Raw genomic sequence first — 112,450 nt, 5'->3', positions numbered from 1 at the left:
CCGGGCCCGCGGGCGAACCCGCCTTGCCGACCACGACACCGACGCCCATCGCGGCCGCAGCGACGACAACGGCGGCCGTGGCGGCCAGGAACCGACCGCGCCCGGCCGAGCTGCGCGCCTCGGAACGCACCTGGCGCAGCGTGCGCTGCAGCAGCAGGTCGCCGCCCTCGGGCGGGCCGTCGAGCAGCGCTTCGGGTGGCACTTCGCCCAGGAACTCCTGCATTTCGCGCAGCGACGCGACCTCCGCGCGGCAGTCCGCACAGCCGGCGAGGTGCGCCTCGATCGTCTGCTTCTCCTCCGCGGAGACGTCCCCGGCGACGTAGCCGGCGAGGTCCGCGTGATCGTCCCCGCTGAACCCGCTCATCATGCCGCCCCCACCCGCTGGTCCTGGAACCTCTCCCGCAACGCCCGTAAACCGTAGTACGAGCGGGACTTCACGGTTCCCGGCGGGATTCCCAGGACGTCGGCGGCCTCCGTGACGGTGCGGCCGTGCAGGTACATCTGCTCCAGGACTTCGCGGTGCTCGGGCGAGAGGCCTTCCAGGGCCGAGAGGACCACCATGGAGTCCACGACGTGGTCGGCGTGGTCGTGCTCCACCGGCACGGTGGTCGGCGACTCGGCGACCTCGGCCGGGCGCGCGTCACGCGCGCGGACCTTGTCGATCACCAGGTTGCGCACCACGGTGAGCAGCCAGCCGCGCACGGAACCCTTGCCGTTGACGAGGCTGTCCGGGTTGCGCCAGGCGCGCACCAGGGCTTCCTGCACCACGTCCTCGGCGGCCGCGCGGTCGTTGAGGAGTCTCGTGGCGTAGGCGAGCATCGCCTTTCCGTGCTCCTCGAACAACGAGCGGACGAGCGCCTCGTCGGCCACCTGCTGGCGGTGACGAGTCCTCAACCCGGCCATTCCGGACCACCCTCCCCGAACCGGCAAGATCACCCTTGCCCTGATGCGCAGAACTGTAGGACAGCACCCGGGGCCGTCCGCACGAGGTGCACCGTCGGCGACCACCACCCACAGTGGCCGCTTCGCACCCCGCGACAGTCAACACTTCCCCTGAACGGACGAATGCCTTGCGCGGCCTACCCCGCACCTTCTTCCACGGACGGTGCCCGTTCGTCCTCCATTTGGCGGAGCGCACAACCTCAGCCGATGGGGCCGCTCACGGGGACGAGCGTCACAGTCGCCGTCTTGCCGCCCTGCCCTGCGACCGTGACGTGCAGCTGGTCGCCCGGGTGGTGGGTGTCCATGAGCGCGATCAACGCCGTGGCCGACATGACCGGTTTGCCGTCGATGCCCACCACGAGCAGGTTGGCCTTGAGGCCCAGCTTGGCCGCCGGCCCGCCCGCGACCACCGACTTGATGAGCGCGCCCGTGCCGTTGCCGCCGTCGACCACGGTGAGGCCGATGAACGCGCTGGGGCCGATGTGGATGGTGTCCGACGCCTTGCCCGCCAGGATGCGCTGCGCGATGTCGGTGGCCGTCGCGATGGGGATCGCGAAGCCCTCGTGCGGTCGCAGGCCCTCGTCGAACACGTAGCCGGCGTTCGCGGCCGTGTCGACGCCGATCACGCGGCCCTGTTCGTCGGCCAGCGGCCCGCCGGAGTCGCCCGACTGGATGTCGGCGTCGACCTGCAGCAGGCCGGTGAGCGTCTCTGTGGCGCCGGTGATCTCGTCGGCCGCGGTGACCTGCCGCCCGAGCGCCGTGACCTTGCCCGGTGACGCGCTGGGCGCCCCGCCGAGCCCGCCCGCGTTGCCGATCGCGACCACGCCGTCGCCGATCTTCGCCGCGCCCGATTCGCCCAGCGTCGCGGTGACGAGGCCCGAGGCGTTCGCGAGCTTGAGCAGCGCGATGTCGTGGCTGCGGTCGTAGCCGAGCACGGTGGCGTCGTAGCCGCGACCGTTGCCGACGTCGGTCACGTGCATCGAGGTCGCGCCCTCGACGACGTGGTTGTTGGTGAGCACCAGGCCGTCGGCGCTCAGCACGATGCCCGTGCCCGCCGCGCTACCGCCGTCGAGACCCAGCTCCACGTCGATGTCCACCACGGCGGGGCTGACCTTCGCGACCACTGCGGCGACGTCGAACGACGGCGTGGCCCGGACCTGGCTCGCCGGCGGCGCGGGCGGGGCCTTCGGGCCCCACGCGTAGTGGCCCACGGCGACCCCGACGAGCGCCAGCAGCACCACCAGACCGAGTGAGATCAGCACGGCCCGCCACGGCCGCCTGCGCCGCGGCGGCTCGCCCGGGCCCGGCGGCGCGGCCGGGACCGGCGGCGCGGCCGGGACCGGCGGGAGGGGCTCTTGCTGCTGGTGCGCCCACGGCGCGCCGAGTGGGGCGTCGGTGTTCTGGCTCATCTTCGGTTCCCCGCCGCTCGCGTCGGACAGCACAGGTGCATTGTTCACACCGCCTCGATCGGGGAACAGTACTGGCAGCCCCGCCGGGGTGTGGGTTACGTTCGAAATGATCTTCCAGCTCGCTCCTCTCACCAGGTCGGCACACGCCGGCGGCTGTGCACTGGGATCACCGCCCCCGGCGTCCGACCGCCCGGCCGTCGGGAGTGCGGTGCGTTCGCCGCGCTCCCGGCGGCCCGCGTCTGTGACGGCGTCGACAAAGTCCTTTGTGGACGCCTGTGCCGCTCGGCTGAATCCGCGGGTCTGGTGCCGGCTCGGTCCGCGGACGTACCGTCCGAAGCGAGACCGAGGAGAGGTGGGCCGATGCCCGAACACTTCAAGATGCTCATCGGCGGTCACGCCGTCGACGCGCTCAGCGGCAAGACGTTCGAATCCCGCAACCCCTACACCGGCGAGCCGTGGGCCGTGCTGCCCGACGGCGGCCCCGAAGACGTCGACGCCGCCGTGCGCGCGGCCCGCGCCGCCCTCGACGGCGAATGGGGCTCCGCCACCGGCTTCACCCGGGCCGCGCTGCTGCGCCGGCTGGGCGACCTGATCGGCGAGAACGCCGAACGGCTCGCGCGCCTCGAGGTCAACGACTCCGGCAAGCTCCTGCGCGAGATGCTCGGCCAGCTCACCGCGCTCGGCGGCTGGTACCACTACTTCGCCGGCCTCTCGGACAAGATCGAGGGCCGGCAGATCCCGTCGCCCAATCCCAACTACCTCGTCTACACCCGCCGTGAGCCAGTCGGGGTGGTTGCGGCCATCACGCCGTGGAACTCACCGTTGTTGCTGCTGACCTGGAAGCTCGCGCCGGCGCTGGCGGCCGGGTGCACGGTGGTCGTGAAGCCCTCGGAGCACTCGCCCGTTTCGACGCTGGGGTTCGCGGCGCTGGTCACGGAAGCCGGTTTCCCGCCCGGCGTGGTGAACGTCGTCACCGGGCTGTCGCGCGAGACCGGGGCTTCGCTGGCGGGGCACCCGGGCGTGGACAAGGTCGCGTTCACGGGGTCGACGGCCACCGGGCGGGCCGTGGCGAAGGCCGCGGCCGACAACCTGGTGAAGGTGACGCTGGAGCTCGGCGGCAAGTCGCCGCAGGTGGTGTTCCCGGACGCCGACCTGGAGGCTGCCGCGAACGGCGTCGTGGCGGGCGTCTTCGCGGCCACCGGCCAGACCTGCATGGCCGGCTCGCGCCTGATCGTGCACGCCGACGTGCACGACGAGCTCGTGCGCCTGGTCGCCCGCCGCGCCGCGGCGATCCGCCTGGGTGACCCGACCGCGACGGACACCGAGATGGGCCCGGTGGCGAACCAGCCGCAGTACGACAAGGTGCTGTCGTACCTGGAAACCGCGCGCGCCGAAGGGGCGACGGTGGCCTACGGCGGCGTCGCGGACCCGGGGCTGGGCGGGCTTTTCGTTCAGCCGACCGTGCTCACCGGGGTTACGCCGGAGTCGACGGTGTACCGCGAGGAGGTGTTCGGCCCGGTGCTGGCGGCCTTGACGTTCACCGACGAGGACGAAGCCGTGAAGCTGGCCAACGACACGCCGTACGGACTCGCGGGCGCCGTGTGGACGAAGGACGTGCACCGCGCGCACCGGGTCGCCGGGCGCCTCCGCGCGGGCACGGTGTGGATCAACGCTTACCGGGTGGTGGCGCCTTCGGTGCCGTTCGGCGGGTTCAAGAACTCGGGGCTGGGCCGGGAGAACGGTGTGCACGCGGTCGACGAGTACTTGGAGGAGAAGGCGATCTGGGTGGAGCTGACCGGAGGTACCCGGGATCCGTTCACGCTGGGCTAGGTCCACTGTGGACCAGCGAACCGGGCTCCGGCCGGGAAATCCGGTGCCCCGGTCGGCCGAGATCTGGCAGGATTCGCGCGGTGCGACTGTCCGGCACGATCGCGTGCGACGAGTCCGGTTCGGAGGGGGTGAACCTCGTCGGGGCGAACACCTCCGTGTTCGCGCACGCCGGCGTGCGGGTAGAGCGCGAAGCCGCCGCGGAGTGCGTCGCCGAGCTGCGGGAGCGGATCGGGTCACCCGCGGTGGAGTACAAGGCGAACCACCTGCTGCGCGCGAAGAACCGGGCGGCGCTGGTGTGGCTGCTGGGACCGTCGGGACCGCTGGCGGGCCGGGCGGGGGTCGTGCTGGTCGACAAGGCGGTGTTCCTCACCGGCAAGGTGGTGGACCTGCTCGTGGACCAGACGCCCTACCCGGACTGCCTGCGGCGCCGGCCCGACGACCGTGCGCTCGCGCTGCACCGGAGCGGGCCCCGGGTCCACGGCGCGCGGCGGTGGACCGAGTTCCTGCAGTCGTTCACGGCCTTGCTGCGCACTTCGCAGCGTCGCCCGGTGCTGACTCCGGCGGAGTTCTTCGCCCAGCACGACGTGACCGCGCCCTACGCGCCCGCCCGCGACCACGTCAGCGGCCTTCGGTCGCGGCTGCTCGCCGACCCGGCGCTGGTGCCGCCGCTCGACCCGCTCATGCCGGCCCTCGTCGACACGGTCACCCACTGGCGTCCGGCCACCGTCGTGCACGACGAGCAGCCCTCGCTCACGCCGGCGCGCCTCGCGACCCTGCTCGGCCGCGACGTGCACTTCGTCGACTCCCGCACCGACCCGCGTGTGCAACTCGCCGACTTCCTCGCCGGCGTCACCCGGCGGCTGGCCGAGAACACCCTCCACGACCGCGGTGATCCGCAGCTGACCGCGCTGCTGCGGCCCTACCTGCTGCCGGCTTCCATCTGGGCCGGGTCGCTCTGAACGCCGACGTGTCCGCGCCGGGCATCGGCCACGCGCAGCCCGGACACCAGCCCGGACAGCCCCCGGTGCCCGCGGGTGAAGATCGCGAACACGCCGCTCAGCAGGAGCCACAACCCGGTGAACGTCGAGGGCGACGCGGTCGCCGTGGCGATGCCGAGCGCCACGAAGTACCCGCCTGAGCCGATCACGAACCGGATCACCATCCGCAGCGCGGAGGGCTTTTCGTCGTCCTTCGTCACTTCGGTCAGGAGCACCGCGCGCTGGCCCGGCGTCGCACCGTTGCCCGCGAGGGGCACCACCAGCAGCAGGACCAGGGCGGGCACCCATTCGCCGAGCACCGCGTTCAGCACGGGGTCGCCGGGGCCCCGCAGGCTGTGCGAGTCGCGCAGGAGCTGGATGGCGACCACGGCGACGTTCAGCGCGACCCCCAGCAACGTCACCGCGATCAGGTCGAGCAGCATGCCGAACAGGCGCCGGCCGCTGCGAACGGGGCGCGGTGCCTTGGCGTCGAGGCGCTCGTGCGGTCGGCCGAGCACCGGGGCGACCAGCGCGCCCACTGCGGCACCGACGGTGTTGGACAGCAGGTCACCCGTGTCGAACAGGCGGTAGGGACATTCGACCAGGAACCAGACCCCGGTGAGCTGGGTGGTCTCGATGAACAGCGACACTCCGAACCCCGAGGCGATCGCGAACGCCGGGCCCTTCAGGTACAGGCGTCGGAGGAACACACCCCACGGCACGAACAGCGCGACGTTGAACAGCACCTGCCGCAGCGCCGGGTTGCCGAGCAGGCCCGTGTGGAACTGCTTCATGTCCGCCACGAACTGCAGCGGGTTGAGGACCGGGTGACGCAGGGACTCGTGGGTCGCGCAGTAGGCGGCGTCGATGTCGGGTGTCGGCATGAGCGTGTAGGTGATCAGCGCGCAGCAGTAGACGAGGAACCCGAGCGCCGCGAACGCCCGCCCGGGCCCGAATTCACCGCGGCGGCGGTAGCTGAACACGGCGTAGGGCACCACGAGCAGGAACGCCAAGCCGAACCCACCGAACAGGGCCAGCAGCGTCGGCCCGCTCCACTCGGTCACTGACCCCTCCACGTCCGTAGCCGCGCGCAAGGGTAGCGATCTCCACCGACACCCACCGGTCGAGGGACATCGGCGCCGGTGCGTAATCTGCACATCGAGGGCACGGAGAAAGGAGCCGTTCGTGGACGACGACATCGAGGACAACGCCGACACCGGCGTGCTCGACCCCGAGGACACTCTCGAGGACGGCGACCCGTACGACGAGGGTTACTCGCCGCCGGAGAAGCCGCTGGCCGTCCGCGACTGGGGCATGACGCCCGCGGAGGAGCACACCGGCGAAAGCTGGGCGGGCCGCCTCGCGCGCGAGCTCCCCGACTTCACCGACGACGAGGGCGACGACCTCGGCGACGCCACGGACACCGACGGCGAGCTCCTGGACGACGAGGTCGGCGACACCCGCGCCGGCCGGCTCGTCGCCCAGGACGAAGGCTTCGGCCCCGACCTCGACGACGAGCTGTACGCCGCCGACGCCGGCGTCGACGGCGGCGCCGCGTCGGCCGAAGAGGCCGCGGTGCACATCGTCGTGCCCCGCGACTGATCCGTCAGCTCGCGAAGGCCTGCAGCTCCACGATCCGCGAGTACGCGTGGTCGTTGGAATCCAGCGCCACGATCTGCACCGCGTCCGCCTGGACCGCTGGGAACGACGAGGTGACCGAGCCCGCGGTGTTGCCGCGGACCGAGGCGAGCGTGACCCACTGGCCGGCGACGCGGGCCTGGACGTCGAAGTCGCGCAGGCCGTACTTCGGGGCCGGGTACTTGGTGGAGTCCAGCGTGTCGGTGACGACGCGGCTCACGGTCGTCGCTGCGGGCAGCGTCACGGCGTAGTCGTCGGGGAAAACGGACTTCGTGCCGTCGTTCCAGCCGGTGGTGGTGGACCAGTGCTCGCCGTTCGCGTCGCCGTCGACGGCTCCGCACGGCGAGAAGCTGCCGTTGGTCGACGACGGGGTGGCCTGTTCGCCGAGGAGCAGGTTGTCGCCGGGCCCCTTGGGCGGCAAGGGAAGCACCTCGACCGGCACGGACAGCCGCGAGCGGTCCGTCGTCAGTCCCACGGTGTAGTGGCCCGGGCGCGCGGTCCGCGGGACGGTGACACCGACCCGGACCGTCACGGGCCGGCCGGCCGGCAGCCACGATGAGAAGACGCGGCGGTCGAGCGCCAGCGGCTTCGGCGCGGACAGCTCCATGTCCGTGTACGTGGCGGACTTGCCCTCGTTGGTCATGCCGACGGTGAGGGCACTCGGCAGGCACGGCAGGCCGATGACCTGCACCTGCGCGGGATCGGTGGTCAGCTCGACACCGCGGGTGTCGGGGCTGCTCTGGGCGGCGGTCGTGAGGGCCACGCCGAGCACGACGGCGCCGGCGGCCACGACGAGGTGGCGTCGCTGCATCGGGAGAACTCCTGTCAGTGGAGGTGGATCGCGGGCACGCGGTCTTCGACGGTGAGCTTCGCGCGCGTGGTGACCTTGCCGTCGCGGACGGAGACCTTGTCGACCACGCGGTAGTCGGCGGTCCATTCGCGCGGGGTGACCTCGCAGCGCACGTAGCCGCGCTGGAAGTTGCCGAACTTCACGTGCGGGTTCTCGTCGAGGATGGTCTGGCCGCCGGCGTCGAGGTCCATGCCGTCCTGGCCGGACGTGATCGACGTGCCGGCGAACTCCGTCGCCACCACCGGCGAGGCCGGGTCCGCGTAGTCCGGCCGCAGCTCGGACGCGACACTGCGGTGCAGGTCGCCGGCGATGCTGACGAGATTGCGCACCTTGCGGTCCTGCGCGCCGCCGAGGATGCGCTTGCGGGAGGCGACGTAGCCGTCCCACGTGTCCATCGGCACGAGCACGGCCGGGCCGGCCGCGGTGTCGAGCTGCGCGATCGCGGTCTGGTGCGCGAGCACCTCCCACCGCGCCGAGTGCTGCGCCATGCCGTCGAGCAGCCACTTCTCCTGCGCCGTACCGGTGATCGTGCGGTTCGGGTCGAGCGAGCCGGCGTTGGGCGCCTTCGTGCCGTCGCCCGCGGCCTGGTCGTCGCGGTACTGGCGGGTGTCGAGCACGTTGAAGCGGATCAGGTCGCCGTACTGGAAACGGCGGTACATCTGGATGTCCGGACCGGTCGGCAGCTGCGCGACACGCACGGGCTGGTGCTCCCACCACGCGCGGAACGCGTTGGCGCGGCGCACGAGGAACTGCGCGACGGGGTCGTTGTTCTCGGAGATGTCGCCGGCCCAGTTGTTCTCGACCTCGTGGTCGTCGTTGGTGATGATCCAGGGCGCGGTGGCGTGCGCGGCCTGCAGGTCGGGGTCGGTCTTGTAGAGGGCGTAGCGGCCGCGGTAGTCGTCGAGCGTCGTGGTCTCGCGCTGGAAGTCCACGGCCATGGCCTGCTTGCGCAGGCCGCCGTCGGCGCCGACGCCGTACTCGTAGATGTAGTCGCCGAGGTGGAAGACGACGTCGTGGTCCTTCGCCGCCATGTCGCGGTAGGCGGTGTAGAAACCTTCGTACCAGGCCTGGCAGCTCGCGTACGCCAGCGAGATGGCGGGCACCGACTGGCGTGGGGTCGGTGACGTGCGGGTGCGCCCGACCGGGCTCGTGTGGCCGCCCACGTGGAAGCGGTAGAAGTAGTGCCGCCACGGCCTCAGGCCGCGCACGTCCACGTGGACACTGTGCGATTCCGCGCGCCGCGCGAGCGCGCTGCCGGCGCGCACGACGTGGCGGAACCGCTCGTCTTCGGCGACCTCCCAGCGCACCGACACCGGGCGGTCGTTCATGCCACCGAACGGGTCCAGCGGTTTCGGGGCCAGGCGCGTCCAGATCACCACGGCGTCGGACAGCGGGTCGCCGGAGGCGATGCCGAGCGTGAACGGGTAACCGGGCACGCGGTCGGTGTCCACGGTGGTGGCGCTGGAGGCGGTGAGGCCGGGCAGCGTGCCGGCGAGCGCCAGCGCCGCGGCGGCTCCGGTGGCGGTGAGGAACTTGCGTCGCGTCGGGTTTTCCACGTCGCTCCGATTCAGGGTCGCTTGCGCAGGGGTGGGTTCGGTGCTCGCCGCCGGCGGCTTCCCCAGTGGTTTCTTCGCCGGTTGAGCAGGGTGCTTTGTCCCGCGTCGCGCAGGTTATCCAGGCTTGGACGTCGGGCGAACGCTCATCGCGGTGAATTCGAGCTGAAGCCTGGCCGAGGTTGTCCGTGTCGCTTTCCTGCCAGGTTTTGTCGGTGTGCCCGGGCACACTGGCTCGCGTGTACGAGGACATCGAACGCTGCGTGCGCGCGGTGCGGTCGAAGGACGCCCGGTTCGACGGGTGGTTCTTCACGGCTGTGGTCACCACCGGGATCTACTGCCGGCCGAGCTGTCCCGTCGTGCCGCCGAAGGTCGAGAACATGCGCTTCTACGCCAGCGCGGCGGCGGCACAGACGGCCGGGTTCCGCGCGTGCAAACGCTGCCGGCCCGACGTCACCCCGGGTTCGCCGTTGTGGAACGAGCGCGCCGACGTGGTGGCGCGCGCCATGCGACTGATCGCCGACGGGGTGGTCGACCGCGAGGGCGTGAGCGGCCTCGCCGCGCGGCTCGGGTACAGCGTGCGGCAGGTCGAGCGGCAGGTGCGGGCCGAGCTGGGTGCGGGGCCGCTGGCGCTCGCGCGCGCCCAGCGGGCCGAAACCGCGCGACTGCTGGTCGAGACCACCGCGATGCCGATGGGCGACATCGCGCACGCCGCCGGGTTCTCGAGCATCCGGACGTTCAACGACACCGTGCGCGAGATCTTCGCGCTCACGCCGAGCGAGCTGCGGTCGCGGGCCTCGGGCGCGCCTTCGTCGCCCGGCTCGCTGTCGCTGCGGCTGCCGTTCCGCGCGCCGCTGTGCCCGGACAACCTGTTCGGGCACCTGGTGGCCACGGCCGTGCCGGGCGTCGAGGAATGGCGCGACGGCGCGTACCGGCGCACGCTGCGCCTGCCCCACGGCCACGGCATCGTGTCATTGACGCCGATGCCCGACCACATCGCGTGCCGCCTCGCGCTGGCCGACCTGCGCGACCTGTCGGCCGCCATCAGCCGCTGCCGGCGCCTGCTCGACCTCGACGCCGACCCGATCGCGGTCGACGCGCTGCTGTCCGAGGACCCGCTGCTGGCGCCGCTCGTCGCGAAGAACCCCGGCCGCCGCGTGCCGCACACGACCGACCCGGAGGAGTTCGCGATCCGGGCCGTGCTGGGACAGCAGGTGTCCACCGCCGCGGCCCGCACGCACGCCGCCCGTCTGGTCACCGCCCACGGCACCCCGGTCGACGACCGCGACGGCGGCCTCACCCACCTCTTCCCCACGCCCGCCGACCTCGCCTCGCTCGACCCTTTGACGCTGGCCATGCCCCAATCCCGCCGCACCACCCTGCTCGGCCTGATCACCGCCCTGCCCGCCCTCGACCTCTCCCCGGGCGGCGACTGGGCCCAGGCCCGCGCCGACCTGTCAGCCCTGCCGGGCTTCGGACCGTGGACGGTGGAGACCATCGCGATGCGCGCACTGGGCGATCCGGACGCCTTCGTGCCGACCGACCTGGGCGTGAAGCTGGCGGCGGGCGCGCTGGGCCTGCCGACGTCTCCGTCAGCCCTGACCCGCCACGCGGCCGCCTGGCAACCCTGGCGGGCGTATGCCGTGCAGTACCTGTGGGCGACAGGTGATCATGCGATCAACCGGCTTCCTTCCTGATCGACTGCGGGGCCTCGAAAAACGAGGAGGGCTGCGGCGAACGCCTCGAGAGCTTCCAGCCGGCGCACGTGCCCGACATCCCGGCCCGGTGAAGTGGGTCGTGGTCGACAGGGCGTGGTGCCGGGAGTCCACGGCCCAGCCGGGGCGGATGTCCTCGGCGCCGTCGAGCATGAGCGTGGGCGCGGGCTGTCGAAGGTTCGGGAAAGTCCACGGATCACCGCAGCATCGCGACCTCCTGATCTACTTCCGGCATGCAGTTCCGCGACTTCGGCTCGGCAAGCCGTTCGGCGGCACCCGGGCGGTCGGCCAGGTTGCGCTCGTGGACCGGATGCCTGCCGCGCCCCACACCAAGCCGAGCCCGGTCCTCCACGCCGACGTCCGACATCACCCGAACAAACCGTTCAACGTCCCGAAATCCATCGCCGAACCCAGCTCCCCATACGTGCCGTCACCCAGCAACTGCTGGGTGGACCGCAGCGCGACGGCGTACGCGGACTGGGCAAGCGCCGTACCGACCGTGACCCGGCGGACGCCCACGGCCGCGAACTCCGACACCGACGGCGCGCCCGGCCCGGCCATCACCGCCACCGGGATCGGCGAGGCGGCGGTCAGATCGCGCAGAACCGCCAGGTCCACCAAGCCCGGGACGAAGATGCTGTCCACCCCGGCGTCGGCATACGCGCGGGCGCGGGTGAGGACGTCGTCGAAGCGGTCGGCGGGGTCGCCGATGCCGAAGAGGTACACATCGGTCCTGGCGTTGATCCACAGGTCGGGCAGGCCGGCCTCCACAGCGGCGGCGCGGCCGGCCGCCAGGCGCGCGGCCTGCACAGACGGCGAGAACAGCGAAAGCGTGCCCGCGCGCGAGTCCTCCAGGTTGACGCCGACGGCGCCGGCCGCGATGACCTCGGCGACGGTGGCGGCGACGTCCGCCGGCTCGGGCCCGTAGCCGCCTTCGACGTCGGCGGAGACGGGGATTTCGGCGGCGGCGGTGATGAGCCGGACGGCCGCGACCATCTCGGCGCGGGTCAGCCCCTGGCCGTCGCCGCGGCCGAGGGCCCACGAGACGCCGCCGCTGGTGGTGGCCAGCGCCGGGGCGCCCGCGTGGGCGATGACGGCGGCGCTGCCGGCGTCCCAGGCGTTCGGCAGCACCACCATCGGCTCGGCGTGCAGCGAACGGAACTTCTTTGCCTTGTCCTGCAACGATTCCACGTGAATCCCTCCCAGGTGAACGGAACGGTCAGGACGCTAGCAGCGGGCACCGACAAAACTGAGGCCGGCGAAACGGGCGTGGTCGGACAAGAACTGCATCGGTCGGGCGCACCGAAGAGGTCCAGCGAACCTTCCTCGCGTACCGGCGAAACGGGTTCGGGTCGGGCGCGAGGCCCGCGACCAGCGGCGACATGGACGCACCGCTCGCGGCCGTCGCGACGATCCCCGCCGCACCACCGAGCTTCCGCAACGCCGCGCCCGGGTCGGTCGCCGAGCTGTCCACGTACTCGTCCGCACCGAGCCGCGCGGCGAGCTCCGCCTTGTCCGTGCCCCGCGCGATCGCGGCGACGCGATAGCCCAGCGCCTTCGCGTACTGCACGCCGAGGTGCCCCAGCCCGCCGATCCCCTGCACCGCGACCAGCGATCCGGGGCGCGCGTCGAGGCCGTCCAACGCGCTGTACGTGGTGATGCCGACGCACAGCAGCAGCGCGGCGTCCGAAGAGGACAGTCCATCCGGGACCCGGACCAGGCCGCTGGTGCGCGCGTAGGCGTGTTCGGCGTACCCGCCGTCGACGTTCGTGCCGGTCTGCGGCTGGTCCGTGCAGTTCACGAAGTCCCGAACTGCCGTGACCCGGTAACTTCCAGCGCTCGGTAGGTCGTCATGAATTAGATATGACCGGTCGTCAACCCAATAGCCTGCTACCAACGCAACTCACGGCAGGTCGAAGCCCAGGTCCTTCGCCGCCTCGGCCGCCGTCGCCTGCGCCCACCGCTGCGCCACGGCCTCGTGCGTGGACAGCGACCGCAGCTCCGCCCGGTCGAGGTACAGCATCCCGCCCAGGTGATCGGTCTCGTGCTGCACGATGCGCGCCGGCCAGCCCGCGATCTCCTCGTCGACCGCCGCGCCTGTCTCGTCCTGCGCCTGCAGCCGCACCCGCAGCGGCCGGGCGACCACGGCCTGCCAGCCGGACACGCTCAAGCAGCCCTCGAAGAACGCGACCCGCTCGGCCCCCAGCGCCGTGTACCGCGGATTCACCAGCACGCGGAACGGCAGCGGCGCGAACCCGCGAGCTTCCTTCACCTCCGGCGGCGTGTTCGGCCGCTCGTAATCCTCGAGCACGGCGATCTGCACCGGCAGCCCGATCTGCGGCGCGGCCAACCCGACGCCGGGCGCCGCGTGCATTGTCTCCTTCATGCCCTCGATCAACGCGGCGAGCGCGGCTTCGCCCAGCGAGCCGTCGTACGGCGCCGCAGGCGTGCGCAGCACCGGGTGACCGGCCTGGACGATCGGCCACGGAAGCGGCAGTGAGAGCAGTTCGTCCACCTGGTCGGCGAGCACGCGGGCACCTTCCTACAGCAGGGAGCCGAACACCACGTCGAAGAAGTCGTCCAGCGGGGCGGCGCTCTTGGCCACCTTGGTACGGATGATCGCACCCTCCCAAGCGTCGAGGACGAACCGCCCGAGCACCTCGGGATCACGGTCGGCCGTGACCTCGCCGGCGGCCTGCGCCTGGCGGATCGAGTCGGTGATGCTGTCGGACCAGTGCGCGAGGCTCTCGCCGACCTGCCGGCGGATCACGGGGCTCTGGTCGGCTCGCTCGGCACCCATGTTGCCGATCAGACAGCCGCGGGTGAACTCGTTGTCCACCAGCACGTCGCGCATCACCGTGAACCGCGCGCGCAGCGTGTCGAGCGGGCCGAGGTCACCGTGGTCGGCGCTCCAGCCGGAGCCGGCGGCGTAGCGGGCGACGACCTCCGCGCCGAGGTCCTCCTTGCTCTTGAAGTGGTTGTAGAACGACCCCTTCGGCACGCCGGCCGCGCGGGTGATGGTGTCGACCGAACACGCGGCGAAGCCGTGGCGGTGGAACTCGGTGACCGCGGTGTCGACGATCACCTCACGAACGCTGGGACGAGGCATCCCCCAATTATATGACCGGTCGTCTCAGGAGTCGACCGAACCACCGGTCGCCTCCGTCCGGCATGCTGGGCGCCGTGGACTATGACGTGAACGCAATCCGCAAGCACTTCCCCGCCCTCGCCGAGGGGGCCGCGCACTTCGACGGGCCCGGCGGCTCGCAGGTGCCGGACGTGGTCGGCGAAGCCGTGGCGGGTGTCCTCTGCTCCGCGATCGCCAACCGGGGAACCGTGACCCCCGCCGAGCGCCGGGCCGACGGCGTCGTGCGTGAAGCCCGGCAGGCGGTGGCCGACCTGCTCGGCGCGAAGCCCGAGGGCGTGGTGTTCGGGCGCAGCATGACGCAGGTGACCTACGACTTCTCGCGCACACTGGCGAAGACGTGGGAAGCCGGCGACGAGGTCGTGGTCACCCGGCTCGACCACGACGCGAACATCCGGCCGTGGGTGCAGGCGGCGCAGGCCCGCGGGGTCGCGGTGCGGTGGGCCGACTTCGATCCGGCCACCGGTGAGCTGCCGGTCGAGGCCGTGACGTCGCTGCTCACGGACAAGACGCGGCTCGTCGCCGTGACGGCGGCGTCCAACCTGCTCGGCACGCGCCCGGACGTCGCGGCGATCACGGCGGCCGTGCGCGAAGCCGGCGCGCTCAGCTATGTCGACGGCGTGCACCTCACCCCGCACACCACCGTGGACGTCGAAGCGCTCGGTGCCGACTTCTACGCGTGCTCGGCGTACAAGTTCCTCGGCCCGCACCTCGGCCTGCTCGCCGCCGCACCCGAGCTGCTGGAGACGCTGCAGCCGGACAAGCTCGTGCCGTCGAGCAACGCCGTACCGGAGCGCTTCGAGCTCGGCACCCTGCCCTACGAACTGCTCGCCGGCACGACCGCGGCCATCGACTTCCTCGCGGACCTGGTGCCGGCCGAGGGCACGCGGCGCGAGCGCCTCGCGGTGTCGCTGGCCGCTTTGGAGGGCCACGAGGACGAGATGCTGCGCCGGCTCGACGACGGGCTCGCCGCGCTGCCGCAGGTGGTCCGCCACGGCGCGCCGGGCCGCTCGCGCACGCCGACCGTGCTGTTCTCCGTGCCGGGCCACGAGCCGAAGGCCGTGTACGAGCACCTCGCGCGCCACAACGTCAACGCGCCGGCCGCCAGCTTCTACGCCATTGAGTGCTCCCGCCACCTCGGCCTCGGCGACGCGGGCGCCGTGCGCGCCGGCATCGCGCCGTACACGACGGCGGCCGAGGTCGACCGGCTGGTCAGTGCGGTGGCGCAGCTGTGACGAGGGTGCCGCGCACAGGTGCCTGAGTCGGGGTGGACGTCTGCCCAAGCACCCAGTCGGGGTGTGTCCCAGTTGTCCGGGTACCCGGAGACGGTCGGGAACCTGCGCGCGAAGCTCGGGCCTCAGGCGCGGCGGCGGCGCTTGTCCACGGCGCCGTCCAGCAGCGGGCGCAGCTCCTCGACGACCGAGTCGAGCGGGGCGACGTCGCGCTCGGCTCGGGCGAGCACGAGCGCGCCTTCGAGCGAGCTGATCATCAGCACGGCCAGCGACGCGGCCCGCGCGGGAGATACGCCCATTTGCTCCAGGGCTTCCACGAGTGGTCTACGCCATTCGGCGAACGCCGAGGCCGCGCTCTCGCGCAGCGTTTCATTCAACGCCGCGGAATCGGCGACCGTGGCGACAATCGGGCAACCGCGGTCGAATCCCCGATCGACGAATTCGGCGCGCCACGGCTGCACCATCGCGGCGAAAAGGTTTCCCGGCGTCGCGTCGTCCAGGGATTCGACATTACGGCGCACGCGGCGCGCCGCGTACTTCCCGGCCCACGCGACGGCCTCCGCCACGAGCTGGTCCTTACCCCCGGGGAAGTAGTGCTGCAGCGACCCCCGCGGCGCGTTCGCGTGTGCCACCACATCCCGCAGGCCCGTACCGGCGACGCCTTGCGTCCGCAGCAGCTGCGCGGCGCTGAACACCATCCGGTCCCGCGCCGGCCTCTCCGACTCCGTCACCGACGACCTCCTTCATGACACCGGTCATACTAGGCGGCAGGACGCGTTCGAACTCCTTCTCGCCCCGCTCGAACGTCGGGACCGGGCGGAAGCCGTGTGCCAGCAGCAGGCCCTCGGCGGGCGCGTTGCCGATCTGCGCCGTCGCGTGCACGGTCCAGCCGGCCCAGCCGGCGTCCTCGGTCAGGTGGCGCAAGAGCGTGGACGCGATGCCGCACCGGTGCCAGGCGTCGGCCACGAGGACCCCGAGCTCGGCGCGGCAGCCGTCCTCGGCCACGAGGTTGGCCAGCCCGGCCGGCGCGCCGCCGACCTTCGCGACGAGGGCCGTGCCGGCGAGCAGGAACGCGCGGTAGCGCACCAGGACCTGTTCCGGATCCACGCGCCCGGGCAGCGTGAAGCGCCAAGCGAGACTCTCGGGCGAGCACGCCCGCACGAGGCTCGCGACGGCTTCCGCGGACGCCGGTTCGACGGTTATGACAGATGTCATAACCCCACGATCACACAGTGCCCGTGATCGACTCACTATGACGGTCGTCATAGTGAGTCGTCACGCTCCCGACACGGCAGCGCCCGAGCGAGACCCACAGTGCCCAGTCGAACGGTGGTGCGTGACCGGTTTCGGGTAAGGAGATTTCACTTCCCGTGTCCACCATCACCCGGTGCGCCGAAAATCGACGGCTATTCATGCGCGAATCGCAATCCGTCACGCCGTGAGCCTCATCGGGTGAAAACGGTTCCCGAAACCCGCCGGGCTCGTGATTCTTCCCTATCTTCTAATGGAATCTCCGAAAACCGTGCACGAAGGGGACAAGGTCATGACCCAGTCGATCGAAGCTCCGGCGAAGGAATTCTGCGTCGACTGGGAGATGGAGGGAAACGAAGGCGCCCGCGTGAACGTCACGCTGTCCGGTCAGGTGAGCCTGCTCGACGGCAACCGCTTCTACAAGGTCGACGGCGTGCTCTACATCGCGGAGGGCAGTGAGTACTGCCGCCAGGTGGGTAACCCGCGCCTGTCGGTCCGGCGCAACGGCGTGGAAGCCAGCGGCCGGCACTGGGGCTGGGAGACGATCAGCTCGCGCAAGAGCGCCAACCGCCTCTGCACGATGGACGGGTACTTCGTGCGCACCGGTTACTGGGCCCCGGCCGACCGGTCGATCCAGCTGAGCATCGTCGCCGAGCACGGCATGACGCGGCGGAAGTCCTACAGCAGCACGGTGACTGTGCGACTCGTGGACTGAAGCCCGCTGTTTCCGGCGCTCGGCATTCAACGCGCGGCGAGCATCCGGACAGTTGATCACGACGTGCAGTGACGGCGTTCACCCACAAGTGGCGCATTCTCCCTGAGCGTGCTGAGGAACACACTGTTTTCCCCTGAAAATCAATGAAAACGTTGTCCTGGACACAGCGCGCGCGGGCGTGCAAGAGGACCATGGAGCTCATGCGGAACAAGGCCCGGGCTGGCAGACCACCTCTTCTTCTCACCCGATTCCTGCGACGTGTGGGGTTCCTGAGCAATCCCCTCGTGCGACGCACCGATCGCGTCGAGGGTCTCCTCGTCGGAATCGCGGTGGTCGTGTCACTCGTGGCGCTCCCCTTCGTGATCATGCTCGCGAAGGCCGACGTGTCGCACGAGACGGCGGCGTCCGACGCGCAGCTGAAATCGCGTCACCAGGTGACGGCGACGGTGCTCGCGGCCGCGCCGAAGCCTGCTTCGGTCGGCGACAGCGCGCCGATCGCGCACAGCTCCCGCGTCAGCGCCACCTGGCAGCTGGCGAACGGCTCACCGCAGACCGGTGTCATCACGGTGCCCGCGAGCGCCGGCAACCCGGGTTCGCGGGCACCGATCTGGCTGGACGCCAACGGCAAGCAGACGACCGCGCCGCTGACCCACGCCGACGCCGTGACCAACGGCGTGCTCGTGGGCACCTTCACGTGGCTGTGCGCGATCGGCGTGCTGGCCGGTGGGTTCTGGATCGCGCGGCGCGTGCTCGACCACCGTCGTGCGGCCGCTTGGGCTGCCGAATGGGCGCAACTCGCCGGCCCGGAGGCAGTTCGCTGAAGCCGGCCTGCCTCCGGGCCCGGCCGGCGGACCGGCGGAGCGACACCCCCAGCGCCGCCCCGCAGCGGTGCGACGCCTACCGCTGAGCCAGGAGCAGTACGAGTTAACTATCAGCTAACTCGTACTGCTCACAGTCTTGTGCAGGGGCGGCCAGATTGTCAACTGTCAGCTAATCTGGGATAGTCTACCTAGCTGAGAGCAATCAGGCGCTGACCGAAGGGGGCGGACATGTCCAGTGACTCGAGTGACGACACTCGGCCGACGTTGGCCGCCAGGCTCGACGATCTCTTCCGCACGGTGCGGCCGCAGGGCAAGCACTGGACGAACGCCGAGGTCGTGGCCGAGCTCAAGCGCGTGTCGCCCGATCTGAAGGTCGGGTCGGTGTACCTGTCGCAGCTGCGGTCGGGCAAGCGCACCAACCCGTCGCAGGAGCTGCTGGCGGCGCTGGCGAAGTTCTTCGGGGTGTCCGTCGCGTACTTCTTCGACGAGAAGGTCGCGGGCGACGTGCTGAGCGAGCTGGCCGCCATCGAGGCGATGCGGCAGGCGGGCGTGCGCGCGGTCGCGATGCGGGCGGCGGGCATGCGTGAGGAGAACCTGCAGGCGATCACCACGATCATGGACCAGTACCGCCAGATGCAGGGCCTGCCGCCCGTCAGCGACGAAGCGGCGGGGTGAGCATGGCGGAGGAACGGCGCGACCAGCTCAAGCGCATGCGCGAAGAGGGCGCCCGGCGCATCGCCGAACTGGACCTCCCGGAGGGCTGCGACCTCCCCACCTTGTGCGAACGGCTCGGCGCCCTCCGCGAACGCCCCATCACCCTCGTGCCGATGCCCATGCCGGCCTCCCACCCGTGCGGCATGTGGGTCGCGGCGCAACAAGAAGACCTCATCTTCTTCGACGCCAACACCACCGGCGCACACCAGGAGCACATCATCTTGCACGAGCTCGGTCACATCATCTGCTGCCACCGTGGCTCCGGCCTGCTCGACGACGAGAGCGCCCGCTCCCTCTTCCCCAACCTCGACCCGGACATCGTCCGGGACATGCTGATGCGCGCCACGTACGACGACGTGCAGGAGCAGGAGGCGGAGATCATCGCTTACCTGCTCTCGGAGCGGATGGGGGTCGTTCCGGCTGCCGCGCCGTCGGTGGTGCCGGCTGAGGAGGAGAAGCCGATTGATCGGATCGAGCGGATGCTGCTCTAGGCGGTCTCGACTCGCTTTCGGCCAGAGCGGCGAATTCCTCGGCAACCATCGACATCCCGCGCTCCGGCTGAGCGGCTCCGCGGCCGATCGATCACTCGCACCGAAGGCTCCCTGGCGATCAGCCCTCCCGCAGCCGCGCCAACTCTCGAGCCACCGTCGCGACCGTGTACTCCAGCTGGCCCGCCTGATGATCACTCGTCAGGAAGAACCGCAGCCGTGTCTGGGACTCGTCGACGGCCGGGTGGAGGATCGGGTCGACGATGATGCCGTGGTCGTACAGGGTGGTGGCGAGGCGGAGCGTGGTGGTGGAGTCGCCGACGACGCAGGGGACGATGGGGGTCGCGGAGGCCGAGCCGGTGGGCAGGGAGGCGGTGCGGGAGAGGGACAGGAACAAGGCGGCGTTCGAGCGCAGGCGGGCCAGGCGTGCGGGCTCGGCGCGCAGCACGCGCAGCGCGGCCAGGGAAGCGGCGGCGTTGGCGGGCGTGAGGCCGACGCTGTACACGAACCCCGGCAGTGAGTAGCGCAGCCACTGGACCGTGCGGGCGCTCCCGGCGAGGTAACCGCCGCAGCCGGCGAGGGACTTGGACAGCGTGCCCATCCACAGGTCCACATCGGACCGATCCACTGCGAAGTGCTCGCCGACGCCGGCGCCGGAAGCGCCCACCGTGCCGATGCTGTGGGCCTCGTCGACCATGAGCAGGCAGCCGTAGCGCTTCTTGACGTCGATGAGGCCAGGCAGGTCGGCGAGGTCGCCGTCCATGCTGTACGCGCCCTCCACGACGATCAGCACGCGGCGGAACCGCGCACGCGTTCGGCGGAGGATGTCTTCGAGCGCGGTCACGTCGTTGTGCGGGAACGGGCGCCGCGTGGCTCCCGACAGGCCGCAGCCCTGCAGGATGCTGTCGTGCGCAAGGGAATCGTGCACGATCAGATCGCCCGGGCCGACGAGGTGGCCGATGGCGCTCACGTTGGTGGCGTGGCCGCTGACCAGCGCGAGGCAGTCGTCCGTGCCGAGGAACACGGCGAGCTCCGTTTCCAGCTGCCGCGTGAGATCGCGGTCGCCGGCGAGCAGGCGGCTGCCGGACACCGAGGTGCCGTAGCGCTCGACGGCCTCGTGCACCGCGGCCGCGACGGCGGGGTGCCCGGACAGCCCGAGGTAGTTGTAGCTGGAAAAGGACAAGTACTCCCGCCCGCCGACGGTCGTCGTGCTGCTCATCAATCCCTGGTGCTTGCGGAAGTACGGGTTGGCCACGCCCAGGTCGGAAAACTCCCGCAGGCGCGAGTCGATCGCCGCGGCCTCGGGGAAGTCGTCGATCGACGCGGTGGCCGGATCGAACGCGACGCGCTCCGGCGCGAGAGGCACAACCACCGGCACCGCGGGCGTGATGAGCCCCGCCACCGCACCGATCGTGACACCGCGCTCCTGCTCGACCTCCAACCGCTGCCCGGGGAAGCGCTTGCGCAGGTTGGCTTCCAGCTCGGTGAGCATGAGCGAGTCGAACCCGAGGTCGTCGATCAGCACGTGCCCGGCGCACAGGTCGGCCACCGGGAACGCACTCGTGCGCGCCACCTCCTCCAGCACCACGGCCAGCACGTCCCGCGCCGACGGAACCTCCTGCGGCACAACGGGAACCGAAGCCACTCCGCTCAACGGCGGCAACGTTTGCGCCTTCACCCGCTTCGCCTCGTCGACGACCCAGTGCTCGCGCGGGCTCAACGGGCTCGGCGGCAACGTGCACGGCGGCATCGTCTCCACAGCCGGCCGCAGCCCGGGCCCGCTCACGGCCAGCGCCGCCAGGTCGAGCAACGGCAGGTCACCGGCAGGCACTTCCGCCCCCGGCGCCACGACCCCCGCATACGTCGCCGGCGCCAGCTCACCCGCCATCCCCGACTCCAGTGCCACGGACGCCGCCACCAGCTTCGCCACGGCGTCGGGAAGGTCGTCGGCCACCACCGCGAGCCGCTCCGCGAACAGCGTGCGACGGGCCAAAGTGGACGCCACCGCGGCCAGCGGCAACGGCTCGCGCGAGAGCACTTCCGCGACCTCCCGCGCGTGCCGGGCCAGGCCCGCCCGGTCGCGCGCGGTCAGCAGCAGCAACTGCGCACCGTCGGCGAAAACCGTGGGCTCAGCGGCAAATTCCTCCAGGACCACGTGCACGTTCGTGCCCCCGAAGCCGAACGCGCTCACCCCCGCCCGGCGCGGCCCGGGTGAAGTCCACGGCGTCACCTCGCCCGCCACGCGCAGGCCCGCCTCTTCGAGCGCGAGGTGCCGGGCCGGCTCGAAGTCAGGCTGCGGCAGGACCTGTCCCTTGTGGACCGACAGCACCGACTTGATGAGCCCCGCGATGCCCGCGGTCCCCAGTGAATGCCCCACCACGGACTTCGCAGCGCCCAGGTACGCCGGCGTGGTCGCGTCGCGGCGCAGCTCACCCAGCGCCTTGATCTCCACGTCGTCGCCCACCGACGTCGCCGTGCCGTGCGCTTCCAGGTACCCCACGGACCCGGGCTCGACGCCGGCGTCGCGGTACGCCCGGCGCAGCGCCAGCAGCTGCCCCGACTCCTGCGGCATCATGCCGCCCTTCACGGTGCCGTCGTTGGACAGCCCGACACCGCGGATCACCGCGTAGACCCGGTCACCGGCCGCCCGCGCGTCGGCCAGCGGCCGCAGCACCAGCGCACCGGCGCCCTCGCCCAGCACGAACCCGTCGGCGCGGCTGTCGAACGGCCGGCACTCCCCCGAGCGCGACACCGCGCCGATGCGGCACAAGCCCACCAGCAGGTCGGGCGTGAGCACCAGCTGCGCCCCGCCGGCCACCGCGATGCGGCACCGGCCCGCGCGCAGGGCGAACACGGCGTTGGCCACGGCGGTGAGCCCACCGGAGCACGCGGCGTCGAGCGCGTAGCTCTCCCCGTGCAGGTCGAACACCGAGCTGATCGAGCTCGGTCCCATGTTGAGCAGCAGCCCGGCCATCGCGGTGGCGTGCAGCCCGCCGACGGCCGAGCCCGCCTCGGCCAGCTCGGCGCCCGCCGACCGGCCGAACTCGCCACCCGCGAGCTGGCGCAGGCGAATGTGAAGCGTGCTCATCTCGCGGTAGCCGCTCTCGGACAGCGACATGATCACCGACGTGTCGTCCCGCTCGAAACCGCCGGCCTCCCACCCGGCGTCCTGCAGCGCTTCGCGCGTGAGGTCGACCAGCAGCCGGTGCTGCGGGTCGAGTGATCTCGCGCGGCGCGGCGGGATGCCGTAGTGGCCGGCGTCGAACATCCCGACGTCGTCGAGCAGGGCCATCTTGTCGGAGTACGCCGCCGAGGCGTCCCGGAAATCGTCGTTGTGGAACGCGTCCCTTCGCCACCGCGAATCGGGGACGGTCCTGAACTGAGGTTTCGGCTCGCTGAGCAGATCCCAGTACTCGTTCACGTTCCGCGCACCGGGAAAACGGCACCCGATGCCGACAATGGCGATGTCCGCTCGATTTCCGATTTCTTGCGCAGCAGATCCCCAAGACGCCATGACAGAACTTCCTCGCGCCGATCATCCACCCAGTAGTGAGAGATTGCCCCGTGGCGATCGGATTTTCAAGAGCGTCCGCGAATTCGTGCGAAATTCTCCGACCGCGGGTCAACCCACGGTAGCGACGCGATCACGCCACCAGGTGATCGTCGCCGCCGCCTGCTCGGTGAGCGGCGTCGCTTCTTCCCCCGAGAATTCCGTGTAGGCACGGGAATCCACGACGAACGGACGGTCGAACTGGTAGCGCACCTCCTGCAGTTCTCGCAGCAAGGGGGAAAACGCGGCGGCCACCCGCAGCAGCGGCGCCGGAAGCCGTTGTACGCCGACCGGCGGCACACCGGCGGCTTCGCACAGCACACCCACCATCACGCGCGACGAACGCGGCGGCAACGTCGGCACGTGCCACGCCCGGCCCCACGCCTTCTCCTCCGCCGCGACGCGCACCAGCGTGCGCGCGACGTCCGGCAGGTAGGTCCAGCTGTGCGGTGCGTCGGGGTCGCCCATCACCTGCACCTTGCGTCCCTTGAGCACGGCGGGCACCACCCGCGCGCCGAGGTGCCCGCCGTCGGTCACGCCCGGGCCGAAGAAGTCCGACGCCCGCACCTCGACCGCGCGGATGCGGCCCTGTTCGTGCAGGTCGTGCAGCTGCTTCCACAGCTGCACGCGCACGCGGCCCTTGGGCCCGGTGGCCTCGAGCGGCAGGTCCTCGGTGATCGGACCCTCGACGGGCCCGTAGCCGTACAGGTTCCCCAGCGCCACGAGCACCGCGCCGGTCGCCTCGGCCGCCGCGGCGGTGGCGTCGGCCAGCGGCGGCCAGTCGCGCGTCCACCGGTGGTACGGCGGGCTCGCGCACTGGTAGATCGCGTCAGCACCCTCGGCTGCCGCGATCAGTGCGGCGCGGTCGGTGGCGTCGAGCACCACGTGCTCGACGCCCTTCTCCTCGGGCCGCGATGACCTGGCGATCACCTTCACCCGCTCGCCCCGTGCGGCGAGCAGCCGCGCCGTCGCCGCCCCCGCCGGGCCGAACCCGAGCACCACGTGAAGACTCATGCGCCACACCATAACCAGGTCGGTGAGCGGGATTGGTATTTCAGCTTTCCTTGACTCCGGGTTCACCGCGAACTCTCGGACAGAGGTCCGGATACCTCGCGGCCCCCGGAAAATCGTTCGCGATTAATCGGATTGGCGCCCGACTCGGGCCCCGGCTTCTTACTGGCCGGAGCCGCTTTTCGGCCCCTAGGCGGCCGTCGGACGTTGGTGTAGGGTCGCCGATCATGGACAGTTCCGACAAGGATGCCTATGTCTTCTGAAGATCTCCCCCGGCTCGTCAAGGAGACGGCTCGCCGTCAGCTCGCCGAGACCGGTGCCACCGGTCTCACGCTGCAGACCGTGGCGGTGGCCAGTGGCGTGACCGTGGCCGACGTGCAACCGTTTTTCGCCGATCGCGACGATCTCCTGACCGCGCTCATCATCGACGCTTACAACACCTCCGGCGAGGCCATGGAACAGGCCGATCCCGGCGAGCGGGAAACGGATCCCGGCGCGCGCCTGCTGGCCGTCACGCGTGCCTTGCGTAAATGGTCGCTCGCGAACCCGGCCGAGTTCGCCTTGCTCTACGGCACGCCCGTGCCCGGTTACGCGGCGCCCGACACCACCGTGGGCCCGGCGGCCCGCACGCCCGCCGCCCTCGCCGCCGTGCTGCGCGCCGCGCTCGCGGCCGGCTCGCTCACGCCGCCCAGCCGGCCGCTGCCGGGGCCGACGCTGGTCACCGCCGAGGCCGTCGCGCTGTTCGGCGGGCAGCCCGAGGCGCCGTACGGCGATCTGCTCGAACGCGGGATCGTCTTGTGGAGCAACCTGATCGGCCTGCTGGTGTTCCAGGTGTTCAGCCGCACGCACGACAGCGTCGCCGACCAGTCGGCCTTCTTCGACTACGCGGTGGCCGTGGCGGCGGAAGCGGTCGGCCTGGCCGTGCCGCTCGAAGGCAGCCGGCGTGAAGCCGTGAACGCCTGAATCTCGAGTTCCGCGACTGGGGTGGTCTGGTGTGAACGCGCTGAAGATCGTGCTCTTCGCGTCGTCCGCGGTGTCGTCGTACGCGGCGTTCCTGTACAAGCTCGCGTCGATTCGGCGCGGCTGGGGTGACATCGGGTACGTGACGATGATGGTGACGCTGGTGCTGCAGTGCCTCACGTTCACGATGGGGGCCGTGTCGCTCAGCGTCGTCACGTTCTTCGGCGTGCAGAACCTGGCCATCCTCGTGCTGCACCTCTCGGCGGTCGCCTACTGCATCAGCGCGCAGATCCTGCTGATGCAGTGGGCGAACCCGCTGTCGGAGGTGCACCGCGCCATCCGGGCGTGGATCATCGCGGGCGTGGTGCTGTGCGTGGTGCTCACCGCGTTGTTCTTCATCGGCAACCGGCCCGGCACGCCCGCCTCGGCGTTCGGCACCGGCAGCAGCAACCCGGTGATCCTCACGTACCTGCTGCTGTTCATCGTTTCGCAGGCGGTGCCGTGCGTCACGATCTACCGCCAGTGCATCCCGTACGCGCGCAGCACCACGAAACCGTGGCTGCGCAGGGCTTTGCGCATGCTCGCGGTCGGCGCGGTCGTGCTGTTCCTCTACTGCGCCGCGCGCACGGTGAACATCGTGAGCCCGATGTTCGGGCTGTCGGTGGGGCCCTGGGCGATCGCCGCGTCGCTGTTCAGCGCGCTCGGCATCGTGATCGTGTCGCTGGGGCTGACCATGCCGTCGTGGGGCGGGCACGTGACGAACCTCGTGGCGTGGGCCCGCAACTACAGCTCCTACCGCGCGCTCTACCCACTGTGGCACTCGCTGTACGAGTCGTCGCCGGGCATCGCGCTGGAGCCGCCGTCGGGCGCGGACCGCCAGTGGTCCGACCTGCACTACCGCCTGCACCGCCGCGTGATCGAGATCCGCGACGGCTGGCGGGCGCTGCGGCCGTACATGGACCGCGCCGACGCCACCCCGGCCGAAGCGGCGGACCAGGCGCTGGTCGAGGCCACGAAGATCAAGCACGCCCTGCGCGCCAAGCATTCCGGTGTCACACCGGCGCTGAGCCACGACAACGGCAGCTTCGACGACCACGACGCCAAGACCTTCGCCGCGGAAGTCGAGTGGCTCACGCAGGTTTCCGCCGCCTACGGACGACTGGCCTGATTCGTCCTTCGTGGACTCGATTTAGGTCTGGACCAGCTCCGACCGGTCGCGCGGCAGGTCGGCCAGCAGCGCTTCCCCCTTGACGAGCCACGAGACGCCGAACGCCACCACCGCGAGGGACTCCAGCCACACCGTGAGGTGCAGCCAGGCCAGCGCCGTGCCGAAGACCAGCCCGTCGAGCACGATCAGCAGCAGCGCGCCCAGTATCACGCCGCCGCACACGCGGTAGACGACGTTGCGCGCGGCCTTGCGCGAGGTCGGCGCCGGATCGTCGGACTTGGTGAAGAGGAACAGGCAGAAGAACGCCAGCGTGAGGAAGAAGATCGCCGAGAACACGACGTGCGCCACCCCCACCACGCGCTCGGTGCCCGTCGGCGAGGGCGGGCTGGTCGGGAAGATCCCGACCCCGATGGCGGCGACCGCGGCGATGTTGCCCGCGATGTCGTCGACCCGGCCGTAACCGCGGTAGGAGACCAGGAAAACGCCGATGGCGCACATCGTGCCGACGAAGACGTTGCGCAGATCGCTGTAGTAGTACGCGCTCAGCGAGCTCAGCAGGCCGCCGCCTTCCAGCAGCTCCTTGCCGATGATCACGACGAACGGCAGCGCCAGGCCCAGCACGCCGACGGCGCGGCGGAGGAAGAGGAACGAGCGCACGAGGGTGTTCACGGTGGCCTCCCCGGTGTGGTCCACCCCAGTTGTACCGGGTCGGCCGGGGTTTCACCGGCTGGCTGAGGCAGGTTCCGCCGATGGTCGGCTCACGCCGAGGTGGGCCGGGCGCCTGGAGACGGCCGGCCGCGCCTCACCGTTGACCAGCCACGCGATGCCGGCTGCGCTCCACGAGACGCTCTGCAACCACAGGAGGGGGGTGCAGCGGGTCGAGGACGGCGTCGAAGAAGAGCAGGTCGAGCACGATCAGCACCAGCGCCGCCGCCATGACGACGCCGGCGGTGCGGTCGACGCGGTTGCGCGCCGACGTGCCGGCCGGTTCGGTGAACACGGAGAAACTGAGGTACGCCAGCGTCGAGAGGTAGACGACGGAGAACCCGTCGTGCGCGAAACCGATCGCTCGCTCGGTCTCCGTGGGCGCGTCCGGGGTGGTCGGGACCAGCGCGATACCGAGCACGGCGACCCCCGCGACGGTGGTCGCCGGCCGCAGCGCTATCCCCCGGCACCGACGCCGAGCGCGCTGTCGAGCTCGGCCAGCAGCCGGGCCTTCGGACGCGCGCCCACGAACGTGGCCACCGGTTCGCCGCCGCGGAAGAGGATGAGCGTGGGCAGGGACATGACCTGGTAGCGGCGGGCCGTTGCGGGGTTGAGGTCGGTGTCGATCTGGTGCACCGTCAGGGAATCGGCGTGCTCGGCGGCGATCTCGGCGAGCACCGGGGCGATCATCCGGCACGGCGGGCACCACTCGGCGCCGAACTCGACGAGGACGGGCTTGTCGTGCTCGAGGACGTCGGTGGTGAAGGTGGCGTCGGTGGTCATCGGGGCTCCTCGTCGGGCTGGTCGGGGGGCTGGTCGACACGGCACGGGTCTTGGCGGGCGGAAGCGTCGGCGAGCTTGTGCATCAGCGCGGTTCGCACAGCGCCGAGGTCACGCAGGCACCGCTCGACCTCCTCGAGCTTGCGCCGGTACACCTCCACCGACGCCGGGCACGCGTCGCCGGACTCGTGGCCGGTGCGGAGGCAGTCGACGAACGGGCGGGTGTCCTCCAACGTGAACCCGACCGTGCGCAGCGTCTGGATCTCGCTGACCAGACGGAGGTCGTCCTCGTCGTAGTCCCGGTACCCGTTCGCCGACCGCCCCGCCGGCAGCAGCCCCTGCGCCTCGTAGAAGCGCAGCGCCCGTGGTGTGGTCCCCGCCCGCCGGGCGAGCTCGCCGATCCGCATGCGTGCGACGGTAGACCTTGACGTGGGCGTCAAGGCAACGCTCAACCCGCGACCGTGCCGGTGTACTCGCGGTAGGAGACCGCGTTGGCCGCCCGGGTGCTCATGTAGTCGAAGACCTTGCGGAACACCGGGCCGGTCAGCATGCGGTACATCCGGTTGCGGCCGCGCAGCTTCTTCTCGGTCTCCGGCACCAGGAACCCGCCCGAGCCGGCGCCGTTCTTGTGGCCGAGATGCGCGGGCTTGCGCAGGCGCTGCTCGTAGGCCTCGAACGCGGCCACGTGGTCGCCGCCCGCGGCTGCCAGCTCGCCGGCGAGGATCTGCGCGCCCATCATCGCCAGGCCGGTGCCGGAGCCGCCGGGACCGGCGCACCACGCGGCGTCGCCGAGCAACACCACGCGGCCCTTCGACCACTTGTCGAGGCTGATCTGGCCGATGGTGTCGAAGTACAGGTCCGGCGCGTCGTCGAGGGCGCTCAGCAGCCGCGGCATCTCCCAGCCCGCGCCGGCGAAGACGTCGGCCACGATCTCCTTCTGCCGCTCGGCGTCCGGGCGGCCGTAGCCCCGCGGGTCGCCGCGGAAGTACAGGATCACGGTCACGGTGTCGCCTTCGCGGCCGCTGTAGACCATCGCGCCGCGACCTGGCTCGTTGAAGATCAGGCCACTGTGGTCGAGCCCGAGGTGGTTGGGCGCGGTGAACGCGGCGACGTGGTAACCGAGGTCCTTGCGGAAGCGCGCCTCCGCGCCGAACGCGGCCGTGCGCACGCCCGAGTGCACGCCGTCGGCGCCGACCACCAGGTCGAACCGGCGGGGCGCCCCGTGGCGGAAGGTGACCTCGACGCCGTCGGGGGTCTCGGTCAGCGAGGTGACTCGGTCGCCGAACACGTACTCGGTGTAGTCGCGGGTGCGCTCGTAGAGGATGCGGGCGAGGTCGCCGCGCAGGATCTCGAGCTCACCGCTGGCGAACGAGCTGGGCACGGTCACGATCGGCTTGCCCGCGGTGTTCAGCAGCAGCTGGTCGCCCATCGCGGTCTCGTACTTCCGCAGCTCCTCGGTGAGCCCCATCGCGTCGATGAGCTTCATCTGCTCGCCGCGGAAGTCCACGGCCTGGCCACCGGGACGCAGCGCCGGCGCCGCCTCGACGACGGTCACGGAGTAGCCGTGGTGGTGCAGCCAGAAAGCGGCCGACGGTCCTGCCACGCTGGCACCGGAGACAAGCACGGTCTTGGTCATCGCTGGATCCCTTCCGGGGGTTCGGCTTTCGATGACGCAAGACTGCGGCCCGGCGCTGACCACGCCCGCACGATGCGCTGACGGTGGTGGTGCGGCGCGGTCAGCGCAGGCCTTTGACCCCCGCGACCAGCAGGTCGATACCACGGGCGAAATAGGAATCCTCGTCACCGCACTCGGCGAGCGCGGCCGAGGAGGCCAGCACGTTCGGGAACCGGTCGGCCGGCAACGCGGCCAGCGCCGCGCGCTTGCGTGCCACGGCTTCCTCGCGTGAGGCCGCGGGGTGCACGTCGGTGGCGCCGGGCTCGGCGGTCACGAGCGTGACGCCGGCGGACAGCAGGTAACCACCGAGCTCCGCGGCTTCCTCGGCCGTGAAGCCGCCTTCGCGCAGCAGGCCCAGCACGTGGTCCGCCACGGTGAGGCCCGCGTCGGACTCGAGAATGCGCGGCGGCACGAGGCCGGCGACCGCCGGGTGGGGACGCACGGCGGCCAGCACCGCCACCAGCGTGGCCCGCAGCCGCGCGTGCCACGGGCCCCCGGTCTCGGGGAGGGCGACGTCGGCCAGCAGCCGCTCGGCCAGCCCTGCCACGAGTTCGTGCTTGTCCTTGAAATGCCAGTACAGGGCCATCGGCGTGACGCCGTGGTCCTGCGCGAGCCGCCGGATCGTCAGCGCGTCGAGACCCTCGCGGTCGACCAGGGCGAGGGCGCCGTCGACGATCGTGTCGCGGCTGAGCTTCTCGCGGGTTTTGGCCACGACCGCGACTTTACCTTGTACAGGGGCCGTCTTCGTCGTCCGCGTGCAGGCGCTTGACCAGGCGTTCGAAGACGCGGGCGAGCACGTCGAGCTCGTCGGGTTCCAGCTGGTCGAAAAAGTACCGCCGCACAGTCTCGACGTGCTCGGGCGCGGCCGCCTCGATGGCCTCGCGCCCAGCCGCGGTGAGGCGCACCATGGCGCCGCGGGCGTCGTCCGAGCAGTCCTCGCGCGTGACCAGGCCGCGCTTCTCCATCCGGCTCACGTGGTGCGAAAGGCGGCTGCGGTCCCAGCTGATCTGGGTCCCGAGGTCACGCATGCGCAGCACGTCACCATCCGCTTCCGAAAGCGGCACCATCAGCGTGTAGTCCGCGGCGGACAGCCCGGCGTCCCGCACGAGCTGCCGATCGACCGCGCCGTTCAGTGAGCGCTGGAGGTGGTGGTAGAGCTTCCAGACGTGCAGCTCCCGCTCATCGAGCCAACGTCCATCGGTCATAGCTCGAGGGTACGCGATTTGTTGACACATCACTGTGTTATCTGCCCCGCCTTCGGCAGGGCGGGCGAGATCACCTTTGAGCCGGCGATCTCGCTGGCGGGTTGCGTCGACAGCGCAAAGGGCTGGTGCGTCGACAGCGTGAGTCGGGAGGTCAGCGCGCGATGATGATCGCGGCGTCCGGCTCGCCGGCGTAGAGGCGTTCGACGAAGGCCGTGCGCCGGGTCAGGACGCGGCGCTGGTTGAGGTAGCCCTTGTCCGTGATCTCGCCCGCGTCGAGGTCGGGCGGGTCGGCCAGCACGACGAGGCGTTCGACGCGCGCCGCGGACCCAGCCGCCGCGTTCATGGCGGCCAGCAGCTTGGCGACGTGCGCCCGCAGTTCGGCGTGCACCACGCAGCCGTCCGAGGTGTCGAGCGGATCAGCGAACAGGGCTCGTGCCTCGGCCTGGTTGAGCCACGCCAGCGCGCTCACGTAGGACCGGTTCTCCCCCGCGATCACCGCGTCGGACAGCACCGGCACGGCCGAGAGCAGGGCCGTGCGCAGTGCGCCGACGCGCACGAAGGTACCCGTGTCGAGCTTGAAGTCCTCCGCGATCCGGCCGCCGAACAGCAGGCCGGCGTTCGGGTCTGCCGACGCCGGCACGGCGGCGTCACCCGTGCGGTAGAAGCCCTCGTCGTCGAAAGCGGCCTCGGTGAGGTCGGGCCGGTGCAGGTAGCCGGGCGTCACGGCGGCGCCGCGCACGCGGATCTCGCGTGCCTCGCCGACCGGGGCGAGCTTGACCTGAAGCCCCGGCAGCGGCACGCCGATGCACCGCGAGTCTTCGAACGGGAAGTGCGCACTCGTCACGGCCGGCGCGGTCTCGGTCGCGCCCCACGAGCTCGTGAGCGGCACGTCGGCCCCCGCGACGGCTTCGAGCCGGGTGCGCAGCGCCGCCGGGAGCGCGGCGGCGGCGTTGAACAGCAGCCGCAGCCGGGAGAAGAACACCCGCGCGAACTCCGGATCCTGCTCCAGTACCGGCACGAGCTGCGCGTATCCGGCGGGCACGTTGAAGTACAGCGTGGGCGGTGCCGACCGCAGGTTCTCCAGGCTGCGGCCGAACAGCTGCGGCGCGGGCTTGCCGTCGTCCACGTAGAGCGTGCCGCCGTTGTGCAGCACGAGGTCCACGTTGTGGTTGCCGCCGAAGGTGTGGCTCCACGGCAGCCAGTCGACGAGCACCGGCCGCTCCTCGGCCAGGAACGGCCACGCCTGCCGGATCGCCTGCTGGTTCGAGCACAGCATCCGGTGGGTGTTGAGCACACCCTTCGGCGAACCGGTCGAGCCGGACGTGAACAGCACCTTCGCGAGCGTGTCCGGCCCGGTCCCGGAGTACGCGGCCGCGAGCTCGGGGCCCGGCGAAGTCGCCAGCAGGTCGTCGAGGGCTTCGGCGCCCGCCACGGCGTCGACCTCGTGCGCCAGCACCACCTTCTCGACCCCAGCGGCGGCGAGCGCCGGTGCGAACGGACCGCCTGCCTCGGCGAACACCAGCCCCGGGCGCAGCACCTTCGCGATCTCGCGGATCCGCGCGTGGTCGCCGCTGAGCAGCGAGTACGCGACGCTGATGGGCGCCACCGGCACACCGGCCGTGAGCGCACCGAGCATGAGCACGAAGTGGGCGACGGAGTTGCCCGAAAGGATCATCACCGGCCGGTCCGGGCCCAGGCCGCGCTCGAGCAGGGCCTGGCCGAGCGCGTCGGCCCGGCGGCGGACCTCGCCGTAGGTCACCGTCGCCCAGCCGTCGCCGGCGCGTTCGGCGATCAGCGGGAAGTCGGGGTCCACCTCGACCCAGGCCCGCAACACGCTCGCGAGGCTGCGCGGGTAGGGGCCCAGCTGGTCACGGGAGCGGAAGACGACGCTCCCGTCCGGCCGGTCTTCACGTTCGATGTCGGGTTCGGCGAACATTCGACCGGCTCCTCCTCGAGACCGCTGTGCCGCACACAACTATTGCGGCTCGCGAGGAACTTGTCGAATGTCTATTTCGGGCGCTTCGGTCAGCCGCCGCAGCACCGCACCGGCCTTGAGCAGCAGCTCGATCTCGTCGTGCTCCAGGTCGGCGAGCCGCTCGACGAACACCCGCGACTCCTCGCGCACCACCCCGGCGAGCCGGCGCCGGCCCAGCGGGGTGAGGCGCACGTAGCTCACCCGTTTGTCGGCCGCGTCGGCCTCGCGCGCGACGAGGCCGGCCTCCTCCATGGCGTGCACGACCTTGGTGGCCGTGGGCTGGGAGCAGCCGACCTCGTCGGCGAGCGCGCCGATGCGCAGGGAGCCGGAGCGCACCAGCTTGGCGAGCACCAGCAGTTGCGTGCGCGGCAGGTTGTCGGGCGGCGCCGCCCGGTGCAGCTCGCGCAGCAACCGATAAAGCGACAACACGAACTGGAACGCCTCGTCCGCGTCGATGTCCGACGACTCGCTCACCATGGCCCCGCTCCCCTCACCGGATACGCAACTCCGGTCGATACAGATCGAACCAGGTCGCGAAGTTCAGCACACGCTCCAACAGCGGGCGCAGGAACGCCACGGTGTCCTTCCGGGCAAGCAGGCCCGCCACCAGGCCCCGGTCGAACACGTCGAACACGGCGTGCGAAGGCGCGGCGAGCACGTCCCCGACCTGTTCGCGCAGGGCTTCGAGGTACTTCGGGTCCTGCGTCGACGGGTAGGGGCTCTTCACCCGCTCGGCCACCGACACCGGCAGCACGTCGCGGGCCGCCGCGCGCAGCAGGCTCTTTTCACGGCCGTCGAACGTCTTGCTCGTCCACGGCGTGTTGTACACGTACTCCACGAGCCGGTGGTCGCAGAACGGCACGCGCACCTCCAGCCCGCTGGCCATGCTGAGCCGGTCCTTGCGGTCGAGCAGGATCCGCACGAACCGCGTGAGGTGCAGGTAGCCGATCACCCGCATGCGGCGCTCGTGCTCGCTTTCACCGTCCCGGGTGCCGGCCTCGGCGACCGCCGCCGAGTACGAGTCCCGCAGGTGCGTGCCGAGGTCCAAAGAGGACCGGAGGTCTTCGGCGAAGATCTGGCTCACGCCGCGCTCGCCCGCCTGGAGCCGGCGCGCGAGCCACGGGAAGGTGTCGGCCTGCTGCACCACGGGGTCGTGGAACCACGCGTAACCGCCGAAGACCTCGTCGGCCGACTCGCCGGACAGCGCCACGGTGGAGCGTTCGCGGATCGCACGGAACAGCAGGTACAGCGAGCCGTCCATGTCGCCGAGCCCCGTCGGCAGGTCGCGGGCGCGCACCACGGCGCGGCGCACGGCGGGGTCGGCGAGCTCCGCTGAGTCGAGCACGATGTCCTGTTGCTGCGAGCCCACGTGCTCGTGCACATCGCGCACGTACGGCGCGTCCGGGGTGGACCGCAACGCGTCGGGCACGAAGTTGTCCTCTTGACCCACGAAATCGACCGCGAAGCTGCGCACCCGCTCGTCCTGGTCGGCCAGCTGCCGGGCGGCCAGCGCGGTGATCACGCTGGAGTCGAGCCCGCCCGAGAGCAGCACGCAACGCGGCACGTCGGCCACGAGCTGGCGGCGCACGATGTCGTCGAGCAGCTCCCGAACGGTGCGCACGGTGGCGTCGATGTCGTCGAGGTGTTCGACGGGCTTCAGCTGCCAGTAGCGGCGCACGCTCAGGCCCCGGCGGTCGAGCGTCACGACCGTGCCCGGCTCGACCTCGCGCATGCCCGACCACACGGCCTCGCCGGGGTTCTTGGTGAACGACAGCACCTCCCGCAGGCCGTCGGTGTCCACGACGGGCTTGACCTCGGGGTGCGCGAGGATCGCCTTGGGCTCGGAGCCGAACAGCAGCCCGTCGCCGTGCAGCGAGTAGTACAGCGGCTTCACGCCCATGCGGTCGCGGATCAGGACCAGCCGCTCCTCGCGCGGGTCCCAGATCGCGAACGCGTACATGCCGTTGAGGCGTTCGGCCACGCCGGCACCCCATTCGAGGTAGCCGCGCAGGACCACCTCCGTGTCGCTCTGGGTGGTGAAGCGGTGCCCGCGCGCCTGGAGCTCGGCGCGAAGTTCCTCGAAGTTGTAGACCTCACCGCTGTAGGTCAGCGCGACCGTGCCGCCGGCCTCGGCCGTCATCGGTTGCTTGCCCAGCTCGAGGTCGATGATCGAGAGCCGTCGGTGGCCGAACGCCGCGTGGCGCTCGATCCACGTCCCGCTCGCGTCGGGCCCGCGGCACGCCATGGTGGCCGTCATTGCCGCCAGCGTCTCGCGCTCGGCCGCCAGGTCGCGGCCGTAGTCCACCCATCCCGTGATCCCGCACATGTTCAGCCCCCGCACCCGTCAGAGAGAAACATTCATAGGGAATGAAACTGCCTGGCGAGGGCGCGGCGCCACTCGGACGAACCGGACGTAAACGTGCCGATCCGGCCGCGCCGCCGGAGTTTCCGCTGCTGAGACGAGCGCGAGAGGTCCGCCGTGACCTGCGTCACGAAGTGGGGTAGAGCCGGCCCATCAGCTCGAGGACTTCCTCGATCATCTGGCCCGCCTTGGCCTTCGACGGAGCGGCCGCGACCTCGCGGCCCGCCTCCGTCGACATCGCGGTGAGCGCGAGCACGAGCATGTCCGACAGCGGCCGGGTGTGGCCGTTGACCAGCGTGGCGTTGGCCGTGAGCCACTCCCGGAACCGCTCGCGGGTGAGCAGGCCGAAGCCCGCCGGGCCGTTGCCCGAGAGGAACAGCCGGGCGAGCTTGCGCTCCTGCCAGCACCCTTCGAGGTAGGCGCGCGCTCCGGAGATGTAGAGCCGGAGCGCGTCCTCCTCACCCTGCGCCAGCGCCGTGCGGAACGCCTTCGCGGACCGGTGCTGCTGGCGGCGGTTGTACTCGTTGTAGAGCGTGATGTACAAATCGGACTTCGCGACGAAATGGTGGTAAAGGCTGCCGATGCTGGCACCGGCCCGCTCGGCGATGGCGGCCATGCTCGCCTGGTCGTACCCCGACGCGGTGAAGACCTCACCGGCCGCCTCGAGCAGCGCCGCGCGGGTCGCTTGCGCCCGCTTGCTCCCTGTCGCCTCCGTCATGGCGTGATTGTGCCGGACGGACTCACGCCGCGGGGATGCCGTTGGCCGGAGCCTGAGGTTGCGGTTGTGTGTAGGGGGTCACGGGACCGTCACCGTCGTCGGTGGTGAGCGGCGTTCCGGACGAAACCTGCTTGCCATCCTTGATCATCGCGATCTGCCCACCGGTGTAGCCGGCATGCGATTCGGCGCTGTAGCGGAACGGGACCAGGCCCGGTCCGGTGAGCCCGCCCTTCTGCAGTGCGTCGACGATCCCCTGGCGCGTCGGGTTCTGCCCGGCGCGGGCGAGCGCCTGGGTGAACGTGTAGGCGTAGGCCATGGCGTAGTAGACGTTTCCGTCGAAGGGCACGTTCGGGATGTACTGGTCGTGGATCTTCTTGAACAGCGCGGTCCACGAGTTGCTCAGGTCGTCGACCGGGGGCAGGTAGGCCGAGGTCACCAGGCCCTCGATGAGGTCCTGGCCCTTCACCGACGAACCGGCCTGCTTGGCGAAGTTCTCCAGCAGCCCCGACACCGTGATCGGGTCGGCGCCGACGCTGGAGGCCACGAGCGCGGGTGAGTAACCGAGCTTCAGCGACGTCAGCTTGAACAACGCGGTGTAGGCCGGGATCGCCTCGAGCACCACCACGTCGGCCTTCGACGCCGCGATCGCCGACACCTGGGCGGCCACGTCGGTGTTGCCCGGCTGGTAGGGCTGGCGCGACACGACCGACCTCTGGTCGATGTACTTGTCGAGGCCCTTCATGCCGTCGCGGCCGAAGTCGTCGTCCTGGTAGAAGTAGGCGACCTTCTTGCCGGTGAAGTTCTTCTTGACGTAGTCGCCGAGGATCTTGCCCTCCACGGTGTAGTCCGGCTGCCAGCCGAACGTGTAGGGGTTCTTCTGCGGCTGGTCCCAGCACGTGCAGCCGGACGCGACGAACAGGTCGGGCACGCGCGAGGAGTTGAGGAAGTCCACGACCTTGGTGTGCGTCGGCGTGCCGAGCGAGCCGACGATCGCGAACACCTTGTCCTGCAACACGAGCTGCTTGGTCAGGGTCACGGTCTGGGCGGGGTTGTAGGCGTCGTCGAGGTACTTGAGGGTGATCTTGCGGCCGTTGATCCCGCCGTTGGCGTTCACGTAGTCGAAGAACGCCTTGGCGGCCGGCCCCTGCTCGCTGTAGCCCGGCGCGGCCGTGCCCGTGAGCGGGATCGTGGAGCCGATGGTCACGCTGTCGGCGGTGATCCCCGGGGTCGACTCGGCGGAGTCGCCGCCGCCCGAGGCGCAGGCACTGGCGGTGAGGGCGACCACCGCGGCCAGTGCGATCGCGGCGGATGCTGGTCGGCGTACGGTCATCTTCTCGTCTCCTGACGGTTCTCCGGCGGACGGGTCTCTTGTGGACGGTCGAAGCGGCTCTTCAGCAGACTGCCGATCTTGCGGACTCCCGACTGGATGCCGCCGGGGAACGCGATGATCACGATGATCAGCACCAGCCCGTAGAGCACGAGCGGGATGTTCGCGTAGATCGCGCGGGGCAGGTCGGCCTGCTGCGCGAGGTCGGCGGTCCAGTTGGGCAGCAGGGTCACGATCACCGCGCCGTACACCGCGCCGGCCAGGCTGCCGAGGCCGCCGAGCACGGCCGCGGTCAGCAGGGACAGCGAAAGGCTCAGCGTGAACGCGCCAGGCGCGGCCAGGCTGTTGACGATCGCGAACAACCCGCCCGCCAGGCCCGCGAACGCCGCGCTGATGCCGAACGTGACGATCTGCGTGCGGGCCACGTGCACACCCGAGAGCGCGGCGGCCTGCTCGTCTTCGCGCACCAGCCGCATGTCGCGGCCGATGCGGCTGCGCGTGAGGTTGGCCAGCAGGAACAACGTGAGCACCAGGCACAGGCCGCAGATCCAGGCCTGCCAACGTTCGAGCGGGAAGCTCTCGCCGAGGGCGAGCGGCGGCGGGTCGGAGGTCACGATGAGGCCGTTGGCACCGCCGAGCACGTCGCGCAAGGCGTGGTAGTCGGCCAGCGACGGCAGGCCCACGGCGAGCGCGAGCGTGGCGCCGGCGAGGTACGGCCCGCGCAACCGCGCCGCCGCCACACCCACGAGCGAGCCCAGCGCACCGCCGACGATCACCGAACCGAGCAGCACGAGCACAAGCGGCCAGTCGAGGTGTTCCAGCAGCAGCGCCGTGGTGTAGGCGCCCACGGCCACGAACGCACCGTGGCCGAGGGAGATCTGGCCGGACAGTCCGGAAAGGACGGTCAGGCCCGCCGTCGCGATGGCGGTGTAGCAGATCTGGGCGAACTGCAGGTTCGCGAACGAGTCGAGCGAGGTCGTCACGAAGTACAGCACGATCAGGCCCAGCACGGACAACGTGAGGTGGCGGACCACAGTGGACCGCTGCCAGAGGCGGACCGGTGCCGCCGCGGCGAGCGCCGTCATACCCGCCTGCCCTTCGTGGAACCGAACAGCCCTTGCGGACGCAGCATCAGCACTCCGATGAGGACGACCAGGGAAGCGAAGGTGACGATGTCGGACCCGAGGTATCCGGCCACGTAGCTGAGCACGATGCCGAGCGCGAGCCCGCCGACGACCGCGCCGGGCGGGCTGTCGAGGCCCCCGATCACGGCCGCGGTGAAGCCGAACACCAGCACCGCGTCGAACGCCGTGGGGCTGACGAACGTGCTGGGTGCCACGAGCACGCCGGCGATCGCGCCGACCGCGGCCGCCAGGGCCCAGCCGACCGTGAGCATCCGCCCGACGCGCACGCCCAGCAGGCGCGCGACTTCCGGCGCGAACGCGGAGGCCCGCATGCGCAGGCCGAGGTTCGTCTTGCGGAACACCAGCGCCAGCGCGGCCATCACGACGAGGACCACGAGCACGATCCACAGGTCGTTGGGCGCGAACAGCAGCTGGCGGTCACCCGCTTTGAACCCGGCGATGCCGAACGCGGGCGGGTACGAGCGCGGGGTGCCGCCGAACAGCATCCCGGCCACGCCCTGCAGCAGCACCAGCAGGCCGAAGGTGACCACCACCGCGTCGAGCGGTGATCTCTTCTCCACCGGCCGCACCAGCACCCGTTCCACCACGGCGCCGAGCACGAGTCCACTGAGGACGGCCACGATCAGCGCCAGCCAGTAGGACCCGCCGTGCGAGACGATCGTGTAGGCGATGAACGTGGTGATCATCAGCATGCCGCCCTGCGCGAAGTTCACGATCCGCGTGGAGCGCCAGATCAGCACGAGTGCCAGCGCGACGGCCGAGTACACGGCTCCGCTGGTGAGCCCGGCGAGGGTCAGGTCGAGGAAGCGGCCCATTCACACCTCCAGGTAGGCGCGGCGCACGCGGTCGTCGGCCGCGAGGGTGTCGGCGGTGTCGTCGGCGACCTTGCGGCCGAGGTGCAGCACCACGGCCCGGTCGGCGACCGAGAGCGCGGTCGCCGCGTTCTGCTCCACGAGCAGCAGCGTGAGGCCGTTCTCCTCGCGCAGCGTGCGCAGCACGGCCACGATCCGGGCCGAGACGCGCGGCGCGAGGCCGAGTGAGGGTTCGTCGAGCAGGAGCAGCTCGGGCCGGCTCATCAGCGCGCGGCCGATGGCGAGCATCTGCCGCTCGCCGCCGGAAAGCGCTTCCGCGCGCTGGTGACGGCGCTCGGCCAGCGGCGGGAACAGGTCGTACATCTCGCCGGTGCCCGCCTTGAGCCAGCCGCGGTCGCGCCGCCACAACCCGCCCAGGCGCAGGTTCTCCTCCACCGTGAGCTCGGCGATCACGCCGCGGCCCTCGGGCACGTGCGCGACGCCGAGGCGCACGAGGTCTTCGGGCGACAGGCGGGTGATGTCGTGGCCGGCGAGCCGCACGGCGCCGTCACGCGGGCGGTGCAGACCACTGAGCGCACGCAGCAGCGTTGTCTTGCCGGCGCCGTTGGAGCCGAGCACGGCGGTGATGGATCCCTGCTCCACCACCAGATCCACGTGGTCGAGCGCCCGCACCGGCCCGTAGTCGACGACAAGTCCGCTCACGTCAAGCATGCGCACCGCCCTCTCCGGCGACGACCGTGACCGGGTCGCCCAGATACGCCCGCTGCACTTGCGGGTCGGCCCGGACCTGCGCCGGGGTGCCGCGGGCGATGACCTCGCCGAAGTCGAGCACCACCAGCGAATCGCACAGGTTCATCACGAAGTCCATGTGGTGCTCCACCAGCATCACGGTGGTGGCCGGCGCGAGCCCGCGCACGATGTCGGCCAGCTCGCCGACCTCCGTCGCGGAGAGGCCGGCCGCCGGTTCGTCCAGCAGCAGCAAGCGGGGCTCGCTCACCAGGGCGCGCGCGAGGGCGACGCGTTTGCGCACCCCGTAGGGCAGCCCGGCGCAGACCCGCTTCGCGTCACCGTCGATGCCGAGCTCGCGCAGCACGTCCATCGCGCGGGCGGCGAGAGCGCGTTCGTCCTTGTCGGCCCACGGCGAGGCGAGCAGCGCGCCGGCGAGGCCGGTGCGCGAGCGGTGCGTGGCGCCCGCGACCACGTTGTCCAGCACCGTCAATCCGGCGAACAGCCCGAGTCCTTGCAGCGTGCGGGCGATGCCGTGGCGGGTGAGGCGTTCGGGTCGCGGACGGTCGAGCGGCCGGCCGGCGAAGGTGATCGTGCCGGCATCCGGGCGGACGAAGCCGCAGATGGTGTTGAACAGCGTGGTCTTGCCCGCGCCGTTCGGGCCGATGACGCCGAGCACGCACCCGGTGGGCACCTCCAGCGAAACCTGCCTCAGGACGTCGAGCCCACCGAAGGAGACGTTGAGCCCCTCCGCCCGCAGCAGTACAGGATCCCCGACCACGCTCACCCCACCGCCTCGTTGCAGTGACACCGGCAAAGCAGAATCCGATTCGGACGCGACGAACAGTACAGACATCTCGCTGGCTTGCCCAGACCTGTTATCGGGCCGAGTTCGGGGTTACCGAAGCTTGATCCTGGTTGTCTTGATCAACTGGGGTGGCCGAATATTGTTCTGGCTAACTAATGCGTGCTATACCCGGCACTTGCGTGGCGCCGCACCGAGCGGCGCCGTGAGCAACGAGGTGCGAAGGTGAAAAACCGTACTTGGCGCTCGACCGCGGTGGTGGCCGCTCTGGCCATGCCGATCCTCCTCACCACAGCGGCGACCTCGGCCGTCGCGCAGCCGGGCGGGCATGCCCGGCTGGCCATCACGACCGTCTCCAACCCGCGTCCCGATCTGGTCAGCGGTGGTCAGGTCCTGGTCAGAGTCACCCCGCCGGACGCTCGCGCGAGTGTCCGCGTGTCAGCCGGCGGGCACGATGTCACGCGGTCGTTCCACGCCTCGCAGGACGGCAGCCTGCTCGGGCTCGTGACCGGACTTCGTGACGGCTCGACCGACCTGGTAGCGACCGCCGGGCACGATCACGCTCGGCTGCGCGTGGTGAACCACTCGATCACCGGACCGGTGTTCTCCGGGCCGCAGCAGAAGCCCTTCTACTGCGAGACCACGGCGTTCGGCCTGCCTCCGGCGACCATGCCGCTGTGCAGCGCGCCGACACAGGTTACCTATCAGTACAAGAACACCGCGGGCAAGTTCGTCGCGCTGGCCGACCCGGCTTCTCGCCCGGCCGACCTCGCTCTCGCGGCCGGCGGCGTGCCGTACATCGTGCGGGTCGAACGCGGCACCATCGACCGCGCGGTGTACGAGATCGCCGCGCTGGCCTCCGGCCCCGCCGCACCGTCGCCTTACGGTGCCAACCGGGGCTGGAACGGCAAGCTGGTGTACACCTTCGGCGGCGGCTGCAACTCCGGCTATCACCAGGGCGCCGGGACCGGGGGTGTGGCCAACGACCTTTTCCTCTCGCAGGGGTACGCAGTCGCGTCGTCGAGCCTGAACGTGCTCGACAACAACTGCAGCCCGATCATCTCGGCCGAGGCCGCGATGATGGTGAAGGAACACTTCATCGAGACCTACGGCCCGGTGCAGCACACCATCGGCTGGGGCGGTTCCGGCGGGGCCATCCAGCAGTACGACATCGCCGAGAACTACCCCGGCATCGTCGACGGCATCATCCCCGGCGTGTCCTTTCCGGACCCGATCACGACTGCGGGGCCGGTGGCGGACTGCCGGTTGCTGAACCGGTACTTCGCTGCCACCGCCGGTTTTACGGACGCCCAGAAGCTCGCCGTGGCCGGCTGGAACTCCTACTCGACGTGCCTGTCGTGGGACGCCACCTTCGCGAGCCGCGCGACCGCGACGGACTCGTGCAACTCGGCCATTCCGGTGGCCGTGCGGTGGGACCCGGTGACGAACCCGCACGGCGTCATCTGCAACTCGAACGAGCAGTTCGCGAACCAGCTGGGCCGGGACCCGCAGACCGGGTTCGTGCGGAACACGCTGGACAACGTCGGGGTGCAGTACGGGCTTGACGCGCTTCGGTCGGGCGCGATCTCCGCGGCCCAGTTCGTGTCTCTGAACGCCTCCATCGGCGGTCTGGACTACACGGGCAAGCCGGTTTCTGCGCGTTCTTCCGCCGACCCCAAGGCTCTCGACACCTTGTACCGTGATGACATCTTCAACACGGCTTCGCAGGGCCTGGCGTCGACGCCGATCATCGACCAGCGAACGGACCTCGACCTGGCCGGCGCCGGTAACGACATCCACACCTCCGAGTGGTCCTTCGTCCTGCGGCAACGGCTGCTGGCGGCGAATGGGACCGCGGCGAACCAGGTGATCATCGCCAACCACCCGACCGCTGCCGAACAGGCGGCGGCGAGTGCTTACGAGCTGGACGCGATGGACCGCTGGCTGACGGCGATTTCTGCCGACCACTCGGGCCGCAGTGCTGCTGCTCGCGTGATCGCCAACCGGCCGCGCGACCTTTCGGACGGGTGTTACGTCTCGGCGACTCAGCGCGTGCAGGAAAAGCTGACCGACCCGTCGTCCGGTCAGTGCGGCGCGCTGTACCCGGTGGCCGAGAACACCCGGATGGCCGCGGGTGAGAGCCTGGCCATGGACGTGCTGAAGTGCCAGACGCGACCACTGGACTTCGGCTCGTATCCGGTTCGCTTCACCGCCTCCGAGAAGGCCACTCTGAAGAAGGCCTTCCCGACGGGCGTGTGCGACTACCGCCGTGACGGCGTCGGCGAGCGCAAGCCCGCCGGGGTGTGGCGGAACTACGGCAGTCGCGCGTAAGCAGGGCACGAAGACGGCTCCTCGCGGTTGGTCGCGAGGAGCCGTCTTTCGTCAGTGGTGGAACGACCGGATCCCGATGCGGGTCAGTCGCATGCCGTCTGACACTTTCGATCACCGGTGTCTACACACCAGCCGACGAGTGACCAGCCGGCGAGCGCCTACCCCCTCCGAAGACGAGGACTACCACTCCACCAACGCAACGGACCTCAACACGAAGTGGCGAGCAACCACCCCTTCCCAAGGCAAGTGACAGCCACCTCGCCAACGCAACGGGCCGAACCAACGCAGGCCCGCATGAACCCAGGCCCTCCCCGGCACCCCGATCCGAAGCCTCCTTGCGGCCGCCGAGCCGTTGTCAAGGCACGCTTTCCCGCCTTGACAACGGCTCAGCGGCCGTCAACACAATCCAGCTTCGGGGTGCATCACCAACGCAACTCGCCCTCCGAGGACCGCTTGGATTCACCCACCCCTCAGAACACCTTCCGCTGCCGAGCCTGCTCCACCAACACCCGACCATCTTCCGGCAACAAGAACCTCTGCGTCTCCAACCGCTGCACAACATCCGCAACCTGCTGCCGATAATCACCATTGCCATAATACAACGACTTCAACACCCCAGCATCAAAATCCCGATGCGTCCCGTACAACACACAGAACGACGACAACGGATTATCAAGATTGGCCGGCGAATTGATCCCGTCGTTCAGCCCGGTCGGAACCTCCACATCCGGCAGCCGAACCCCACCCTGCGCAAGCCCCAGCGAATCCCGGGCGATGTTCGCCGGCGGCCCAGCATCGATCAGAGCCAGGGGTTCCGCACGCCGCGGCGCCACACCCCGGCTGACCCACTTGTCCAGAGCGTCATAAGCAGCATGGAACACCGCCCACGACTCCACCTGGCTCGGGCCGGGATTGGTGCACGCGAACGGCGCCTGCTCCCCGAACTCCCGCGACTGGATGGCCCCGAGCGTCGTGCGGAAGTCGCGAGGGTCAGTGCCAGTTGAATAGGCGGGTACGTGCGAACCGCCGGCGATCTCCCAGGTGCGCAGGTAGTCGGTGTCGGGGACGCGCTTCGACGGCACCCCCGCGCCGCGGTAGACGTCGTTTTCGGTGAAGACGCGCAAGGCCTTCGTGCCGACGCCGGGACGCGCGGGCAGGGAACTGTCGGACAGCGCGAAGAGGAAGCCGTCGTACACGTGGCGCAGGGGTTGCACCGTGTTGTAGTACACGCCGAGGTAGCGGCCCGACTGCGAGGCGCCGCCGGCGTACACGCGGTCGATGCCGAGGTCCGCCAAGGGGTTCTTCTTGCCGCGGCCCTTGAGCAGTTGCGCGATCTGCGTGTAGATGTCGAACGACTGCGAGTCGTCCAGAACGGCACCGCCGTCGGTCACGTCGAGGGAGCCGTAGCGCTGCGGGCTCCACTGCGTGAGGCCGAGCCCGGCGGTGCCGCCCGAGGTGGCGCCGCTGACGCCGACGCGCTGCACCGAAGCGCCCACCCACGTCCAGCCGTTGCGGACGAAGTAGTCGGCGCTGGTGCCCCATTCGGTGTCGATGTCGTGCCCGGCGGTCACGTTCTGCCAGTCGACCACCGCCACCCCGGCCGATTTCGTGGGTTTCACCGGGCGCCGCACCACGATCCGCGTGGTGTAGGGCGTGGTGCCGATCGGCGTCGCGGCTTGTTTCTGCTCGTCGACCGTCGGGTTCGGGTTGTACCGCGTGGCGGTGCCCGAGATGAAGAACTCCTCTTCCTCGTAGCCGGCCTTCTTGAGGTCGTAGGGCGTCGAGTAGAACACGTAGTCGTGCTTCGGATCGCCAGGCTTGCCCTGCGACGGAATGGGACCGGTGATCGTCGCGGGCCCGTTGCCGGGAGCCGACGTCGGGGGTTTGGCCGAGGGCGCGGCGAGCGCCGGCGTCGCGGCGAGCAGGAGGGTGAGCGGTGCCAGGAGGATGGTGGTACGCAGTCTTCGTTGAATGCGGTTTCCGGACATGTACGTCCCTTCACGGGGGTGACAGTCTCTTTCCGGCGCGGCCAGTGAACGCCCGCTTAGTAAGCAATGTCAAGAATCTCGTTCGGTTTTGACTGGTCTCCCCTCCCGGATTAACCCGGACGTACGAGAGCCGGAACCGAATCAGGTTCTGTCACAGGAAGTGCACTTCAGACCTCGTCCGGACGCCGTGGTGATCTTCTGGCAAGATCCAAGGTCAACCGGTTGACTTCACCCACCGAAAGGCGCGCCGCATGGCCCGCAAGCTCGCCGTGGTCGCCACGGCCGTCACCACTTTCGCGGCCCTGCTCGCCGCACCGGCCGGCGCCGCGGGCGGGACCGTCGACTGGAAGCCGTGCCCGACGGCCGCCGGCGTCGACTGCGGCACCGTCACGGTTCCCGTCGACTGGGCGAACCCCGGCGGCGCCAAGATCCAGCTCGCCCTCGCGCGCCGCAAGGCCACCGATCCCGCCCACCGCATCGGCTCCGTCCTCATGGACCCCGGCGGCCCCGGCGGCGAAGGCGCGAGCGAGGTCCAGGACGGCTGGACGCTCTCGCCCGCCATCACCGCCCGCTTCGACACCGTCGGTTTCGACCCGCGTGGCGTCGGCCAGAGCAACCCCGTGCGCTGCGGTCTCACGGAGGTCACCGCGCCCAACCCGCAGCTGCCGAAGAGCGTCGCCGAGTTCCGCGAGCTCGCCGCGCGCAACCGGGCTCTGGGCACCAGCTGCGCGAAAACCACCGGCCCGCTGGCCGAACACGTCGACACGACCAGCGTCGCGCGCGACATCGACGCGATCCGCGCCGCCCTCGGCGACCCCAAGCTCACGTACTACGGCACTTCGTATGGCACCCTCATGGGCCAGGAGTACGCCGAGGCCTTCCCGGACCGCCTCCGCGCGCTCGTGCTCGACGGCACCATGGACCACTCCATCCGCAGCACCTGGGAGTTCCTGAGCTCGGAAACCCGCGCCACACAAGAGATGTTCGGCCAGTTCAGCCACTGGTGCGCCACCACCGCATCGTGTGCGCTGCACGGCCAGGACGTGCACTCGGTGATGGCCCAGCTCTACACCCGCGCCGAACAAGGCCGGCTCGGTACGCCCGACGACCCGCTCGACCCGGTCGCCCTCCTGGGCATGATCACCCACGCCTTCTACGGCCCCGATTGGCAAGGCCTCGCCACCAGCATGGTCAACCTCCGCGACGGCAAACCCGCCGAATCCGCGTACGGCGACATCACCGTGCCCACCTCGTTCAGCAGCATCTTCTGCTCCGACTGGCGCCTGCCGATCAGCGGCTACGGCGAGCTCGAGACCTTCCGCCGGTCGCTGTCGGCCATCGCGCCCGACGTGCGGTTCTCGCCCCTGGCCTGGACGTCGGCCACCGGCTGCCTCGGCTGGCCCACGAAGGTTCGCGATCCCCAGCGCACGCCCGGTTTCCTGGGCAACCTCCCGGTGCTGCTGCTCAACAGCCGCTACGACCCCGCCACCCCGTACTCCTGGGCCCAGCACCTCTCCCGCCAGACCGGCGCCCCGCTGCTGACCTACGACGGCTGGGGCCACGGCGCCTACTTCAAGAACAGCGACTGCGTCGTGTCCACAACGGACAAGTTCCTCCTCGACGGCACCCTCCCGGCGCACGGCACCCACTGCGCCGCCGTGGCGCCGACCCCGACCAAGTCGCGCTCGGACGCCCCCACGTTCTGATCCGCTCGCGAAGAACGGGCCTTCCCGCACTGCGGAGAGGCCCGTTTTCGCCGACAGGTCAGTAGTCGTCGCGTCCGGTGAACTGCTGCTCCAGCAGCTCCGCGGACCCCGCCACCAGCTCCAAGGGGTCGGTGAACTCGTTGATGTCGAGGTTCACCAGGGGCAGCGAATGCCGCAGCACCAGGTGCTCCCCCATCACCACGATCCCGCCGACCACCAACGTGTGCCCCACCTCGGTGAGCACGTCCAGCAGATCCACCTCATCCACCCGCGCGAACGGCGTCGCGATCTGCACCCAGTCTTCCTTCTTGTCGAAGATCTCGTGCGCGATCACCACCACCTGCGCGCGTCCCGTGGTCTCCGCGTCGTCGCCGAACGCCATGCGAATCCGCACCTCGTCCGGCTCCTCGCGGATCACCCGGTACTCCTGCCTCATGAACGCGACCAGATCGGCCCACCTCGCCACGCGGCTTCCTCCCGTTTTTCGTGAGTGACAACGGGAATCGTAGTGAACACCGCCGAGCACGGCTGATCCTGCCAGACTTGTCCCCTTTGCGGCTTTCGCGGGCGCCTCTACGCTTGACCCCATGCGACCCTTGAGGTACTCGATCAACGTCACCCTCGACGGCTGCGTCGACCACCGCGCCGTCGAGCCCACCGAGGAAATACACCGCCACGCCACGGAAATGCTGCTCCGCGCCGACGCGCTGCTCTTCGGCCGCACGACTTACCAGATGATGGAAGCCGCCTGGCGCGCTCCAGCTCCGGCCGGGGCCATGCCGGCGTGGATGGAGCCCTTCCAGGAAGTGATCGACGGCGCGAAGAAGTACGTCGTTTCCGCCACCCTGCCCGCGGTCGAGTGGAACGCGGAGCTGATCACCGGCGACCTCGAAGCGGCTGTCCGACGCTTGAAGGACGAGCCGGGCGAAGGCCTCTACGTCGGCGGTGTGACGCTGCCGCTGGCCCTCGCCCGGGCCGGCCTGATCGACGAGTACGAGTTCCTCGTCCACCCCAGGATCGCCGGCCACGGCCCGAGGCTGCTCGAAGGCCTGTCCACGCCGTTGGACCTGCGCCTGGTGAAGCGCCGGGAGTTCGGCTCCGGCGCCGTGGCCGTCACGTACGAACCCAGGAGCGACTAGAGGCGGCCGAGCTGGTGGTCGCCGACGGGCGGGTGCTGCGCGTGGACGCCGAGCACCACCCGGATCTGTTCTGGGCCATCCGCGGCGCCGGCGGGAACCTCGGTGTGGTCACGACGTTCGAGCTCGAAGCGTACGAAGTGGACACTGTGGCGTTCGCCAACCTCACCGCACGACGTGGTCGATGGTGAGCCCGTACTTCCAGGTAACCGAAACCACCGGCGGTGGCCACGCCGCCCACCCCGGCGTCACCTCGCCATGTGGTCGAGATTACCTCCCGCGCTCACGCGGCGAGGGTGCTGGGCGCGCCGAGTGAAGCGGCGACGCGGGTGATGAACTCGGCGTTGGACCTGGTGGTGCGGACCTGCTCGAGGAACTGTTCGGTGGCCCGCTTGGGGTCCTGTGCCGAGAGGGCGCGGCGGACCTCGTTCATGACCTGGAGTTCGGCGGGCGGCACGAGCAGCTCGTCGCGGCGGGTGCCGGAGCCGAAGAGTTCCACGGCCGGGAACACGCGGTGGTCGGCGAGCACGCGGTCGAGGCGCAGCTCGGAGTTGCCGGTGCTCTTGAGTTCCTCGAAGAACACGGTGTCGGCCAGCGAGCCGGTGCCGACCAGTGCCGTGGCGATGATCGTGAGCGAGCCGCCGCCTTCGATGTTGCGGGCGGCGCCCAGGATCTTCTTCATCGGGTGCAGTGCGGAGGCGTCGACGCCACCCGAGAGCACGCGGCCGGACGAGCGGGCGGCGAGGTTGTAGGCGCGGCCGAGGCGGGTGAGGGAATCGAGCAGCAGCACGACGTCGCAGCCGGTTTCGACGAGCCGCTTGGCGCGTTCGACGGCCAGCTCGGCCACCGCGACGTGCTCGGCGGGCTTGCGGTCGAACGTCGAGGACACGACCTCGCCGCGCACCGAGCGCTGGATGTCGGTGACCTCCTCGGGGCGCTCGTCGGCGAGCAGCACCATGAGGTGCACCTCGGGGTGGTTCACGGCAACGCCGTGCGCGATCGCCTGCAGCACCGACGTTTTCCCGGTGCGCGGCGGCGCCACGATCAGCGCGCGCTGCCCCTTGCCGATGGGCGCCACGAGGTCGAGCACCCGCGTGGTGAGCTGGTGGCCGGTGGTTTCGAGGACGAGCCGCTCGTCGGGGTGCAGCGGGGTGAGCCGCTCGAACTCGGGGCGGTTGTGCGCCGGCGGGGCACCGTTGACGGACACGACCTGCTCGCCGTCGAGGACGATTTCGTCGCCGCGGCGCAGGTTGTGCTTGCGGATCAGTCCGAAGGGGACGGACGGACCGCCCGGCGCGTAGCCGAGGGTGGCGGTCTTGCCGTGGATATCGAGAATTCCTTGGTAGGACATGGTTATTGCTCCTTGATGAGGATGCGATGGATCGCGGAAACGAACGAAGGCGGGGCCTCGAGTTCCGTGGAACTACGATCAGGCACCGTTCGTGAAAGTGGGACGCTCCCCCGGGCGGCGAGGCCGACATCCGTGAGGAACGCGGTCAGCATAGCGCAGGGGCACTGGGGACCACAACCGGCTATACTGTGCCGGTCGTTACCGATCCGACCACAGTCACGGCCGGACTTCGCAGCAACGGTTACGTGCCGCGAGGGGTCGGCCTGCTTTGATCGGGTCGGTAGATCACGGCGACACAGAAGGGGGATCGTTCGCGTGCACGCACTGCTGCAGCTCGTGTTCCCCGCCGCGCACGTCTTCGACCAGGGTGGCCCGGCCGCGATCCTCGCGTTCGCTTCGGTGGTGGCCGCGAGCCTGATCGTGGTACTGGCCGTCGGTTACGCCAACCGCGGTGACCTGGCCGCGTGGGCGGTTCCCGTTCGCGCCCGCCGCACGGCTCTCAACCAGCGGTCCCGCCGCGCCGCCTTCCTGCGGCTGCGCGATCCCGGCGCACCCGGCCGAAGCCGGCCTCGGGCACCCGGGCACTCCCCGGCTGCATAACACTTCACCTGGTCGACTGTCCGATCCGGACACTTCCTTGCCCTACGCGGGTTTTCTCGACCTTTCTCGGTCCGCAGCCGGTCCCGCCTGCCCTGATCCGACTTTCCCCTCTGGAGTTCCGTCATGCCCGAAATCTTCGACGTGCCCGTCGCCGGCGCGTACCACCTCGTCCACTGGCTCGCCTCGGCGACCGCACCGCTCACCGGCTCGCTCGCGGCCGCCGTCGCGATCGTGGTGTTCACCGCGGCCGTGCGGCTGCTGCTCGTGCCGTTCGCGCGAGCCGCCGCCCGTGGCCAGCGGGCTCGCGCCGCGCTGGCTCCGGAAATCCGCAAACTGCAAGAGAAACACGGCAAGAACCGCGAAAAGCTGGCCTCGGAAATGGCGAAGCTGCAGCAGGAGTCGGGGACCTCGATGTTCGTCGGCTGCCTGCCGATGCTCGCCCAGCTGCCCTTCTTCTGGGTGATGTACCACCTCTTCAGCACGGCCGTGATCGCCGGCACCCCGAACGCCCTGCTCGGCAGCACCCTCTTCGGCGTGGCCCTCGGCGCCCACGGCCTGGCGGCCGCCCCGGTGGTGCTCGTGGTGGCCGGCCTGCTCGCCGTGGTGGCGTTCTTCTCGATCCGCTGGCAAGACCGCCGGCGCGACCTCACGGCCCCCGGCGGCCGGTTCCTGCGTCTCCTGCCTTATGGAACAGTGGCGGTCACCGCTTTTGTTCCCCTGGCCGCTTCGCTGTACCTGCTGACGACCACGACGTGGACTGTCGTGGAGCGGATGGTGCTCAACCGGTGACACCGAGCCGCAGGCCGGGGGGAAGCTGCACGTCCGTCACCGTCCCATCAGCGGCCACCGTGACCGACAACGTGCCCCCAGCCAGCGGCAGGCCCGTCACGCGCAGGGCGCCCACCGGGCTGGGGCTGGGCGGGGCCAGCGTCACCACGCCCGCGGGCACGTCGACGTGCAGACCCAGGAACGTGACCAGCAGCGTCACCGCGGACGCGGCCGCCCATGCCTGCGGGCGGCAGGAGGCGGGGTAGGGCAAAGGCGAGGACACCTCGTCCGAGCCGTAGCCCGAAAAGAGCTCCGGCAGCCGATACCCGAAAGCGGAAGCGGCCGAGACGAGCTGCCCACCCAACGACGCGGCGAGCGCGGACTGCCCCGAAAGGTGCAGGCCGCGGACAACAACCGCCGTGTCGTGGGGCCAGACGGAGCCGCAGTGGTAGCTGAGAGGCGAGTAGCCGCCGGAACCCGAGGACATCGTGCGGAGGCCGAAGCCCGCCGCCAGGGAAGGGCCGAGCAGGAGCGAGCCGACCGAAGAACTCTCCGCCGCGTCCAGGATGCCGGTGCCCAGCAGGTGCCCGATGTTGCTCGTCAACGAATCCACCGGCTGTTTGGCCCCGTCCAGGGCCAGGGCCGGGAAGTGGCCGTCCGAAGTGGACACCCAGAAGGAGGAGCGGAACCGTGAACGCAAAGCCGCGGCCCAGGTGAGCAGACCGTCCGCCGGTTCCCCGAGAGCGGTCAGCAGTTCGGCGGCCCGCACGGCGGCCTCGTATTGGTACCCCTGCACCTCGGTGAGCGCGACGGGCGGTTTGGCGATCGTGCCGTCGGCGAAGCGCACGGCGTCGCCCGAGTCCTTCCAGCCCTGGTTGGCCAGGCCGCGGCCGCTTTCGTCGAGGTATTCCGCGAAGCCGTCGCCGTCGGTGTCGGACAGGCCGGTGATCCAGTGCAACGCGGCGCGCAGGTTGGGCAGCAGCGCGCGCACCTCGGCCTCGGGCAGGCCCCAGCGCCAAGCGTCGTGGAGCAGGCCGACCCACAACGCCGTCGCGTCGACCGTGCCGTAGTAGCGCGCGGGCAGCGACATGCCGTGCACCTCGAAGCCGGTGCGGCGACGCTCGTGCAGGATCTTGCCGGGGGCCTCGCCGGTCGCGGGGTCGTGGCGTTCGCCCTGGGCGCGCGCGAGCGTGCGCAGAGTGCCGCCCGCCAACGAAAGCGACAGCGGCAACGCCAGGCGCGCCGCCCACAGGCTGTCGCGGCCGAAGAGGGTGAAGAACCACGGCGCGCCCGCGCCGGCGAACACGTCGCCCGGGTGCTCGCGTTCGGCCAGCAGCAGCGCGTCGAGGTCGTCGAGCGAGCGGTTCAGCAGCGCGGTGAACCGGCGGTCGTCGGCCTCCACCACCGGCCGCGGCAGCGACCCGGACGAGCCCGGCACGAACGGCGCTTCCGGGTCCGTGGCGGTCAGCGTCCAATGCAGCGAAACGCGGTCCTCCACCCGAACCCGCCACTTCACCAGCACGCGGGCACCGTCCACAGTGGTCCCGCCGTCGGTGGCGACCGCGGCCCCGACCAGCCCCTGGGTCCAGCGCACCCCGCCGTCGACCCGCACGGGCGGCACCAAAACGCCCGTGTCACCCGACTTGATCACTTCGATCGACGCGAAATCGGCCGCCAGCGCCAGCTCCACCACGCACTCCACCGCCTCGGCGGCCGACGACACCAGCTCCAGCTCCTCCGTCACCCCGCTCGCGGTGACGTGGCGGTGGCGGCGCAGCCACACCGTCGGGTCCGGGCCGGGGTCACCGAGGTGGCGCAGCAGCCCGGTGAACGTGCCGCGGTCGGCCGCCGGCTCCTCGAACCCGATCGGCTCGGGCTCGTGCCCGTCGACGGTCACCACCGCCTCGCTCACCAACCGCAGGTCACCGTGCAGCAGACCCTGCGTGCCGTTGCCGCGGATCTGCCCGTCGCGCCCGGAAAGGACGACGGTGGGCGCACGCAGGGCGATCGCGAGGTCGTGGAGCAGGGGCTGCATGGAACGTCCTCCGGTGGGGTCGGGTGTCCCTCGATTGGATCGATCAAACCGGCTTCGTGTCAAGTTCGTTCGAAGTCTTGACAGGTCAGTGGCCAACGTTCAGAGTAGCCGCCAGGTTGAACGTTCAAACCGACGGGCAAACCCGGACAACCACGGAAACGCAGGAGGTGGCGGTGATGGCTCAACGAGCCACGCTGAACTCGGTCGCGCAGGCCGCCGCCGTCTCGCGCCAGACCGTGTCGAACGTGATCAACTCCCCCGAGCTCGTGAGCCCGGAGACCCGCGAACGCGTGCTGGAGGCCATCGACCGCCTCGGGTACCGCCCGTCCACCGCGGCCCGCCAGCTGCGCACCGCGCGCTCGCAGATCATCGGCCTGCGCATCGCGCCCGTCGGCAACGGCGTGAGCGGCGTGGTCCTCGACCAGTTCCTGCACTCGCTCACGGCCACGGCCGAGGAGTACGACCACCGGATCATGCTCTTCACCGCCGCCGACGACGAAGCCGAGACGCGCGCGTACGCCGATCTCATCGCCTCCGTCGGTGTCGACGGTTTCGTGCTCACCCACACCCACCACGACGACCTGCGCACCCGCTGGCTCAAGGAGCGCGAACTGCCGTTCGTCACCTTCGGCCGGCCGTGGGGTGCCGAGCAGGCGCACGGCTGGGTCGACGTCGACGGCGCGCGCGGCACGCGCCTGGCCACCGACCACCTGGTGCGCCAGGGCCACCGCCGCATCGCGTTCGTCGGCTGGCCCGCCGGCTCGGAGACCGGCGACGACCGGCGCGCCGGCTGGGAAGCGGGCCTCGCCGCGGCGGGCCTGGCCGACCGGCCGCAGATCGCCGTGTTCGACGGCGTGGAGGGCGGGCGATCGGCCGCCGCCCGGCTGCTCGACGAGCCGATCGCGCCCACCGCGTTCGTGTGCGCCAGTGACTCCCTCGCCCTCGGCGTGGTCGGCGAACTGCGGGAACGCGGCCTGCGACCCGGCGCCGACACGTCGGTGATCGGCTTCGACGACACCCCCACCGCCGCCGTGCTCGGTCTCAGTTCGATCGCCCAGCCGATCGCCGAAGTCGCGGCCGAATGCGTGCGCCGGCTTCGCGCGACCCTGCGCGGCACAGCCGGCCCTGAACCCACCTCGACCCTGCTCGCCCCCCGGCTCGTGCTGCGCACGACCTGACTCCCCACCGGCACGATCAAGGAGGATCGATGCGTCACCCCCGCACGGCCGTCGTCACCGCCGGCCTGCTGCTCACGCTCACCGCGTGCGGCAGCGGCTTCGACGACTCGACGGCGCCCGCGACCCAGCAGTCCGGCCCCGCCCAGCTCAAGCTGATGATCGCCTCCAGCGGCGGCGCCGAGCTCACCGCGGTGCAGGACGCCGCGGCGAAGTGGGCGGCCGGCTCCGGCGGCTCGAAGGTGCAGGTGATCGGCGCCAACGACTTGCCGCAGCAGCTGAGCCAGGGCTTCGCCGCCGGCAGCCCGCCCGACGTGTTCGCCGTGGACGCCACGAAGTTCCAGGGTTACGCCGACGAAATGGTCCCGTACGGCGATTCGGTGTCCTACAAGGACGATCTGTACCCGACGCTGCGCACCACGTTCACCAAGGACGGCAAGCTCTACTGCGTCCCCAAGGACTTCTCCACGCTGGCGCTGGCGATCAACACCGACCAGTGGACCGCGGCGGGCCTGACCGACAAGGACCTCCCGAAGAACTGGGACCAGCTCAAGGCCGTCGCCCGGAAGCTCACCACCGGCGGGCACACCGGGCTCGTGTTCAACGACACCCGCGACCGCGTCGGGGCGTTCCTGGTGCAGGCCGGCGGCTGGCCGCTCGACGCCGACCAGAAGAAGGCCACAGCCGACACGCCCCAGAACCTGCAGGCACTGACGTACGTGCGTGACCTGCTCGCATCCGGCGTCGCGAAGTACCCGAAGCAGATCGGCGCGGGCGACTCGGGCGAGGCCTTCGGCCAGGGCAAGGCCGCGATGAGCATCGACGGCAACTGGATGGTCGGCGGGATGACCAAGGACTACCCGAACGTGAAGTACCAGGTCGTGCCGCTACCGGCCGGTCCGGCGGGCGCGGGCACGCTGTCGTTCACGCAGTGCTGGGGCATCGCGGCCAAGAGCAAGTTCCAGGACCAGGCCAAGCAGCTCGTGGACTCCTTGATGCAGCCGGCGCAGGAACTGGCGTTCGCCAAGACGTTCGGCGTGATGCCCTCGCGGCAGTCGGCGCGTGCGCAATACCAGCAGCAGTTCCCGCAGCAGGCCGCGTTCCTCGCCGGCGCCGACTCGGCCCACGGACCGGTGACGCTCACGAAGATGGACCCGGTGCTCACCGACTTCGACGCCCAGATCCAGCAGCTGCCCGGCGCGGACCCGAAGCACATCCTGCAGCAGCTGCAGACCAACACCACCGCCGCGCTCGGTCAGTGAGCCGGGCATGACAACCCTGCTCAGCGCCGGCACCCCCGCCGCGCCTCCATCCCCGGCGCGGCGGGGCGCGGGCCCGAGCCGCCGCGAAGGCCGGGTGGGCTGGCTGTTCCTCGCGCCGACGCTGGTGGTGCTCGGCCTCTTCTTCGTGCTGCCCATCCTGATGGCGCTGTGGGTGAGCGTGAGCGACTGGACCGGCAACGGCAGCCCGTTCTCCTCGCGCGTCCACTTCGTCGGCGGCGACAACTACACCGCGCTGCTCACCGAACCCGGCCTCACGCAACGCAACTTCGCCACGAGCATCCGCAACAACGGCTACTTCGTGCTGTTCGTGGTGCCGCTGCAGACGGCGCTCGCCCTGTTCCTCGCGATGGTGCTCAACCAGCGCCGGCTCAAGGGCAAGCAGTTCTTCCGCACCGCGTTCTACTTCCCCACCGTGACCAGTTCCGTCGCGATCTCGGTGGTGTTCCTGTTCCTCTTCTCCAGCACCGGCACGGTGAACGCCGCGCTGAAACTGTTCGGAGTCGACGGTCCCAGCTGGTTCGCCGACCCGCGCGGGCTGTTCCAGATCATCCTCAACGGACTCGGGGTACCGCCGAACCCACAATCCCTGACGTCCCATGGGTTCCTCGGACTGTCCTGGTGGGAATGGCTCTCGGGCCCGAGCGTGGCGATGTGCTCGATCATCGTGCTCGTGGTGTGGACGACCACCGGCGGCTTCATGCTGATGTTCTACGCGGCGCTGCAGAACCTCCCGCCGGGCATCGACGAAGCCGCGCTGATCGACGGCGCCAACGCGTGGCAGCGCTTCTGGCGGGTGACCCTGCCGCAGCTGCGCCCGACGTTGTTCCTCGTGCTCACCCTCGGCCTGATCGGCACCTGGCAGGTCTTCGACCAGATCTACGTGCTCAGCCGCGGCGCCCCCGCCAACACCACGCTCACGCCCGCGTACCTCTCCTACTCGACGTCGTTCATCGGCAAGCAGTGGGGCCAGGGCTCGGCGATCGCGTTCCTGCTGTTCCTGGTGATCGTGGTGCTCACGCTCGGGCAGCGGTGGCTGCTGCGGGAAAAGGACGGGAAGAGGAGGCGCCGGTGAAGCGACGTGGATCCCTGCGCTGGCTGGGCCTCGGCGTACTGCTGTTGGTCGCCGTCGCCTACATCTACCCCTTCCTGATCCAGCTGGCCACGGCGTTCAAGACCGACGCCGACGCCACGGCCCACCCGCTCACCCCGTGGCCGCACGAGTGGTCCGTGGCCGTGTTCGGCACGCTCGCGCAGCAGGACTTCCCGCGCTGGGCGCTGAACTCGATCTTCGTCTCGGTGTCGATCACCGTCGGCCGGGTCGTGTTCAACTCGATGGCCGGCTACGCGCTGGCCCGGCTGCGCTTCCGCGGCCGGTCGGCGGTCTTCGGCGCGGTGATCGCGGTGCTGGCCGTGCCGAGCGTGGTGCTGCTCATCCCGAAGTTCCTGGTGCTCAACCAGTTCGGCATGTACGACACCTACGCGGCGATGATCATCCCGCTGCTGGCCGACGCGTCGGGCGTGTTCATCATGAAGCAGTTCTTCGAGAGCGTGCCGATCAGCGTCGAAGAGGCCGCGCGCATCGACGGCGCCGGACCGCTGCGCACGTTCTGGTCCGTGGTGCTGCCGATGTCGAAGCCGGCACTCATCACCATGACGATCCTGGCCTTCCAGGGGTCCTGGAACGAGCTGCCGCACTACATCGTGTCTCGGCAGGACCCGGCGCTGAACACGCTCACCACCGGCGTCGCCTCACTCGTGTCCGGCGAGCTCGGGCAAGGAAACCAGTTCCCGCTCAAGCTCGCCGCCGCGTTGCTGATGACGCTGCCGGTGGCGATCGTCTACTTCGTCTTCTCGAAGCGCTTCACGCGGGGCACGTACGAGGGTGTCGACAAATAGTCAGGGCATGGTCCACGGCTGCTGCGGCATGACGTGCCCGGTTTCCAGCAGCGACTTGAGGTTCGCCAGCACCGCGGGCCAGCCGCGGCCGACGTCGCGCTTCGCCTGCGTGTCCGGCAGGTCCTCGTGGGTCACGGTGAGCCGCACGATGTCCTGGTACTGCTCGATGTCGAAGGTCGCGCGGGACGGCGGGATCTCCGGGTTGCCCACGTCGTACCAGCTGGTGACGAGCCGCTTCGGCGGCACGGCCTCGAGCACGTCGCCGTAGACGTCGGCGATGCCGGAGCCGTCGAGCCGCACGTGCTCCCAGCGTGAGCCGACCTGCCAGTCGGATTCGTTGCGGTGGCCCCAGAACTGCCCGGTGAGCTCGGCACTGGTGAGCGCCTCCCACACCTTTTCGGGCGTGCTCTCGATGTAGGTGACGTACACATAACTCGGCTTGTCGGTCATGGCTTCCTCTGCTCGGCGTTTGACGGCGCTCAGCGCGCGCAGCCGGGGGCGCTCGAACTTGTCCACCCAGCGTTCCTGCATCTCGTGCAACGGCACCGGATTGAGGTAATGCAGCTTCTCGCGGCCACGGCGCACCGTGCTGACCAGGTTCGCTGCTTCGAGGACGGACAGGTGCTGTGTCACCGTCTGGCGCGTCATGTCCAGGCGAGCGCAGAGCTCGCCCAGCGTCTGCCCGTTGTCCTCGTGCAGCTGGTCGAGCAGGTAACGCCTGGTCGGGTCGGCCAGCGCCTTGAATACCTTGTCCAGAAAAATCCCGTCCAGCTCCGATTGCACACCCTAAGTTAGGCAGGCAGATGACTGCATGTCAACCCCTGAGGCATACTGACGGAGTGAATCGTGTGGTCAAGGCATGGACAGTGGCAGCGACCGGCAGCGGACTGCCGTCGACCCTGCACGCGGTGATCACGCGTGGTGATCCGCTGGCGGCGACACGGGCGGCGGGCACGCTGGTGCCGGGTGGCAAGGCCGGGCTCGTGCGCGGCGCCCTGGTCCACGGCCTCGTGCCGGCCGGCTGGACGGCCGCGCTCGCCTATGTGGGCCGTCGGCGCCCCCTGACAGTGCGCGAGGGGGTGGCCGCCGGCGCGGCGATCGCACTGCTCGACCTGGAGATCGTCGGCCGGCGTCACCCGGCGATCCGCGCGTTGCCGCGCGGGCCGCAGTGGCTCGACCACCTGGCCTACGGCGCCTTGACGGCCTTGGCACTCAGAGCAGCTCAGGCTTCAACGGCGGGTCCGCCATCTCCGCGTCGAACGGGAACATCGGCCGCTCGATCCCGGCGTGCCCGAGGCGCAGCAGGTCTTGGTCGACGCCCCCGGGCGTGAGGGCGAGCAGCCAGTCGGCCGCCATGTCGTACAGTTCCGGCTCCAGGTAGCCGATCTTCACGATCACCACGTCGGCTTCGCGCGGCCGGAGGCCGAGCGCGAGAAAATCCGACTCGAGGTGGTAGGGCTTGCGGCGCGCGGTGACGATCACGCGCAGCCCGCCGACGCCGAACACCACCGCGGTCCCGGCGACCGGGTCCGCGGTGTCGATCGCCTCGACGCGCGCGGTCACCGGCACCGGGCCGTGGGGTCCGGAGTCGACTTTCCCGCCCAGCTCGACGGAAACCGTCGCGCCGGCGCCCGCTTCGACGGCCGTGGCGACGGCTTCGGGGTCGACGATCGCCGCGTAGAGCGTGGTGAGCGATGAGTCCACGACGGACGGTGTGCGCAGCAGGACGTCGAGGCTCCAGGACGTGTCCCCTGCACCCCCGGCGGTCGGGTTGTCGCCGGAGTCGCTGACGAAATACGGCCGGGCCGTCGAGGCTACGGCCTGCTCCAGGCATTCGGGCAGCGTGCCGGTGGGCGCGACGAACGCGAAGTCGCGCCGAGCGTCCCAATAGGACTTCGCCAGCCGCTCGGCTTCACGCACCAGCACGTCTTCGTCGTCCCCGCTCACGACCACGGCGGCCTGGCACCGGGGTTCGTCGGCCCAGGCGTAACCGACCCAGATGGCGGCGTCGAGCACCCCGTCGAGCGCTTCGACCTCGTCGACCGCGGCGTAGATGCTTCGAGCCGGCTCCAGCCGCGTGCTGGTCTTCTCCCCCGGCAGCAGCACCGGCACCTGCACCCAGGCCTTCTTCGGCTTGCCCCCGCTGCGCAGCCGCGCGGCGAGGTTGCGGGCGGCGCGCTCGCGCGTGTCCCACGCGTCGGTGTGCGGGGCCTTGCGGTAGCAGGTGATCAGGTCCAGCGCCGTGGCCAGCTCACGCGAGACGTTGCCGTGCAGGTCCATCGACGCCGAGATCAGCACGTCGGGGCCGAGGAGAGAACGGATCTGCGTGGCGAGCTCGGCTTCCACGTCGGTGCGGCCGACCACGCTCATCGCGCCGTGGATGTCGAAGAACAACCCGCCGAGATCCTCGGCCGCCCCCACGCGGTCGAGGATCTCGCCGGACAGCTCGGCGTAGGCGGCTTCGGTGACCGCCCCGCCGGGCAGCGAGCGGGCGTGCACGAGCGGCACCCACTCGACCTCGTCCGTCCACGAAGGACGGTTCTTCCCCAGGAACGGGTAGCGCGCCAGCAGTTCCTCGCCCCGGGTCACGTGGAAATCGGCCACGGTCGACCGGTGGGGAGAAAACGTGCTCGACTCGATGGCGATCCCCGTGATCCCGATCCGCACCTTCGTCATCGCTTGCTCCGTATCGCTTCGTCGAAGACCTCGTCCAGCACCAGCGCGCCCGCGCCGTAAAGCCCGGCGTCCGGGCCGAAACGCACCCGATCGATGCGCAGCTCCCTCGTGGCCAGGGGGAGACAGCGTTCGTACAACGCGCCGCGCACGGCCGCCACGAACGCCTCCGAACCCGACAGCGCACCGCCGAGCAGCACCTCGTCGGGGTTGCCGAAGTTCACCACCGTGGCCAGCACCTCGCCCAGCTGCAGGCCCGCGCGCCGCACGGCGGTGGTCGCGGCGGGGTGCCCGTCCTCCGCCGTCGCCATGACCTCCGCTGTGCTGCCGACGGCCACGCCCTGCTCGCGCAGCTGCGCCACGAGCGCGGCACCGCTCGCCACCGTCTCCAGGCAGCCGCGGTTTCCGCACGTGCACGGCCGATCCCCGGCCGCGGGCACCCGCACGTGGCTGATGTCGCCCGCGACTCCGGCGCGGCCGCGGAAGAGCCGGCCCATCACCACCAGGCCCGAGCCGATGCCCGTGCCCGCCTTCACCACGAGCAGCGTTCGCCCCGGCGGCCCGGCCACGGATTCGCCCAGTGCCAGCAGGTTCGCGTCGTTGTCCACCGCCACCGGCACGTCGAAGTGCTCGCGCAGGGCTTCGCGCACCGCGAACCCCCGCCAGCCCGGCATGCGCGAGGGCAGCGTGATCGTGCCCGCGCCGACGTCGACCGGACCGGGGAACGCCACCCCGATGCCGAGCAACCGGCCCGGACCCGCCGTCTCGGCCGCGACTTCCCGCACGGCTTCCACGAGCGCCGCAACGACCCGCACCGGCTCGCCGCCGATGTCCAGCGGCCGCTCGGCCACGTGCAGCAGATTGCCCGCGATGTCGAGGGCGCCGATGCGCACGTGCTGCGAACCGACGTCGGCCGCCCACACGTGCCCGAACCCCGCGTTCACGGACAGCAGCTTCGGACGCCGGCCACCGCCCGAGCTGCCCTCGCCGGTTTCGGCGAGCACCCCGGCGGAGATCAGCGCCTGCGTGCGCACGGACACCGTGGACTGCGGCAGGCCGAGCACCCGCGCGAGGTCCATCCTCGACACGGCGTGCTCGTGGGCGACGAGCCACAGCAGCCGCAGCAGACCGGCAGGATCCTGCGCCACGGCCGTCACCTACTTACTTCAAGTCTGATGTAACTGTCCGGATACTTGCTCTCGAAATCACCTCTTGGCAATTTCCAACGCCCGTGCGACATTACACGGCAACCAAGAACACGCACAGACCCTCGGTATCGACTTACACCAAGGATGTTGAAAGTGATGCGGATGGCTCGACACCGGTGGCGCGCCGCGCTCGGGGTCACGCTCGCCGCCGCGCTGGCGCTCTCCGGCTGCGCGACGAGCCGCGAGCAGCACGGCGGCGGCACGGGCAAGGCGGTGACCGGCGGCACGGCGCGGTTCGCGCTGCCCCCGTCGGCGACCCCCAACTGGATTCTGCCGATCTCGATCCCCGGCTACGGCGCGAGCTACAACGGCGTCGTCCGCAACGAGCTGTACGTGCCGCTGTACAACTACGACGGCAGCTCGGGCTCGGTCACGCTCGACGACCCCTCCAGCGCAGCGAACCCGCCGAGCTACTCCGCCGACGGCTCGACCGTGACGATCACGCTCAAGCCGCTCACGTGGTCGACCGGCGATCCGCTGACCAGCCGCGACGTCGAGTTCTGGCTCAACCTGCTGCGCGCGGGCAAGGACAACTGGGGCAAGTACTCCGAAGGCCTGATGCCCGACAACATCAAGGCCTTCCGCACGGTCGACGACCACACGTTCACGCTGACCCTCGACAAGCCGTACAACGCCGACTGGTTCACGGCCAACCAGCTCAGCCTGGTGGTGCCGATGCCGCAGAAGGCGTGGGACCGCACCAGCGCTTCAGGCCCGGTAGGCGACTTCGACCGCGACCCGGCCGGCGCCAAGCAGGTGTTCGATTTCCTGGTAGGCCAGGCGAAGCAGCTCGGCACTTACTCGACGAATCCACTGTGGAAGGTCGTGAACGGGCCGTTCACGCTCGGCGGGTTCACCGCGTCGGGCCAGGTCACCCTGACCAAGAACCCGAAGTACACCGGCCCGGACGCGGCGAAGCTCGACACCGTGCAGTTCCTGACCTTCACCAGTTCCTCGGCCGAGTACAACGTGCTGCGCGCCGGCGGCGTCGACTACGGCTACGTGCCGACCACGAACCTCGGCCAGCGCCCGAAACTGGAGGCGCAGGGCTACCGGGTCGAACCGTGGAACGGCTGGTCGATCACGTACTCGCCGTTCAACTTCAACAACCCGCAGCTGGGCGCGGCGTTCAAGCAGCTGTACGTGCGCCAGGCCCTGCAGCACGCTGTGGACCAGGACGCCATCACGAAGGTGATCTGGCGCGGCACGGCCCGCGTCGACTACGGCCCGGTGCCGCAGGACAACGACGTGAAGTACCTGTCTGCGCGGCAGAAGACCAACCCGTACCCGTTCGACCTCACTGCGGCCCGCAAGCTGCTCACCGACCACGGCTGGGCACCCGGCTCCGACGGCGTGCTGGCCTGCGCCTCGCCCGGCTCCGGCCCAGCCCAATGCGGTGCCGGAGTCGACAAAGGCACCCGGCTCTCGCTCACCATGCTGACCGAGTCGGGCTCCGACGAGACCGACGGCACGATGCAGGAGCTGCGCTCGGAGCTGTCGAAGATCGGCGTCGAGATGAAGATCAACGCGCAGCCCCTGAACACCGTGCTGGCCAACGGCACGGCGTGCAAGCCACAAGAGCCGTCGTGCTCGTGGCAGCTGTCGTACTTCGGCACGCAGGGCAGCTGGTACTTCCCCGCCAACCCCAGCGGCGAGGACCTGTTCGCCACCGACGCCGGCACGAACTTCGGCAGCTACTCGGACAAGCGGACCGACGAGCTGATCACCGCCACGAACCGGGCAACGGGCACGCAGTCGATGCTCGACTACAGCGCCCACCTGGCCGAACAGCTGCCCGTGCTCTGGCTGCCCAACCCGCCGTACCAGGTGTCGGCGATCGACACCGCGCTGCGCGGGATGACCCAGGACCCGTTGGCCGGGCTGCTGCCGCAGCGCTGGTACTGGACGAGGTGAGGACATGACCCGCTACATCGTCAAGCGGCTCGTGCTGGCCGTGGTCGTGGTGCTGCTGGTCACCGTGGTCACGTTCGTGCTGCTGCACCTGCTGCCCGGTGGCCCGGCGCGCGGTGTGCTCGGACTGAAGGCCACGCAGGAGCAGATCGACGCGTTCAACAAGGCCCAGGGCTTCGACCAGCCGCTGCCCGTGCAGTACTGGGACTACCTGGTGCGCCTGCTGCACGGCGACCTCGGCGACTCGTACACGCAGAACTCGCCGGTGTCGACGCTGCTCGAAGAGCGCGTGCCGAAAACACTGCTGCTCACCGCGATCTCGACCCTGCTGGCGATCGTGGTCGCGCTGCCCGTGGGCGTGTGGCAGGCCGTGCGGCGCGGGAAAGCCGCCGACCACGTGACCACCGGTGTCACGTTCCTGCTCTACGCGACTCCGGTGTTCTTCCTGTCACTGGTGCTGATCATCGTGTTCGCGCAGGTCCTGCCCTGGTTCCCGGCACAGGCCGCGCAGGGTGAGACGATCGGCGAGCTGCTGTCGCAACCCGGGTCGCTGGTTCTGCCGGTGGTCGCGGGGATGGGGGCGGCGCTGGCCGCGTTCAGCCGGTACATGCGGGCGTCCACTCTGGACAATCTCGCCGAGGACTACGTGCGCACCGCACGGGCGAAGGGCACGCCGGAGCGCACCATCATCTGGCGGCACGTGTGGCCGAACTCGCTGACCTCGGTGGTGTCGATGCTCGGTTACTACGTGCCGGTGGTGTTCAGCGGTTCGCTGGTGGTCGAGTCGATGTTCAACTACCCCGGCGTCGGACTGCTGTTCTGGACGGCCGCGCGCAACGCCGATTTCCCCGTGCTGCTCGGGGTGGTGCTGATCATCGCCGTGGCGACCGTGCTCGGTTCGCTGCTCGCGGACGTGGTTCAGCTCGTGATCGACCCGCGGGTGCGGGTGAAGGGAGCGCGGTCGTGACCGTCCTTTCGCGAGTGTTCGCACGGCGCACTGCGCTCCTCGGCGCGATCCTGTTGCTGCTGGTCATCCTGTTCTGCTTCTTCGGCCCGCTGCTCTACGGCACGGACCAGTCGCACACCGACCTCGGCGCCGCGCGGCTCGGGCCGGGTGGCGGGCACCTGCTCGGCACCGACGACCTCGGCTACGACGTGCTCGGCCGGCTCATGGTGGCCGGGCGGACGTCGCTGATCATCGGCGTGCTGGCCGGGCTCATCGCCACCGCGATCGGCGCGGTGTGGGGCGCGCTCGCCGGCTACACCGGCGGCTGGCTCGACACGGTGCTCATGCGCGTGGTCGACACCGGTGTCGCCATTCCCGCGCTGTTCCTGCTGCTGGTGGCGGCCACCTTGGTCACACCGAGCGTCGGGGTGCTGGCGCTGATCATCGGCTGCGTGTCGTGGCTCGTGCCGGCGCGGCTGATGCGCGCGGAGACCGTGAGCCTGCGCGAGCGCGACTACATCCGCGCGATCACCGTGCTCGGCGCGAGCCGCACGCGGGTGGTGTTCCGGCACGTGATCCCCAACGCCATCGGCACGGTGGTGGTGAACGCGACCTTCCAGATCGCCGACGCCATCCTGCTCGTGGCCTACGTGAGCTTCCTCGGTCTCGGCGTGCCCGCGCCGGACACCGACTGGGGCGCCATGTTGTCGAAGGGCATCACCTACACGTTCGACGGTGCGTGGTGGCTGATCCTGCCGCCCGGAATCGCGATCGTGGTCGTGGTGTGCGCGATCAACTTCCTCGGCGACGGACTGCGCGACGCGTTCGCGGTGAAGGGACGGCGATGAGCGAGGCAGTGCTGGACATCCGCGACCTGCGGGTGTCCTATGGGGACGGTGGCCCGGCCGTCGACGGGCTTTCGCTGACGGTGGCGCCCGGCGAGATCGTGGCCGTGGTCGGTGAGTCGGGCTCGGGCAAGAGCACGGCCGCGCTCGCGGTGCTCGGCCTGCTGCCGGCGTCGGCCTCGGTCACGGGTTCGATCGAGCTGGCCGGGCAGAACGTGCTCGGGCTGACCGGCGAAGAGCTGCGGAAGCTGCGCGGGCAAGGCGCCGGCATGGTGTTCCAGGAGCCGATGACGGCCCTGAATCCCTTGCTGCGCATCGGCTTCCAGCTCGCCGAGGCGATCCGCAACCACGATCCCGAACGGCGGCGGCACAAGCACTACTTCCCGCGGTGCGTCGAGCTGCTCGACCGCGTCGGCGTGCCGGAGCCGGCGGCGCGGCTGAAGCAGTACCCGCATGAGCTCTCCGGTGGGCTGCGCCAGCGCGTGATGATCGCGATCGCGCTGGCGGCCAACCCGCGGCTGATCATCGCCGACGAGCCGACGACGGCGCTGGACGTGACCGTGCAGCAGCAGATCCTCGACCTGCTGCGGGACATCCGCGAGACCGAGGGCACCGCGACGCTGCTGATCACACACAACATGGGTGTGGTGGCCGACGTCGCCGACCGCGTGCTCGTGCTGCGCTCGGGACAGCTCGTGGAGGAGGCGGCCACGGCCGAGTTGTTCGCTTCGCCGCAGGCCGCGTACACGCGAGAACTGCTGGCCGCCGTGCCTCGGCTGGGCGCGGCCGAGCACGGCGAAGCGGCCGCCCAGCCGGAGACGCCGGTGCTGTCGTTGCACGACATCGTCGTGGAGTACGGCGGAAAGCGGGCCCTCGACTCGGTGTCGCTGACCGTCGGTCCGGGCGAGATCCTCGGGCTGGTCGGCGAGTCGGGCTCGGGCAAGACGACACTGGGCAACTGCGCTCTGGGCCTCGTGACGCCGAAATCCGGCCGGGTTGAGGTGCTCGGCGGTCCGCTGCCGCGGGGCACCGGCCGCGCGGCGCGGGCGGTGCGGCGGCAGATCGGCGCGGTGTTCCAGGACCCGGCGTCTTCGCTCGACCCGCGGATGACCGTGAGCCAGACGGTGGCCGAACCGCTGGTCATGCACACCTCGGCCGGGCGCGCCGAACGGCAGCGCCGCGTGCGGGAGCTACTTGACGCGGTCGAGCTGCCGGAGGCGCTGCTGGAGCGCTACGGCCACGAGCTGTCCGGCGGGCAGCGCCAGCGCGTGAGCCTCGCTCGAGCGCTCGTGCTCGGGCCGAAGTTGCTGATCGCCGACGAACCGACCAGTGCGCTCGACGTGTCGGTGCAGGCCGTGGTGCTGGACGTGTTCAAGCGGCTGCACGAGGAGTTCGGGTTCGGCTGCCTGTTCGTGAGCCACGACCTCGCGGTGGTCGACAGCCTGTGCGACCGCGTGGCCGTGCTGCGCGGCGGTGAGCTGGTGGAACAGGGGCCCGTCGCGCAGGTGCTGCGGGAGCCCTCGCACCCGTACACGCAGGCGTTGCTGCTTTCGTCGCCCGTGCCGGATCCCGCGGTGCAGCGGGGCCGCCGCGAGGCGCTGGCGGACGTGGACCCCGCGGCGTGAGCGAACTGTGGGCCGGGGTCGACATCGGCGGGTCGAAAACGCTGGTGGTCGTGTGCGACGCCGACGGCCGAGAGCTGGCGTCGGCCTCGGCCGACTCGGGAGCGCACCTCGGTGGGGCGGCGATCCTCGACCGGGCGGCGGCCTTGGTGACCTCGCTGGCGCCCGACGGGTTGGCAGGCGTCGGCGTCGGCGCGGCCGGGGTCGTCGAGCCGCAGAGCGGCACGATCGTGGTCACCGGCGACTCGTTCACGGGCTGGGCGGGCACGGCCGTGAACGCGCAGCTCTCCGCTCGCCTCGGCCGGGTCCCCGTGATCACGGAGAACGACGTGAACGCGTTCCTGCTCGGCGAACTGTCCCATGAGGACCGGCACGTGCTCGGCGTCGCGCTGGGCACGGGCGTCGGCGGCGCGCTGTACGTGGACGGCACCCTGCTGCACGGCGGCGGCACGGGCGCCGGCGAGATCGGCCACGTCGGCACCTACGGGCCCGCGCCCTGCACCTGCGGGCAGACGGGTCACCTGGAGGCCTACGCGTCGGGCCGGTCACTGGCGCGGCGCTACACCGAGGCGACGGGCGTGGTCCAGCCCGCCGAGGCCGTCGCGGAAGCCGCCTTGGCCGGTGACGAGGCCGCGCTGACCGTGTTCACCGACGCGGGCCGCTTCCTCGGCGAGGCCATCACCCACGCGTGCGGCCTGCTCGGCATCGCGACCGCCGTGGTGGGCGGCTCGGTCACGAACTCGTGGGCGCTGCTGGAGAAGCCGATGCAGGAGGCGCTCGTGGCGCACCCCCTGCTGTCCGGCGCCCCCGTTGACGTGCGGCTGGCCCGGGGTGGCGCGAAGGCGGTCGCGCTCGGTGCGGTTGCCCTCGCGCGCACGACGTTGAGCTGAGGCTGACCGCCTCACCCGGCTTGAACGGGTGCAATCGGATGCCCTTGCCGACGAAGGCTTCTTCGAGCGTGTCGGGGCACCGCGTACAGGAGGCGCTGACCGAGCACCCCTGCTCTCCGGCGCCCCCGGTGACGTACGGCTCGCGCACGACATTCAGCCGAGGCTGACCTCCTCACCCGGCTTGAGCAGGTGCAGCCGCATTCCCTTACCGGCGAAAGCTTCTTCGAGCGTGTCCGGGCCCTGCGTGAAGTGCGCCCAGCCCTCGAAGTGCAGCGGGACCACGTGTTCGGCGCCCAGCACCTCCGCGGCTTGGGCGGCGACGTCGCTCGGCATGGTGAGGAAGTCGTCGATCAGCGGCGTGCGCGCCGCGCCCGCGAACAGCACCGCGATCGGCACCGGGCCGACGCGGCCCGCGATCGCGCGCACGCGCGCCAGCGAAGCGTTGTCCCCACTGACGTAGACGGCCGGCAGGCCGTCCGACGAGAGCAGGAACCCCGTCACCTCACCGACGTTGGCCTCGGCGCCCTCGGGTCCGTGCAGCGCCGGCATCCCGGTCACGCGCACGCCCCCGACGTCCACGTGCTCCCAGTTCGGCAACGCCCGCGCCGGGCCGCCCAGCCGCTCGGCGCCGGAGGGCGTGGTGAGCACCAGCGGCGCGGTCGCGACGTACTCGCGGCCGGCGCGGTCGAGGTTGTCCGAGTGCTGGTCGTGCGACAGCAGCACCGCGTCCACGGCGCCGACCTCGGCGGGCGTCGTGAGCGAGCCGGTCGTCTTCGTGAGCACGCGGCCGCGCATCGGGTACTCCCCCGGCGGGTCGAACGTCGGGTCGGTCAGGAAGCGGACCCCGCCGTAGGTGATGAGTGATGTCGGGCCGCCGAGGTGGCGCAACGAGAAGGTGGTCATGAAGCCATCGTGCCTCGCGGCCGCACCGGGTGGTGAGTGGCAGAGAAGACGCTGAGCGATGAGATCCTGCCAAGTATCGTCGAAGGCGTGCAGAAGATCGCGCTGGTGCTGTTCGAGGGTGCCCGGCTGTTCGACACGGCCGTGGTGGACGAGGTGTGGGGCACGCGCAGCGGCCCCGATGTGGAGCTGCGGCGGTGTGCGGCCACGAAGGACCCGGTGGAGCTGGTCGGCGGGGCGGTGTTCAAACCCGAGCGCACGTTCTCCTGGCTGCGCACGGCCGACGTCGTCGTGGTGCCGGGCCTGGCGGACCCCGCGGCCGAGCCGTCGCCCGAGCTGCTCGCCGCGTTGCGGGCGGCCCACCGCGCGGGCGCGCAGGTCGCGGGCCTGTGCCTCGGCGCGTTCGTCCTGGGCGCGGCCGGGCTGCTCGACGGCCGCCGAGCCGTCACGCACTGGCGCTTCACCGCCGAGCTTGCCCGCCGCCACCCGCTCGCCGACGTCGATCCGGGTGTGCTCTTCACCGGCGCCGACGGCGTCTGGACCTCGGCGGGTGTCGCGGCCGGCATCGACCTGTGCCTGCACCTCGTGCGGCTCACGCTCGGCGCCGACGTCGCGGCGTCGGTCGCCCGCTCGATGGTCACGGCCCCCTTCCGCTCGGGTGGCCAGGCGCAGTTCATCACCACCCCCACCCCGCCGCGCGACGAGGAGCCCTTGGCCGCCGTGCGTGAACGCGCCCTGCGTGAGCTGCGCCGGCCGCTGACGGTCGCCGAGCTGGCCGGGTGGGCGTCGATGTCCGAGCGCACGTTCGCGCGCCGCTTCGTCGCCGAGACCGGCACCACGCCCGTGCGCTGGCTGCTGGACCAGCGCATCGCCCGCGCGCAGCAGCTGCTGGAGAGCTCCGACCTGCCGGTGGCCGAGATCGCCGGGTGCTGCGGGTTCGGCTCGCCGGTGTCGTTCCGGCAGCACTTCACCCGCCACGTGGGCGTCGCGCCGAGCCGCTACCGCACCGACTTCCGGCCTGCTTCGACAGCGGCGCCGGCTCACGCGAAGTGACGCTTCAATCACCCGAAGTCGCCGACCTGAACGGAGACCGAAGCGGAGGTATGGTCTGCCGGTCGGCGTAGGGAGGAACCGGCCTGGGCTGTGCGACCTAGCACACGGTGGGCTCGCAGCCTGCTGACATACGCCCGCTTGGTCTATACCATTACGAGGTCAGTGATCCACTACCATGCGGTGGTCCGGGATCACGGCGGCGCAGCCCACGAGGGGGACCCCATGCCCGCCATCAGGCGAAACATCGTGCCGCTCAGGTACTCCGACCCGAGCGTGGTCGCCTATGTCCGGAGCCCGGCGGACTGGCTCGTGTCCAACTGCGGCTGGATCCGCGGCCGGTCCGGCGTCATGGTCGTCGACACGTGCGGCACCGAGCGGGACACGCTCGACCTGGTCAAGGACGTCCGCAAGTACTCGACGGTCGAAATGCCGCTCACGCTGGTGCTGACCCATGCCCACGGCGCGCACCACAACGGCGCCGGGGTGGCGTTGCGCAACGGCGGCCGCATCCTCGCCGCGGCGTCGGCCGTGTCCGCCGTGCGGGCAGGGCCGCAGCGGTACGAGGACACCTTCGACTGCACGAACTGGGGCACGCTCGAAGCGCCGAAGCCCGAAGCGGTGCACGCTGTGACCGCGCCGCGGGAGGTCGATCTGGGCGGGGTGACGGTGGAGGTCGTGCCGTTCCCCGGCGTCGCGCACACCGACGGCGACCTCGTGGCGTTCGAGCCCAAGACCGGTACGTTGTTCACCGGGGATTTGCTGTCGGTCGGGTCGACGCCGATGGCGATCCACGGGTCGATTCCTGGTTGGCTCGATGCGCTTTATTGGTTGGACAAGACGTTTCCCACGGTGCGGACGTTTGTGCCTGGGCATGGTTCACTGAGCCACCCTGGGAGTTTTCCGGTGGCGGTGTTGCGTACGTATCTTAATTGGCTGCTTGACGCGACCACCCCAGCGGTTCCTGACTTCGCTGCGCTGGCCACGATTGCGCGGCGGCGGTGGCCTACGTGGAGCAATCCCGAGCGGCATGTGGGAAATCTCATGCGGGCGCACGCCGAACAGCATGGGCGTCAGTTGACGGAGAAGACGGCGTTGCGGGCGATTCTTGATGCTGTGGGTGGGAAGATTGATCTTGATGCTCGATTGGGGCTTTAGAGGCCGGTTTGTGCCTTAGTCCTCGGGGCTGTTTCCGGAGGGTGAGTTCGGAGGGTGAGTCGGGCAAGGTCCTCGCAGGGCGTGTCGCGTTGGGATGCACCCCGAAGCTGGAGTGTGTTAAGGAGGCTTCGGATCGGGGTGCGGGGAGGGGCCTGGATGCATGGGCTCCGGTGAGTAGCGCCTGGTGCGTTGTCGGGGTGGTGGCAGGGGGGCTCTGGCCGCCTGAACGCGGCGGGAAGGGCTCCTCGACGGACCACCGCCGAGGAGCCTTCACCGCGAAACCGGTCAGCCCAGGTACTTCTTCAGGTCGTCGAGCACGTGGTCGGCGCCGATCGGGCCGAGGCCGAGGAACCAGACCTCGTCCGACACGCGGATGGCCTGCTTGTTCTTCACCGCGCTCAGCCCGGCCCACAGTCCGCTACCGGTCACGGCCTTCTCGTCGGCGTTGGGGCCGGCGCCGTAGCTGGAGTAGAAGATCCAGTCGCCGTTCGCTTCGTCGATGCGTTCGCGCGAGATCTGCTTGGCCAGCTCCGTGATGTGCTGGTTGTCCGGCCGCTGAAGGCCCACGTCCTTGAAGATCACGCCGATGAACGACAGGTCGCCGTAGATGCGGATGCCCGTGGAGTGGAAGCGCAGCAAGGAGATCTTGGGGTTGCCCTTGATCCCGGCCTTCACCTCGTCGGCCTTCTTCTGGTAGGCGTTGAGTGCCGCGTCGGCCTTGGTTTCCTGGCCCAGCGCCGCGCCGATCAGCAGCAGGTTCTCCTTCCACGGGAAACCCGGGCGGATGCTGAACACCGTCGGCGCGATCTTCGACAGCTGCGGGTACAGGTCGTTGGCGCGCAGCTTGCTGCCCAGGATGAGATCGGGCTGCAGCGAGGCGATCTTCTCGAGGTTGAGGTTGCTGACGTCCCCGACGGTCGGGATGCCCTTGACGCGGTCGGCGAGGTAGCTCGGCACGCCGGTCTGACCGGCTGTGGTGGCCATGCCGACGGGCGTGACGCCGAGCGCCAGCACGTCGTCGAGCTCACCGCTGTCGAGCACGACCACGCGCGTGGGCGCCTTCTCGATCTTCGTCTGCCCCAGCGCGTGGGTGACCGTGCGCGGGAAGACGCCGGGGCCGACATCGGCCTTGAGCTTGGCGGTCTCGGCGTCGGCCGTGGAGAACAGACGGCCGCCGGTGGCGACGTCGGAGTCACCGACCCCGGTCGTGGTGGTGTTGGCGGGCTGGCTGCACGCGCCCAGGAGCGTGGCGGCGGCGAGGACGCCGGCCACCTTGGTCCATCTGGCCATCGTGGGGTGTTCCTTCCTAGGGCTGTGTGGTGGGAGCGCCGGCGCGGTGGCGGCCGATCGGGACGACCATGGGGGTGCCGGACACGGGATCGGCGATGATCCGGCACGGCATGCCGAACACGTCCTCGACGAGCTCGGCGGTGAGGATGTCGCCGGGAGCGCCCTCGGCGGCGATCGACCCGGCTTGCATGGCGATGAGGTGATCGCCGTAGCGGGCCGCGAGGTTGAGGTCGTGCAGCACGATCACGACGGTGGTGCCGTCGTGGTGGTTGAGGTCCGCGAGCAGGTCGAGCACCTCGACCTGGTGGCTGATGTCGAGGAACGTGGTGGGCTCGTCGAGCAGCAGCAACGGCGTGCGCTGCGCCAGGGCCATCGCGATCCACACGCGCTGGCGCTGCCCGCCCGACAGCTCGTCGACGGGCCGGTTCGCGAGCTCCACGGTGTCGGTGGCGAGCATCGCGCGCGCCACGGCGTCGTCGTCCTCGGCGTTCCAGCGGCGGAACACGCCCTGGTGCGGGTAGCGGCCGCGGCCGACCAGGTCGGCCACCGTGATGCCCTCGGGCGCGGTCGGCGACTGCGGCAGCAGGCCGAGCACCCGGGCGACGTCCTTGCTGCGCAAGGAGGAAATGCGTTCGCCGTCGAGGAACACCGCGCCCGCCGATGGCGCGAGCAGCCGGGCCAGGCCACGCAGCAGCGTCGATTTCCCGCACGCGTTGGTCCCCACGATCATGGTGACCTTGCCCTCGGGGATGCGCACCGAGAGGTCCTTGACCACGGTCAGGGGCCCGTAGCCGAGCTCGAGACCTTCGGTGTGCAGGGTGGGTGTCGTCGGTTCCACGAGTCCTCTTCCTCAGACCCGGCCGGCCCGGTTGGCCGTGGCGAGCAGGTACAGCAGGTACGGCGCGCCGACGGCCCCGGTCACGACACCCACCGGCAGCTGCGTGCCGAGCAGGTGCTGTGCCGCGAAGTCGCCGAGCAGCGTCACGAGCGCGCCGGTGAGGGCGGGCGCGACGAGGCCCACGCGGGCGCCGCCCACGAGCCGCGTCGCCACGGGGTTGGCCACGAACGCCACGAAGCTCACCGGACCGGCCGCCGCCGTGGCGAACGCGGCCAGCGCCGCGGCGACGAGGAGCAGCAGCAGGCGCGTGCGTTCGACGCGCAGGCCGAGGCCGGCGGCGGTGTCGTCGCCCAGCTGCAGGCCGGTGAGCGCGCGGCTGAGCAGCAGGGCCGCGGGGCCGAGCACGACCAGCGCGATCGCGAGCGGCACCACCTTGTCCCAGCTCGCGCCGTTGAGGTTGCCGGTGAGCCACACCAGGGCCTGTTGCGCGAGCGTCACGTCCGCCCACGTCATCAGGAACGAGACGATGCTCGCCAGCACCGCACCGACCCCGACGCCGATGAGCACGAGCCGGTAGCCGTTGACCCCGCCGCGGCGCGAGAGCAGGTAGATGATCACGCCGGTGAGCAGGGCGCCGGCGAACGCGGCACCCGAGAGCACCGGGCCGGACACGCCGACCAGAACCAGGCAGATCACCGCGGCGGCACTCGCACCCTGCGTCACGCCGATCACGTCGGGGCTCGCGAGGGGATTGCGCAGCAGGCGCTGGAAAAGCGCGCCGCCGAGTCCGAACGCGACACCCACGAGCACCGCGGCCACGGCGCGCGGCAGGCGCAGATCCGTGACCACGTAGGCACCGGCACCCGTGCCGTCGCCGAAGAGGATGCCGGGCAGCTGTCCGAGTGGGACGGAGAAGTCGCCGACGGCCAGCGACAGCGCGAAAACCACGACCAGCGCCGCGAACAGGGCCACGGACACGAGCCACACCCGGGCCGCGCCCCGTCGACGAGCCGCCGCGACCGCTTCCAGCGCCCCGGGAAGCGCCGGCTTCACACCTTCACCAGCTTCCGGCGGCGCACCAGCACGATGAACACCGGCGCGCCGATCACGGCCGTCACGATGCCCACCTGCACCTCGGCCGGGCGCGCGATGACCCGGCCGACCACGTCGGCCACGAGCAGCAGCAACGGCGCCAGCAAAGCGGAGTACGGCAGCAGCCACCGGTGATCGGGGCCGGTGATCAGCCGCGCGACGTGCGGCACGGTCAGCCCGACGAACGCGATCGGCCCGGCGATGGCCGTCGCCGATCCACAGAGGACGACCACGGCGAGCGCGCAGACCGCCCGGGCCACGGCCACGTTCTGCCCGAGTGCGCGGGCCACGTCCTCACCCAGCGCCAGCGCGTTGAGCATCCGTGCCGCCACCAGCGCGAGCACCACCCCGACCACGATGAACGGGATCGCCTGCGTGATCGTGGTGGTGTCGCGCCCGGTCAGGGAACCGACCTGCCAGAAGCGGAACTGGTCGAACGTGGTGGTGTCGGTGAGCAGCAGCCCGCTCGTCACCGACTGGAGTGCCGCCGTGACCGCGGCGCCCGCGAGGGCCAGTTTCACCGGTGTGGCACCGACGCGGCCGAGCGCGCTGATCCCGTACACCACCACCGCAGCGGCGGCCGCGCCGGCGAAGCCGAACCAGACGTATCCGGTGACCGTGGTGATACCGAGCGTGCTGATGCCGAGCACCACGAACAACGCGGCGCCCGCGTTCACCCCCAGCAGACCCGGGTCGGCGAGCGGATTGCGCGTGGCGCCTTGGATCACGGCGCCCGACAGTCCCAGTGCGACACCCGCGAGCACACCCACGAGCGTGCGCGGCAGGCGCAGCTCGTGCACCACGAGGTGATCGGGATTCGTGGCGTCGTAGTGGAACAAGGAGTCGAGGACCGTGCCGAACGACAACCCGCGTGACCCGACGGCGATGCTCAGCGCGGCGGTGAGCACGAGGGCCACGAGGAGCACCACGAGCCCCGCCGTCAGCGAGAGCGTTCTCGGGCGGGCTCTGGAGGCCACAGTCGGTTACCTTCACTCACAGGACATTTAGGCTTGGCTACCCTACCCCGCGCGTGCTGCCGTTGTCGTGTGGCCATCACCACGATCATCGCGTGTCATCACCGCTACACAGCCGGTCGTTCGAAAGACCCCGAAAGCGCCCCGAAACGCCGAAGGGGCCCGTCACCGCGGTGACGGACCCCTTCTCCCGGATCTGGGCTCAGGCGCTGGCCTTCTTGCGCGGCGCGCGCTTGCGGGCCGGCTTGGCCGGAGCCTCTTCGACCTCGTCGATCTCTTCTTCGCGCTCTTCGAACGCCTTCACGATCTCGGCGGGCAGCCGGCCGCGGTCGGAGACCTTGAAGCCGTTGTCCTCGGCCCACTCCCGCATGAGGCGGTTGCGCTCCCGATCGGCGGCGGACGACGTGGCCCGCGGCGCCTGCCCCGCGGCCATGCGCACCTTGCGGCCACCGACGCGACGGGAAGCGGCGACGTAGCGCGCGAGCTCATCGCGAAGAGCAGCGGCGTTGTCTTCGGACAGATCGATCTCGTAACTAACCCCGTCGAGCATGAAGGGGACGGTCTGATCGGCAATGCTGCCGTCGATGTCGTCCACCATCTCGACGTGAACCTTCTGCGCCATGGTTCGTCGTACCTTCACCTTCTACAGGACGTGCCTGGGAGAACCTTATCGTGTCGACTAATGTCGCGCGGTGCTGGACACCCATTCCTCTCTGGACAGCGCGTACTCGACATCGCCGTGTTCCGCGCCTTCCAGGTATTCCGGCCACTCGAGGAAGAAGGTGCGCACGAGCTTCAGCCCCGCCTTCTCGAGCACGCGACGGGAACGGGTGTTGACCGTCATCGTCGTCGCGACCACGCGTCCGACACCCAGTTCCGCGAAACCCTTCCACAGCAGGGCTCGCAGCCCTTCCGTGGCGAATCCCCGCCCCCACACCGCGGGCACCAGGCGGTAACCGACTTCGGTACCGCCTTCGCCGAGTCCGCGACTCGTCGCGGGCCGCAACGAGAACCACCCGGCGAATTGGCCCGTCCGCGAATCGACGGCGGCGAAACACCCGTGCCCCGCGGGCAGATCGCGGTATTCCGCGAGCAGCCCCGGAAGTGTCGTGCCCTCGACCACCTCACGCGGCACGGGCCGGCCGTCGTCGACGAAGCGCATCACCTCGGGATCTCCGTGGAGATCCGCGAGCGCACCGGCGTCGGCGGGCGTGAACGGCCGCAGCCGCAGTCGCGGCGTTTCGGTCCACGTGGCCATGGCGGGGATTGGACCAGTGCGGTAACCCCGAGCGCAAGAGGCATTTCCGAACTGTGGCCAACCGCGGGAAAAATCGCGGCGGAAAACGCTCAGGCGCGTGTGAAGCCGCCGAGGTGCCGCGGGAACACCGCGATCGGCACACCCGCGCCGGCCAGATCGCGCAGCATCGTCAGGATCGCCTCGGTGGGCGTGCCGTACACGCGGATGTTCGTGGTGGCTGTGAGGTTCTCGCGGAAAGCCGGATCGGCGTGCTCGGTGAGCACACGCATGTGGTGCTCGAACGACTCGGTATCCGGGTGGATCTGCACGAACTCCACCTCGGTGCCGTCGGCGTTGGCGTACTCGTGGAAGCCGATCAGCCTGGGCTCCTGCTCGTCGACGAAGCGGGCCCAGCCGGGCGCACGGCCGGCCTCCGCGTCGAACTTGCCGGGGACCACGCTGTTGGTGGCGATGAAAACGAACGGACCGGACATGGTGACTACCTCCATCAAATATCCAACCGGTTGGTTACCAATGATGCCACCTCGTCCGATGCCTCGTCGGGCACAGCGCTCGGCGGTGACCGGAAACGGCCGAAGGCCACCGGGTTCGGCGAACCCGGTGGCCTTCGGAGTTGTACTGCGTACTACGGGTGTTGCTGGTGTTCAGTACTGCTCGGTGTTCAGTGGTGACCGTTCTTCACGACGGCACCGGTCTTCGGGTCCAGCGGCAGCTTGCCGGCCTGGGGCCACCAGAAGTTGAACATGTTCCACAGGCCGCCGGCGCGGGAGTCGAACGACGAGCCGCCCACGCGACCGGCGAACCAGTTGTCCTCGATGAACTGCAGAACCGAGGTCTGGTCCGTGCGGGTGTGGTCGACGAAGTTCACCTTGCTGTAGGGCGAGATGACCAGCAGCGGCAGACGCGGGCCGTAACCGCAGCGGTCCGCGGTCGTACCCAGCTTGGTCTTGGTGCCGGTGCAGACCGACTGGTCCTGCGCCGGGTCGTTCGACCCGTTGATGATCGTGGACTTCTGGTGGTCGTACCAGCCGTCCGAGTCGTCGTAGGCGAGGACGATCGCGGTGGAGCGCCACTCCGGCGACTGCTGGATCTTGTTGATCTCACCGGCCACGAACTGCTGCTCGTCGAGCGGGTCGGAGTTGGCCGCGTGGGCGTCCTGGTAGGCCGGGGCCTTGAGGAAGCTCACGGCGGGCATCGAGCCGGCCTTCAGCGAGGCGTCGAAGTCCTTCATGTCGTACTGGTGGTTGGCCTGGTCGGTCTGACCGATGGCCTGCACCGAGGACGGCGGGAGGTGCTTCGGGTTCGAGGTCGACTTGTAGTACTGGAACGGCTCGTGGTGCGGGCTGTAGTCCGTCACCGGGATGCCGCCGACGTTGTTGTGCGAGGCACCGCAGACCGCGAACCCGTTCTGGGTGCCGGTCGGCGCGAAACCACCCTGGAACCAGCCCCAGGTCACGTGGCGCTGGTTCAGCATGTCACCGATGTTCTTGCCCTGCATCGAGGCGAGGTTCTCGGTGGCGGTGTGGTTCTTGTCCGAGCAGTCGTCGTACGCCGGGTCCGGGTCGTTGATGACCGTGCCGATCCCGTTCTTGTCCGGGGAAACGACGGCGTACGAGTCGGTCGTCGGCTGGTGCGTCACCGAGGTGAGCGCCTGCGCCCCGCCGGTCTGGCCGGAGATCAGGTTGAGCGCACCGGGGGTCGACGGGCCGAAGTTCGTGTTGTAGGAATTGTCGCTCATCGCGTAGTTCTGAGCGTAGTTCCACAAGCCCGTGACGGTGTTGCCGTCGTAGTAGTCCATGACCAGGCCCGGCGCGCCGTACAGGATCGGCTGACCGGTGCACTTGTCGGTCTCGGTCTTCTCGACGAACTTGTCCATCTTGCCGCCGTTGAACGCGGCCTGCTCAGCACCGTAGGAGTGGTTCTGGTCGCAGGTCAGCGCCTGGCTCGGGGACAGGCGCTGAGGGTCGTAGGCGTTGGGGTTGTTGTTCAACAGCTTCTTGTCGAGGCCGTTGACCTTCGGGGTGTTGCGCGCGGCCTTGAACGGCGTGCCGTTCTCGTTGGTCGCGTTCGGGTAGGTGCCGAAGTAGTGGTCGAACGAGATGTTCTCGCCGAAGATCACCACGACGTGCTTGATCGGGGTGAGCGTCGGCAGCCACTGCGCCGGCAGGGTGTGCAGCGGCTGAGCGTCAGCGCTCGACGCCGCGGAGCCGGTGACGATCGCCAGCGCGGCAGCCGAAGCGAGCGCACCCGCTCCGATCAGCCGGCGCGAACGGCGACGCCGTCTGCCGATTCCTTTGTCCACTGGGGAATCCTCCTGATTTCGATGACCTCGTGGTGGGAACTGCACTTGCGGGAACACGGTCAGGCCAACAGCGCCCGGCCGTAGTGGTCGTCGGGACCGGTCACCCCGGGCAGCGCCAGGAAGTAGCCGCCACCGAACGGGGAGATGTAATCGACCAGCGGCTCGTCGACGAGCCGCTTCTGGACCGCCTCGAACTGACGCTCGAGGTCCTGCTGGTAGCAGGTGAAGATCAGGCCCATGTCCAGGTTGCCGTTCGTGTCCACGCCGCGGTCGTAGTTGACCGCCCGGCGCAGGATCCGGCTGTCATCCGTCTCGGGCTTCCGCGGGTTGGCCATGCGGATGTGGCTCGTGAGCGGGATGACGGTGCCGACGGGATCGTCGGCGTACTTCGGCACGTCCTGTTCCTGCGCGCCGTCGAGCGGTGCGCCCGTGTCGCGGCGGCGGCCGAACATGTTCTCCTGCTCGGTGAGCGAGACGCGGTCCCAGAACTCGACGAGCATGCGGATCAGCCGCACCACCTGGTACGTGCCGCCCTTGGTCCACGCGGGTTCGCCGCCGCCGGCGCCGAGCCAGACGAGCTTGTCGAACTCGGTCTCGACGGGGTTGGAGATGCCGTCCTTGAAGCCCATCAGGTTGCGCGGCGTGCCCGAGGGCCGCGGCTGCGAGGAGAAGCCGTTGATCTTCCAGCGCAGCTGCATGCCGCCGCGGGTGGCGCGGGTGATGTCGCGCAGCGCGTGGAGCACGGTGTCGGTGTTGTCGGCCGAGAGCGTGAGCGACAGGTCGCCGTGGCACTGGGCCGCGTCGAGCGCGTCGTTGGGGAACATCGTCATCGGCTTGAGCTTCTTGGGCTTGAGCGCCGCGAGCCCGTAGCGGTCGTCGAACAGCGACGACCCGACGCCGAGGACCACCCCGAGGTCGCCGACCGGCACGACCGGGCCCAGCACGCCCGAGTCGGCGGGCGGAGCGGTGATGCCGAGCGCGGCGGGTGCGCCGCCGGTGGTGAGGAACCGCGCCCGGTCGGTGATCTCCTTGAACAGGTCGGTGAGCTCGGCCTTGGTGTCGGCGACCACGTCGAACGCGGCCACCACGCTCTGCGCGGGCGGCCGGCGCACGGCGGAGGCCTGGTGCTCGCCGTGGAAGGCCACGCTGGGCGGCCCGGAGTCGGCGGCGCTCGCGGCGACGGTGCCCGCGCTCACGCCGGCGACAGCGGTCAGTCCGGCGCCGACGACCGTGCGGCGCAGGAAGGTCCTGCGGGAGGACTCGGCGGGTTCCTTGGCGGGTTCCTTGACGCTCACGAAACCCTCCGGGGCTCGGCGATGGCCGCGATCGGGGCGAGCCGCTCGGTGAGCTCGCTGACGTCGGCGTTGATCTTCTGGCGTTGCGAAGCGGAAAGCGCGGCGACGGGCGTCCACGAGCCGTCGGCGCGGCGTGCACCGTCCAAAGTGGCCTCGGTGCGCTTGAGCCAGCTGTCCACACCGGACAGTGCCGGGTAGCGCGGGGCGAGCAGCCGGCGCAGCACGTCGAGCACCGTCTGCACGCCGTCGAGGTTCGCGCGCGTGGTGGCGAGGTTGGTGCCGCTGCCGTAGTCGGTCTTGGCGGTGAGCTCGAACTGCAGGGCGTTCTCCACGATCTCGTGGGCGCGCAGGCCGAGGTCGTTCGGGTCGACCTGGCTCCGGGGGAACGCCGTGCGCAGGTCGGCCACGTCGGCGGCCAGCCGGTCGGCGACGCCGTCGAGGGCGCCCATGTCCTCGTTGTGCCAGAGGCCGTATTCGAGGCGGTGGAAGCCGGTGAAGTCCGGGTCGCCCGTGCCGCCGGGCAGGCCGTCGGTGGTGCCGTTGATCGCGCCGTCGGAGTCGCCGAACGCGTCGTAGGCGGCGCCGAGGCGCTCGTAGGTCAGGTGCGCGGTGAGCCACGTGGACTCGCTCGCGGTGCGGTCGCCGCGGTGCACGGCGTCCTTGAGGGCTGAGACGTCGGTGTTCAGCTGGTCCAGACCCTGCACGACCTTGCCTTCGTAGACCTTGAGGGGTTCGAGCAGGTCGGTCTGGGTCAACGGCGCGACACCCGGGCCGCGCTCGGCGCCGCCACTCACCGTGGAGGCCGGGCCCACGATCGCGGACGAGTCCTCGGGAAGACACCGGAAGGCGTAGGTACCGTTACCGAGTGTCACCGACATGGGCCGGGTCGTGCCGGTGCCGAGACCCTCGACCTCGCCGTAGATCACGCCGGTCTTCGGGTCGATCAAGTCGACCTCGGACGAGACCGCGCCCGTGTTGTGCAGGTTGAAGACCTGCGGCCCCGGCTTGGGGTCCGTCCAGCCCTGACCACAGGCGGAGCGGGAGATCTGGATCTCCGGATCCTGGGCGGCGGCCCCATCCGGCCACACCGCGAAGGCGACTCCCACGGCAGCGGCGACCACCACGACACCAGCGGCCCCCACCACCCAACGGGCACGTACAGACCCCGGCACGCACACACTCCTGCCACTCGTTCGGACTACCGGGAAGGAATTATGCGTGCGGAACGTGAAGAAACAGGGGGTCCGGAAGGCCTCCCGACCGTGAATTCACCAGGGCTTCACCCAAGAACTGAAGAAATCGGATATAAGGACCAAAGCTCTCCGAGTCATAAGTCCCCTATGCCGGATTCTCTCGCCGGGACAACCGGGCTCGGCGGGCGCGGGACCGACCTGAACCGCGACGGTCGCCGTCGACTCGCGACCAACGGCCCGCGAATGCCGAACCTGCTGCGTACGGCCCAGAACGGCAGCGCGATTCGCTCGAAATCCGGTATGCCGGTGAACGACCCATTGTCCGGAACAGCAAACCCCGACACCATCGTTTTCGACCACCGACAATCGAGGTGAGGGATCCCCGTGAACGCGACTTCCGGCAAGCACCCCAAGAGCGAGATCGCGCCGGCTTCCGAGGCCGACAACACAGCGATCTCGCACGCCTCGGCGGAGCCGAGGGAAACAACACTGCAGCGCCGTTTCGAGACGCTGACCACCGCGCACCTCACCGACGGCTGCATCCGCGCCCGCCTGCAGGTGCGCTGCGCCCCGGCGGGAACCCGCTCCGCGATCCCGGGCGGCCGCCTCGCGGGGCGGGTGCTGCCGGCGCGACACGCGGGCAGCGTCGACGTCTTCCTGGAAGCCCTGACGAACGCCGAACCGGGGGATGTCCTCGTGGTCGACAACGGCGGCCGCGTCGACGAGAGCTGCGTCGGCGACCTCGTGGCCATCGAGGCCGCCACGGCGGGCGCGTCGGGCATCGTGATCTGGGGCCTGCACCGCGACTCCGCGGACCTGCGCGCCATCGGCCTGCCGGTCTTCAGCCTCGGCTCGATACCCACCGGCCCGCTCACCCTCACCGACCGCGCCGCGGACGCCCTCGACTCCGCCCGCGTCGGCCAGTGGGAAGTCACGCCAGCCGACCTGGCCTTCGCCGACGACGACGGCGTGGTCTTCGTCCCGGCCGCCGAAGCCGACGACGTCTTCCGCCTCGCGGAGTCCATCCGCGACACCGAGCGCCGCCAGGCCGACCTCATCCGCACTGGCACGACGCTGCGCGAGCAGGTGGACTTCGCCGCCTTCCTGCGCGCCCGCGAAACCAACCCGTCGCTGACCTTCCGCGACCACCTGCGCTCCGTGGGCGGGGCGATCGAAGAGTAAGCACCCCCGCGCGCGGTCGTTGCCCCCAGAACCGCCGCGGTGCCGGCGCATTCACCCTGAACCCGACTCACAGTCAGGACGTTCGAGCACTCCGGCGACCCGCCGGCAACGCCGACGTCTCGACTTCGAAGCCGTCCACTGGCGGTGAAGGGCGTCGGCGCGGCGGTGATCGTCGGCGTCCTCGCGGTGATCGCGAACGCGGTCTTCAACGCGATCGGCGTGCGGGCCACCGATCTGCCGATCATCTCGACAAGCTCCCGTGACCCACGCCTGGTCAACCCACCGTGATGTGCTCCCGAGCCAGCCCCTCCGCCAATCGCCGCAACAACGGCGTCGCCTCGGTCATGCAGCGGGCCGGGTCCGGTTCCAGGTCCGTGAGGGTGTGCACTCCCGCGAAGCCGGCCGCGCGCCATTCCACCGGGGGCAGGAGGCAGCGACCCGCCACGGCGACCGTGGGGACGCCCGCGGCGGTAGCGGCGCGCAGCACGCCGACGGGAGCCTTGCCGTGCAGGGACTGGGTGTCCAGTGAGCCCTCCCCGGTGATCACCAGCCGTGCGTCGCGGACGGCGGTGGCGAAGCCCAGCAGGTCGAGGAGCAGGGAAATACCCGGGCGGACGCGGGCGCTCAGAGCCGCGAGGGCCGCGAAACCGACCCCACCGGCTGCGCCGGCGCCCGGGACGGCGGCGAAAGACGAGCCCAGCACGGAGGCCCAGCGACGCAGTCCTGCCTCCAGCAAGGCGAGGTCCTCACCGGAGGCGCCCTTCTGCGGACCGTACACCGCCGCCGCGCCGGAAGGGCCCAGCAGCGGGTTGTCCACATCGGACGCGAGGGAGATGTCCACGGAGGGTAGGTCCGAAAAGTCCACTGTGGATACCGACGCAAGGCCAACGCCACCATGAGGCACCGTGGCACCGGAAGAATCCAGCACGCGCGCCCCCAGCGCCATCAGCATTCCGGCACCGCCGTCGGTGCAGGCGCTGCCGCCGACGCCGAGGACCACACGGGACGCACCGGCCGAGACGGCCGCGGCGATGAGTTCGCCCGTGCCGTAGCTCGAAGCCGTGAGCGGCGCGGGCAGCCCGCCCGGCAACCGGTGCAGGCCCGAAGCCTCGGCCAGCTCCACGACGGCCACCGGACCCCGCAGTGCGAAGAACGCCGTGATCCGCCGGCCCGTGGGCCCGGAAACGCGCACCGGCACACGGCGGAAGCCCGCGGCGACGGCGGCGGCCACCGTGCCGTCGCCGCCGTCCGCCACCGGGAGCTCCCGCACGGGTTCGCCGGGGAGCACCGACCGCAAGCCCGCCGCCACCGCGGCGGCGACCTGCGCCGCCGTCAGCGAGCCCTTGAACTTGTCCGGGGCGACCAGCACCGTCACGACGCGGACCGGAACGCCCGCCAGTCACCGATTTCGGTGATGTCGCGCAGTTGCACGTGCGAGGTCTGCGGCCGGCGCAGCAGCATCGCGAACGCCGAACTCCCGTCGGCCAGCTCGATCACGCCCAGTTCGAGCTCGGGTGGTTCGGCGGGCAACACGCGGTCGCGCAACGCGTCGAGCGACAGGTCGTACACCTCACCCGCCACGGCGCCGCCGCCGTGCGCGACCGGGACGAGCGCCGGGCACTGGCCGCCCACGGAGTAGAAGCGGTACTTGGGCGCGGTGGTCGTGGAGGCCACCAGCGGAGCGCCGTCGAGCAGGTGGTGCAGCGGTTCGCCGCGCATGGCGCCGCCGTTGAGGAACATCAGGGCCACGACAGGGTCCTTTCCTTACGAGCTACAACACAGCCCTACGAGCTACAACACAGCTTTGACGAGGTCGATTCCGAAGTAGACGACGAACACGAGCGCCAGCACGGTGAGGATCCAGCCGGCCTCGCGCCACTTGCCCTTGAACGTCTTGATGAGCACGAACGCGATCAGGCCCGCGCCCACCCCGTTGGTGATGGAGTAGGTGAACGGGATCAGCGCGACGGTGAGGAACACCGGGATCGTGTAGTCGCTGTCGTGCCACGGGATGTTGCGGCACTGGGCCACCATCATCCCGCCGATCACGACCAGCGCGGGCGCCGCGGCCTGCGCCGGGACGATGCCGGCGATCGGGGTGAACAGCAGCGTCGCCGCGAACAGCACGCCGGTGACCACGCTCGCGAGCCCGGTCCGCGCACCCTCCCCCACGCCGGCCGCCGACTCCAGGAACACGGTGTTGGGCGAGGAACCCGAGAGCCCGCCGGCGATCGCGCCCGCGCCGTCGACGAACAGGATCCGGCCCATCCTGGGCACGCGGCCGTCCTTCGACAGCCCGGCTTCGGCCGACACACTCGTGATTGTGCCCATCGCGTCGAAGAAGCCCGAGAGCACCAGCGTGAACAGGAAGATCGTGGCGGTCAGTGCCCCCGCCGAAGCGAAGCCGCCGAACAGGTCGATGTGGCCGAGCAGCCCGAAATCCGGGACCGCTACCACGTGGCTGGGCAGCGTCGGGGTGGTCAGGCCCCAGTTGCCCACGCCCAGGCCGTCGTGCAGCACGACGGCGAGCACAGTGGACACCGCGATGCTGATCAGCACCGCGCCCGGCACCTTGCGGGCCATCAGCACCGTCATCAGCAGCAGGCCGAAGCAGAACACCGCGATGGGCCAGCCGTCGAGGTGCCCGTCGAGCCCGAGGCGAACGGGCACGGTGGACTCGGCCGAGTCCGGGGTCCGCGTGACGAACCCGGCGCTGACGAGGCCGACGAGGGCGATGTAGAGCCCGATGCCGACCGTGATCGCCATCTTGAGCGGCCCCGGAATCGCGTTCATGATCCGTTCCCGGATCCCGCTCACCGCCATGAGCACGATGCACACGCCTTCGAGCACCACCAGCCCGAACGCCTGGGGCCACGTCATCGCGGGCGCCATCTGGAACGCCACGATGCCGTTGATGCCGAGACCCGCGGCCAGCGCGAGCGGCGCGTTGCCGACGAGTCCCATGAGGATGGTCATCACCGCGGCCGCCAGCGCCGTGGCCGTGGTGACCTGCGCGGCGCTGAGCTTCGCGCCGGTGATGTCGGCCGAAGCGCCGAGGATGAGCGGATTGAGCAGCACGATGTAGGCCATCGCGACGAACGTCGTGAGGCCACCCCGCACTTCGCGCCCGACGGTGGTGCGCCGGGCCGTGAGGTCGAAGAACCGGTCCAGGAAGGACTTGCGAGCCGGTCCTGGAGCCGGGGTCACAGCGTCGTCGATGTGTACCTGGGTCATGCGTCGTCCCCTTGCCGGTGGGTGTGCTTCACCGCGCCCCGCATTCGGACGGGGCGTGAGAGAAGCCTGACGAGGTATGGGTTTTTGGTGCTCCGGTCAGCACCGGGCCCGGGTCCGGGCTTCCGGTGAAGGGCGCTTTCGGTATCGGACACTGCGGGGCCGGTCCGGGGAGAACCGCCGGCCCCGCGCGCCTAGTAGTCGACGCGGTCCGGCCGGTCCAGCCAGGCGTCGAACGGGGCGAAACCGTCCTTCAGGGACAGCCGGGAAACGGGTACTTCCCAGGTTTCGCGGGACTTTTCGAACAGTTCGTAGAACGCGCGGTCGTCGAACCCGGCCTTGGCCGCGTCGTGGCGGTCGGCCGCGAAGACCACGCGGTCGACGCGCGCCCACAGCGCCGAGGCCAGGCACATCGGGCACGGCTCGCAGGAGGACACGAGCACGCAGCCGTCGAGCTTGAACGTGCCGAGTGCCTGGCAGGCGGCGCGAATCGCGACCACCTCGGCGTGGGCGGTCGGGTCGAGCGAGGGCGTGACGCGGTTGACCCCGGTCGCGATGATCTCGCCGTCCTTGGCGATCAGCGCACCGAACGGGCCACCGCCGTCGGCGACGTTGCGGGTCGCGATGCGCACGCTTTCGAGCAGCCACTCGTGTTCGGCGTCGATGGACAAAGTCATTTCGCTTGTACTCCCAACGGTGTTCAGGTTCCGGTGATGTGCTCGGGCCGGATCGGGACCCGGGGCAGCTCGAGGCCGGTCGCCGCGCGGATGGCGTTGGCGATCGCCGGCGTCGAGGAGATCGTGGGTGGTTCGCCGACGCCGCGCACGCCGTAGGGCGCGTGCGGGTCGGGCCGCTCCAGCACGTCGATGCGCATGGGCGGCATGTCCAGCACGGTCGGGATGAGGTAGTCGGTGAACGACGGGTTGCGCACCTTTCCGTCCACCACCTGGATCTCCTCCATCACGGCCAGCCCGAGGCCCTGCGCGGACCCGCCCTGGATCTGGCCGATCACCGCGTCGGGGTTCATCGCCTTGCCCACGTCCTGCGCGCAGTCGAGCTGCACGACCTTCACCAGGCCGAGCTCCACGTCGACGTCCACCACGGCGCGGTGCGCGGAGAACCCGTACTGCACGTGGGCGTCGCCCTGGCCGGTCTCCGGGTCGAGCGGGTAGGTCTTGCGGTGGTGGAACTCCCGCGTCTCCTCCACGATCTCGTCGCCGAGCAGGTCCGCCAGGGACGCCACGACCTCACCGTCGGCGGCCACGACCTTGCCGCCGGACAGTGACATGCCGGTCGCGGAAAGCCCCAGCCGGCGCTCGGCCAGGGCGTACACCGCGTCGGCCACCGCCCGGCACGCGTTGCGCACGGCGCCGCCGGTCACATACGTCTGCCGCGAGGCGGAGCTCGACCCCGCGTCGCCGACGCTGGTATCGGCCGGGTGCACGGTGACCCGCGGCAGGCCCAGCTCGGTGCGCGCGATCTGCTGCTGCAGCGTCACGAGCCCCTGGCCCACCTCGGCCGCGGCCGTGTGCACCATCGCCACCGGCTCGCCGCCGATCACCTGCAGCCGCACGCGGGCGGTCGAGTAGTCGTCGAGGCCCTCGGCGTAGGAGATGTTCTTGATGGTCACGCCGTAGCCGACGCCGCGCACCACACCTTCGCCGTGGGTCACATTGGACGCTCCGCCGGGCAGGTCGCGAATGTCGGCCTCACCGGTGCGCTCCGGCGGCAGCGGCATGGCCTTCAACCGCTCGATCAGCTCCGCCACCGGAGCCGGGAAATCGACGAGCTGGCCCGTGACGTTCGTGGACCCCTCGCTCATCGCGTTGCGGATCCGCAGGTCCGCGGCGTCCATGCCGAGCGCGGCGGCGAGTTTGTCCATTTGGGACTCGTACGCGTAGGTCGGCTGCACCGCACCGAGACCGCGCATCGCGCCGCACGTCGGGTTGTTGCTGTACACGCCCCAGCCTTCGACCTTCGCGTTGGGCACGTTGTACGGCCCCACGCTGAGCGTCGTGCCGTTGCCGACCACCACGGGCGTTTTCGACGCGTAGGCCCCGCCGTCGAAGTAGAGGCGCGCCCGCACGTACACGAGATCACCGTCGCGCGTGGCACCGTGCTCGTAGTACATCTTCGCCGGGTGCCGGTGCACGTGGCCGAAGAACGACTCTTCGCGGTTGTAGACCATTTTCACCGGCCGGCCGGTGCGCAGCGCGAGCAGGCACGAGTGGATCTGCATCGACAGGTCCTCGCGACCGCCGAACGCACCACCGACGCCGCTGAGCGTGAGCCGTACCTTCTCCAGCGGCAGGCCGAGCGCCCGCGCGGTCTGCTTCTGGTCCACGTGCAGCCACTGCGTGGCGAGGTAGAGGTCCACGCCGCCGTCGTCGTCGGGCACGGCGAGGCCGGACTCCGGGCCGAGGAAAGCCTGGTCCTGCATGCCGATCTCGTACACCCCGGACACGACCACGTCGGCCTTCGCCTCGGGGTCGCCCTTCACGATGCGCTGGTAGCGCACGAGATTGCCGCCCGGGTGCAGCTTCGGCAGCGTGTCGTCGTGGGCCGCGCGCTCGGGGTCGGTGACGGGTTCGAGCACCTCGTACTCGACCACGATGTGCTTGAGCGCCTGCCGCGCGATCTCCGGGTGGTCGGCCGCGAGGATCGCCACCGGCTCACCCTGGTAGCGCACGCGGTCCTCGGCCAGCGCCGGTGTGTCCTGGTACTTCAGGCCGTAGACGTTCTCACCCGGCACGTCCTCGTGCGTCAGCACCGCGTGCACGCCGGGCTGCGCCAGGGCCTCGGACACGTCGAGGCGCACGATCCGCGCGTGCGGGTGCGGGCTGCGCAGCGTGGCGCCCCAGAGCATGTCCTCGTGCCACAGGTCGGAGGAGTACGCGAACTCCCCGCGCACCTTGAGCGTGCCGTCGGGCCGCAGCGCGCTCGTGCCGATGCCACCGCTCACGGTGTCGGCCAGCTCCTGCGGCGAACGCGCCGGGGCCGGGCGGGTCATGACTGCTCCTTCCGCGTGGCCGCGAGCCGGACCGCGTCGAGGATCTTCTCGTACCCGGTGCAGCGGCACAGGTTGCCGGCCAGGGCCTCGCGGATCTCGGCGTCGCTCGGGTTGCCGGTGCGCGCCACGAGGTCGTGGGCGGTCACGAGCAGCCCGGGCGTGCAGAAGCCGCATTGGACGGCTCCGCACTCCACAAAGGACTCCTGGATCGGGTCCAGCTTCTCGCCCTCGGCGAGGCCTTCCACGGTGCGCACCTCGCGGCCCTCGGCCTGCCCGGCCGCGACCAGGCAGGCGCACGCCGGCACCCCGTCGAGGTAGACCGTGCACGAACCGCATTCGCCCTGTTCACAAGCGTTCTTCGAGCCGGCGAGACCCAGTCGCTCCCGCAGCACGTAGAGCAGGCTCTCGCCTTCCCAGACGTTGTCCGCCTGGCGCTGCTCGCCGTTGACGGTCACGTTCACGCGCATTCCGTCCGCCTCCCTCCGCAGTATTCGGTCCAGGCCCAGCCGAGCGTCCGGCGTGCCAGCACGCTCAACGCGTGGCGGCGGTACTCGGCGCTGCCGCGCACGTCGTCGATCGGCGCGGCCGCGGCGGCCACCAGCTCCCCGAAGCGGCGTTTCACCGAATCGGTGAGCGCGCGCGGGCGGTCCCACTGGTCGTCGGCCGCGAGCTCGCCCGCGAGGAACTCCTCGGCGTCGAGCGCGCGCCGCGGCGTCGGGGCGGCCGAGCCGACACCCGTGCCGACCCTCCGCTGCTCAGGGTGCACCGCGAGGCCGAACGCGCAGACCGCGATCACCATCGCGTTGCGGGTACCCACTTTGCTGAACTGCTGCGGCCCGCTCGCCGGTGCCAGGTGCACGGCCGTGATCAGCTCGTCGGGTTCGAGCACGTTGCGCTTCACGCCGGTGTAGAAGTCCTTCGCCGCCACGCGCCGGGAGCCCCGCACCGACGCGATCTCCACCTCGGCGTCGGCCGCCAGCAGCGCCGGGTGCGAGTCACCTGCGGGCGAGGCCGCGCCGAGGTTGCCGCCGACGCTGCCGCGGTTGCGGATCTGCGGCGAGCCCACCGTGCGGGCCGCCATCGCGAGGCCCGGCAGCCGGTCGCCCAGCTCGGTGATGATCCGCGTGTACGGCGTCGCGGCCGCGATCCGGATGCGGCCCTCCTCGACGTCGTGGCCGCGCAGCGCGCTCACCCGGTTGAGGTCGAGCAGCGCCGACGGACGGCGGTGGTCGAAGTTGATCTCCACCATCACGTCGGTGCCGCCGGCGATCGGCACGGCGTCGGGGTGTGCCGCTTTGGCTTCGAGGGCCTCGGCGAGCGTGGCCGGGCGCAGGAACTCCACTGTCTGCCTCCGTCTCAGGTCCAGGCCGGCCCGGCGGGCGGCGCGTCGTCACGCAGCACGGTGCCCTCGATGAGCCCGTACGGCCGGTCGGCGGCGTGGAAGACCTCACCGGGGTTGTCGAGCCCGAACGGCGAGAGGTCGGTGAGGAAGTGGTGCTTGTTCGGCAGCGACAGCCGCACCTCGACGATCTCGGGCACGGTCTCGAGCACCCGCGAACCCATGGCGTAGAGCGTCTGCTGCAGCGACTGGCTGTGCGTTCCGCCGAACGCGTCGAGCAGCGAAGCCAGCGCCGTGTCGTACGCGCGGGCCCAGTCAACCTCCGAGCCGGCGAAGCGCCAGCTCGCGTTCACGGCCGTGGCGAGGATGCGGTCCTTGGTCTCGGGCAGCGTGGTGTAGCCGTCGCGCGGGAAGCCCCAGAACTCCGAGCCGGTCGTGTTGAGCACCGTGAGGTCCTCGACGCCGCCCAGCACCCAGGTCAGCTCGCCGTCGAAGTACACGGTGGTGGTGCGGGTGCCGCCACCCGAGCGGGCGAACGAGTGGTGGGCCGGCTGCCCGCCGACGGTCAGCCGCTGCCACGCGTACGACTCGACGCGCACGCGGGCACCGTGGATGCTCTCCTGCGTGGTCACGAAGTGGCGGGCGAGGCGTAGCGCGTAGTCCTCGATCTCGCCGACGCCTTCGCGGGCGAACGCGAACACCGTGTTCTTCTGCGTGTCGGTGGCCAGCACCTTGTCGTTGGCGCCGGTGAGGTGGGTGTCGCTCATGTCGCCGGACAGCGAAACGCTCACGTTGAGGTCGGTGATCCGGTGCTCGTCGCCGTCGCGGTCGACGCGTACGACCCGGTTCTCCGCCTTTCCGTAGCGGTTGTCGCCCAGAACGATCGCCATGGTGGTCCTTCCCTTCGTTCGTCGGTCAGTACACACGCCGTGACGTGGCGCGGACCACGGCAGATCCACCGAAACCGGGTGGGCGTCGGGGGTGGTTTTTCGTAGGTTCCTCCAAACGACCGCGGCGCCGGCGTGTGCGCTACTGGAGCCTGGAAGGAGGTGCCGCGTGCGGCTGGGTGCGCTGCTGGACACACCGGAGCTCGGGCTGACGCTGCTCACCGGCGCTTCGGCGCTGGACCGCGAGTTCGGGCGCGTCTTCCAGGCGACGCTGCAGGACCCGACCAGGTACCTGAGCGGCGGCGAGATCGTGCTGTGCGGGATGCGCTGGCTGCCCGGGCCCGCCGAGGCCGAGGAGTTCGTGGGCGTGCTGGCGGCGGCCGGCGTGGTCGCATTGGGCGCCGGCACGGCCGAGGTCGGCGGGCCCGTGCCCGAGCACCTGGTGGAGTCGTGCCGGCGCGTCGGGCTGCCGCTGTTCGAGGTGCCGCTGTCGGTGTCGTTCGCGACCGTGACCGAGCGCGTTGTTCTGGGCCTGGCGGCCGAACGCTCGACCCCCGCGCACGACTCGCACCGCCGCTTGGTCGCTGCCGTGACCGGCGGGGAAGGACTGCCGGCGTTGGTTTCCGCGGGCGCTCTCGAGCTGGGCGTCGACTGCTGGGTCCTGAGCGCGACCGGCCGCCTGATCTCCGGCACGAGCACGCTGTCCGCCTCCCGGTGCGCCGCCCTGGCCCGCCGCTTCCTGCGCGCCGAACGCATGCCCCTCACCGTGCCGGGCGACGACGGACCCGTGACGCTCCTGGCCGCCGCCAGCCGCTCCGGCCACCGCGTGGCCAGCTGGTTCCTGGTCGCCGACGGTGACCTCGGCCGCTGGCCGCCCGCTCGCCGTGAGCTCGCGCTGGAACTGGCGCCGCTGATCGGCCTCGAACGCTCCCGCGTCGACGAAGCCAAACGCATCGAAAACCGCGCCGCCGAGCCGTTGCTGCGGCTGGCTCTTTCCGACGACGCGTCCGTTTTGGATTTGACCGCTCGCCTCTCGGCCCTCGGCTTTCCCACCCACGCCCCCGTGGCGACCCTGTCGGCCTCCGTCACCGGCGGCGGCCCCGGCCTCACGCAGGTCCTGGTCGAGGAGCTGCTGGCCTCGGATCCGGGGCCCACACTGGTGGCCACTGTGGACGGTGAGACCTTCGGGTTGTTCCCTGCCTCCGGAGGTGTTGCTTCGGTGCTTCGTGAGTCCGTCAGCGCTCTGGAGCCCGCCCTGGGGTCCGCCCGGTTGGCCGTGGGCCTGTCCCGCGCCCCGGACGCCGCCGGCCTGCGCGCCGGTCTCCAGGAGGCCCGCCACGCGCGCACCCTGGCCGCGCTCTCGCCCGCCCGCGCTTCGGTCCTGGCGGGCGACGAGGTGGCTTCCCATCTGCTGTTGCTGGCGGCCGTCCCGGACGACCTGCGCCGCTCGTTCGGCACGAAGGTGCTGGGACCGGTGCTGGCCTACGACGCCGCGCACGGGTCGGAGCTCTTGTTGACGTTGAAGGCTTTTCTGGAGCATTCGGGCTCGTGGACCCAGACGGCGGGGGCGTTGCACCTGCACGTGAATACGTTGCGGTACCGGATTTCCCGTGTTTCGGAACTGACCGGGAGGGATTTGGGGAGGTTCGCGGATCGGGTGGATCTTTATCTGGCGGGGTGTTTCACCCAGGACTGGGGCTGGTCCTGACGGTTCCACGTCGGCTTGCGCCGCCACCGCCAGAATTTGTCAGCAAGGTCAGCAGAGCTGATCTTGCACAGGAGATAGTAGCGGAGGGCGGCACCGTGGACGGCTTGGATTGGCGATCGAGACTGATCACTCCGGCGCGGGCGCTGGATGGGCATCCCGCGCAGGTCGTGGTGGGGCAGGTCGTGCGGGCGGGGGTGTTCTTCGCGGCGGCGCAGATCGACACCGAGGCGCCGGTGCTCCTGCGTCCCCAGGCGGTGAACGAGCTGATGGCCAACATCCGCCAGGTCGCCGATCACAACACCGCCCAGGGTCATCACTCGCACGAATCCCGCGCACCTGGTTGTGTACTTCGGTGAAGCCGCTATTCGATTGATCAATGGTGGCCTCGACATCTGGATCGATCAGCTTCGATATTTGCTTGAGATGGCTGAGATGCCGAACATTGAGTTCCATTATGTGCCATTCGATGCCGGTTGGTCACCTATCCAGGGTGAATCATTCACCGTGATCGAATCTGATACGGCTCCACCCGTTGTAAACCTGGAGGTGGGGCGCAGCGGGTTGATGCTGACCGCTGAAAAGGAGGTGCGGCGTTCGCCTGATTCGGTGTCCGCGATCCGGGAGCGGGTCGAGTGCGAAGCCGGCTGCACCCCGCCAGACGCGCCGGCAACCCGAACCGCAACCCGAACCACCAGCCCGAAGACCGCGCCCCGAGCGACGAGCCCCCGAAGGGACCCCGGTGAAGACTGACACCCGCGCCACCCCGCCCGGGATTACGCGCGGCTGCGCCTGCTCGCGGCCAGCAGCCACAGCACCATGCACGCCGAACACTTCGCCGCCGGGTCGGTGCGGATGGCGTCGACGTATGAGCAAGCGGCGACCACCGTCACCGAGTGGTGTCCGGTTTTCCTCCCGCTCCGGCTGCAGGAGCGCGGCTACCGGTGGGAGATGCTCGAACACACCACGCCACCCGGGCAGAGTCCGGAAAGCCGGGTCTTCGAGCTGGCCGCCGGCCCCGCACCAGGCCGAGCGAGGCTCGACGACCCGGTGATCAGTCGCGATGCGCTGGTCTCGCAGCACCAGCACCTGCTCGAGGTCCTCGCCGAGAACCGCGAAGCGATCCGGGTCCTGGCCACCGACCAGCAGGACCTGCCGGGGTTCACCGTCTACGCACGACCGGCCGGACCCCGACGGTCGCGTTGCGCCACGCGCACACCACCGTCTACCTCACCGATGAAGAGGCGGTCGCGAACTACGCCGGGGAGCTCAAGTCCTTGCTCGGCCAGGCCCTGTCGCTGGCCGACACCGAGGAGTTCCTCGCGAACCGGCTGCGACGGCTCAGCTCGGCGTGACGTCCACTACGGACGATCAGTGGCGCAGCAAGTACCGCAGCAGCAACGTTCCGTCCTGCTCCAGCACCGAAGCCAGTTCGATCCGCGCCGGGTCGATCGCGTCGCCGAAGGCCGGGCGGGGGGCCTTGCCCGCCACCAGGAAGGGCGACAGGGTCAACCGGAACTCGTCCACCGCATCGGCGGCCAGCAGGGAAGCGAACAGGTGCGGGCCGCCCTCGCAGTCGATGCGGGTGAGGCCGCGGACGGCCAAGGCGGTGACCGCGGCGCCGAGGTCCACGCAGTCCTCGCCGGCCACGAGGACGTCGGCGCCCGCGGCGGACCAGGCGGCGCGCAGGTCGGGGTCGGTGGCGGCGTGGGTGATGACGATGGTGGGCACGAGCGCCTGCGTGATCACCGGGGCGTCCGGGCGCAGCGAGCCACCGCCGGTGACCACGGCGACCGGCGCGATCGGGGCCAGGCCGTGGCGGCGGCGCCGATCGGCGGAGTGCTCGTCGGGGCGCATGCCCCGGAAGCCCTCGAGCAGGGCGGTGCCGGCGCCGACGAGCACCACGTCGGCGAGGTCGTTGCCCAGGCGGTAGATCACGCGGTCGGCGGGCGTCGACAGGGCGGCCGAGCGACCCTCGACGGTCACGGCGCCGTCGGCACTCGACACGAAGTTCACCACGAGCCACTTTTCGGGCGCGCGGTAGGCGTAGAGCGCCTCGAGGTCGGCCTCGGCCAGGTCGCGGGTGCCGGGGAAGATTTCACGCATCAGACGGACCTCACCACGTGCGCGGGCGGGCGCGTGCCCGCGATACTGGCCACCATCTCGGCCACCTGCCGCGTCTCCGCGACCTGGTGGGCGCGGAACATCGCCGCCCCGTGCAGCGCCGCGACGGCCGTGGCCGCCAGCGTGCCGATCACGCGCTCGCCGACGGGCACGCCGAGCGTCTCGCCGATCACGTCCTTGTTCGACAGCGCCATCAGCACCGGCCAGCCCGTGTCCACGAGCGCCTGTGTGTGCCGCATCAGCTCCAGCGACTGGTAGGAGTTCTTGCCGAAGTCGATGCAGGGGTCGATCATGATCCCCTCGCGCGGCACCCCGCGCTCCAGCGCGCGCCGGGCGAGTTCGGTGGTGCCGTCGATCACGGAGCCGACCACGTCGTCGTATACGGGCTTGGCGGCTTCGGTGCGCGGCGTGAGGCCGTTGGTGTGCGAGCAGATGTAGCCCGCGCCGTGCTCCGCCGCCACGTCGAGGATCTCGGGCTCGTAGGCCGCCCAGTTGTCGTTCACGATGTCGGCGCCGGCGCGGCAGACGGCGTCCGCGACCTCGGCGCGATAGGTGTCGACGCTGATCACGAGGTCCGGGAACGTCTCGCGCGCCCATTCGACCGTCGGCACCACGCGGGCGATCTCCTCTGCCGCGGTGACCTCGGGGCCCTTGCCGGCCGGTACACCGCCGATGTCGATGAGGTCCGCGCCCTCGGCGCGCGCACGGCGGATCGCCTCCTGCGCGCGGGTCTCGAGGAAGGTCGCACCGTTGTCGTAGAACGAATCGGGGGTGCGGTTGACGATGGCCATCACCAGCGCGCGATCGCTGGTGAGGCGGCGGCCTCGGAAGACGAGGTCGGGCGTGTGCATGGCTTCTCCCGTACCGGAACGTCGGTATCCGAGATCATAGGCGAGCACACGGCGGCGTTACGGCGGGCAGGTGGCGGGCGACAGCGGTCGGAGGCCACCTGCTCCCGGGCCGGCGACTTCAGGAGGCGAGTGCCTCGTTGATGGCGTGGAGTTCGTGGGAGGTGCGCGTGGCGGAGAATTCGATCACGGTGTAGTGCGCGAGGCGCTGGACCACGAGCGGGTCGGTGGCCAGCACGGCGTCCAGCTTGCCGCGCAGGCACGGGCGGGTGAGGATGACCTGGTCATGGTCGGTGTCCCCTTTCCCGGAAACGAGGAACAATCCGCGGGAGAAGTGGGTGCGCAACCACTCCGCGTGTTCCGCCAGGGCGTAGTCGACTTCGTTTCGAGGCGCCGTGTAGGCGAGCAAGGCTATGTACATCTCTTCAGAGTAGAACTCGACCACCCCACTCGCATCCTCCCGCGGAGTGGCACCTCCCACGCGTTAACCAGGAATTGCAATGGGTTCTTTACGTTCTCTTTTTTGGGGTTTTTCCACCGGACGGCGTACGTAAATCTGCGTACGCGGGTGTCGACGGGGACACGACGACGAAACGTTGTCGCAGTACCAAGCTGAGGTCATGACTCAGCCGATGATGAACGCCGTGAGCCGCATCTGGCGGGACGGCAGACGTGTGGAACGCCTCGCATACGTCGTGGGGGCGGTGCTCCTCGCGAGCGGTGTCGGGAACGCGGTGGTGCTGCTGGCGACCGGCGGCACGTGGCTCGGACCGCTGTCGCTGCGCAAAGCGGTGACGTTCGGGTTGTCCTTCGGTCTCACCCTGGTTTCGGTGGCGTGGGCGACTTCGTACGTGAGGCTGCGGCCGCGGACTCGCGCCGGATTGCTGGGCGCGTTCCTCGTGGCGTGCGTGGCGGAGGTCGTGCTCGTGACCACGCAGGCGTGGCGTGGCGTCCCGTCGCACTTCAACTTCGAAACCGGCTACGACACGGTGGTGTCGATGTCGCTGGCGGCCGGCGGCGGCGTGATCGTGGTGACGGCGCTCGGGTTCACGGCCGCGGCTTTCCGTTCGCCGGGCGGGATGGCGCCGAGCATGCTGGTCGCCGTGCGGTTCGGCCTGCTGGTGCTGATGGTCGCCCTCGCGACAGGCGCCGTGATGATCGGACGCGGCGTGACCGAGGCCCGCGGCGGCGCGGCGGAACTGGCCTACACGACCGCGGGTTCGCTCAAACCCCTGCACGCCGTGGCCATGCACGCGATCCTCGTGCTGCCCGCGATCGCGTGGCTGCTGCGCTTCACCGGACTGTCCGAACGCGCCCGCCTGCGCGTCGTCCGGATCGCGGTGGCCGCCGACGCCGTGCTCACCGCCGTGATCGGTTTCGAGGCCTTCGCGGGAATTCCGCCGTTCGAAGCGCCGTGGGGTTTTCTCGCGCTGTCCGGGCTGGCTTCGGCCGTTTTGGCGGGCACCATTGTTTTTCCGTTGATTACGGGGAAAAGCTATTTCAGCGCGAGCAATCCCTGAACCGCGTCGACCAGCGTCTCGCGCCGGCCTTCGCGGCCAGTCGGCAGGTGCGGTCCGAGTTCCGGATTGGTGCTGTGCCACGCCGCGGAAAGCGCTTGGATCAGCACCAGCAGCTGCACGGGCGAAAAGTGCCCCGGGATCCCGCCCTCGCGCTGCGCCCGCCCGATTTCCCGCAGGCGCACGTCGTTGACCTCGCTGATCGCGGCGAGGTGCTCGGCGTCCGAGCGCTCGAGCCGATACCACGTGGAGAGCCGCAACGTCTCGGGGTGCGCGTCGAAGTAGTCGAACGCGCGCCCGGTGTACCCCGCGAGGTCGTCGGCGTCGAACGGCACCGCCTCGAAGAACGCCGCTGTCCGCTCGTCGAACACGGCGTCGAACAAGCCCTCCTTGCTGCCGAAGTAGGAGTAGATCATCGCCTTGTTGCACTTCGCCGCCGCGGCGATCCGGTCCACCCGTGCGCCCGCGATCCCGAACCCGGCGAACTCGGTGGTCGCGGCTTCGAGGAGCCGGCGTTTGGTTTGTTCCGCGTCGCGTGCCATGGGATCAGGTTACCGACTGGTTGGTTGGCTTCGCGAACGTCAGGTCAGCAGCTCGAAATCCGCCTTTCCCAGCGACGTGCCGTTGACCTGGATCTCCAGCGCGTGCGGGCCCGGGTGGTACACGCGGGTGGTGATCAAGCGGAACGAGTGCGTGCGGGCCAGCGGCAGCTCGGCGCCCGGTTCCAGGAGGCGGGTGGTGAGCTTGAAGGCCTTCGGTGTGGTGGTGCCGTTGGCTTTGCGGTGGTGCACGACGTAGTCGACGACCAGGTTGACCGCCGAGGCGCCCGTGTTGCGCAGTGTGCCGGTGAAGGCCAGCTCGCCGCCGATGGAGACCGATGGCGCGGACAGGAGCGGGCCGTCGAAGGTGATGCCGTCGGGTGGGGCGAAGCCGAGCAGGGCCAGGGCGCCGGGGTCGCCCTGCTTGATCAGGGTGCGCAGGCCGTGGCGCACGAGCTGGGCCGTGGGTTTGTCCGCCGAGGATCCGGCGGGGCCCAGCCAGCGCGCCGCGGCGGCCACGGCGACTTCGGGCCGCGCGCGGCTCATGTCGTTGAGGTGGTTGGCGACCGAGCGGCGCACGTAGGCCGACTCGTCGCGGTGCAGGGCGTCGAGGATCGGCGCCGTGACGCCCGGGCGCGCCGAGATCGCCGCGACGCGCCGGGCCCACGGCAGCAGCGGCCGCGTGCCCTCCGAGGCCAGCCGGCGGACGTGCTCGGACGGATCATTCGTCCAGGCCAGCACCTTCGGCAACGCGCGGTCGAGGTCGGCGTCGAGCAGCGGCCGGATGGCGAACTCGGCCGTGAGCCGTGGGGTGAGCAGCGCCAGCAGGTCGAGCGCCGCGTCGAAAGCCGGGCGGCCGCCGTCTTCCAGCGCCCGCGCCGAAGCCGCTTCCGAAACCGGCCAGGTCATCCAACCGGTGAACGAATCGTCGGCCAGCGCCCGGTGCACCACGTCGGCGAGCTCGCGGTAGCCGCCCGGCAGGTCGGCCAGCACCGCGTCGCGCACGGCGTCGGTCCGCTGCCGCAACCCGAGCCCACCCAGGCGGACCCGCCGTAGCTCCCCGAACGCGACGCCGGGCGCCGCCGCCTTCAGCGACCTGAGCAGCCCCCTCACGACGGCGTCGTTGAGCATCTCGTCGGCCAGCGGCATCCGCTTCTCCCCTCGTGAACGCGCCCCCACGGCGCGCTTCACCCAGTATGCGGAGAGCACCGACAAAACCGGCGGGACGGCCTACCGCCTGCTCGAACCGCTGTCGTGCGTGAACTCCCGCACGGCCTCGTCCGCCTTGTCGAACGCGGTCCGCGCCGCCGCGAGATCCTTGGCGGCGTGGGCGGCGCGTTCTTCGGCGTCGGCGAGGCGTTCGCGGAGTTCGGCCACGCGGGCGTCGGCCTGTTCGGCGATGCGTTCGGTGCGCACGAGCATCCGTGAGGCTTCCGCGCGTTCGCGGGTGGCGGCGGAAGCCTTGCGTTGCCACTCTTCCCGGGCGACCCGTTCGCGTTCGCGGTCCTTTTCGGACTTCTCCAACCGGGATTTTTCTTTGGCCGGAGCGGATTTCTTGGCCACTGCGGTCTTTTTGCCCGAGGCGGCCTTCTTCTTCCCCTGAACGGAAGGCAACGACAACCACTGATCCGCGTCCTGGTGCGCCACCGACGTCAGCCGCCCGGCGAGCACCAGGCGCGCGACGGCAGGGTCGGCCACCATGGTCTCCAGTGTCTCCTCCACCTCGCGCGCCACGGCGTCGCTCAGGTCCGGCGCGTCGCGCAGCACGGAGCGGACCAGCGTGGCCCGCCGTGCCGCCAGCTCCCGCAGCTGGTCGCCGGCCAGGCCGGCGTGGGCTTCGCGCAGGCGGTCGCCCAGCTCGGCCAGCTCGGTCAGGGCCGGGGAACCGTCGCGGGCCAGGCGGTTGACGAAGAAGGCCGCCGTGGTCGGTTTGCGCAGCGCCTGGATACGGCCGGCGAGCTCGGCGTCCCCCTCCTTCTTGGCCGCGCGCGACGCCGCGGTGCGGGATGCGACGAAGTCGGCGGGCGAACCCGCGTAGAGGTCGTCGGCGACGCTGTCGAAGTCCACGTCACCACGGAACCACATCGGTAGTCCGAACGCGACGCGTCACGTACGGTGGACCGCGGAACCTGCAGGTCCGCGGGCACTGACGACGCACGCCCCGCAACGACGCGAAAGGATCGGCCCGTGTTCTACGACCTCGCTGTGCGCGATTTCCTCGACCGCGCGGAGACGGTGTACCCGGACCGGATCGCGGTGGTCGACGAACCCGACCAGCCCGCCGCTTCGTGGGGCGCGGTCACCTACCGCGAGCTGGCCCGCCGCGCCCGTGCGCAGGCCGCGAACCTCGACGCGCTGGGCGTGTCCGTCGGCGGGCGCGTGGCCATCGTGTCGCACAACTCGGCGCGGCTGCTCACGTCGTTCTTCGGGGTGTCGGGCTGGGGCCGCATCCTGGTGCCGGTGAACTTCCGGCTCGCCCCGGCCGAAGTCCGCTACATCGTGGAACACTCCGGCTCCGACGTGGTGCTGATCGACCCCGAGCTCAAACCGTTGCTCGACGCGGTCACCGCCAAGCACGTGTTCGTGCTGGGCCAAGACGACGAGCAGATCTTCGGCGGCGACGGCGACCCGCGGCCGTGGACGCCCGACGAATCCGCCACCGCCACGCTCAACTACACCTCGGGCACCACCGCGCGACCCAAGGGCGTGCAGCTGACCCACCGCAACCTCTGGCTCAACGCCACCACGTTCGGCCTGCACACCACGCTCAACGACAACGACGTCCTCCTGCACACCCTCCCGATGTTCCACGCCAACGGCTGGGGCATGCCGTACGCCGTGACCGGCCTCGGCGCGCGCCACATCGTGCTGCGCAAGGTCGACGGCACCGAGATCCTGCGCCGCGTGCAGGAACACGGCGTCACGATCATGTGCGCCGCCCCCGCCGTGGTCACCGCGGCGCTGGACGGCGCCGCGACCTGGGACGGCGAGATCCCCGGCCGCGACCGCGTGCGCATCGTCGTGGCCGGCGCGCCGCCGCCCACCCGCACGATCGAGCGCGTGCGCGCCGAGCTGGGCTGGGAGTTCATCCAGATCTACGGCCTCACCGAGACCTCGCCGCTGCTCACGGTCAACCGCTTCCGCTCGGAGTGGGCCGACCTCGACGCGCACGAGCAGGCCAAGCTCCTGGGCCGCGCGGGAGCCCCGGCGCTGGGTGTGCGCGTGTCGATCGACGCGGGCGGCGAGGTGCTCGTCCAGTCGAACATGAACCTCGAGGGCTACTGGGAGAACCCGGGCGAGACCGCCCGCGTGCAGGAAGGCAACTGGTTCCACACCGGCGACGGCGGCCGCTTCGAAGACGGCTACCTGTCCATCGCCGACCGCAAGAAGGACGTGATCATCACCGGCGGCGAGAACGTGTCGTCGATCGAGGTGGAAGACGCCCTGAACTCGCACCCGGCCGTGCGCGAGGCCGCGGTGATCGGCATCCCGGACACGAAGTGGGGCGAGCTGGTCACGGCGCTGGTCGTCACCGACGGCACCGAGGTCACCGCCGAGGACCTCATCACGCACTGCCGGCAGCACCTGGCCGGCTACAAGTGCCCGAAGCGCGTGGACTTCCTCGACGAGCTCCCCCGCACGGCGACGGGCAAGATCCAGAAGTTCAAGCTGCGCAAGCCGTTCTGGGAGGGACAGGACCGGCAGGTGAACTAACCGACCTGCCGCACGAGGTCCAGCGCCCGACCCAGGGTCTCCAGGCGAGCGTCCAGCGTGTCGCCCGACGGGTAGAGCCGCACGGTGTCGACGCCGGCGTCGCGCCACACGCGCAGCCGGGTGCGGACCATGTCCTCGGTGCCGATCAACGTGGTGCCCAGCACCATTTCGTCCGTCACCAGGGCAGCCGCGCCGTCGCGGTCGCCGCGCTGCCAGCGGTCGCGCACTTGCGCGGCGACCTCGGCCCAGCCCTGGCGGCTGTAGGCGTCGTTGTAGAAGTTGGTGCTCGCGGAGCCCATGCCGCCCAGGGAAAAGGCGAGCTCCTTTTTCCGATTGCCCACCATCGTGTGGAGTTCGTCCTCATCGGTGGCGAACGCGACCTCCGCGCCCTGGCACACGTCGAGGTCGCCCCGCTTGCGGCCGGACTTCGCGAGGCCCGCGTCGAGGTGGCTGAAGTACGCCGAAGCGCCTTCGGGCACGAAGCTGGTGCCCAACCAGCCGTCGGCGATCTCGCCGGTGAGCTCCAGCAGCTTCGGCGACAGGGTGGCGAGGTAGATCGGGATGTCCTCGTTCGGCGTCGTCGACAGGCGCATCGGCCGCGCCTCGCCGGGCAGCGGGATCTCGAAAGCCTTGCCGGAGAAGGAGATCTTCTCCCCCGCGAACGCACTGCGCACGATCTCGACCGTCTCACGCACCCGCGTGAGCGGCCTCGCGAACGGCACCCCGTGCAGCCCCTCCATGACCTGCGGGCCGCTCGGCCCGAGACCGAGGGAGAACCGGCCGCCGGACATGTCGGCGAGTGTCAAGGCCGCCTGCGCCACCGCGACGGGTGTGCGGACGCCGACCTGCATGATCCCGGAACCGAGCCGCAGCCGCGAAGTGCGCCCGGCCAGGAAGCCCAGCACCGACGGCGCGTCGGAGCCCCACGCCTCCGCGACCCAGCACACGTCGAGCCCGAGCTTTTCGGCCTCCAGCACGAACTCCAGCGTCTCCGGCCAGTTGTCGGAGCCCTGGACCGTGGTCGCGGTGCGCATCACCGCGCCGCCTCGACGCGGTCCTTGATCGCGGCGACGGTGGCGATCATCGCGTTCTCGAACTGACGCATGCGCACGAACACGATCTTCTGTTCCTTGTCCGGCATGCGATCGATCGCGAACGACAGGCCCGAGCGCGCCGGCCCCATCTGCATCCACTGCGTGAGCTTCGTGCCGCCGTTCTCGGGTTCGAGCGTGAAGCGCCAGGTCGCGGTGGGGTTCTCCGGGTCCTCCACCGCCCACGCGAACACACGCGGCTCCTCGCACTCGACGATGAACGACGTCGTCGACCACTCACCGAGCGCGTCGTGCTTGCTGTGGCCCACGAAGCTGCCGCCGAGCTTCGGACCGGTCGCGCCGCCGAGCCACTCGACGCGCTGGAGCTCCGCGCTCATCTCGGGCATGTGCCGCACGTCGGAGACGAAGGGCCACACGGCCTCGGGAGCGCCGTCGATCCAGGTGGCCGCCTCGGCCGTGGGCTTGTCCGCGTACCGCGCGCCGGTCCACTCCATCGTGGTGCGCCTCCTCAGCATCGACCGTCAAGGTGCCTCTGACCACGATAGTTTCGTAACGAGACCCTCCTGTCAACGGGTCAGCGCGCGGCCTCCTGCCGGGCGAACCGCGCCTCCACGTCGGGTCGGTGCGCGATCTTCTCGGGGAAACCGGGGCCACGGCGCATGCGCGTGTCCTCGGCCGTGAGCGGCTCGCCGCAGTGCGCGCAGACGACCTCGGCGTGGGTGTCGTGGCCGCACTTCTCGTGGTGCGTGGTGATCGGCGGCCCGGCCTCGCCGGCGAGCCAGCGGTCGCCCCACGCGGTCATCGCGAGGAGCACACCGAAGAAGTCCTTGCCCTTCTCGGTGAGCACGTAGTCGTAGCGCACGGGCTCGGTCTGGTACGCGACCTTCTCCAGCAGGCCCTCGTCGACCAGCCGGCGGAGCCGGTCGGCGAGGGTGTTGCGCGCGATGCCGAGCGCCTGCTGGAACTCGTCGAAGCGCGTGACGCCGTAGAAGGCGTCGCGCAGCACCAGCGGCGTCCACCAGTCCCCGAGCAGGTCCATGGTCCGCGCGATCGAGCACGGCCACTGCGCGAAGGAAGTCCGTTTCATGGACCGGAGAGTACGCCGTCTCAGTCTGAAACTCAGCTGTTGGAAGCCGTGCTCAGGCGATGCCCGACGGTCACGTCCACGTGGTCGGGCACCTCGTCGTGCGCGTCACCGACCGAGAGCGTGCCCGCGGGCTCCACGAGCAGCACGGCCGCGCCCTCCTTCGACGACGGCTTGTGGAACGTCCCGCGCGGCACCACGAACACCTGGCCGCGACCGAGGGCGACCACGCGCTCGCCGGCGGGCTCACGCAGGCCGATCTCGATGTCGCCGTCGAGGACCAGGAAGAACTCGTCGGTGTTCTCGTGCACGTGCCAGATGTGCTCGCCGGAGAAGCGGGCGAGGCGCACGTCGTAGTCGTTGATGTTCGCGACGATGCGGGGGCTCCACACGGCGTCGAATCCGTCGAGCACCGACTGCAGATCAATGGGCTGGTTCATGTCCTCGATCGTCGTCCTGGGCCCGGCGGCGCGGGAGTGCTAGGAATAGCACATGCCGCAAGAATCCTCGCACCGCGTGGTGATGGTCGTGGACGACGGCTCGAACCCGTTCGAGATGGGTGTCGCGACCGAGCTGTTCGGCCTGCGCCGCCCGGAGTTCGACCGGCCCTGGTACGACTTCACGCTGGCGTCGGCGCGTGAGCGCGTGGGCATGCACCTGGGGATGTTCACGCTCTCGGGCGTCGCGGACCTCGCCGCGGTGGACGCGGCGGACACAGTGATCGTGCCGAACCGCCCCGACCCGCAGGTGCCGGCCGACCCGGCCGTGCTGTCCGCGATCCGCCGCGCGCACGCCCGCGGGGCCCGGCTGATGAGCTTCTGCACAGGCGCGTTCACCCTCGCCGAGGCCGGTGTGCTCACCGGCCTGCGGGCGACCACCCACTGGCGCTGGGCGACGGAGTTCACCGCGCGCTACCCCGACGTGCGGCTGGAGCCCGACGTGCTGTTCGTCGACGCCGGAACAGTCCTGACCGCGGCCGGCAGCGCGGCCGCGATGGACCTGGGGCTCTACGTGATCCAGCGCGACCACGGCGCGGAGATCGCCAACGCCGTCAGCCGCCGCCTGGTCTTCCCCGGCCACCGCGACGGCGGCCAGCAGCAGTTCGTGGAACGGCCGGTGCCGGTCGTCGCGCACGCCTCCCTGGCCCCCGTGCTGGCCTGGGCCCGGGCCAACCTGGACCGGCCGCTGACCGTGGCGGACCTGGCGTCCCACGCGGCGACCAGCCAGGCCACCCTGCACCGGCGCTTCCGCGGCGAGCTGGGGACGACGCCGCTGGCCTGGCTCACCACGGAGCGGGTGAGCCTCGCCTGCCGGCTGCTGGAACGCGGCGAACTGCGCCTCGACCGCGTCGCCACGGACTGCGGCTTCGGCACGGCGGCCAACCTGCGGGCGCAGCTGCGCAGGCACACGGGGTTGAGCCCGTCGGAGTACCGGCGGAGGTTCGGACCGGCGGCGTGATCAGCCCTCCAGCTCGGCCAGCGCGACCGCGATCGCGTCCCGGTGCACGGCCGGTGGGTAGGCCAGCGGATCGGCCGCCGTCAAGGCATTGAGGCCTTCCACCAGAGCGATCAGGCGTTTCGCGGTGCGTTCGCGCCGGGGGTGCGACCAGCGGGGCCGGCAGGCGCCGACCAGGCGGGTCACGCGGGTGATGAACGCGCGGTTGTGCGAGCGGTGGCGCTCGGCCAGGGCGGGATCGGCGAGGGCGGCCGCGAGGAAACCGACCCAGACGCGGGCCTCGTCGGCGGCCTCGGGGGTGAGGGTCGCGGCGTGGCAGAGCACGTCGCGCAACACGGTGGCGGGTGCGGCGCCCGAGGCTTCGGCGGCGTCGGCGCGTTCGGCGGTGCGCTGGTGCAGCAGGTCGCGGGCCTGCAGCAGCAGGGCCTGTTTGGTCGGGAACGCGTGCATGACCAGGCCGGTCGTGCAGCCCGCGCGGTCGGCGACCGCGCGCACGGTGAGGCCGGGCAGGCCCTCGGCGGCCAGTACCTGCCACACCGCACCGGACAGCAGCTCACGCTGGGCTTCGACGTCACGCTGTCTTGGCACGCGACCCTCCGTTCCGTAACATCCGTTACCGTAACACTTGTTCCCAGAAACGGGGGTACCGGTGATCGAGATTCGCCACGAAGCGTGGGACGCACCCGACGCGTCCGCCTTGCGCGCCGCGCAACGGGCCGAATTGGACATTCGCTACGAGAGCACCGATCACGAAGCGGGCCCCGCCCCTACCGCCGAAAGCGTGACGATTTTTCTCGTCGCCCGCGCAGCCGGCACAGCCGTCGGCTGCGGTGGCCTGCGGTTTCTCGAACCGGGTGAGGCGGAGATCAAGCGGATGTACGTCGTGCCGCAAGCGCGGGGCACGGGCGTCTCGACGGCAGTGCTGCGGGCGCTCGAAGACCAGGCCACGGCGAACGGGATCACGCGGCTGCTGCTGGAGACCGGCGTCCGCCAGCCCGACGCGATGCGCTTCTACGAGCGCGAAGGCTACGAACCGATCCCCGCGTTCGGCGCCTACCGCAGTGATCCACTGGCCCGTTGTTACGCGCGGTTGCTCCATTCGGCTCAACCGTGAGAAAGGTGAGCGTGAGTCGTTGTAAAACGACGGTGAAAATGTCCGATCAGCCAACTGAAGATTTACGCCGGATGCACGAAACCTCGCCGTCTAGAACAGATTTGCCCGGCGCCCTCACTGAAAGCGGCCGTCTTCGGCTAGCTTGACGAACGAGAGTGCCGAAAGACGAAACGGGGAGCGACGATGGCGAAACACCGGCCGCGCCGGCGGTCTGTCCGCAGCAAGACGGCAGTTGCCCTCGCGGGTGGCGCGCTCGTGGTGCTGCCGACGGTGGCCGGGTCGGGTCTGCCGGTCCCGCTCGCCACGCAGGTCTCCACCACGGCCGCGGATCACAGCACCCAGCCGCCGCTGGCCGCGCCGTTCCTGCCGCCGAACATGGTGCCGCCGCCGATCGCGGTCGACGGCAGCCTGCCGCAGCCGCCGACCCCGCAGGCGCTGACCGTGCCGGGTTTCCACGTCAACACGGGTTCGGCGACGTCGGGCGGTCCACTCGGGATCCCGGGCAGCATGCTGAAGGCGTACCAGAACGCGGCCGACATCATGTCCCGCGAGCAGCCCGGCTGTCACCTCGACTGGCAGCTCATCGCGGCCATCGGGCGCATCGAGTCCAACCACGCGCGCGGCGGCTACGTCGATGCCAAAGGCAACACCCTCGAGCCGATCCTGGGCCCGGTGCTCGACGGCTCCGGCCCGTTCGCCGCGATCGGCGACACCGACGGCGGCCGCTACGACGGCAACGCCGTGTGGGACCGCGCGGTCGGCGCCACGCAGTTCATCCCGTCCACTTGGCGGGGCTACGCCTCCGACGGTAACGGCGACGGCGTCTCCGACCCGAACAACGTCTACGACGAGACCCTCGCCACCGCGCGCTACCTGTGCTCCGGCGGCCTGGACCTCTCCAGCGACGCGATGCAGCGCGTGGCCGTGCGGCGGTACAACAACTCGCAGGCCTATGTGGACACGGTCATGGCGTACGCGGCCGCGTACCGCGGTGGCGTCTCGCAGCTGCCCGACAGCCAGGTGCCGATCGGCGCCCCGCCGGGCCCGGGCGCCGTGGAAGCCGCGGCCGGCAGCCCGGTGGGCGACCAGGCCCCGCCGCCCCCGGTCGTGACGCCGCCGGGCTCGCCCACGCAGCTGCCGCCGTCGTCGACCACGCCGTCCGACTCGAGCACGCCCCCGAGCGACCAGCCGTCCGACAGCTCGACCCCGCCGTCCGACAGCTCCACGCCTCCGTCGGACAGCTCCACGCCTCCGTCGGACAGCTCGACCCCGCCCGCGGACAGCTCGACCCCGCCGTCGTCCAGCGATCCGACGACCCCGACCACGCCGACGACCACCACGTCGTCGTCGAGCTCGGACCAGTCGTCCTCGACGGGCTCGGACACCAGCACCCCGCCGGAGACGACGAGCACGACGCCCACCAGCTGAGTCAGGAAGTGCGGGCCTCGTCGTAGCTGTCGCGGGCTTGGACGACCGCGGGGAGCTTGCGTTCGACCCAGTGCGCGAGCGCCCAGACCTGTTCGCCGGCCTCGCGACCCATCGGGGTGAGCGAGTAGTCGACGCGAGGCGGGATCACGGGTTTCGCGTCGCGGACGACGAAGCCGTCGCGTTCGAGGGTCTGGAGGGTCTGGGCGAGCATTTTCTCGCTCACGCCCCCGATTTCGCGGCGCAGCTCGCTGAAGCGGTACGAGCGTTCGAGCAGCGCGGCGAGCACGAGGATGCCCCAGCGGCTCGTGACGTGTTCCAGCACGATGCGCGAAGGGCAGGTCACGCGGTTGACGCTGGGCGCCTCGGTCATCTCGTCCTCCCTACTTACGACAACCTGCTTACGACAACCTGCTTGCGACAACGTCAGTACCATACTCTGAAGTGGGTACTTACTCAGGGAGAGTAACCATCCTACGGTGAGCGGCGGAAGATCCACCGAACCGAAGGAAGACCATGAGCATCGTCATCACCGGCGCCACCGGACAGCTCGGCCGGCTGGTCATCGCCGATCTCCTCGCCGCCGGAGTGCCGTCGGATGAGATCACGGCCGTGGCGCGCAGTGCGGAGAAGGCGGCCGATCTGGGCGTTCGCGTGCACGTGGGTGACTACGACAAGCCGGAGACGTTCACCGGGGCGTTCGCGGCCGGGGACCGGGTGCTGCTCGTCTCCGGGACAGACCCCGGCCGGCGCGTGCCGCAGCACGCCGCGGTGCTCGACGCCGCGAAGGCGGCCGACGTGGCGCAGCTGGCGTACACCGGCGTCTTCGGCGGCCCGGACGCCGACTTCACCCTCGCCGAGGACCACCGCGCCACCGAGCAGCTCATTCTGGACTCGGGGCTGCCGTACACGTTCCTGCGCAACAACTGGTACTCCGAGATGGCCGTGCCCGACGTCGCCGGCTCGCTCGCCCGCGGCGCCGTGGTCAACAGCGTTCCCGCCGACGGCCGCATCGCCACCGCCTCCCGCGCGGACTACGCCGAGGCCGCCGCCGCGGTCCTGCGCACCGACGGCCACCTCGGCGCCGCCTACGAGCTCGGCGGCGACCACGCGTGGACCTACGGCGAGTTCGCCGCGGAGCTCGCCCGCCTCGGCGGCAGCCCGGTCACGCACACCACCGTCTCCGGCGCGGATTACGAAGCCATCCTCACCGGCGCCGGCGTGCCGCCCCTGGTCGCGGCCATCCTGGTGGACGTCGACACCGCCATCGCCCGCGGCCGCCTCGCCGGCACCCCTGGCGACCTGGCGAAACTCCTCGGCCGCCCGACGACGCCGCTGGCGGAGACGATCACGAAGCTCCTGGCCTGAGCCGGAGTCACGTGGTTCGGGCTGTGATCCCGGCACCGCACGCCGGGTGATCGGAGGCCGAGCACCGGGAGTTCCCGGCCTCCGCGCCCGTACCAGAATCCGGCCCCCGGCTAGGCTGCACCCGGCCCGAGCCCGGAGGAGCAACGCGTGTCCTGGAATCCCGAAACCCTGCCCGACCTGTCCGGCCGCACATATGCCGTGACCGGGGGCAACGCCGGCATCGGGTACTTCATCTCCGAGCAGCTCGCCGGGGCCGGCGCGCACGTGGTGATCCTCGGGCGCACACCCGCCCGGCTGAAGACCGCGGCCGACGCCATCAAGAAGCACACCCAGGCCGACATCAGCACGATCCGGCTCGATCTGGCCGATCTCGACTCCGTCAGGGAGGCCGCCGAGGGGCTCAACCGGCTGGGGCACCTCGACGGCCTCATCGAGAACGCCGGGTCCACTTCCCCCGGACGCAAGCGGCGCACCACGAAGCAGGGCCTCGAACTGGCCGTGGGCACCAACCACCTCGGCCACTTCGCCCTCACCGCGCTGGCGATGCCCGTGCTCGCGTCCTCGGGCGCACGCGTGGTGCCGATGGGCAGCCTGATCACGCGGCTGAAGCCCTTCGACCTCGACGATTTCCAGTCCGAGCGCAAGTACTCCGAGTACCGCGCCTACGCGCAGTCCAAGCACGCCGTGCAGTCGTTCGGTTTCGAGCTCGACCGGCGGCTGCGCGCGGCGGTCTCGAAGGTCACGTGCGTGCTGGCCCACCCGGGCTTCAGTCTCGACAGCGCCAGCCCCCGCCGCGAAGGCATCACCAAGCCGCAACCGATCGTGCGCCTGTTCGCGGCGGTGACCCAGGGCAAGGACCGCGGCGCGTGGCCCGCCGTGCGGGCGGCGGTGGACCCGGAGGCAACTGGCGGCCAGTACTACGGCCCCGCGGTCGGCCCGATCGGGCGTCCGGCGCCGAAGAACCCGCCGAAGGTCGACCGCGACCCCGAGCGGGCGGCGAGACTCTGGGCGCTGTCGGAGGAACTGACCGGCGTCCCGTTCACCGTCGGCTGATCGGCGCGAGCCCCGACGCCAGCGCGTCCATCGCCTGGTGCAGCAGCTCGACCAGGCCCGGGTCACTGCCCGGGTACCAGCACTTGAACGCCACCCGGTTCGCGGCGAACGCCGCTTCCACCGTCATGCGCACGTACAGATCGTCAACCGGCCGACCGGTCCGCTGCGCGATCACCTCGGCGGCGGCCTCCTCGACGCGCCGGTTCACGTGCGCCAGCCGCGCCCACAGCTCCGGGTACTCACGCAACAGCAACGCCCGGTCGCCGAAGGTCTCGTCGGTCGCGGCGTCCTCGAAGCGCGCGGTGAACACCGCGCGCAGAGTCTCAAGTGGACTTTCCGAGGCCGGGCGCTCGGCCAAGCCGGTCCGCACGCCGTCGGCGGTCAGCGCGAGCGAGAACACGGCCGCTTCCTTGCTTTCGAAGTAGTTGAAGAACGTCCGCCCCGAGACGCCGGCCTTCTCGCAGATCTGGTCGACCGTCACGTCGTGCGGCCCGCGCGAGCGGTACAGCGCGACGGCCGCCGCCCGGATCGCCTGTCTGGTGGCTGCCTTCTTGCGTGCGCGAAGCCCCGGCTCTGTCACCTTTCTTACACTACTGAAATTTTGCAGTCCTGCAAGTTATGGTGAGCAGCATGGCGGACCAGGAAGCAGCCAAGCCCTCACTCACCCGCACCCTCGCCGAGAACCTCTGGTTTCCCACTGTCCTTTTTGTTGGGTTTGCCGTGGTTTACCTGGCCGCTTTCCACCGGCCTCAGCCCCACGACGTGCAGGTGGCGGTCGTCGGTCCGGCGGCGGACATCCAGCACGCGCTCGACAAGGCCGGCCCCGGCGGGTTTCACGTCGTACCCGTGCCGAACGTCGACGCCGCTCGCGAGGCAGTGCTCAGCCGCACGGTCAGCGGCGCCTTCACCACGGACCCGGCGGTGCTCTACGTCGCCAAGGCCAACGGGTTCACCCTCCAGTCGCTGCTGACCCAGACCTTCACGCCGCTCGCGCACAACCTGTCCGTCGTCGACCTCGCACCGACCGTCGCGGGCGACCCGTTGGGCAACGGCCTGTTCTACCTCCTGCTCGCCTGGGGCCTGCCGAGCTACTTCGTGGTCATGATGCTGCTGCGCGCGGTCGGGCTCAGCCGGCGCGCGCGGATCGTCACCTTCGTCGCCTGGGCCGCGTTCCTCGCCGTGGCGGGGTTCCTCATCGCCCACGCGATGGACGTGGTCCCCGGCAACCCGGTCGCGATCCCGCTGGCGTTCCTGTCGAGCCTCGTGGTTTCCCTGGTCTCCCAAGGCCTGGTCCCGATTTTCAAGCAGTACTTCCCCGGCGTCGCGGTCACACTCTTCGTGATCCTCAGCTCGGCGTCGGGTGGCGGCATCGTTCCGCCGCAGATGCAACCCGCGCTGTTCCGGTTCCTGCACCCGATCCTGCCGATGGGCAACCTCAACGACGCCCTGCGCGGCGTCTTTTACTTCCACGGAGCCGGAGTCACCGAGCACGTCCTCGTGTTGTGCGCCTGGCTCGCGCTCAGCATCGTGCTCAACGCCGGTCACGCGATGTGGCTCAGCGCCAAGGAGAACCGTCCGCCCGTCGAGGATCCCGTGATCGAGATGCCGACGCCGACCGCACTGCCCGTCCGCGGCCGCCGCTTCGGCGAACTGGAACCCATGCTCGTCGGCACCATTCGCTCGACCACGGGCGAACGCGTCGCCGGCGCGATCGTGACCGTCACCGACGGCAAAGGCCGCCAGCTCGTACGCACCACGGCCGACGACGAGGGCGCCTTCGCGGTCGGCGGCCTGCCCGAGCAGTTCGTCGACCTCGTGGTGACGGCGCGCGGCCGCCGGCCGGCCGCGCGCCGGACGTTCTTCCGCGAAGGCGTGTTCCGGCGCGAAGACTTCGTGCTCGCACCGGAATCCGAGCTCACGCCGTCGAGCCACCGGTGAGCATCGATTCTTCCTGATCCCAGCCTGAGGCGCGGCGTGCTGTCATCGCTCGCGGCACCGCGTGACGCGCAACTCGATGCCGTCGAGCAGCCGGTCGAGGCCGAACTCGTACGCTTCGGCCGCCTGCTCGCCCGCGCTCTGGTCGAAGCCGCCGCCGAGCCACGCGCGGTTCATGGCGGGGTGAGCGGTGAGGTCGAAGTACTTGCCCCAGAAGGAAGAACGCTGGTCCCACCACGCGTCGTTCGACTGGCCGGTGCTGCGTTCGAGGTGGATGCTCTCGGCCTCCAGCGCCGCATTGGCGTCCACATAGGCCACGATGCTGTTGGCGGCGGCCACGGTCTCGCGCGGCGCGAGCCCCAGTCCATCCACTGTGGACAGAACATATTCCTGGCCGGCGAGCTGGCCCGGACCCAGAGCGGGGCGCACGCGGGACATCTCGCGCAGCCACGGGTGACGGCGGTGGGCTTCGCGCGTGCGCTCGGAGTACAGGCGGATCTGCGCTCGCCAGTCGCCTTCGCGCGGCCGGCCGGGGCCGGGCAGGCCGCGCTCCACGAGCACGTCGTCCACCATGAGGTCCACGAGCTCGGTTTTGCCGGGCACGTAGGTGTAGAGCGTCATCGTGCCGACGCCGAGCTCCTTGGCGACGCGGTGCATCGACGTGGCCACGAGCCCGTCGGCGTCGGCGACCACGATGGCCGCGCGCACGATCTGCCCCACGGAGAGCGTGGGGCGGCGCCCACGCGCGGGCTCGGGTGCGGCCGGCGTGCGATCACGCCACAGCAATGCCAGCGTGCGGTCGATCTGCTCGGCCACCTGCTCGGCCGCCGCCGCACCTTCGCCGCTGTTCTGGTCGACCGTCATCGTCGGTCTGTCCCCCTTCCCATTCGTCGGATCGTACCCGCCGGTCCGGGACCTTCGACCCATCCGCGCACTCGCGGGCGCAGCTACGCTGGGTGGGGATCGGAGGTGTTCGAGTGACCGAACGCAAACCACCCGGCGTGTCCTTCGGCTCGTGGGTCGACCGCCTGATCTCGGCCGCCCAGTCCCGCGGCGAGTTCGACGATCTCCCCGGCGCCGGCAAGCCACTGCCAGCCCCGTCGGGCCGAGACGCCGCCACGGACTGGGCCGTGCGGCGAGCCCGCGAAGGTGATCTGGACACGGGTTCCTTTCTGCCGCCGTCGCTGGCGATTCCGCGGGAGATCCAAGACCTGCCGAAGAAACTCGCGTCAGTGCGCACCGAGAAGCGCGTACGGGAGATCGTCGAGGACCTCAACGAACGCATCCGCGAAACCCACCGCCGCCCGCAGGAGGGCCCACCGCTGCGCGCGATGCCGCTCGACGTCGAGGAAACCGTGGAGACCTGGCGACTCGCGCGGTGACGCCTTGGGGCAGATGAATTCCCAGTGAGCCGACCGGCGGGGCCCCTGCCACAGACGGGGCCCGACGGCCTCTCCGGATAGTGGTGGTTCCGAGATGCCGTGGTTTCGCGCCGAGAGCCAGGAGCCCGGAGCCCGCTGAAGCCGCGGACGTCAAAGGTGGCCAACCCGTCAGTCCACAGTGGAGAAAGCACGCAGCAGGCACGAACCCCGGTAGGTGCGTCATGTGATCCAAGCCCACTCCGCCCTGCCCGCCGGCAACGTCGCGGCTGCCAGGTCTGCTTCCGCAGCTGACAAGGTGCCCGCCAGGGAGGCGAGGGTTGCGGCGGTGCGGACGTCTACGGTGCCGTCGTGGAGGGCGGCGAGGGTGTCGGGGAAATGGGTGGACAGGGCGGCGTACAGGGATGACACGGCGTGGAGTTCGGCGGACGTCAGGAACAGGTAGCGGGAGATCTTCGTGGTGGGGGAAGTCGAAGGCGTCATGCCAAGAACCATATCGAACACCTGAGCGATTCCGCAGTCGCTGAAACGGGTGATCAACAACCAGCGCGGCACCTGAGCCCGACGCCGT

115 protein-coding genes (1 of these 115 only partly in view) are annotated in these 112,450 nt (G+C 70.5%); 43 read left to right on the top strand and 72 right to left on the bottom strand.

Annotation, left to right across the window (positions count from 1 at the left end; all coding sequences use genetic code 11):
• The 3 genes from ACWEOE_RS18435 to ACWEOE_RS18425 all read right to left on the bottom strand — a co-directional run.
• Positions 1–364, bottom strand: partial view of an anti-sigma factor family protein gene (locus ACWEOE_RS18435; RefSeq protein WP_452010376.1) — the 5' portion only. The gene continues 359 nt to the left of window position 1, outside the view; 364 of the gene's 723 nt are visible here — the first part of the coding sequence; its start codon is at positions 362–364; its stop codon lies off the left edge, out of view.
• Positions 364–903, bottom strand: a complete 540-nt coding sequence (locus tag ACWEOE_RS18430; protein WP_452010373.1) for a sigma-70 family RNA polymerase sigma factor — start codon at positions 901–903, stop codon at positions 364–366. Before ACWEOE_RS18430 ends, ACWEOE_RS18435 begins: the two co-directional genes overlap by 1 nt.
• Positions 904–1,142: 239 nt before the next feature.
• On the bottom strand, positions 1,143–2,351 hold the full coding sequence (locus ACWEOE_RS18425) for a S1C family serine protease (RefSeq protein ID WP_452010370.1): 1,209 nt from the start codon (positions 2,349–2,351) through the stop codon (positions 1,143–1,145).
• 360 nt (positions 2,352–2,711) lie between these two features.
• Here ACWEOE_RS18425 and ACWEOE_RS18420 point away from each other — a divergent pair, with 360 nt between their 5' ends.
• A complete protein-coding gene (locus ACWEOE_RS18420) occupies positions 2,712–4,181 on the top strand; it encodes an aldehyde dehydrogenase (protein WP_452010367.1) in 1,470 nt (489 codons plus the stop codon).
• Positions 4,182–4,261: 80 nt separating this feature from the next.
• The gene (locus ACWEOE_RS18415) at positions 4,262–5,140 is read left to right on the top strand and encodes a DUF3800 domain-containing protein (RefSeq protein WP_452010365.1); all 879 of its coding nucleotides are present in this window, start codon (positions 4,262–4,264) and stop codon (positions 5,138–5,140) included.
• On the opposite strand, the gene ACWEOE_RS18410 is transcribed toward ACWEOE_RS18415, so the two are convergent.
• Entirely contained in the window at positions 5,101–6,222 is a 1,122-nt protein-coding gene (locus ACWEOE_RS18410; protein ID WP_452010362.1) for a VanZ family protein, read from the bottom strand. The two genes, ACWEOE_RS18415 and ACWEOE_RS18410, sit on opposite strands and share 40 nt — an antisense overlap.
• Positions 6,223–6,343: 121 nt before the next feature.
• Between ACWEOE_RS18410 and ACWEOE_RS18405 the strand changes: the two genes are divergently transcribed.
• Positions 6,344–6,760 carry a DUF5709 domain-containing protein gene (locus ACWEOE_RS18405; protein ID WP_452010360.1) on the top strand — a complete coding sequence of 139 codons (417 nt, stop codon included), beginning with the start codon at positions 6,344–6,346 and terminating at the stop codon, positions 6,758–6,760.
• Positions 6,761–6,764: 4 nt separating this feature from the next.
• Here the strand turns inward: ACWEOE_RS18405 and ACWEOE_RS18400 are convergent, their stop codons facing one another.
• Together ACWEOE_RS18400 and ACWEOE_RS18395 are read right to left on the bottom strand one after the other, a co-directional pair.
• Positions 6,765–7,607 (bottom strand): galactose-binding domain-containing protein, encoded by an 843-nt coding sequence (locus ACWEOE_RS18400; protein ID WP_452010358.1) that lies wholly within the window; start codon positions 7,605–7,607, stop codon positions 6,765–6,767.
• 14 nt (positions 7,608–7,621) lie between these two features.
• Complete coding sequence (locus ACWEOE_RS18395; RefSeq protein ID WP_452010356.1) at positions 7,622–9,202, bottom strand: alkaline phosphatase D family protein; 1,581 nt, start codon at positions 9,200–9,202, stop codon at positions 7,622–7,624.
• Between the two features lie 236 nt (positions 9,203–9,438).
• On the opposite strand from ACWEOE_RS18395, the gene ACWEOE_RS18390 reads away from it, so the two are divergent.
• A complete protein-coding gene (locus tag ACWEOE_RS18390) occupies positions 9,439–10,896 on the top strand; it encodes an AlkA N-terminal domain-containing protein (RefSeq protein ID WP_452010353.1) in 1,458 nt (485 codons plus the stop codon).
• Positions 10,897–11,110: 214 nt separating this feature from the next.
• On the opposite strand, the gene ACWEOE_RS18385 is transcribed toward ACWEOE_RS18390, so the two are convergent.
• From ACWEOE_RS18385 to ACWEOE_RS18365, 5 genes are all read right to left on the bottom strand, one after another.
• Complete coding sequence (locus ACWEOE_RS18385) at positions 11,111–11,281, bottom strand: hypothetical protein (protein ID WP_452010351.1); 171 nt, start codon at positions 11,279–11,281, stop codon at positions 11,111–11,113.
• Positions 11,281–12,105 (bottom strand): isocitrate lyase/PEP mutase family protein, encoded by an 825-nt coding sequence (locus ACWEOE_RS18380; protein ID WP_452010349.1) that lies wholly within the window; start codon positions 12,103–12,105, stop codon positions 11,281–11,283. The genes ACWEOE_RS18385 and ACWEOE_RS18380 overlap by 1 nt, the downstream gene beginning before the upstream one ends.
• 28 nt (positions 12,106–12,133) lie before the next feature.
• A complete protein-coding gene (locus tag ACWEOE_RS18375) occupies positions 12,134–12,715 on the bottom strand; it encodes a zinc-binding dehydrogenase (RefSeq protein ID WP_452010347.1) in 582 nt (193 codons plus the stop codon).
• Between the two features lie 102 nt (positions 12,716–12,817).
• Positions 12,818–13,444, bottom strand: coding sequence for a peptide deformylase (locus tag ACWEOE_RS18370; RefSeq protein ID WP_452010344.1), 627 nt, complete (start codon positions 13,442–13,444; stop codon positions 12,818–12,820).
• A gap of 12 nt (positions 13,445–13,456) precedes the next feature.
• Positions 13,457–14,023 (bottom strand): TetR family transcriptional regulator C-terminal domain-containing protein, encoded by a 567-nt coding sequence (locus tag ACWEOE_RS18365; protein WP_452010342.1) that lies wholly within the window; start codon positions 14,021–14,023, stop codon positions 13,457–13,459.
• 74 nt (positions 14,024–14,097) lie between these two features.
• Between ACWEOE_RS18365 and ACWEOE_RS18360 the strand changes: the two genes are divergently transcribed.
• Positions 14,098–15,294: a cysteine desulfurase-like protein gene (locus ACWEOE_RS18360; RefSeq protein WP_452010340.1), complete on the top strand. Its 1,197-nt coding sequence runs from the start codon at positions 14,098–14,100 to the stop codon at positions 15,292–15,294.
• Between the two features lie 122 nt (positions 15,295–15,416).
• Here the strand turns inward: ACWEOE_RS18360 and ACWEOE_RS18355 are convergent, their stop codons facing one another.
• Entirely contained in the window at positions 15,417–15,923 is a 507-nt protein-coding gene (locus ACWEOE_RS18355) for an LmrA/YxaF family transcription factor (protein WP_452010337.1), read from the bottom strand.
• Positions 15,868–16,506 carry an N-acetyltransferase family protein gene (locus ACWEOE_RS18350; protein ID WP_452010335.1) on the bottom strand — a complete coding sequence of 213 codons (639 nt, stop codon included), beginning with the start codon at positions 16,504–16,506 and terminating at the stop codon, positions 15,868–15,870. Before ACWEOE_RS18350 ends, ACWEOE_RS18355 begins: the two co-directional genes overlap by 56 nt.
• 328 nt (positions 16,507–16,834) lie before the next feature.
• Between ACWEOE_RS18350 and ACWEOE_RS18345 the strand changes: the two genes are divergently transcribed.
• From ACWEOE_RS18345 to ACWEOE_RS18330, 4 genes are all read left to right on the top strand, one after another.
• Entirely contained in the window at positions 16,835–17,257 is a 423-nt protein-coding gene (locus ACWEOE_RS18345; RefSeq protein WP_452010333.1) for a hypothetical protein, read from the top strand.
• Between the two features lie 284 nt (positions 17,258–17,541).
• Positions 17,542–18,078 (top strand): Rv1733c family protein, encoded by a 537-nt coding sequence (locus tag ACWEOE_RS18340; RefSeq protein ID WP_452010330.1) that lies wholly within the window; start codon positions 17,542–17,544, stop codon positions 18,076–18,078.
• Between the two features lie 228 nt (positions 18,079–18,306).
• Complete coding sequence (locus ACWEOE_RS18335) at positions 18,307–18,753, top strand: helix-turn-helix domain-containing protein (protein ID WP_452010328.1); 447 nt, start codon at positions 18,307–18,309, stop codon at positions 18,751–18,753.
• A 2-nt stretch (positions 18,754–18,755) separates the two neighbouring features.
• Positions 18,756–19,283, top strand: a complete 528-nt coding sequence (locus ACWEOE_RS18330; RefSeq protein WP_452010326.1) for a toxin — start codon at positions 18,756–18,758, stop codon at positions 19,281–19,283.
• A 118-nt stretch (positions 19,284–19,401) separates the two neighbouring features.
• Here the strand turns inward: ACWEOE_RS18330 and ACWEOE_RS18325 are convergent, their stop codons facing one another.
• A complete protein-coding gene (locus ACWEOE_RS18325; protein ID WP_452010324.1) occupies positions 19,402–22,794 on the bottom strand; it encodes an aminotransferase class I/II-fold pyridoxal phosphate-dependent enzyme in 3,393 nt (1,130 codons plus the stop codon).
• 108 nt (positions 22,795–22,902) lie between these two features.
• Entirely contained in the window at positions 22,903–23,844 is a 942-nt protein-coding gene (locus ACWEOE_RS18320) for an NAD-dependent epimerase/dehydratase family protein (RefSeq protein WP_452010322.1), read from the bottom strand.
• A 249-nt stretch (positions 23,845–24,093) separates the two neighbouring features.
• Between ACWEOE_RS18320 and ACWEOE_RS18315 the strand changes: the two genes are divergently transcribed.
• Together ACWEOE_RS18315 and ACWEOE_RS18310 are read left to right on the top strand one after the other, a co-directional pair.
• Positions 24,094–24,804, top strand: a complete 711-nt coding sequence (locus ACWEOE_RS18315) for a TetR/AcrR family transcriptional regulator (protein WP_452010319.1) — start codon at positions 24,094–24,096, stop codon at positions 24,802–24,804.
• Between the two features lie 31 nt (positions 24,805–24,835).
• On the top strand, positions 24,836–25,969 hold the full coding sequence (locus ACWEOE_RS18310; RefSeq protein WP_452010317.1) for an MAB_1171c family putative transporter: 1,134 nt from the start codon (positions 24,836–24,838) through the stop codon (positions 25,967–25,969).
• Between the two features lie 21 nt (positions 25,970–25,990).
• Here ACWEOE_RS18310 and ACWEOE_RS18305 read toward each other — a convergent pair whose 3' ends face one another.
• From ACWEOE_RS18305 to ACWEOE_RS18230, 16 genes are all read right to left on the bottom strand, one after another.
• Positions 25,991–26,638, bottom strand: a complete 648-nt coding sequence (locus ACWEOE_RS18305; protein WP_452010315.1) for a DUF998 domain-containing protein — start codon at positions 26,636–26,638, stop codon at positions 25,991–25,993.
• A gap of 133 nt (positions 26,639–26,771) precedes the next feature.
• Positions 26,772–27,095, bottom strand: a complete 324-nt coding sequence (locus ACWEOE_RS18300) for a hypothetical protein (protein ID WP_452010313.1) — start codon at positions 27,093–27,095, stop codon at positions 26,772–26,774.
• 35 nt (positions 27,096–27,130) lie between these two features.
• Positions 27,131–27,457, bottom strand: coding sequence for a thioredoxin (trxA, locus tag ACWEOE_RS18295; RefSeq protein ID WP_452010311.1), 327 nt, complete (start codon positions 27,455–27,457; stop codon positions 27,131–27,133).
• Positions 27,454–27,861 (bottom strand): MerR family transcriptional regulator, encoded by a 408-nt coding sequence (locus ACWEOE_RS18290; RefSeq protein WP_452010309.1) that lies wholly within the window; start codon positions 27,859–27,861, stop codon positions 27,454–27,456. Before ACWEOE_RS18290 ends, trxA begins: the two co-directional genes overlap by 4 nt.
• A gap of 41 nt (positions 27,862–27,902) precedes the next feature.
• Positions 27,903–29,090, bottom strand: coding sequence for an FAD-dependent monooxygenase (locus tag ACWEOE_RS18285; protein ID WP_452010306.1), 1,188 nt, complete (start codon positions 29,088–29,090; stop codon positions 27,903–27,905).
• A gap of 100 nt (positions 29,091–29,190) precedes the next feature.
• The gene (locus tag ACWEOE_RS18280; protein WP_452010305.1) at positions 29,191–29,841 is read right to left on the bottom strand and encodes a TetR/AcrR family transcriptional regulator C-terminal domain-containing protein; all 651 of its coding nucleotides are present in this window, start codon (positions 29,839–29,841) and stop codon (positions 29,191–29,193) included.
• 10 nt (positions 29,842–29,851) lie between these two features.
• The gene (locus ACWEOE_RS18275) at positions 29,852–30,334 is read right to left on the bottom strand and encodes a MarR family winged helix-turn-helix transcriptional regulator (RefSeq protein ID WP_452010303.1); all 483 of its coding nucleotides are present in this window, start codon (positions 30,332–30,334) and stop codon (positions 29,852–29,854) included.
• Between the two features lie 151 nt (positions 30,335–30,485).
• Positions 30,486–32,270, bottom strand: a complete 1,785-nt coding sequence (locus ACWEOE_RS18270) for a feruloyl-CoA synthase (protein WP_452010300.1) — start codon at positions 32,268–32,270, stop codon at positions 30,486–30,488.
• 39 nt (positions 32,271–32,309) lie between these two features.
• A complete protein-coding gene (locus ACWEOE_RS18265; RefSeq protein WP_452010297.1) occupies positions 32,310–32,786 on the bottom strand; it encodes a MarR family winged helix-turn-helix transcriptional regulator in 477 nt (158 codons plus the stop codon).
• Positions 32,787–32,799: 13 nt separating this feature from the next.
• Positions 32,800–34,635, bottom strand: a complete 1,836-nt coding sequence (gene asnB / locus ACWEOE_RS18260) for an asparagine synthase (glutamine-hydrolyzing) (RefSeq protein WP_452010486.1) — start codon at positions 34,633–34,635, stop codon at positions 32,800–32,802.
• 163 nt (positions 34,636–34,798) lie between these two features.
• The gene (locus ACWEOE_RS18255; RefSeq protein ID WP_452010294.1) at positions 34,799–35,389 is read right to left on the bottom strand and encodes a TetR/AcrR family transcriptional regulator; all 591 of its coding nucleotides are present in this window, start codon (positions 35,387–35,389) and stop codon (positions 34,799–34,801) included.
• Between the two features lie 22 nt (positions 35,390–35,411).
• Positions 35,412–36,719, bottom strand: coding sequence for an ABC transporter substrate-binding protein (locus ACWEOE_RS18250; RefSeq protein ID WP_452010291.1), 1,308 nt, complete (start codon positions 36,717–36,719; stop codon positions 35,412–35,414).
• Complete coding sequence (locus tag ACWEOE_RS18245) at positions 36,716–37,801, bottom strand: branched-chain amino acid ABC transporter permease (RefSeq protein WP_452010289.1); 1,086 nt, start codon at positions 37,799–37,801, stop codon at positions 36,716–36,718. The genes ACWEOE_RS18250 and ACWEOE_RS18245 overlap by 4 nt, the downstream gene beginning before the upstream one ends.
• Positions 37,798–38,676, bottom strand: coding sequence for a branched-chain amino acid ABC transporter permease (locus ACWEOE_RS18240; RefSeq protein WP_452010286.1), 879 nt, complete (start codon positions 38,674–38,676; stop codon positions 37,798–37,800). Before ACWEOE_RS18240 ends, ACWEOE_RS18245 begins: the two co-directional genes overlap by 4 nt.
• Positions 38,677–39,384 (bottom strand): ABC transporter ATP-binding protein, encoded by a 708-nt coding sequence (locus tag ACWEOE_RS18235; protein ID WP_452010283.1) that lies wholly within the window; start codon positions 39,382–39,384, stop codon positions 38,677–38,679.
• Positions 39,377–40,210, bottom strand: a complete 834-nt coding sequence (locus ACWEOE_RS18230) for an ABC transporter ATP-binding protein (RefSeq protein WP_452010281.1) — start codon at positions 40,208–40,210, stop codon at positions 39,377–39,379. Before ACWEOE_RS18230 ends, ACWEOE_RS18235 begins: the two co-directional genes overlap by 8 nt.
• Positions 40,211–40,429: 219 nt before the next feature.
• Between ACWEOE_RS18230 and ACWEOE_RS18225 the strand changes: the two genes are divergently transcribed.
• Positions 40,430–42,535 carry a DUF6351 family protein gene (locus tag ACWEOE_RS18225; protein ID WP_452010278.1) on the top strand — a complete coding sequence of 702 codons (2,106 nt, stop codon included), beginning with the start codon at positions 40,430–40,432 and terminating at the stop codon, positions 42,533–42,535.
• Positions 42,536–43,005: 470 nt separating this feature from the next.
• Here the strand turns inward: ACWEOE_RS18225 and ACWEOE_RS18220 are convergent, their stop codons facing one another.
• Positions 43,006–44,523: an alpha/beta hydrolase domain-containing protein gene (locus ACWEOE_RS18220; RefSeq protein ID WP_452010276.1), complete on the bottom strand. Its 1,518-nt coding sequence runs from the start codon at positions 44,521–44,523 to the stop codon at positions 43,006–43,008.
• A gap of 251 nt (positions 44,524–44,774) precedes the next feature.
• Between ACWEOE_RS18220 and ACWEOE_RS18215 the strand changes: the two genes are divergently transcribed.
• Entirely contained in the window at positions 44,775–46,229 is a 1,455-nt protein-coding gene (locus ACWEOE_RS18215; RefSeq protein WP_452010274.1) for an alpha/beta hydrolase, read from the top strand.
• A 58-nt stretch (positions 46,230–46,287) separates the two neighbouring features.
• Here ACWEOE_RS18215 and ACWEOE_RS18210 read toward each other — a convergent pair whose 3' ends face one another.
• Positions 46,288–46,695, bottom strand: coding sequence for a hypothetical protein (locus tag ACWEOE_RS18210; RefSeq protein WP_452010271.1), 408 nt, complete (start codon positions 46,693–46,695; stop codon positions 46,288–46,290).
• A 121-nt stretch (positions 46,696–46,816) separates the two neighbouring features.
• Between ACWEOE_RS18210 and ACWEOE_RS18205 the strand changes: the two genes are divergently transcribed.
• Positions 46,817–47,368, top strand: a complete 552-nt coding sequence (locus ACWEOE_RS18205) for a dihydrofolate reductase family protein (RefSeq protein WP_452010268.1) — start codon at positions 46,817–46,819, stop codon at positions 47,366–47,368.
• Positions 47,369–47,382: 14 nt separating this feature from the next.
• Positions 47,383–47,556: a hypothetical protein gene (locus ACWEOE_RS18200; RefSeq protein ID WP_452010265.1), complete on the top strand. Its 174-nt coding sequence runs from the start codon at positions 47,383–47,385 to the stop codon at positions 47,554–47,556.
• A 92-nt stretch (positions 47,557–47,648) separates the two neighbouring features.
• On the opposite strand, the gene rho is transcribed toward ACWEOE_RS18200, so the two are convergent.
• A complete protein-coding gene (rho, locus tag ACWEOE_RS18195; RefSeq protein WP_452010263.1) occupies positions 47,649–48,716 on the bottom strand; it encodes a transcription termination factor Rho in 1,068 nt (355 codons plus the stop codon).
• A 315-nt stretch (positions 48,717–49,031) separates the two neighbouring features.
• Here rho and ACWEOE_RS18190 point away from each other — a divergent pair, with 315 nt between their 5' ends.
• Positions 49,032–49,316, top strand: coding sequence for a DUF6412 domain-containing protein (locus ACWEOE_RS18190; protein ID WP_452010260.1), 285 nt, complete (start codon positions 49,032–49,034; stop codon positions 49,314–49,316).
• A gap of 123 nt (positions 49,317–49,439) precedes the next feature.
• The gene (yidC, locus tag ACWEOE_RS18185; protein WP_452010257.1) at positions 49,440–50,105 is read left to right on the top strand and encodes a membrane protein insertase YidC; all 666 of its coding nucleotides are present in this window, start codon (positions 49,440–49,442) and stop codon (positions 50,103–50,105) included.
• Here the strand turns inward: yidC and ACWEOE_RS18180 are convergent.
• On the bottom strand, positions 50,095–52,119 hold the full coding sequence (locus tag ACWEOE_RS18180; protein ID WP_452010255.1) for a glycogen debranching N-terminal domain-containing protein: 2,025 nt from the start codon (positions 52,117–52,119) through the stop codon (positions 50,095–50,097). The two genes, yidC and ACWEOE_RS18180, sit on opposite strands and share 11 nt — an antisense overlap.
• 176 nt (positions 52,120–52,295) lie before the next feature.
• Between ACWEOE_RS18180 and ACWEOE_RS18175 the strand changes: the two genes are divergently transcribed.
• The 4 genes from ACWEOE_RS18175 to ACWEOE_RS18160 are packed head-to-tail and all read left to right on the top strand — an operon-like array spanning position 52,296 to position 56,473.
• Positions 52,296–53,297 carry a LacI family DNA-binding transcriptional regulator gene (locus ACWEOE_RS18175; protein ID WP_452010252.1) on the top strand — a complete coding sequence of 334 codons (1,002 nt, stop codon included), beginning with the start codon at positions 52,296–52,298 and terminating at the stop codon, positions 53,295–53,297.
• Between the two features lie 29 nt (positions 53,298–53,326).
• Positions 53,327–54,556 carry a sugar ABC transporter substrate-binding protein gene (locus tag ACWEOE_RS18170; protein ID WP_452010250.1) on the top strand — a complete coding sequence of 410 codons (1,230 nt, stop codon included), beginning with the start codon at positions 53,327–53,329 and terminating at the stop codon, positions 54,554–54,556.
• Between the two features lie 7 nt (positions 54,557–54,563).
• Positions 54,564–55,649, top strand: coding sequence for a carbohydrate ABC transporter permease (locus tag ACWEOE_RS18165; RefSeq protein ID WP_452010247.1), 1,086 nt, complete (start codon positions 54,564–54,566; stop codon positions 55,647–55,649).
• Positions 55,646–56,473, top strand: coding sequence for a carbohydrate ABC transporter permease (locus tag ACWEOE_RS18160; protein WP_452010245.1), 828 nt, complete (start codon positions 55,646–55,648; stop codon positions 56,471–56,473). Before ACWEOE_RS18165 ends, ACWEOE_RS18160 begins: the two co-directional genes overlap by 4 nt.
• On the opposite strand, the gene ACWEOE_RS18155 is transcribed toward ACWEOE_RS18160, so the two are convergent.
• From ACWEOE_RS18155 to ACWEOE_RS18145, 3 genes are all read right to left on the bottom strand, one after another.
• Positions 56,474–57,256, bottom strand: coding sequence for an ArsR/SmtB family transcription factor (locus ACWEOE_RS18155; RefSeq protein WP_452010242.1), 783 nt, complete (start codon positions 57,254–57,256; stop codon positions 56,474–56,476).
• Positions 57,257–57,685: 429 nt separating this feature from the next.
• Positions 57,686–59,149 carry a M81 family metallopeptidase gene (locus ACWEOE_RS18150; RefSeq protein ID WP_452010240.1) on the bottom strand — a complete coding sequence of 488 codons (1,464 nt, stop codon included), beginning with the start codon at positions 59,147–59,149 and terminating at the stop codon, positions 57,686–57,688.
• Positions 59,146–60,294 (bottom strand): ROK family protein, encoded by a 1,149-nt coding sequence (locus tag ACWEOE_RS18145; protein WP_452010238.1) that lies wholly within the window; start codon positions 60,292–60,294, stop codon positions 59,146–59,148. The genes ACWEOE_RS18150 and ACWEOE_RS18145 overlap by 4 nt, the downstream gene beginning before the upstream one ends.
• Positions 60,295–60,456: 162 nt before the next feature.
• Here ACWEOE_RS18145 and ACWEOE_RS18140 point away from each other — a divergent pair, with 162 nt between their 5' ends.
• The 5 genes from ACWEOE_RS18140 to ACWEOE_RS18120 are packed head-to-tail and all read left to right on the top strand — an operon-like array spanning position 60,457 to position 66,568.
• Positions 60,457–62,268: a peptide ABC transporter substrate-binding protein gene (locus tag ACWEOE_RS18140; RefSeq protein WP_452010235.1), complete on the top strand. Its 1,812-nt coding sequence runs from the start codon at positions 60,457–60,459 to the stop codon at positions 62,266–62,268.
• 4 nt (positions 62,269–62,272) lie between these two features.
• Positions 62,273–63,232, top strand: a complete 960-nt coding sequence (locus tag ACWEOE_RS18135; protein WP_452010234.1) for an ABC transporter permease — start codon at positions 62,273–62,275, stop codon at positions 63,230–63,232.
• On the top strand, positions 63,229–64,059 hold the full coding sequence (locus tag ACWEOE_RS18130; RefSeq protein ID WP_452010231.1) for an ABC transporter permease: 831 nt from the start codon (positions 63,229–63,231) through the stop codon (positions 64,057–64,059). The genes ACWEOE_RS18135 and ACWEOE_RS18130 overlap by 4 nt, the downstream gene beginning before the upstream one ends.
• Positions 64,056–65,681, top strand: a complete 1,626-nt coding sequence (locus ACWEOE_RS18125; RefSeq protein WP_452010228.1) for a dipeptide ABC transporter ATP-binding protein — start codon at positions 64,056–64,058, stop codon at positions 65,679–65,681. The genes ACWEOE_RS18130 and ACWEOE_RS18125 overlap by 4 nt, the downstream gene beginning before the upstream one ends.
• Positions 65,678–66,568 (top strand): ROK family protein, encoded by an 891-nt coding sequence (locus ACWEOE_RS18120; protein WP_452010226.1) that lies wholly within the window; start codon positions 65,678–65,680, stop codon positions 66,566–66,568. Before ACWEOE_RS18125 ends, ACWEOE_RS18120 begins: the two co-directional genes overlap by 4 nt.
• Positions 66,569–66,721: 153 nt before the next feature.
• Here ACWEOE_RS18120 and ACWEOE_RS18115 read toward each other — a convergent pair whose 3' ends face one another.
• Positions 66,722–67,471 carry an MBL fold metallo-hydrolase gene (locus ACWEOE_RS18115; protein ID WP_452010223.1) on the bottom strand — a complete coding sequence of 250 codons (750 nt, stop codon included), beginning with the start codon at positions 67,469–67,471 and terminating at the stop codon, positions 66,722–66,724.
• Positions 67,472–67,507: 36 nt separating this feature from the next.
• Here ACWEOE_RS18115 and ACWEOE_RS18110 point away from each other — a divergent pair, with 36 nt between their 5' ends.
• Positions 67,508–68,521 carry a GlxA family transcriptional regulator gene (locus ACWEOE_RS18110; protein ID WP_452010221.1) on the top strand — a complete coding sequence of 338 codons (1,014 nt, stop codon included), beginning with the start codon at positions 67,508–67,510 and terminating at the stop codon, positions 68,519–68,521.
• A gap of 162 nt (positions 68,522–68,683) precedes the next feature.
• Positions 68,684–69,676, top strand: coding sequence for an MBL fold metallo-hydrolase (locus ACWEOE_RS18105; RefSeq protein ID WP_452010219.1), 993 nt, complete (start codon positions 68,684–68,686; stop codon positions 69,674–69,676).
• Between the two features lie 285 nt (positions 69,677–69,961).
• Here ACWEOE_RS18105 and ACWEOE_RS18100 read toward each other — a convergent pair whose 3' ends face one another.
• The 10 genes from ACWEOE_RS18100 to ACWEOE_RS18055 all read right to left on the bottom strand — a co-directional run bounded on the left by ACWEOE_RS18100 (position 69,962) and on the right by ACWEOE_RS18055 (position 79,867).
• Positions 69,962–70,966, bottom strand: coding sequence for an ABC transporter substrate-binding protein (locus tag ACWEOE_RS18100; protein ID WP_452010217.1), 1,005 nt, complete (start codon positions 70,964–70,966; stop codon positions 69,962–69,964).
• A gap of 16 nt (positions 70,967–70,982) precedes the next feature.
• Positions 70,983–71,804 (bottom strand): ABC transporter ATP-binding protein, encoded by an 822-nt coding sequence (locus ACWEOE_RS18095; protein ID WP_452010214.1) that lies wholly within the window; start codon positions 71,802–71,804, stop codon positions 70,983–70,985.
• Between the two features lie 12 nt (positions 71,805–71,816).
• Positions 71,817–72,857, bottom strand: coding sequence for a FecCD family ABC transporter permease (locus ACWEOE_RS18090; RefSeq protein ID WP_452010213.1), 1,041 nt, complete (start codon positions 72,855–72,857; stop codon positions 71,817–71,819).
• Positions 72,854–73,873, bottom strand: coding sequence for a FecCD family ABC transporter permease (locus ACWEOE_RS18085; RefSeq protein ID WP_452010212.1), 1,020 nt, complete (start codon positions 73,871–73,873; stop codon positions 72,854–72,856). The genes ACWEOE_RS18090 and ACWEOE_RS18085 overlap by 4 nt, the downstream gene beginning before the upstream one ends.
• A 199-nt stretch (positions 73,874–74,072) precedes the next feature.
• Positions 74,073–74,492, bottom strand: coding sequence for a histone-like nucleoid-structuring protein Lsr2 (locus ACWEOE_RS18080; protein WP_452010209.1), 420 nt, complete (start codon positions 74,490–74,492; stop codon positions 74,073–74,075).
• A gap of 57 nt (positions 74,493–74,549) precedes the next feature.
• Positions 74,550–75,128, bottom strand: a complete 579-nt coding sequence (locus ACWEOE_RS18075) for a GNAT family N-acetyltransferase (RefSeq protein WP_452010207.1) — start codon at positions 75,126–75,128, stop codon at positions 74,550–74,552.
• Positions 75,129–75,217: 89 nt separating this feature from the next.
• Positions 75,218–75,601, bottom strand: coding sequence for a hypothetical protein (locus ACWEOE_RS18070; RefSeq protein ID WP_452010205.1), 384 nt, complete (start codon positions 75,599–75,601; stop codon positions 75,218–75,220).
• Positions 75,602–75,789: 188 nt separating this feature from the next.
• Positions 75,790–77,430 (bottom strand): phospholipase C, encoded by a 1,641-nt coding sequence (locus ACWEOE_RS18065; RefSeq protein ID WP_452010203.1) that lies wholly within the window; start codon positions 77,428–77,430, stop codon positions 75,790–75,792.
• 59 nt (positions 77,431–77,489) lie between these two features.
• Entirely contained in the window at positions 77,490–78,725 is a 1,236-nt protein-coding gene (locus ACWEOE_RS18060; RefSeq protein WP_452010201.1) for a Dyp-type peroxidase, read from the bottom strand.
• On the bottom strand, positions 78,722–79,867 hold the full coding sequence (locus ACWEOE_RS18055) for an EfeM/EfeO family lipoprotein (RefSeq protein WP_452010199.1): 1,146 nt from the start codon (positions 79,865–79,867) through the stop codon (positions 78,722–78,724). The genes ACWEOE_RS18060 and ACWEOE_RS18055 overlap by 4 nt, the downstream gene beginning before the upstream one ends.
• A gap of 540 nt (positions 79,868–80,407) precedes the next feature.
• On the opposite strand from ACWEOE_RS18055, the gene ACWEOE_RS18050 reads away from it, so the two are divergent.
• Positions 80,408–81,100, top strand: coding sequence for an RraA family protein (locus ACWEOE_RS18050; RefSeq protein WP_452010484.1), 693 nt, complete (start codon positions 80,408–80,410; stop codon positions 81,098–81,100).
• Between the two features lie 144 nt (positions 81,101–81,244).
• Positions 81,245–81,388, top strand: a complete 144-nt coding sequence (locus tag ACWEOE_RS18045; RefSeq protein WP_452010196.1) for a hypothetical protein — start codon at positions 81,245–81,247, stop codon at positions 81,386–81,388.
• Here the strand turns inward: ACWEOE_RS18045 and ACWEOE_RS18040 are convergent.
• The 8 genes from ACWEOE_RS18040 to pucL all read right to left on the bottom strand — a co-directional run bounded on the left by ACWEOE_RS18040 (position 81,375) and on the right by pucL (position 89,570).
• The gene (locus ACWEOE_RS18040) at positions 81,375–82,475 is read right to left on the bottom strand and encodes a glycerate kinase (RefSeq protein ID WP_452010194.1); all 1,101 of its coding nucleotides are present in this window, start codon (positions 82,473–82,475) and stop codon (positions 81,375–81,377) included. The genes ACWEOE_RS18045 and ACWEOE_RS18040 overlap by 14 nt on opposite strands.
• Complete coding sequence (locus ACWEOE_RS18035; RefSeq protein WP_452010192.1) at positions 82,472–82,849, bottom strand: allophanate hydrolase-related protein; 378 nt, start codon at positions 82,847–82,849, stop codon at positions 82,472–82,474. Before ACWEOE_RS18035 ends, ACWEOE_RS18040 begins: the two co-directional genes overlap by 4 nt.
• A 42-nt stretch (positions 82,850–82,891) precedes the next feature.
• Positions 82,892–84,334: an NCS2 family permease gene (locus ACWEOE_RS18030; RefSeq protein WP_452010190.1), complete on the bottom strand. Its 1,443-nt coding sequence runs from the start codon at positions 84,332–84,334 to the stop codon at positions 82,892–82,894.
• 191 nt (positions 84,335–84,525) lie between these two features.
• On the bottom strand, positions 84,526–85,008 hold the full coding sequence (locus ACWEOE_RS18025; RefSeq protein WP_452010187.1) for a nucleoside deaminase: 483 nt from the start codon (positions 85,006–85,008) through the stop codon (positions 84,526–84,528).
• A 23-nt stretch (positions 85,009–85,031) separates the two neighbouring features.
• Positions 85,032–87,341, bottom strand: coding sequence for a xanthine dehydrogenase subunit D (gene pucD, locus ACWEOE_RS18020; RefSeq protein WP_452010185.1), 2,310 nt, complete (start codon positions 87,339–87,341; stop codon positions 85,032–85,034).
• Complete coding sequence (locus ACWEOE_RS18015) at positions 87,338–87,808, bottom strand: (2Fe-2S)-binding protein (RefSeq protein WP_452010183.1); 471 nt, start codon at positions 87,806–87,808, stop codon at positions 87,338–87,340. The genes pucD and ACWEOE_RS18015 overlap by 4 nt, the downstream gene beginning before the upstream one ends.
• Positions 87,799–88,683, bottom strand: a complete 885-nt coding sequence (locus ACWEOE_RS18010; RefSeq protein WP_452010181.1) for an FAD binding domain-containing protein — start codon at positions 88,681–88,683, stop codon at positions 87,799–87,801. Before ACWEOE_RS18010 ends, ACWEOE_RS18015 begins: the two co-directional genes overlap by 10 nt.
• A 14-nt stretch (positions 88,684–88,697) precedes the next feature.
• On the bottom strand, positions 88,698–89,570 hold the full coding sequence (gene pucL / locus ACWEOE_RS18005; RefSeq protein ID WP_452010179.1) for a factor-independent urate hydroxylase: 873 nt from the start codon (positions 89,568–89,570) through the stop codon (positions 88,698–88,700).
• A gap of 166 nt (positions 89,571–89,736) precedes the next feature.
• Between pucL and ACWEOE_RS18000 the strand changes: the two genes are divergently transcribed.
• The 4 genes from ACWEOE_RS18000 to ACWEOE_RS17985 all read left to right on the top strand — a co-directional run bounded on the left by ACWEOE_RS18000 (position 89,737) and on the right by ACWEOE_RS17985 (position 92,627).
• Positions 89,737–91,275: a helix-turn-helix domain-containing protein gene (locus ACWEOE_RS18000; RefSeq protein WP_452010177.1), complete on the top strand. Its 1,539-nt coding sequence runs from the start codon at positions 89,737–89,739 to the stop codon at positions 91,273–91,275.
• A gap of 95 nt (positions 91,276–91,370) precedes the next feature.
• A complete protein-coding gene (locus ACWEOE_RS17995; RefSeq protein ID WP_452010175.1) occupies positions 91,371–91,631 on the top strand; it encodes a hypothetical protein in 261 nt (86 codons plus the stop codon).
• Positions 91,618–92,025, top strand: coding sequence for a Scr1 family TA system antitoxin-like transcriptional regulator (locus ACWEOE_RS17990; RefSeq protein WP_452010173.1), 408 nt, complete (start codon positions 91,618–91,620; stop codon positions 92,023–92,025). Before ACWEOE_RS17995 ends, ACWEOE_RS17990 begins: the two co-directional genes overlap by 14 nt.
• A 143-nt stretch (positions 92,026–92,168) precedes the next feature.
• A complete protein-coding gene (locus ACWEOE_RS17985; protein ID WP_452010170.1) occupies positions 92,169–92,627 on the top strand; it encodes a Scr1 family TA system antitoxin-like transcriptional regulator in 459 nt (152 codons plus the stop codon).
• Positions 92,628–92,643: 16 nt separating this feature from the next.
• Here ACWEOE_RS17985 and ACWEOE_RS17980 read toward each other — a convergent pair whose 3' ends face one another.
• The 3 genes from ACWEOE_RS17980 to ACWEOE_RS17970 all read right to left on the bottom strand — a co-directional run bounded on the left by ACWEOE_RS17980 (position 92,644) and on the right by ACWEOE_RS17970 (position 94,665).
• Positions 92,644–93,378 (bottom strand): pyrimidine reductase family protein, encoded by a 735-nt coding sequence (locus ACWEOE_RS17980; protein WP_452010167.1) that lies wholly within the window; start codon positions 93,376–93,378, stop codon positions 92,644–92,646.
• The gene (folP, locus tag ACWEOE_RS17975) at positions 93,378–94,247 is read right to left on the bottom strand and encodes a dihydropteroate synthase (RefSeq protein ID WP_452010165.1); all 870 of its coding nucleotides are present in this window, start codon (positions 94,245–94,247) and stop codon (positions 93,378–93,380) included. The genes ACWEOE_RS17980 and folP overlap by 1 nt, the downstream gene beginning before the upstream one ends.
• A 118-nt stretch (positions 94,248–94,365) precedes the next feature.
• The gene (locus ACWEOE_RS17970; RefSeq protein ID WP_452010162.1) at positions 94,366–94,665 is read right to left on the bottom strand and encodes a YciI family protein; all 300 of its coding nucleotides are present in this window, start codon (positions 94,663–94,665) and stop codon (positions 94,366–94,368) included.
• Positions 94,666–94,879: 214 nt separating this feature from the next.
• Here ACWEOE_RS17970 and ACWEOE_RS17965 point away from each other — a divergent pair, with 214 nt between their 5' ends.
• Positions 94,880–95,764 carry a hypothetical protein gene (locus tag ACWEOE_RS17965; protein WP_452010481.1) on the top strand — a complete coding sequence of 295 codons (885 nt, stop codon included), beginning with the start codon at positions 94,880–94,882 and terminating at the stop codon, positions 95,762–95,764.
• Here the strand turns inward: ACWEOE_RS17965 and ACWEOE_RS17960 are convergent.
• The 3 genes from ACWEOE_RS17960 to ACWEOE_RS17950 form a co-directional block, all read right to left on the bottom strand.
• Positions 95,740–96,303 carry a TetR family transcriptional regulator gene (locus ACWEOE_RS17960; protein WP_452010159.1) on the bottom strand — a complete coding sequence of 188 codons (564 nt, stop codon included), beginning with the start codon at positions 96,301–96,303 and terminating at the stop codon, positions 95,740–95,742. The genes ACWEOE_RS17965 and ACWEOE_RS17960 overlap by 25 nt on opposite strands.
• Before the next feature lie 39 nt (positions 96,304–96,342).
• Complete coding sequence (locus ACWEOE_RS17955) at positions 96,343–97,449, bottom strand: DNA alkylation repair protein (RefSeq protein WP_452010157.1); 1,107 nt, start codon at positions 97,447–97,449, stop codon at positions 96,343–96,345.
• 81 nt (positions 97,450–97,530) lie between these two features.
• Complete coding sequence (locus ACWEOE_RS17950; protein ID WP_452010154.1) at positions 97,531–98,367, bottom strand: hypothetical protein; 837 nt, start codon at positions 98,365–98,367, stop codon at positions 97,531–97,533.
• A gap of 120 nt (positions 98,368–98,487) precedes the next feature.
• Between ACWEOE_RS17950 and ACWEOE_RS17945 the strand changes: the two genes are divergently transcribed.
• Positions 98,488–100,014, top strand: a complete 1,527-nt coding sequence (locus ACWEOE_RS17945; RefSeq protein ID WP_452010153.1) for an AMP-binding protein — start codon at positions 98,488–98,490, stop codon at positions 100,012–100,014.
• Here the strand turns inward: ACWEOE_RS17945 and ACWEOE_RS17940 are convergent.
• The 4 genes from ACWEOE_RS17940 to ACWEOE_RS17925 all read right to left on the bottom strand — a co-directional run bounded on the left by ACWEOE_RS17940 (position 100,011) and on the right by ACWEOE_RS17925 (position 102,590).
• On the bottom strand, positions 100,011–101,048 hold the full coding sequence (locus tag ACWEOE_RS17940) for an LLM class flavin-dependent oxidoreductase (RefSeq protein ID WP_452010150.1): 1,038 nt from the start codon (positions 101,046–101,048) through the stop codon (positions 100,011–100,013). The genes ACWEOE_RS17945 and ACWEOE_RS17940 overlap by 4 nt on opposite strands.
• Positions 101,048–101,560 (bottom strand): SRPBCC family protein, encoded by a 513-nt coding sequence (locus ACWEOE_RS17935; protein WP_452010479.1) that lies wholly within the window; start codon positions 101,558–101,560, stop codon positions 101,048–101,050. Before ACWEOE_RS17935 ends, ACWEOE_RS17940 begins: the two co-directional genes overlap by 1 nt.
• 80 nt (positions 101,561–101,640) lie before the next feature.
• Positions 101,641–102,153, bottom strand: coding sequence for a winged helix-turn-helix transcriptional regulator (locus tag ACWEOE_RS17930; protein WP_452010147.1), 513 nt, complete (start codon positions 102,151–102,153; stop codon positions 101,641–101,643).
• Between the two features lie 32 nt (positions 102,154–102,185).
• Entirely contained in the window at positions 102,186–102,590 is a 405-nt protein-coding gene (locus ACWEOE_RS17925) for a cupin domain-containing protein (protein ID WP_452010145.1), read from the bottom strand.
• Positions 102,591–102,642: 52 nt separating this feature from the next.
• Between ACWEOE_RS17925 and ACWEOE_RS17920 the strand changes: the two genes are divergently transcribed.
• Positions 102,643–103,608, top strand: coding sequence for a helix-turn-helix domain-containing protein (locus ACWEOE_RS17920; protein ID WP_452010142.1), 966 nt, complete (start codon positions 102,643–102,645; stop codon positions 103,606–103,608).
• Here the strand turns inward: ACWEOE_RS17920 and ACWEOE_RS17915 are convergent, their stop codons facing one another.
• Positions 103,609–104,193 (bottom strand): TetR/AcrR family transcriptional regulator, encoded by a 585-nt coding sequence (locus tag ACWEOE_RS17915; protein WP_452010139.1) that lies wholly within the window; start codon positions 104,191–104,193, stop codon positions 103,609–103,611.
• Between the two features lie 61 nt (positions 104,194–104,254).
• Between ACWEOE_RS17915 and ACWEOE_RS17910 the strand changes: the two genes are divergently transcribed.
• Both ACWEOE_RS17910 and ACWEOE_RS17905 read left to right on the top strand, forming a co-directional pair.
• Positions 104,255–104,719 carry a GNAT family N-acetyltransferase gene (locus tag ACWEOE_RS17910; RefSeq protein WP_452010137.1) on the top strand — a complete coding sequence of 155 codons (465 nt, stop codon included), beginning with the start codon at positions 104,255–104,257 and terminating at the stop codon, positions 104,717–104,719.
• Positions 104,720–104,902: 183 nt separating this feature from the next.
• Positions 104,903–106,147, top strand: a complete 1,245-nt coding sequence (locus tag ACWEOE_RS17905; protein ID WP_452010135.1) for a lytic transglycosylase domain-containing protein — start codon at positions 104,903–104,905, stop codon at positions 106,145–106,147.
• 1 nt (position 106,148) lies between these two features.
• Here ACWEOE_RS17905 and ACWEOE_RS17900 read toward each other — a convergent pair whose 3' ends face one another.
• Positions 106,149–106,517 carry a winged helix-turn-helix transcriptional regulator gene (locus tag ACWEOE_RS17900; RefSeq protein WP_452010132.1) on the bottom strand — a complete coding sequence of 123 codons (369 nt, stop codon included), beginning with the start codon at positions 106,515–106,517 and terminating at the stop codon, positions 106,149–106,151.
• Between the two features lie 143 nt (positions 106,518–106,660).
• On the opposite strand from ACWEOE_RS17900, the gene ACWEOE_RS17895 reads away from it, so the two are divergent.
• Together ACWEOE_RS17895 and ACWEOE_RS17890 are read left to right on the top strand one after the other, a co-directional pair.
• Positions 106,661–107,512, top strand: coding sequence for an NAD(P)H-binding protein (locus tag ACWEOE_RS17895; RefSeq protein WP_452010129.1), 852 nt, complete (start codon positions 106,661–106,663; stop codon positions 107,510–107,512).
• A 147-nt stretch (positions 107,513–107,659) separates the two neighbouring features.
• Complete coding sequence (locus ACWEOE_RS17890; RefSeq protein ID WP_452010126.1) at positions 107,660–108,565, top strand: SDR family NAD(P)-dependent oxidoreductase; 906 nt, start codon at positions 107,660–107,662, stop codon at positions 108,563–108,565.
• On the opposite strand, the gene ACWEOE_RS17885 is transcribed toward ACWEOE_RS17890, so the two are convergent.
• The gene (locus ACWEOE_RS17885; RefSeq protein ID WP_452010124.1) at positions 108,552–109,145 is read right to left on the bottom strand and encodes a TetR/AcrR family transcriptional regulator; all 594 of its coding nucleotides are present in this window, start codon (positions 109,143–109,145) and stop codon (positions 108,552–108,554) included. The two genes, ACWEOE_RS17890 and ACWEOE_RS17885, sit on opposite strands and share 14 nt — an antisense overlap.
• A 50-nt stretch (positions 109,146–109,195) precedes the next feature.
• On the opposite strand from ACWEOE_RS17885, the gene ACWEOE_RS17880 reads away from it, so the two are divergent.
• Positions 109,196–110,503 carry a carboxypeptidase regulatory-like domain-containing protein gene (locus tag ACWEOE_RS17880; protein ID WP_452010122.1) on the top strand — a complete coding sequence of 436 codons (1,308 nt, stop codon included), beginning with the start codon at positions 109,196–109,198 and terminating at the stop codon, positions 110,501–110,503.
• Between the two features lie 42 nt (positions 110,504–110,545).
• Here the strand turns inward: ACWEOE_RS17880 and ACWEOE_RS17875 are convergent, their stop codons facing one another.
• Positions 110,546–111,364 (bottom strand): TetR/AcrR family transcriptional regulator, encoded by an 819-nt coding sequence (locus ACWEOE_RS17875; RefSeq protein ID WP_452010119.1) that lies wholly within the window; start codon positions 111,362–111,364, stop codon positions 110,546–110,548.
• Between the two features lie 113 nt (positions 111,365–111,477).
• Between ACWEOE_RS17875 and ACWEOE_RS17870 the strand changes: the two genes are divergently transcribed.
• Complete coding sequence (locus tag ACWEOE_RS17870) at positions 111,478–111,882, top strand: DnaJ family domain-containing protein (protein WP_452010117.1); 405 nt, start codon at positions 111,478–111,480, stop codon at positions 111,880–111,882.
• 219 nt (positions 111,883–112,101) lie between these two features.
• Here the strand turns inward: ACWEOE_RS17870 and ACWEOE_RS17865 are convergent, their stop codons facing one another.
• Positions 112,102–112,362: a hypothetical protein gene (locus ACWEOE_RS17865; RefSeq protein WP_452010115.1), complete on the bottom strand. Its 261-nt coding sequence runs from the start codon at positions 112,360–112,362 to the stop codon at positions 112,102–112,104.
• Positions 112,363–112,450: the final 88 nt, after the last annotated feature.

The organism is Amycolatopsis sp. NPDC004368 (genome assembly GCF_053602515.1).
The sequence above is the reverse complement of the archived record's forward strand: the minus strand, read 5'-3'. Positions and strand labels throughout refer to the sequence as shown.

Coding starts and splice junctions, on each gene's coding strand:
- ACWEOE_RS18080 (WP_452010209.1), bottom strand. CDS start 74,492: ATGGCGCAGAAGGTTCACGTCGAGATGGTGGACGACATCGACGGCAGC.
- ACWEOE_RS17895 (WP_452010129.1), top strand. CDS start 106,661: ATGAGCATCGTCATCACCGGCGCCACCGGACAGCTCGGCCGGCTGGTC.
- ACWEOE_RS17935 (WP_452010479.1), bottom strand. CDS start 101,560: ATGGAGTGGACCGGCGCGCGGTACGCGGACAAGCCCACGGCCGAGGCG.
- ACWEOE_RS18385 (WP_452010351.1), bottom strand. CDS start 11,281: ATGTCGGACGTCGGCGTGGAGGACCGGGCTCGGCTTGGTGTGGGGCGC.
- ACWEOE_RS17925 (WP_452010145.1), bottom strand. CDS start 102,590: ATGAACCAGCCCATTGATCTGCAGTCGGTGCTCGACGGATTCGACGCC.
- ACWEOE_RS18150 (WP_452010240.1), bottom strand. CDS start 59,149: ATGACGAAGGTGCGGATCGGGATCACGGGGATCGCCATCGAGTCGAGC.
- yidC (WP_452010257.1), top strand. CDS start 49,440: ATGCCCGAAATCTTCGACGTGCCCGTCGCCGGCGCGTACCACCTCGTC.
- ACWEOE_RS18220 (WP_452010276.1), bottom strand. CDS start 44,523: ATGTCCGGAAACCGCATTCAACGAAGACTGCGTACCACCATCCTCCTG.
- ACWEOE_RS17920 (WP_452010142.1), top strand. CDS start 102,643: ATGCCGCAAGAATCCTCGCACCGCGTGGTGATGGTCGTGGACGACGGC.
- ACWEOE_RS18400 (WP_452010358.1), bottom strand. CDS start 7,607: ATGCAGCGACGCCACCTCGTCGTGGCCGCCGGCGCCGTCGTGCTCGGC.
- ACWEOE_RS18330 (WP_452010326.1), top strand. CDS start 18,756: ATGGCGGAGGAACGGCGCGACCAGCTCAAGCGCATGCGCGAAGAGGGC.
- ACWEOE_RS17865 (WP_452010115.1), bottom strand. CDS start 112,362: ATGACGCCTTCGACTTCCCCCACCACGAAGATCTCCCGCTACCTGTTC.
- ACWEOE_RS18255 (WP_452010294.1), bottom strand. CDS start 35,389: ATGACGGAGGCGACAGGGAGCAAGCGGGCGCAAGCGACCCGCGCGGCG.
- ACWEOE_RS18075 (WP_452010207.1), bottom strand. CDS start 75,128: ATGGCCACGTGGACCGAAACGCCGCGACTGCGGCTGCGGCCGTTCACG.
- ACWEOE_RS18315 (WP_452010319.1), top strand. CDS start 24,094: ATGTCTTCTGAAGATCTCCCCCGGCTCGTCAAGGAGACGGCTCGCCGT.
- ACWEOE_RS18245 (WP_452010289.1), bottom strand. CDS start 37,801: ATGACGGCGCTCGCCGCGGCGGCACCGGTCCGCCTCTGGCAGCGGTCC.
- ACWEOE_RS18170 (WP_452010250.1), top strand. CDS start 53,327: ATGCGTCACCCCCGCACGGCCGTCGTCACCGCCGGCCTGCTGCTCACG.
- ACWEOE_RS18275 (WP_452010303.1), bottom strand. CDS start 30,334: ATGACCGATGGACGTTGGCTCGATGAGCGGGAGCTGCACGTCTGGAAG.
- ACWEOE_RS18325 (WP_452010324.1), bottom strand. CDS start 22,794: ATGGCGTCTTGGGGATCTGCTGCGCAAGAAATCGGAAATCGAGCGGAC.
- ACWEOE_RS18125 (WP_452010228.1), top strand. CDS start 64,056: ATGAGCGAGGCAGTGCTGGACATCCGCGACCTGCGGGTGTCCTATGGG.
- folP (WP_452010165.1), bottom strand. CDS start 94,247: ATGCACACGCCCGACCTCGTCTTCCGAGGCCGCCGCCTCACCAGCGAT.
- ACWEOE_RS18115 (WP_452010223.1), bottom strand. CDS start 67,471: ATGACCACCTTCTCGTTGCGCCACCTCGGCGGCCCGACATCACTCATC.
- ACWEOE_RS17955 (WP_452010157.1), bottom strand. CDS start 97,449: ATGCCGCTGGCCGACGAGATGCTCAACGACGCCGTCGTGAGGGGGCTG.
- ACWEOE_RS18135 (WP_452010234.1), top strand. CDS start 62,273: ATGACCCGCTACATCGTCAAGCGGCTCGTGCTGGCCGTGGTCGTGGTG.
- ACWEOE_RS18285 (WP_452010306.1), bottom strand. CDS start 29,090: ATGACCAAGACCGTGCTTGTCTCCGGTGCCAGCGTGGCAGGACCGTCG.
- ACWEOE_RS17880 (WP_452010122.1), top strand. CDS start 109,196: ATGGCGGACCAGGAAGCAGCCAAGCCCTCACTCACCCGCACCCTCGCC.
- ACWEOE_RS18345 (WP_452010333.1), top strand. CDS start 16,835: ATGACCCAGTCGATCGAAGCTCCGGCGAAGGAATTCTGCGTCGACTGG.
- trxA (WP_452010311.1), bottom strand. CDS start 27,457: ATGACCACCGACGCCACCTTCACCACCGACGTCCTCGAGCACGACAAG.
- ACWEOE_RS17930 (WP_452010147.1), bottom strand. CDS start 102,153: ATGAAACGGACTTCCTTCGCGCAGTGGCCGTGCTCGATCGCGCGGACC.
- ACWEOE_RS17970 (WP_452010162.1), bottom strand. CDS start 94,665: ATGTACATAGCCTTGCTCGCCTACACGGCGCCTCGAAACGAAGTCGAC.
- ACWEOE_RS18025 (WP_452010187.1), bottom strand. CDS start 85,008: ATGACTTTGTCCATCGACGCCGAACACGAGTGGCTGCTCGAAAGCGTG.
- ACWEOE_RS18335 (WP_452010328.1), top strand. CDS start 18,307: ATGTCCAGTGACTCGAGTGACGACACTCGGCCGACGTTGGCCGCCAGG.
- ACWEOE_RS18070 (WP_452010205.1), bottom strand. CDS start 75,601: ATGTCCGGTCCGTTCGTTTTCATCGCCACCAACAGCGTGGTCCCCGGC.
- ACWEOE_RS18420 (WP_452010367.1), top strand. CDS start 2,712: ATGCCCGAACACTTCAAGATGCTCATCGGCGGTCACGCCGTCGACGCG.
- ACWEOE_RS18290 (WP_452010309.1), bottom strand. CDS start 27,861: ATGCGGATCGGCGAGCTCGCCCGGCGGGCGGGGACCACACCACGGGCG.
- ACWEOE_RS18425 (WP_452010370.1), bottom strand. CDS start 2,351: ATGAGCCAGAACACCGACGCCCCACTCGGCGCGCCGTGGGCGCACCAG.
- ACWEOE_RS18350 (WP_452010335.1), bottom strand. CDS start 16,506: ATGACATCTGTCATAACCGTCGAACCGGCGTCCGCGGAAGCCGTCGCG.
- ACWEOE_RS18205 (WP_452010268.1), top strand. CDS start 46,817: ATGCGACCCTTGAGGTACTCGATCAACGTCACCCTCGACGGCTGCGTC.
- rho (WP_452010263.1), bottom strand. CDS start 48,716: ATGTCCTACCAAGGAATTCTCGATATCCACGGCAAGACCGCCACCCTC.
- ACWEOE_RS18365 (WP_452010342.1), bottom strand. CDS start 14,023: ATGCCTCGTCCCAGCGTTCGTGAGGTGATCGTCGACACCGCGGTCACC.
- ACWEOE_RS18030 (WP_452010190.1), bottom strand. CDS start 84,334: ATGACCCAGGTACACATCGACGACGCTGTGACCCCGGCTCCAGGACCG.
- ACWEOE_RS18320 (WP_452010322.1), bottom strand. CDS start 23,844: ATGAGTCTTCACGTGGTGCTCGGGTTCGGCCCGGCGGGGGCGGCGACG.
- ACWEOE_RS17905 (WP_452010135.1), top strand. CDS start 104,903: ATGGCGAAACACCGGCCGCGCCGGCGGTCTGTCCGCAGCAAGACGGCA.
- ACWEOE_RS17900 (WP_452010132.1), bottom strand. CDS start 106,517: ATGACCGAGGCGCCCAGCGTCAACCGCGTGACCTGCCCTTCGCGCATC.
- ACWEOE_RS18175 (WP_452010252.1), top strand. CDS start 52,296: ATGGCTCAACGAGCCACGCTGAACTCGGTCGCGCAGGCCGCCGCCGTC.
- ACWEOE_RS18180 (WP_452010255.1), bottom strand. CDS start 52,119: ATGCAGCCCCTGCTCCACGACCTCGCGATCGCCCTGCGTGCGCCCACC.
- ACWEOE_RS18265 (WP_452010297.1), bottom strand. CDS start 32,786: ATGGTGAGCGAGTCGTCGGACATCGACGCGGACGAGGCGTTCCAGTTC.
- ACWEOE_RS18250 (WP_452010291.1), bottom strand. CDS start 36,719: ATGACCGTACGCCGACCAGCATCCGCCGCGATCGCACTGGCCGCGGTG.
- ACWEOE_RS17960 (WP_452010159.1), bottom strand. CDS start 96,303: ATGGCACGCGACGCGGAACAAACCAAACGCCGGCTCCTCGAAGCCGCG.
- ACWEOE_RS18240 (WP_452010286.1), bottom strand. CDS start 38,676: ATGGGCCGCTTCCTCGACCTGACCCTCGCCGGGCTCACCAGCGGAGCC.
- asnB (WP_452010486.1), bottom strand. CDS start 34,635: ATGTGCGGGATCACGGGATGGGTGGACTACGGCCGCGACCTGGCGGCC.
- ACWEOE_RS18215 (WP_452010274.1), top strand. CDS start 44,775: ATGGCCCGCAAGCTCGCCGTGGTCGCCACGGCCGTCACCACTTTCGCG.
- pucD (WP_452010185.1), bottom strand. CDS start 87,341: ATGACCCGCCCGGCCCCGGCGCGTTCGCCGCAGGAGCTGGCCGACACC.
- ACWEOE_RS18015 (WP_452010183.1), bottom strand. CDS start 87,808: ATGCGCGTGAACGTGACCGTCAACGGCGAGCAGCGCCAGGCGGACAAC.
- ACWEOE_RS17965 (WP_452010481.1), top strand. CDS start 94,880: ATGAACGCCGTGAGCCGCATCTGGCGGGACGGCAGACGTGTGGAACGC.
- ACWEOE_RS17940 (WP_452010150.1), bottom strand. CDS start 101,048: ATGCGCACCGCGACCACGGTCCAGGGCTCCGACAACTGGCCGGAGACG.
- ACWEOE_RS17980 (WP_452010167.1), bottom strand. CDS start 93,378: ATGCGTGAAATCTTCCCCGGCACCCGCGACCTGGCCGAGGCCGACCTC.
- ACWEOE_RS18140 (WP_452010235.1), top strand. CDS start 60,457: ATGGCTCGACACCGGTGGCGCGCCGCGCTCGGGGTCACGCTCGCCGCC.
- ACWEOE_RS17875 (WP_452010119.1), bottom strand. CDS start 111,364: ATGACGGTCGACCAGAACAGCGGCGAAGGTGCGGCGGCGGCCGAGCAG.
- ACWEOE_RS18235 (WP_452010283.1), bottom strand. CDS start 39,384: ATGCTTGACGTGAGCGGACTTGTCGTCGACTACGGGCCGGTGCGGGCG.
- ACWEOE_RS18430 (WP_452010373.1), bottom strand. CDS start 903: ATGGCCGGGTTGAGGACTCGTCACCGCCAGCAGGTGGCCGACGAGGCG.
- ACWEOE_RS18165 (WP_452010247.1), top strand. CDS start 54,564: ATGACAACCCTGCTCAGCGCCGGCACCCCCGCCGCGCCTCCATCCCCG.
- pucL (WP_452010179.1), bottom strand. CDS start 89,570: ATGGCGATCGTTCTGGGCGACAACCGCTACGGAAAGGCGGAGAACCGG.
- ACWEOE_RS18270 (WP_452010300.1), bottom strand. CDS start 32,270: ATGTTCGCCGAACCCGACATCGAACGTGAAGACCGGCCGGACGGGAGC.
- ACWEOE_RS18100 (WP_452010217.1), bottom strand. CDS start 70,966: ATGGCCAGATGGACCAAGGTGGCCGGCGTCCTCGCCGCCGCCACGCTC.